At 63.5% G+C, this 82,436-nt stretch carries 65 protein-coding genes and 1 tRNA gene (1 of these 66 only partly in view); 29 read left to right on the top strand and 37 right to left on the bottom strand.

The features are described 5' to 3' along the window. Nucleotides 1-92: 92 nt before the first annotated feature. Nucleotides 93-971: a hypothetical protein gene (locus J1C49_RS04770; RefSeq protein WP_227444664.1), complete on the bottom strand. Its 879-nt coding sequence runs from the start codon at nt 969-971 to the stop codon at nt 93-95. Nucleotides 972-1,168: 197 nt separating this feature from the next. Here J1C49_RS04770 and J1C49_RS04765 point away from each other — a divergent pair, with 197 nt between their 5' ends. Beyond that, on the top strand, nt 1,169-2,935 hold the full coding sequence (locus J1C49_RS04765; RefSeq protein WP_227444663.1) for a PQQ-dependent methanol/ethanol family dehydrogenase: 1,767 nt from the start codon (nt 1,169-1,171) through the stop codon (nt 2,933-2,935). A gap of 399 nt (nt 2,936-3,334) precedes the next feature. On the opposite strand, the gene J1C49_RS04760 is transcribed toward J1C49_RS04765, so the two are convergent. Continuing rightward, the gene (locus J1C49_RS04760; RefSeq protein WP_227444662.1) at nt 3,335-4,543 is read right to left on the bottom strand and encodes an N-acetylmuramoyl-L-alanine amidase; all 1,209 of its coding nucleotides are present in this window, start codon (nt 4,541-4,543) and stop codon (nt 3,335-3,337) included. Between the two features lie 149 nt (nt 4,544-4,692). Further along, complete coding sequence (locus tag J1C49_RS04755) at nt 4,693-5,856, bottom strand: pyridoxal phosphate-dependent aminotransferase (RefSeq protein ID WP_227444661.1); 1,164 nt, start codon at nt 5,854-5,856, stop codon at nt 4,693-4,695. A gap of 106 nt (nt 5,857-5,962) precedes the next feature. On the opposite strand from J1C49_RS04755, the gene J1C49_RS04750 reads away from it, so the two are divergent. Next, a complete protein-coding gene (locus J1C49_RS04750) occupies nt 5,963-7,288 on the top strand; it encodes a M48 family metalloprotease (protein WP_227444660.1) in 1,326 nt (441 codons plus the stop codon). Nucleotides 7,289-7,314: 26 nt separating this feature from the next. After that, nucleotides 7,315-8,391 carry a DsbA family protein gene (locus tag J1C49_RS04745; protein WP_227444659.1) on the top strand — a complete coding sequence of 359 codons (1,077 nt, stop codon included), beginning with the start codon at nt 7,315-7,317 and terminating at the stop codon, nt 8,389-8,391. A 520-nt stretch (nt 8,392-8,911) separates the two neighbouring features. Here the strand turns inward: J1C49_RS04745 and ispG are convergent. The 3 genes from ispG to hemA all read right to left on the bottom strand — a co-directional run bounded on the left by ispG (nt 8,912) and on the right by hemA (nt 13,632). Then, nucleotides 8,912-10,048, bottom strand: coding sequence for a flavodoxin-dependent (E)-4-hydroxy-3-methylbut-2-enyl-diphosphate synthase (gene ispG, locus J1C49_RS04740; RefSeq protein WP_227444658.1), 1,137 nt, complete (start codon nt 10,046-10,048; stop codon nt 8,912-8,914). Nucleotides 10,049-10,193: 145 nt separating this feature from the next. Further along, nucleotides 10,194-12,278 carry a helix-turn-helix domain-containing protein gene (locus J1C49_RS04735; RefSeq protein ID WP_227444657.1) on the bottom strand — a complete coding sequence of 695 codons (2,085 nt, stop codon included), beginning with the start codon at nt 12,276-12,278 and terminating at the stop codon, nt 10,194-10,196. A gap of 130 nt (nt 12,279-12,408) precedes the next feature. Continuing rightward, complete coding sequence (hemA, locus tag J1C49_RS04730; protein WP_227444656.1) at nt 12,409-13,632, bottom strand: 5-aminolevulinate synthase; 1,224 nt, start codon at nt 13,630-13,632, stop codon at nt 12,409-12,411. Nucleotides 13,633-14,282: 650 nt separating this feature from the next. On the opposite strand from hemA, the gene J1C49_RS04725 reads away from it, so the two are divergent. The 4 genes from J1C49_RS04725 to J1C49_RS04710 all read left to right on the top strand — a co-directional run bounded on the left by J1C49_RS04725 (nt 14,283) and on the right by J1C49_RS04710 (nt 17,621). Continuing rightward, nucleotides 14,283-14,546: a hypothetical protein gene (locus J1C49_RS04725; protein ID WP_227444655.1), complete on the top strand. Its 264-nt coding sequence runs from the start codon at nt 14,283-14,285 to the stop codon at nt 14,544-14,546. Between the two features lie 187 nt (nt 14,547-14,733). Continuing rightward, complete coding sequence (locus J1C49_RS04720) at nt 14,734-16,110, top strand: M20/M25/M40 family metallo-hydrolase (RefSeq protein WP_227444654.1); 1,377 nt, start codon at nt 14,734-14,736, stop codon at nt 16,108-16,110. 144 nt (nt 16,111-16,254) lie between these two features. Continuing rightward, entirely contained in the window at nt 16,255-16,764 is a 510-nt protein-coding gene (locus J1C49_RS04715; protein WP_227444653.1) for a hypothetical protein, read from the top strand. Continuing rightward, on the top strand, nt 16,761-17,621 hold the full coding sequence (locus J1C49_RS04710; protein WP_227444652.1) for an alpha/beta fold hydrolase: 861 nt from the start codon (nt 16,761-16,763) through the stop codon (nt 17,619-17,621). The genes J1C49_RS04715 and J1C49_RS04710 overlap by 4 nt, the downstream gene beginning before the upstream one ends. A 14-nt stretch (nt 17,622-17,635) precedes the next feature. On the opposite strand, the gene J1C49_RS04705 is transcribed toward J1C49_RS04710, so the two are convergent. Further along, a complete protein-coding gene (locus J1C49_RS04705) occupies nt 17,636-18,511 on the bottom strand; it encodes a glycosyltransferase family 2 protein (RefSeq protein ID WP_227444651.1) in 876 nt (291 codons plus the stop codon). 110 nt (nt 18,512-18,621) lie between these two features. On the opposite strand from J1C49_RS04705, the gene J1C49_RS04700 reads away from it, so the two are divergent. Further along, nucleotides 18,622-19,386 (top strand): hypothetical protein, encoded by a 765-nt coding sequence (locus J1C49_RS04700; protein WP_227444666.1) that lies wholly within the window; start codon nt 18,622-18,624, stop codon nt 19,384-19,386. Here the strand turns inward: J1C49_RS04700 and J1C49_RS04695 are convergent. From J1C49_RS04695 to J1C49_RS04675, 5 genes are all read right to left on the bottom strand, one after another. Beyond that, nucleotides 19,368-20,777 carry a carnitine 3-dehydrogenase gene (locus tag J1C49_RS04695; protein ID WP_227444650.1) on the bottom strand — a complete coding sequence of 470 codons (1,410 nt, stop codon included), beginning with the start codon at nt 20,775-20,777 and terminating at the stop codon, nt 19,368-19,370. The genes J1C49_RS04700 and J1C49_RS04695 overlap by 19 nt on opposite strands. A 5-nt stretch (nt 20,778-20,782) precedes the next feature. Further along, on the bottom strand, nt 20,783-21,256 hold the full coding sequence (locus J1C49_RS04690) for a lipocalin family protein (RefSeq protein WP_227444649.1): 474 nt from the start codon (nt 21,254-21,256) through the stop codon (nt 20,783-20,785). Nucleotides 21,257-21,611: 355 nt separating this feature from the next. After that, nucleotides 21,612-22,337, bottom strand: coding sequence for an RlmE family RNA methyltransferase (locus tag J1C49_RS04685; protein WP_227444648.1), 726 nt, complete (start codon nt 22,335-22,337; stop codon nt 21,612-21,614). A gap of 81 nt (nt 22,338-22,418) precedes the next feature. Continuing rightward, on the bottom strand, nt 22,419-23,531 hold the full coding sequence (locus J1C49_RS04680; protein WP_227444647.1) for a Ppx/GppA phosphatase family protein: 1,113 nt from the start codon (nt 23,529-23,531) through the stop codon (nt 22,419-22,421). Between the two features lie 33 nt (nt 23,532-23,564). Next, complete coding sequence (locus J1C49_RS04675; RefSeq protein WP_227444646.1) at nt 23,565-24,278, bottom strand: sulfotransferase family 2 domain-containing protein; 714 nt, start codon at nt 24,276-24,278, stop codon at nt 23,565-23,567. 592 nt (nt 24,279-24,870) lie between these two features. Here J1C49_RS04675 and J1C49_RS04670 point away from each other — a divergent pair. From J1C49_RS04670 to J1C49_RS04650, 5 genes are all read left to right on the top strand, one after another. Further along, nucleotides 24,871-25,194 carry a virulence factor gene (locus tag J1C49_RS04670; protein ID WP_227444645.1) on the top strand — a complete coding sequence of 108 codons (324 nt, stop codon included), beginning with the start codon at nt 24,871-24,873 and terminating at the stop codon, nt 25,192-25,194. Between the two features lie 42 nt (nt 25,195-25,236). Next, the gene (locus J1C49_RS04665) at nt 25,237-26,163 is read left to right on the top strand and encodes a methylenetetrahydrofolate reductase (RefSeq protein ID WP_227444644.1); all 927 of its coding nucleotides are present in this window, start codon (nt 25,237-25,239) and stop codon (nt 26,161-26,163) included. 124 nt (nt 26,164-26,287) lie between these two features. Continuing rightward, on the top strand, nt 26,288-26,689 hold the full coding sequence (locus tag J1C49_RS04660) for a RidA family protein (RefSeq protein WP_227444643.1): 402 nt from the start codon (nt 26,288-26,290) through the stop codon (nt 26,687-26,689). A 273-nt stretch (nt 26,690-26,962) separates the two neighbouring features. Beyond that, on the top strand, nt 26,963-28,045 hold the full coding sequence (locus tag J1C49_RS04655; RefSeq protein WP_227444642.1) for a methyltetrahydrofolate cobalamin methyltransferase: 1,083 nt from the start codon (nt 26,963-26,965) through the stop codon (nt 28,043-28,045). Nucleotides 28,046-28,085: 40 nt separating this feature from the next. After that, entirely contained in the window at nt 28,086-28,607 is a 522-nt protein-coding gene (locus J1C49_RS04650; protein WP_227444641.1) for a GNAT family N-acetyltransferase, read from the top strand. A gap of 467 nt (nt 28,608-29,074) precedes the next feature. Here J1C49_RS04650 and mfd read toward each other — a convergent pair whose 3' ends face one another. Both mfd and J1C49_RS04640 read right to left on the bottom strand, forming a co-directional pair. Further along, on the bottom strand, nt 29,075-32,557 hold the full coding sequence (mfd, locus tag J1C49_RS04645) for a transcription-repair coupling factor (RefSeq protein ID WP_227444640.1): 3,483 nt from the start codon (nt 32,555-32,557) through the stop codon (nt 29,075-29,077). Between the two features lie 65 nt (nt 32,558-32,622). Continuing rightward, nucleotides 32,623-33,144: a component of SufBCD complex gene (locus tag J1C49_RS04640; protein ID WP_227444639.1), complete on the bottom strand. Its 522-nt coding sequence runs from the start codon at nt 33,142-33,144 to the stop codon at nt 32,623-32,625. 206 nt (nt 33,145-33,350) lie between these two features. Here J1C49_RS04640 and hemB point away from each other — a divergent pair, with 206 nt between their 5' ends. Both hemB and J1C49_RS04630 read left to right on the top strand, forming a co-directional pair. Beyond that, the gene (gene hemB / locus J1C49_RS04635) at nt 33,351-34,349 is read left to right on the top strand and encodes a porphobilinogen synthase (RefSeq protein WP_227444638.1); all 999 of its coding nucleotides are present in this window, start codon (nt 33,351-33,353) and stop codon (nt 34,347-34,349) included. 357 nt (nt 34,350-34,706) lie between these two features. After that, nucleotides 34,707-35,261, top strand: coding sequence for a YSC84-related protein (locus J1C49_RS04630; protein WP_227444637.1), 555 nt, complete (start codon nt 34,707-34,709; stop codon nt 35,259-35,261). A 142-nt stretch (nt 35,262-35,403) separates the two neighbouring features. Here J1C49_RS04630 and J1C49_RS04625 read toward each other — a convergent pair whose 3' ends face one another. Continuing rightward, the gene (locus J1C49_RS04625; RefSeq protein ID WP_227444636.1) at nt 35,404-35,691 is read right to left on the bottom strand and encodes an usg protein; all 288 of its coding nucleotides are present in this window, start codon (nt 35,689-35,691) and stop codon (nt 35,404-35,406) included. A 195-nt stretch (nt 35,692-35,886) separates the two neighbouring features. Here J1C49_RS04625 and gyrA point away from each other — a divergent pair, with 195 nt between their 5' ends. Next, nucleotides 35,887-38,673, top strand: a complete 2,787-nt coding sequence (gene gyrA / locus J1C49_RS04620; protein ID WP_227444635.1) for a DNA gyrase subunit A — start codon at nt 35,887-35,889, stop codon at nt 38,671-38,673. A gap of 299 nt (nt 38,674-38,972) precedes the next feature. Next, nucleotides 38,973-39,383: a DoxX family protein gene (locus J1C49_RS04615; RefSeq protein WP_227444634.1), complete on the top strand. Its 411-nt coding sequence runs from the start codon at nt 38,973-38,975 to the stop codon at nt 39,381-39,383. Between the two features lie 105 nt (nt 39,384-39,488). Here J1C49_RS04615 and J1C49_RS04610 read toward each other — a convergent pair whose 3' ends face one another. Together J1C49_RS04610 and ctaA are read right to left on the bottom strand one after the other, a co-directional pair. After that, nucleotides 39,489-40,967 carry a carboxypeptidase M32 gene (locus J1C49_RS04610; RefSeq protein WP_227444633.1) on the bottom strand — a complete coding sequence of 493 codons (1,479 nt, stop codon included), beginning with the start codon at nt 40,965-40,967 and terminating at the stop codon, nt 39,489-39,491. Between the two features lie 3 nt (nt 40,968-40,970). Then, the gene (gene ctaA / locus J1C49_RS04605) at nt 40,971-42,110 is read right to left on the bottom strand and encodes a heme A synthase (RefSeq protein ID WP_227444632.1); all 1,140 of its coding nucleotides are present in this window, start codon (nt 42,108-42,110) and stop codon (nt 40,971-40,973) included. Nucleotides 42,111-42,535: 425 nt separating this feature from the next. On the opposite strand from ctaA, the gene J1C49_RS04600 reads away from it, so the two are divergent. Then, nucleotides 42,536-42,835 carry an SH3 domain-containing protein gene (locus J1C49_RS04600; protein ID WP_227444631.1) on the top strand — a complete coding sequence of 100 codons (300 nt, stop codon included), beginning with the start codon at nt 42,536-42,538 and terminating at the stop codon, nt 42,833-42,835. Between the two features lie 147 nt (nt 42,836-42,982). Here J1C49_RS04600 and J1C49_RS04595 read toward each other — a convergent pair whose 3' ends face one another. Then, nucleotides 42,983-43,741, bottom strand: a complete 759-nt coding sequence (locus tag J1C49_RS04595) for an RNA methyltransferase (RefSeq protein WP_227444630.1) — start codon at nt 43,739-43,741, stop codon at nt 42,983-42,985. Nucleotides 43,742-43,937: 196 nt separating this feature from the next. On the opposite strand from J1C49_RS04595, the gene J1C49_RS04590 reads away from it, so the two are divergent. Then, nucleotides 43,938-44,564 carry a thiamine phosphate synthase gene (locus J1C49_RS04590; RefSeq protein ID WP_227444629.1) on the top strand — a complete coding sequence of 209 codons (627 nt, stop codon included), beginning with the start codon at nt 43,938-43,940 and terminating at the stop codon, nt 44,562-44,564. A 21-nt stretch (nt 44,565-44,585) separates the two neighbouring features. Here J1C49_RS04590 and J1C49_RS04585 read toward each other — a convergent pair whose 3' ends face one another. The 3 genes from J1C49_RS04585 to J1C49_RS04575 all read right to left on the bottom strand — a co-directional run bounded on the left by J1C49_RS04585 (nt 44,586) and on the right by J1C49_RS04575 (nt 46,761). Continuing rightward, nucleotides 44,586-45,410, bottom strand: a complete 825-nt coding sequence (locus J1C49_RS04585) for a 1-acyl-sn-glycerol-3-phosphate acyltransferase (RefSeq protein ID WP_227444628.1) — start codon at nt 45,408-45,410, stop codon at nt 44,586-44,588. Next, on the bottom strand, nt 45,407-46,162 hold the full coding sequence (locus J1C49_RS04580; RefSeq protein WP_227444627.1) for a GNAT family N-acyltransferase: 756 nt from the start codon (nt 46,160-46,162) through the stop codon (nt 45,407-45,409). The genes J1C49_RS04585 and J1C49_RS04580 overlap by 4 nt, the downstream gene beginning before the upstream one ends. A gap of 416 nt (nt 46,163-46,578) precedes the next feature. Further along, a complete protein-coding gene (locus J1C49_RS04575; protein ID WP_227444626.1) occupies nt 46,579-46,761 on the bottom strand; it encodes a DUF3553 domain-containing protein in 183 nt (60 codons plus the stop codon). A gap of 23 nt (nt 46,762-46,784) precedes the next feature. Here J1C49_RS04575 and J1C49_RS04570 point away from each other — a divergent pair, with 23 nt between their 5' ends. Next, nucleotides 46,785-47,399: a histidine phosphotransferase family protein gene (locus J1C49_RS04570; RefSeq protein WP_227444625.1), complete on the top strand. Its 615-nt coding sequence runs from the start codon at nt 46,785-46,787 to the stop codon at nt 47,397-47,399. 88 nt (nt 47,400-47,487) lie between these two features. On the opposite strand, the gene J1C49_RS04565 is transcribed toward J1C49_RS04570, so the two are convergent. From J1C49_RS04565 to J1C49_RS04535, 7 genes are all read right to left on the bottom strand, one after another. Then, on the bottom strand, nt 47,488-48,753 hold the full coding sequence (locus tag J1C49_RS04565) for a glutamate-5-semialdehyde dehydrogenase (RefSeq protein ID WP_227444624.1): 1,266 nt from the start codon (nt 48,751-48,753) through the stop codon (nt 47,488-47,490). Between the two features lie 101 nt (nt 48,754-48,854). After that, nucleotides 48,855-49,961: a glutamate 5-kinase gene (proB, locus tag J1C49_RS04560; RefSeq protein ID WP_227444623.1), complete on the bottom strand. Its 1,107-nt coding sequence runs from the start codon at nt 49,959-49,961 to the stop codon at nt 48,855-48,857. Continuing rightward, nucleotides 49,949-51,004 (bottom strand): GTPase ObgE, encoded by a 1,056-nt coding sequence (gene obgE, locus J1C49_RS04555; protein ID WP_227444622.1) that lies wholly within the window; start codon nt 51,002-51,004, stop codon nt 49,949-49,951. The genes proB and obgE overlap by 13 nt, the downstream gene beginning before the upstream one ends. Nucleotides 51,005-51,163: 159 nt before the next feature. Beyond that, nucleotides 51,164-51,703, bottom strand: coding sequence for a GNAT family N-acetyltransferase (locus tag J1C49_RS04550; protein WP_227444621.1), 540 nt, complete (start codon nt 51,701-51,703; stop codon nt 51,164-51,166). A gap of 204 nt (nt 51,704-51,907) precedes the next feature. Next, nucleotides 51,908-52,177 (bottom strand): 50S ribosomal protein L27, encoded by a 270-nt coding sequence (rpmA, locus tag J1C49_RS04545; protein WP_227444620.1) that lies wholly within the window; start codon nt 52,175-52,177, stop codon nt 51,908-51,910. A 12-nt stretch (nt 52,178-52,189) separates the two neighbouring features. Further along, nucleotides 52,190-52,822, bottom strand: coding sequence for a 50S ribosomal protein L21 (locus J1C49_RS04540; protein WP_227444619.1), 633 nt, complete (start codon nt 52,820-52,822; stop codon nt 52,190-52,192). Nucleotides 52,823-53,093: 271 nt separating this feature from the next. Then, on the bottom strand, nt 53,094-53,948 hold the full coding sequence (locus tag J1C49_RS04535) for a hypothetical protein (RefSeq protein ID WP_227444618.1): 855 nt from the start codon (nt 53,946-53,948) through the stop codon (nt 53,094-53,096). Between the two features lie 212 nt (nt 53,949-54,160). Here J1C49_RS04535 and J1C49_RS04530 point away from each other — a divergent pair. Then, nucleotides 54,161-54,250 (top strand) — tRNA-Ser (locus tag J1C49_RS04530). 1,147 nt (nt 54,251-55,397) lie between these two features. On the opposite strand, the gene J1C49_RS04525 is transcribed toward J1C49_RS04530, so the two are convergent. Beyond that, entirely contained in the window at nt 55,398-57,653 is a 2,256-nt protein-coding gene (locus tag J1C49_RS04525) for a calcium-binding protein (RefSeq protein WP_227444617.1), read from the bottom strand. Between the two features lie 1,201 nt (nt 57,654-58,854). Here J1C49_RS04525 and J1C49_RS04520 point away from each other — a divergent pair. Together J1C49_RS04520 and J1C49_RS04515 are read left to right on the top strand one after the other, a co-directional pair. Continuing rightward, nucleotides 58,855-60,402, top strand: coding sequence for a M81 family metallopeptidase (locus tag J1C49_RS04520; RefSeq protein ID WP_227444616.1), 1,548 nt, complete (start codon nt 58,855-58,857; stop codon nt 60,400-60,402). Then, nucleotides 60,399-61,856 (top strand): M81 family metallopeptidase, encoded by a 1,458-nt coding sequence (locus J1C49_RS04515; RefSeq protein WP_227444615.1) that lies wholly within the window; start codon nt 60,399-60,401, stop codon nt 61,854-61,856. Before J1C49_RS04520 ends, J1C49_RS04515 begins: the two co-directional genes overlap by 4 nt. A 9-nt stretch (nt 61,857-61,865) precedes the next feature. Here J1C49_RS04515 and argE read toward each other — a convergent pair whose 3' ends face one another. Next, nucleotides 61,866-63,035, bottom strand: a complete 1,170-nt coding sequence (argE, locus tag J1C49_RS04510) for an acetylornithine deacetylase (RefSeq protein WP_227444614.1) — start codon at nt 63,033-63,035, stop codon at nt 61,866-61,868. Between the two features lie 255 nt (nt 63,036-63,290). Between argE and J1C49_RS04505 the strand changes: the two genes are divergently transcribed. The 5 genes from J1C49_RS04505 (at nt 63,291) to J1C49_RS04480 (ending at nt 69,216) form a co-directional block, all read left to right on the top strand. Further along, the gene (locus J1C49_RS04505; protein WP_227444613.1) at nt 63,291-64,862 is read left to right on the top strand and encodes an ABC transporter substrate-binding protein; all 1,572 of its coding nucleotides are present in this window, start codon (nt 63,291-63,293) and stop codon (nt 64,860-64,862) included. Nucleotides 64,863-64,971: 109 nt separating this feature from the next. Beyond that, on the top strand, nt 64,972-65,949 hold the full coding sequence (locus J1C49_RS04500) for an ABC transporter permease (protein WP_227444612.1): 978 nt from the start codon (nt 64,972-64,974) through the stop codon (nt 65,947-65,949). After that, complete coding sequence (locus tag J1C49_RS21905; protein WP_370639373.1) at nt 65,946-67,241, top strand: ABC transporter permease; 1,296 nt, start codon at nt 65,946-65,948, stop codon at nt 67,239-67,241. The genes J1C49_RS04500 and J1C49_RS21905 overlap by 4 nt, the downstream gene beginning before the upstream one ends. Then, on the top strand, nt 67,238-68,224 hold the full coding sequence (locus tag J1C49_RS04485) for an ABC transporter ATP-binding protein (protein WP_227444611.1): 987 nt from the start codon (nt 67,238-67,240) through the stop codon (nt 68,222-68,224). The genes J1C49_RS21905 and J1C49_RS04485 overlap by 4 nt, the downstream gene beginning before the upstream one ends. Beyond that, nucleotides 68,221-69,216 (top strand): ABC transporter ATP-binding protein, encoded by a 996-nt coding sequence (locus tag J1C49_RS04480; RefSeq protein WP_227444610.1) that lies wholly within the window; start codon nt 68,221-68,223, stop codon nt 69,214-69,216. Before J1C49_RS04485 ends, J1C49_RS04480 begins: the two co-directional genes overlap by 4 nt. A gap of 177 nt (nt 69,217-69,393) precedes the next feature. Here J1C49_RS04480 and J1C49_RS04475 read toward each other — a convergent pair whose 3' ends face one another. The 4 genes from J1C49_RS04475 to J1C49_RS04460 all read right to left on the bottom strand — a co-directional run bounded on the left by J1C49_RS04475 (nt 69,394) and on the right by J1C49_RS04460 (nt 74,009). Then, nucleotides 69,394-69,858: a VOC family protein gene (locus J1C49_RS04475; RefSeq protein ID WP_227444609.1), complete on the bottom strand. Its 465-nt coding sequence runs from the start codon at nt 69,856-69,858 to the stop codon at nt 69,394-69,396. 212 nt (nt 69,859-70,070) lie between these two features. Then, nucleotides 70,071-71,027 carry a succinylglutamate desuccinylase/aspartoacylase family protein gene (locus J1C49_RS04470; RefSeq protein WP_227444608.1) on the bottom strand — a complete coding sequence of 319 codons (957 nt, stop codon included), beginning with the start codon at nt 71,025-71,027 and terminating at the stop codon, nt 70,071-70,073. Continuing rightward, nucleotides 71,024-72,451 carry an amidohydrolase gene (locus tag J1C49_RS04465; protein WP_227444607.1) on the bottom strand — a complete coding sequence of 476 codons (1,428 nt, stop codon included), beginning with the start codon at nt 72,449-72,451 and terminating at the stop codon, nt 71,024-71,026. The genes J1C49_RS04470 and J1C49_RS04465 overlap by 4 nt, the downstream gene beginning before the upstream one ends. A gap of 175 nt (nt 72,452-72,626) precedes the next feature. Continuing rightward, entirely contained in the window at nt 72,627-74,009 is a 1,383-nt protein-coding gene (locus J1C49_RS04460) for a M20 family metallopeptidase (protein ID WP_227444606.1), read from the bottom strand. A gap of 980 nt (nt 74,010-74,989) precedes the next feature. Between J1C49_RS04460 and J1C49_RS04455 the strand changes: the two genes are divergently transcribed. Next, a complete protein-coding gene (locus tag J1C49_RS04455; RefSeq protein WP_227444605.1) occupies nt 74,990-79,033 on the top strand; it encodes a hypothetical protein in 4,044 nt (1,347 codons plus the stop codon). Nucleotides 79,034-79,138: 105 nt separating this feature from the next. Here J1C49_RS04455 and J1C49_RS04450 read toward each other — a convergent pair whose 3' ends face one another. The 3 genes in view from J1C49_RS04450 to J1C49_RS04440 are tightly spaced (each overlapping or abutting the next) and all read right to left on the bottom strand, a layout consistent with a single transcriptional unit that may run on beyond the window. Next, nucleotides 79,139-80,080 (bottom strand): ABC transporter permease, encoded by a 942-nt coding sequence (locus J1C49_RS04450; RefSeq protein WP_227444604.1) that lies wholly within the window; start codon nt 80,078-80,080, stop codon nt 79,139-79,141. Further along, complete coding sequence (locus J1C49_RS04445) at nt 80,077-81,129, bottom strand: ABC transporter permease (RefSeq protein WP_227444603.1); 1,053 nt, start codon at nt 81,127-81,129, stop codon at nt 80,077-80,079. The genes J1C49_RS04450 and J1C49_RS04445 overlap by 4 nt, the downstream gene beginning before the upstream one ends. Next, nucleotides 81,119-82,436: the 3' portion of an ABC transporter ATP-binding protein gene (locus tag J1C49_RS04440; protein WP_227444602.1), read on the bottom strand. It continues 236 nt past the right edge of the window; 1,318 of the gene's 1,554 nt are visible here — the last part of the coding sequence; the start codon falls outside the window, past its right edge; its stop codon occupies nt 81,119-81,121. Before J1C49_RS04440 ends, J1C49_RS04445 begins: the two co-directional genes overlap by 11 nt.

Here is an 82,436-nt window from a genome sequence, read left to right as displayed (position 1 = left end):
GCGGGTGATCCGACCCGCGGCGCACCACCACCCGGTCAAGGCAGCGGCATCTGCCCCATGATCGCGCGCACGATGGCTGTCGGCACCGCGCCTCAGTCCGACGCATCCCCGCCCGCAAGGGCCTGTCGCGTCACGCGCATCCGGGGCAGCCAATGCCCGTCTGTTTCAATCTCGTCGAGATCGACCGCGCGGATGGGTCGCAGGTTTCCGGCCTCCGGCGGCACCGCAAGGCGCCCCATATCGATGGCCTTCATCTCACCCACCAGACCGGATCCTTCCGGCTCAAGATCGTAATAGACGCCATTCCACAGATCGATCCCGTATTCCCCGGACGGCTTCCACACAAAAAGAAAGTCATATTCGAGGTCCGTCACCTCTCCGGCAAGGCGGCGCGCAATTTCATAGGGGTAAGGCACGTGACACCACAGCGTGTCGGGGCCTTCCAGACATTTGAACGGCCGCATGGAGAGGAAGTAGTCGCCAAAACCGTCGCTGCCCATGGCGACCTGATACTGCGCACCGGACACCTCGATCGTGGCCACGGGCCACGCCGTATCGCTGCTGTCATGCAATGTCACCGCATAGGTCCCGTCCGCAAGTGCAGCCGCGCCGGAAGATGGTGGGGCGGCGGTTTCGGCATGCAGGCTCGTCCAGGGCGCCAGCCCTCCGATCAGGGCCACGGTGACCGAGACAATCCCTGCCGTCCGTCCGATGATCACGGTGTCGCGCCTCGCCTGCCCTGCACCCGGCGTGACCCTCTTGGCACGAAGACGCATGCCGCAGCGCGCGTTGGGCGCCATGACCGGGCGGGCGATCGCGGCTGCGGCCTGCACCGGCGCAGGGTTCCTGACATCGACCGGGACGGCCACCGTTGCGGGCGCGCCCGCGTCCGGGTCCAGCGCCGTCCCGCGCCGGAATATGGCATGGACCGCGCGGTGCAACGCGGCCCGCATGCTGTCGGATCGGCGCATAACAAGTCCTCCTCTGGTTGATTCCTTCACCAGAGAAGGCGGGTTGCGGGGCTGTCAATACACTTGTGGTCGTAAGACCTATTGCGCGTATCGCGCTGTCACACGCAGGTTTTACACTGAGCAGGAGAGGCGTTTTCCGTCATCGCACTCGCTTTGCCGAGCGCCCGGAATCGGAGCTTTTTCATGGGAGGACAGACATGAACAGATTTGTTGCAGCCGCCGTAATCGGCCTTCTCGGGGCCACGGGCGCCGTGGCCGAGGTCACGGAGGACATGCTCGCAAATGATGCAGAGATGACCAATCAGGTCGTCACCAACGGGATGGGCCGCCACTTGCAGCGCTACAGCCCGCTTGACACGCTCAACAAGGAGAATGTCGACAAGCTGGTGCCCGCATGGGCCTTCTCGCTTGGTGGGGAAAAGCAGCGCGGGCAGGAAACCCAGCCGCTGGTCTATGACGGCATCATGTATATCACCGGCTCCTATTCCCGGCTCTACGCCATCGACGTGAAGACCGGCAAGGAACTCTGGCAGTATGACGCGCGCCTTCCCGAAGGCATCCTGCCCTGCTGTGACGTGATCAACCGCGGTGCGGCGCTTTACGGCGACAAGGTGATCTTTGGCACGCTGGACGCGCGCATCGTGGCGCTCGACGCAAAGACCGGCGACGTGGTCTGGCGCGACAAGATCGACGATTACAAGGCGGGCTATTCCTACACGGCGGCGCCGCTGATCGTGAACGGGCTCGTCATCACCGGCAACTCGGGCGGTGAATTCGGCATCGTCGGCGCGGTTCAGGCGCGTGACGTGAACACCGGCGACCTGGTCTGGCACCGTCCGGTGATCGAGGGCCATATGGGCATGCTCAATGGCGAAGAGAGCACCATGACCGGCACGCTCAATGCCACGTGGCCGGGCGATATGTGGAAGACGGGCGGCGGCGCCACCTGGCTCGGCGGCTCTTATGACGCGCGCACGGACACGATCATCATGGGCACCGGCAACCCGGCCCCGTGGAACAGCCACCTGCGCGGTGCCGGCACGCCCTCCGAAGACGGCATGGGCGACAACCTCTATGCAGCCTCGCGCATCGGCCTCGATCCGGCGACCGGCGAGATCAAATGGCACTTCCAGACCACGCCGCGCGAAGGCTGGGACTATGACGGTGTCAACGAGGTTGTGGCGTTCGAGGACAGCGACGGCAACCAGCGTCTGGCAACCGCAGACCGCAACGGCTTTTTCTACGTGCTCGACGCGGCGGATGGCGGCTTTGTCGGCGGCTGGCCCTTCGTGAAGGACATCTCCTGGGCCAGCGGTCTCGATGAAAACGGGCGCCCGATCTATATCGAGGAAAACCGTCCGGGTGACCCGGCGGCGGCCAGCGATGGCAAGAAAGGCGATGTCGTCTTCTCGTCACCGGGCTTCCTTGGCGGCAAGAACTGGATGCCGATGGCGCACAGCCCCAAGACCGGCCTGTTCTACGTGCCCTCGAACGAATGGGGCATGGATATCTGGAACGAGCCGATCACCTACAAGAAGGGGGCGGCCTATCTCGGGTCCGGCTTCACGATCAAGCCGAATTACGAGGACCATATCGGCTCGCTCAAGGCGGTCGATCCTGCAACCGGCGAGTGGAAGTGGGAATACAAGAACGACGCGCCGCTCTGGGGTGGCGTGATGACAACCGCCGGCGGTCTGGTCTTCACCGGCACGCCCGAGGGTGAGTTCCTTGCGCTCGACGATGAGACCGGCGAGGTTCTGTGGTCCTTCCAGACCGGGTCCGGCATCGTCGGTCAGCCGATCACCTGGGAGCAGGATGGCGAACAGTTCGTCTCGATCATCTCCGGCTGGGGTGGCGCGGTGCCGCTCTGGGGCGGTGAGGTTGCCAAGAAGGTGAACTACCTCAACCAGGGTGGTCTTCTGTGGACCTTCCGTCTGCCCAAGGAACTGGCAGCGGCCGACTGAGGCGCGGCGCACGCCCCCCCTGGAGCGTCGATCCGGGGGGTGCGTGCAGGCGCACTTGGCCCCAGGCAGGCGCGGAGATCCCACGCTCCTCCCCTTGCCAGACCAGAGGGCCAGCCCGCTTGACCCCCGACCCGGCGCAGTATGACTGCGCCGGGTTTTTTGTATGCGTTGAGGGGATCTTCGGGCAGTGGACGGGACAGAGGCGCCCGTCTTGCGGCGCGCGCAGGGGCAAGCCGCATCGCACGGGGGGCTGTCTGCCCCCCGGACCCCCCGAGGATATTTCGAGCCCAAAGAAACCGGGTGGGGCGCGTTGAGGATCACACCGCGCGCGGCGCTGTCGGATCGGCGCGCGGGAGCGGGCGTTCCGTTCTGTGTATTGCCTGTTGGGTGGGTGCCGCCTTACTGGCGACGCAAGCGCGCGAGCGCCGCGTCCTCCAGGGCCCAGGCGGTGATGCCATCGCGGATCCCGGCGGCCATGCCCGCGCGCCACGCCGGATCGCGCAGGTTGCGCAGATCGTCGGCGCTGGACAGGAAGCCGAGTTCGATCAGCACCGAGGGAACATCGGCGGATTTCAGCACCGAGAACGCCGCCTTCCGCAACGGGCGCTTGTGCACATGGCCAAGTGCGTTGCGGATCCCATCGACGAGGTGCGCCGCAAGCGCGTCGGAACGCGGCGCGGTGTCCAGCCGCGCGATGTCCATAAGCACCTGCGCCACGCGATCGTCGGCGCCCGAGAGGTCTAGACCGGACAGCAGGGCGTCGCGTTCATGCCGTTCGGCCAGCGCCTGACTGGCGGCATCCGAGGCCTCTTCGGACAGCGTGTAAACCGTGGCCCCGTGGGCGCGGCCTTCGGCAATGGCATCCGCATGCAGGGACATGAACAGGTCCGCGCCGACCGATTGTGCGATCGCCACGCGCGCCTCGAGCGAGACGAAACGGTCATCGTTGCGCGTGAGGATCACCTCGTAGTCGCCTGACCGGCGCAGAACATCGCGCAGTTCGCGGGCAAATTGCAGCATCAGGTCGGCTTCGGTTGTCCCGTCGCGCTCGGCCCCGGGATCGATGCCACCATGGCCGGGATCAAGCACCACGATGGTCGGCCCGTCGGGATCGCGGCTTGGCGCCATGACAGGCGCGCGGCGCTGCAGCGGCCAGCTCTGCGTGTCGGGCAAACCGGACGCGGCGGCAAAAGCCTCCGGATCCGTCGCCTCGAGGCGGATGCTCAGCGCCGCGCTGCCCAGAGACGGGTCGACCGACAGCCCGGCGCGCGCAACCGCGAGCGGCTCTGTCAGCCCCATCACGAGACGCGACCAGCCCGGCTGATACGGCCCCATGCGCAGCCCCTCGACCCGGCGCGAGCGGTCGAATGTTCCCGCGTCGATCCCCGTCCAGTCCACTTCGCGGAAGTCGAGGACAAGCCGCATCGGATCATCCAGCGTGAACACGCGCCACGGCACCCCCTGCGACAGTGCCAGCTCGAGCACCACCGCGCCGTCGCGGTCGGACACCGCGCCTCCCGTGGCCCGGGCCAGCGCCGTTATGTCCTGTGCCGCCGCCGGGCCAAGCCCCAGCAAGACACTCGCAATGATTGTCAGAAGCCTGCGCATTTCCTCACCCCCGCCGCATACCGGCGTGTCTTTGCACCAGAATAGCAAAGCGCGCTCCCGGCACACAGCCCCATTTGCGCGATCTGTCGAAGAAACCTCACGCGGGCCGACCGCGCCGCGCTTTCGGGCAGAGCCACGCGTCCCGACGATCAGCCGGTCGTGGCGATATGCCCTTCTTCGGCCATGAACCGGGTCAGTCGCGCCAGCCCTTCCTCGATATCCGCCGTGGCCCGGGCATAGGAAAACCGCAGCGTGCCTGCGCCACGGACCGGGTCGAAATCGAGCCCCGGCGTGACCGCAACCCCGGCACGGTCCAGAATGCGCGCCGCAAAGGCCCGGCTGTCCGTGGTCAGGTGGCTGACATCCGCATAGACATAAAAGGCCCCGTCCGGTGGCGCGATCCGGTCGAAGCCGGCCCGCGGCAACCCTTCGATCATCAAGGCCCGATTGCGGGCGTAGACCGCCATGTTGGCCTTCAGCTCCTCTTCGGCATCCATCGCCGCAAGGGCCGTGACCTGCGCGGCATGGGGGGCACAGATGAACATGTTCTGCGCCAGCCGCTCGACCTGGCGGATATTGGCCTCGGGCAGCACGAGCCAACCGGCCCGCCAGCCCGTCATCGAGAAATATTTCGAAAACGAGTTGATCACGCAGACATCGTCGGAGATCTCCAGCGCGCTCACCGCCCGGCGGTCGTATTCGATGCCGTGATAGATCTCGTCAGACAGGAAGGCCGCCCCTGCCCCATGCGCTGCGTCGATCAGCGCGCCCAAGGCCGCGCGATCCAGCATCGTTCCGGTGGGATTCGCGGGGCTCGCGATCATCACCCCGTCATAGGCGCGCCCGGAAAGATCCTCTGGCACCAGCTGGTAGCGGTTTTCTGCCGAGGTCTCGATCTCCAGCACGTCGAGATCCAGCGCGCGCAGGATCTGGCGATAGGACGGGTAGCCCGGCGCACCGAGCGCCACGGTTTGCCCGGCATCAAACAGCGCCGTGAAGGCCAGGATGAACCCGCCCGAAGACCCCGGCGTGATCACGACGCGCGCCGGGTCCAGATCCACATTATACCAATCGCCATAGAGCCTTGCGATGCGTTTGCGCAGCGCCGGAAGGCCAAGCGCCACGGTATAGCCAAGCGCATCATCGGCCATCGCGCGGGCCAACGCATCGCGCGCCGCAGCAGGCGCCGGTGTGCCTGGCTGGCCCACCTCCATGTGAATGATGTGCCGCCCGGCATCCTCCGCCGCGCGGGCGGCCTCCATCACGTCCATCACGATAAAGGGATCAACCGCGCCACGCCTTGAATTCCGCATCCTCGCCTCTCTACTCTGGCATGGGCGAGGCAGCCCGAAGGCCGGGCCCGGCCCGCTGCCTGCCGATGGTATGTCCGGGATTAGAGGTCCCGCAAGGGAGACGTCAATGACCCGCCTGTCGCTTTTGTTGCTCAGCGCTTTGCTGGCCTTCGCCCCCGCCGTATCGGCCCGGACCCAGACCACCCTGCTGCGCGACGCCGATATCGAATACAGCCTGCGCCAACTGGCCAAGCCGATCCTGACCGCCGCGGGGCTCAACGCGTCGCGCATCCGGATCCTTCTGGTCGATGACAGCTCGCTCAATGCCTTTATCGTCGACAACAGCCATATCTTCATCCATTCCGGCCTGATGATGAAACTCGACACGCCCGCGCAGCTGCAGGCGGTGATCGCGCATGAGGCCGCCCATATCGCCAATGGGCATATCTCGCGCCGTCTCGGCAATCTCAGCGCGGCGCGCAACGCCGCGGCGCTTGGCACGTTGCTCGGGGTGATGGCTGGCGCTGCCGCGCGCGACGGGCGCGCCGGTCTGGCCATTGCGGCGGGTTCGTCCAACAGCGCCATGCGGTTGTTCCTGTCGCATACCCGCGCAGAGGAAGCCTCCGCCGACATCAGCTCCGCGCGCTACCTGCGCCGGGCCGGGGTGGACCTCAACGGCGCGGTGGAGGTCATGCGCATCTTCCGCGGCCAAGAGCTTCTGCGCGAGAATCGGCAGGACCCCTATGTGCGCACCCATCCGCTGAGCCGCGACCGGCTGCGCGCCCTCGAAGGGCTGGCCGCGAGCCAGCCGGCCGCCAAGCCGGATCCGGCGGCGCAATATTGGTTCGCCCGCGCGCGCGGCAAGCTGACCGGGTTCCAGCGTGCTCCGAACTGGACCTTGCGGCGCGCCGGCAACGCCTATTCGCAGGATATCGGCTTTATGCGGCAAGCCGCCGCCTATCACCGCCAGTCCAACCGGCAAAAGGCAGTGGCCAGCATCGACCGCGCCATCGCACTGCGTCCGCGCGATCCGTTCTACCTCGAACTCAAGGGGCAGATCCTGCTGGAGTCGCGCCAATTCGATGCCGCCGTGCAGGTCTATCGTCAGGCCGCAAGCCTCGCCCCGCGCGAGCCGCTGATCCTCGGGGGGCTGGGGCGCGCCTATCTCGCCGCCGGCAATCCGCGTGAGGCGCTCAAGGCGCTCGAAGCCGCCCGAGGAAGGGATTTTTCCGATGCGCGGGTGCTGCGTGATCTCAGCGTCGCCTATGCCCGCACCGGCCAGAACGCCATGGCGTCGGTCGTGACCGCGGAGCGCTATGCGCTGCAAGGGCGCCTCAAGGATGCCGAGGTGCATGCGCGGCGGGCATTGGGTCAATTGCCGCGTGGCTCCGGCCCGTGGCAACGCGCGCAGGATGTGCTAGGAGCAGCAGAGCGCGCAGCACGGCGCCGCTGAAGATTTCAAGGAGCATGGAACACGACATGGACGACAAGACATTGCCTTTGGTGGTTGGCGGCGGCACCGCCGTGCTGGCCGTGGTCGCAGCCATCAGCGCATTGAGCGACCGCCCGGAGCCCGCTGCCCCGGTCGTCGCTGTGGCCGAGATGGCCGAAACAGTGGCTGACACCACCGATGCGGTGGCCGAAGATGGCACCGAAGCGGTGGCCGACGCGGTTGAAGCCGCCGTCGACACGGTCGCCGAAACGGCCGAAGAGGCCGTCGAGGCGGTGGTTGAGGCGGTCACGCCGGAGGCCGATACAGATCCGGAGACCGATGCGGACGCGGGCGACGCTGTGGCCAGCGTCGATGTGGACGTGGTCGAGGAAGACGAGACGGCGGAGGCGGACACCACCGCCGAGACCACCGGTTTCGACTTCGCCGCGATGACCCCGGAGCAGGCTGATGCGTTCGGCGAGCAGGTGCGCAGCTATCTGCTCGCCAATCCCGGCGTGCTTCAGGAAATGGTCACCCGGCTCGAAGAGCAGCAAGCCGCTGCCCAGAGCCAGAATGACCGTGCGCTTGTCGCCATGCATGCGGGCGCGCTCTACGATGACGGGTTCTCCGCGGTCAGCGGCAATCCCGATGGTGACGTGACGATCGTGGAATTTGTCGATTACCGCTGCGGGTTTTGCCGCCGGGCTGCCCCCGAAGTGGCGCAACTGGTGGAAGGCGATGGCGATATCCGGCTGATCACAAAGGAATTCCCGATCCTCGGGGAAGCCTCGCTGGTCTCGTCGCAATTTGCCATTGCCACGCTGATCACCCAGGGAACCGAGGCCTATAAGGCCATGCATGACGGGTTGATCGCGCTGGAGGGCGACCCGACCGAAGCGGCCCTGAGCCGTCTCGCGTCGACGCTCGGTCTCGACGTGGATGCGATTTTCGAGGAAATGGACAGCGACGAGGTGATGCGCCGCATCGCCGAAACCCGCGCGCTTGCCCAGGCGCTCCAGATCACCGGCACCCCGACCTTCGTCTTTGGCGAACAGATGGTGCGGGGCTACGCGCCGCTGGATGCCATGCAGGAGATCGTGGCCGAGGTGCGCGCGGCGCAGTAAGCCGCGCATCCGCTTGCGCATTTGCCAAAGGGCGCGCTTTCCGCGCGCCCTTTCTCGGCCTGTCATTGTTCATGCGAAGCGGCGAAGCCGCCGCCCCCAGAAAAGCGCAATCCCGAAACCCTTTTGCAAGTCAGGCACAGGCGGCGCGCACTGCCTGAGTGGCCACCGAAACGCGCGACATCGCCCTTGAGGCAACGGGGTCACCTGAGGAGCCACCGGCACGCGCAGTATCGCCCTTGAGGCAACGGGTCCGACAGATACGGCACAACGCCCCCGTTTCGACAAAGACGCGCGCGTCACGGCACGACGTAAGCGTTACGGCGCCGCGCCCGCGCGACGGGACTTGACCTTGACGCTCGCACAAATGCCGCCGGGTATGCGGCCCACGCAGATGCCGCAGGGCACGAGTCCTGCGTTGCGGCGGCGTTCCAGTATCCCGCTGGCCACGGCTGGGCAAGGGTCCGGCCTTGCTGCCGCCAGCCAAGCGCCCTGCCTGCCGCCGCCGGGCACGCGTTCCGCGTTACTGCGCCGCCATCCCGTCTTCTTCGGCGTTTTCCGCTTCCAGCGCGGCGGCCTTCTTCTCGACCTCTTCGATGATGTGCTCGATCATCTGGTCATTGGACATCTTGTGGCTGGCCTTTCCCGCGAGATACACCATGCCGGACCCCGCGCCGCCGCCGGTGAAACCCACATCGGTCATCAACGCCTCACCGGGGCCGTTGACCACGCAGCCAATGATCGACAGGCTCATCGGCGTCTTGATGTGCTCCAACCGTTCCTCAAGAATTTCGACTGTCTTGATCACGTCGAACCCCTGGCGCGCGCAGGACGGGCAGGAAATGATGTTCACCCCGCGATGCCGCAGTCCGAGGCTCTTGAGGATCTCGTAGCCAACGCGCACTTCCTCGACCGGGTCTGCGGAGAGTGACACACGGATCGTGTCGCCGATGCCCATCCAGAGCAGGTTGCCAAGACCAATGGCCGATTTCACCGTGCCCGCATTGAGCGATCCCGCCTCGGTGATCCCCAGATGGATCGGCGCATCCGTCGCGTCGGCCAGCGCCATATAGGCTGCCTGCGCCAGGAACACGTCCGACGCCTTGCAGGAGATCTTGAACTCGTGAAAATCGTTGTCCTGAAGGATCTTGATATGGTCCAGCCCGCTTTCGACCATCGCGTCGGGACAGGGTTCGCCGTATTTTTCAAGAAGGTCCTTTTCCAGCGACCCGGCATTCACCCCGATGCGGATCGAACAATTGTGGTCGCGCGCGGCCTTGATCACCTCACGCACGCGCTCTTCGGAGCCGATATTGCCCGGATTGATCCGAAGGCAGGCCGCCCCCGCCTCTGCCGCTTCGATCCCGCGCTTGTAGTGGAAATGGATATCCGCAACGATGGGAACCGGGCTTTCCTTGACAATCTCCTTGAGCGCGCGGCTGCTGTCCTCGTCAGGCACCGAGACACGCACGATATCGGCCCCTGCCTCTGCGCTGCGCTGGATCTGATCGATGGTGCCCGCGATGTCCGTCGTCACCGTGTTGGTCATGGTCTGCACCGAGATCGGCGCATCGCCGCCCACCGGCACCGAACCAACCATGATCTGGCGGGACACGCGCCTGTCGATATTGCGCCAGGGGCGGATGGGATTGTGACTCATGGGGGAACGTCCGTTCTTGCTCGTCATCGGGTGGCTGTCGCGCATGGCGCCGGCCCGCTTGCACGCGCCGCACGCCAAGCGTGGCATGATCCATGCTTAGCGCGTGCCGTGCGGCTCATCAATGATGGAAGCCAACGCGCGGGCGCTACTGATTGCCGCCGCCGGTCAGGACCTGCTGGCTCAATTCCGCGACCATGCGGGCCAGGTCCGGCTCGCTGGTCAGGTCCGCGACGGCCAGGCGCGCGCGCACATTCTCGGCCGAGGCCTTCAGGTCGCGGCCAAACTGGCCACGCTCGCCGTAGGGGCCATAGGTCTGCCCGCCAACCAGGAAATACACCGCGCCGGCATCGCCGGTGAAGATATCCGGCGGCACCTCGGTTTGCGGCAGGGTGATCGTATCGCCCGGCAACATGGTTTCGGCATAAAGCTTCGTGCCGGAGGCGGCGGTCACTTCGATCCACGCCTCGTGCTTGGCCACGATGGTCACACCCGGCAGAGCCTCTGCCAGCACGCGCGGCTGCGGGATCGGCTGACGCAGCGGTTGCACCGGCTGCACGGGCTGGAGCGGCAGGATATCGCCCTCGGCGCGCTGCGCAAAAGGCGCCACCGGCTCGACCCGCTGCTGCACGGGCTGGACGGGCTGCACTTGTGGAAGCGGCGCGATCACCGGGCGGGTCGCCTCTTCGGCGGCCGCAATTTGAAGCGCCTCGGCCTCGCGCGTGGCACGGAGCGCCTCGCCAATGGCGGCAACCGCGGGGCTGCGCGGCTCCGGGCGCAACGCCGAGTCGATGCCCGAAGCGGTCTCGGTCAAGGCAAGCTCGGCGAAGCTCAGCGGTCGCGGCTCTGGCTCGACCGGCGCGCGTTCCGCGATCACAGGCGTTTCAAAGGCCCGCAACTGCGGTTGCGGAACCGCCCGGTCCCGTCCCGCTTGTGCGAGGAACGGCGTCTCCGGGACCGCTTCGGCAACCTGCACCACAGGGGCCGGGGCTGCCGGGCGAATGTCTAGCTCCGCCAGGACGCGTCCGAGATCCCGATCTGCGTCGAGATCCGCAAGCGCATATCGCTCCGAGATGGCCTCCGCGCTCAACGCGATGCCGTTGGTCACCTGCCCGCGTGCCCCCGAAGGGCCAAAAGTCTGGCCATTGACCGCAAAATAGACCGAGCCGCTTTCGCCCACCCGGATGACGGGCCCATTGGCATCCTGCGGCACGGCGAAGGTATCGCCCGCATTCATCACGCCGGTATAGAGCACCCGGCCAGCCTCATCGCTGACCCGCACCCAGGCCGGGCGCGCAGCCACGACGGTGACCCCGGCATGGACCGGTGTTGCCGCGGTGAGCCGGTCCGACGGTCGGTCCGTCAACTCGGCCACAAGCGCCGCGGCGGCGTTGGCGCTGTCCTGAAACTCCGGAGGGCGCGTGTCGCCCACACGCGCGAAAAGCCCGACGCTGTCCGGGTCAAGCGTGGAAATCGGCCCGTCCCGCGAGGTCAGCACCGGCACGTCAAGCGCCTCGGGGCGGTATAGCCGGTCGAAGCCCCCATTGGCCGGGGGCGAAAACAAGCCCGCCACGCGGCTTTGGTCTGCATCGGGTTCGGTCTGCTCCGGCGCGCCCGCGGCATCCAGCGGATCAAGCTCGCTCAGGACGAGCGGGGTCTGTTCAACCGGCGCCACCTGCACGCGCTGCACCTCCTGCAACACCGCATAGCCGCCGTAGCCAATGCCCCCGATCAACGCCAAGAGCACCAGCGTCGAGCCGATGGCCCCCGGTTCGATGCGCGAGAACACGCTGTCGGATGTGGGTGAGAATGGCAGTGCCGGCTCGGCAAAGGGATCGCGCGCCCGTAAAGCCGGCCCGCCCTGATCGCCCCGACCGGACTTGCGGATGGTCGAGGCCTTCTCGGACATGCCATGTGCCACCGTGAAGCCGCTTTCGGCGCAAAACGCCGCAAAGGTCTCCTCGGGGTCCATGTTGAGATAGCGCGCATAAGATCGCACATATCCGGCGATGAAACCGGGCGTGTCAAAGGCAGAGGGGTCACAGTTCTCGATGGCGGCGATGTAACTCGCCTTGATCCGAAGCTCGCGTTGCACGTCCAGCAGGCTCTTGCCCAGCGTGGCGCGCTCGCCGCGCATGACGTCGCCCAACTTCATCACGAAGTCGTCAAAACCCTGCGGAGCGATAACCTCGCCCGCATCCTTCGTGTGATCTTGGGATTTGCGCCCAATCATGTCGCCTGCCCCGCCATGTCGCTCTACGTCCTGCGCCTGCCCATCAGAAACCCTTTCGAATCAAGATTCGTGGGCGTCTTGTTAAGGCTATCGTAGCATAAACCAAGCCATTTGACAGGCGTAGACTGGATCAGGCGGAAAGTTCGGCACGATTCAGCGCACAATGGCTCCAAAGTTCATCCATTGCATGAACAAGCGCGTCCATTTCCTTCGGCCCGTGAACCGGCGACGGCGTGAAGCGCAGCCGCTCCGTTCCGCGCGGCACAGTGGGGAAATTGATCGGCTGCACATAGATGCCATAGCCATCGAGCAGCATGTCGCTGAGCTGCTTCGTATGCACCGGATCCCCGACGATCACCGGGACGATGTGGCTGCCGTGATCGATGATCGGCAGGCCGAGCCCCTTGAGACGGGTCTTGAGGATCCGCGCCTGCACCTGGTGCTGCTCACGCAGTTCGGGCGCCCGCTTGAGATAGGCGACCGAGGCCGCGGCCCCGGCGGCCACTGCCGGCGGAAGCGATGTCGTAAAGATGAAGCCCGGAGCGTAAGACCTTATCGCGTCACACATTTTCGCCGATGCTGCGATATATCCGCCCATCACGCCGTAAGCCTTGGCCAGCGTGCCGTTGATGATGTCGATGCGATGCATGAGCCGGTCGCGTTCCGCAACCCCGGCCCCGCGCGGACCATACATGCCCACCGCGTGCACTTCGTCGATATAGGTCAGCGCGCCGAATTCATCGGCAAGGTCACAGATCGCCTCGATCGGGCCAAAATCGCCATCCATCGAGTAGATCGACTCGAACGCGATCAGTTTGGGCGCATCCGGGTCATCCGCAGCGAGCTTGGCGCGCAGATCGTCCAGATCGTTGTGCTTGAAAATGCGCTTCTCGCCACCGTTGCGGCGAATCCCCTCGATCATCGACGCGTGGTTCAGCGCATCGGAATAGATGATCAGCCCGGGAAACAGCTTCGGCAGCGTCGAGAGCGTGGCGTCATTCGCGATATAGGCCGATGTGAAAAGCAGGGCCGATTCCTTGCCGTGCAAATCGGCCAGCTCCGCTTCGAGCCGTTTGTGGAAGACCGTCGTGCCGGAAATGTTGCGCGTGCCGCCCGACCCTGCGCCGGTTGCATCAAGCGCTTCGTGCATCGCCTCAAGCACCACCGGGTTCTGGCCCATGCCCAGATAGTCATTGCCGCACCACACGGTGATTGGCTGTTCCGAGCCGTCATCCTTGCGCCACATGGCGTGCGGGAATTGCCCGTTGCGGCGCTCGATATCGATGAACGTGCGGTAACGCCCTTCCTCGTGCAGGCGGTTCAGGGCGGTGTCGAGCTGCGCAGTATAGTCCAAGGTCGTCTCCCATGCGGCCAGGCCGCTCCTACAGCCCTGTGCATTCAAGTTCGTGAATGGATATAGGGCGTATGCATCTTTGACAATCGTTTTGCCCCGGACGAACGGTCGCATCCTTGATCTGCATCAACATGGAGGCGTCCGCCCCGATGCACAGACCCGGGCGCGCGCCGTGTGCCACATGCGGCGGACATGGGCAATCACCCTGCCGCCCGGCCCGTCTGGACTGCCCGGGGCGCGGCCTGCCGGGATGTCGGACAAAGCCTGTCTCACCTCGCATCCCGCTCCCCCCATCCCCATGTCCGCCGGCACGGGCGTGGGCCCGCCCCGCGCATTGGCCCTCTCTCAGGCTCCCGGCATTCCGGAGCATGATGGGCGCCGCCGCCCCGCCCGCGATTGGCCTGTGGAAGCGGTGCTGATTGAACCCGCGCAAGTCGGGGCGGGGCCGGTCGCGCCAAGAACGCCAGACGCTGGCCCTCGGACGAACCGCTGCCGATGCCGGTGGCGCATGGGTCCACCGCACCACGTGTCGCTTCGTGCTCGCTGGTCGCTGCATCCTTGTCCTTTGTCGGCCAGTCTTGCCTTCACATGCAAAATACCGCATACGTTTGAAACATAACAAACCGATAAAAACCATGAGGATATCAGGCATGAAATCGATCTGCGCGATCGCACCACTGTTTTGCGCGCTGTGGGCTGGCGCCAACGCACTCAGCGCCGGACACGCCAACCCCTGGGCCGGCCCGGACGATGTGGTCAACGCCCGGTTTCACGACGCGAATCAAGCCCGCAGCATCGACACGCCCGGCGAAGACGAAATGCACGGCCATCAGGCCGGCAACGCGTCTGACATTCGCAGCATCCAAGGCCAAGGCACCGCGACCCGGCTTGGCGCGGCGGGCATGGGCCAATGAGCGCGCGACACGCGGGGGATGCGCCCGCCTTCCACTGCGGATCTCTCGACGAACCACGCCCGGTGTCCTGCGCGCTGCCGTCTGTGCCAGCCCGTGCGTCCCATTGCTCTGCCGCGCGGCGCTCTGGACAGTCGGCCCGGCCCTGCTAGGCTCCCGCAAGAACCTTGTCCATCAAGCCGGAGCTGTCATGTCTCTCGACCCCGTTCTCGACCGAATCGACGCCGATCTCGACGCCGCCCTCGACCGCCTTTTGGCGCTGTTGCGAATCCCGTCGATCTCCACAGATCCCGCCTACAAGGACGCGTGCCAGACCGCTGCGGAATGGCTGGCGGACGACCTCAAGAGCCTCGGGATTGACGCCGCCGTGCGCCCCACCACCGGGCACCCCATGGTGGTCGGCCATATCGACGGCCCCGGACCGCATGTGCTCTTTTACGGCCATTACGACGTGCAGCCTGTCGATCCGCTCGATCTCTGGGACCGCGATCCGTTTGACCCCGCCATCGAGGACACGCCGGACGGCAAGGTGATCCGTGCGCGCGGCAGTTCGGATGACAAGGGCCAGCTCATGACCTTTGTCGAAGCCTGCCGCGCGTGGAAAGCAGTGCATGGCAGCCTGCCCTGCAAGATCACCTTTTTCTTCGAAGGCGAGGAGGAATCCGGCTCCCCGTCGCTGATTCCCTTCCTCGAGGAGAATGCCGAAGAGCTCAAGGCCGACCTCGTTCTGATCTGCGACACCGGCCTGTTCGAAAGCCGGGTGCCCGCCATCGTCACGCGGCTGCGTGGTCTTCTCGGCGAAGAGATCACCCTCACCGGCCCGAACAAGGACCTGCATTCGGGCATGTTCGGCGGTGCGGCGATGAACCCGATCCGGGTGCTGTCGTCGATTCTCGCCAACCTGCACGGGCCGGATGGCACGATCCAGGTGCCGCATTTCTACGATGGCGTGCCCGAACTCGAGCCGCCGATCAAGGCGCAATGGGATGCGCTCGGCTTCGACCATGCGCGCTTCCTCGGCGATGTCGGTCTGTCGGACCCGGCGGGCGAATCCCAACACACCGCGCTCGAGATGATCTGGTCGCGTCCGACGGCCGAGATCAACGGCATCATCGGCGGCTATACCGGCGACGGGTTCAAGACGGTGCTGCCGTCCCAGGCCTCCGCCAAGATCAGCTTCCGCCTTGTCGGCCAGCAGGATCCGCATGAGATCCGCAAACATTTCCGCGCCTGGGTCGAGGCACAATTGCCGCCGGATGTCAGCGTGCGATTCGATGAACACGGCGCCTCGCCCGCGGGACAGATGGAGACCGACCACCCGGCCTTCGAAGCGGCGCGCGCGGTGCTCTCCGCGGAATGGGGCGAAGAGGCGGCCTTTACCGGATGCGGCGGATCGATTCCGATCGCGGGCTATTTCAAGACAATCCTCGGCATGGAGTCGATGCTGGTCGGCTGGGGCAAGGATGACGATCAGATCCACTCCCCGAATGAGAAATACGACCTCGAAAGCTTCCACAAGGGAACGCGGAGCTGGGCCCGCATACTCGACGCCATCGCGACCCGCTAGAGCCCCGCGCCAAAGAGCCATTGTTCCCGAACAGGCATCAATCGCCCTGTTTGGGACCATTGTTGCACAAAACATGAGCAAAATGCCCAAGAACCGTCATTTTCGCGGCGAAGCCCGGCCTGATTTGACCGCCACTTAGGGGGTATGAAACGCACGATCCGCAACCAGACCCGCCAGGATTTTGACCGCCGCGTTGGGCGTATCGACCCCGCATATATGCGGGGCACGCTCGTCAAACCCACCCCGCATCGCCCTCTGCCATCGCTTTGTCTGGGCTTTTTCTGGGCGTATCTGGTGGTCGTCGTGGCTCAGAACCGCACGGCGCTGGAAACCGCGCTCAGCCCGGCGCTGCGCGATGCGGTCCTGATGGCCGTGGCCGCGGCGCTTCTGGCATCCTTGACACTTTTTGCAACGCATCTCATCCGGATGTTTCTGCGCACGGGGTCTGCTCGCTCCAATTCGCGTGCGTTGCTCCTTGGTGTCGGTGTAGCGCTCGCCCTGACCCACATCCCCGAGGAAGTGCGCAGCGCTGCCTTCGCGATGCTGGGTCAGGACGCGCAGGCGATTTTGTTGTCGGCCGGATCCAACGTGGAGCGACACCTGCCCGGGGTTGACTTCTCTGCCGCGGTATCGGTCTCCTCCTGGGGGCTATGACCCATTTTTTCACGCCTGATGCGCTGCGCATTGCCTATGACGTTACGGGGTCCGGCCCGCCGGTCTTGTTGCTCCACGGCTTCCCGCAAAACCGGCATATGTGGACCCGCATTGCGCCTCAGATGGCCGCGAGCCACACCGCGGTGACCGCGGATCTGCGCGGATACGGCGACAGTGACAAACCCGATACGGTCGACGCCATGTCGTTCCGTTCCATGGGGCGTGACATGCTGGCGCTCATGGAACAGTTGGGCTTTGGGCGCTTTCATCTCGTGGGTCACGATCGCGGCGCCCGAACCGCGCATCGGATGGCGCTGGATGCTCCAGAGCGCGTGGCCAGCCTCACGCTCATGGATATCATTCCGACGCACCGTCTGCTTGCAGATCTCACAGCGTCCGTCGCCCGAAGCTACTATCACTGGTTCTTTCTTGCCCAACCGGCCCCCTTTCCCGAAACGCTCATCGCCCATGATCCCGACGCGTATTTCGAACGCTGCCTTCTGGGCTTCGGGAAGGCGACTCTGGCTGATTTCGACCCGGCCATGCTTGCGCGATATCGTACCCATTGGCGCAACCCGGCATGCATCCATGCCATGTGCAACGATTATCGCGCCGCGATCGACATAGACTTCGCCATGGACGCCGCCGATCTGGAACGCCGGATCTCCTGCCCCGCCCTTGTCGCCTACGGCGCAGAGGGTGCGATGGCGCAAGCGATGGATGTCGCGGCCACATGGCGTGACAGGCTCGACAACATGACGGCGCGGTCGATCTCCGGCGGGCACTTTTTCCCCGACCAATCCCCACAGGAAACGGTGGCCCAGCTCCGCGCCTTCTTGGCACCCTTGTCTCTTTGAGCCGCCGGTCACCCTCAGGCGATCCCCGAAAACCGGTCTGGCAAGCGGTATTGCACCTGGTAGTCCGGCCGTGCGAACTCCCAGAAGCCGGTATCGCCGCGTGGCGCCCAGCTGTCGTGCATGTCCCGGCGCACCCACTCAAGATCAAAGCCCTGCTTCTCCTCAAGATCAGCAAAGCCGTCAAAGACCGCTTGATCATCCCCCCGCCTTTCGCGAAACCAGTGCCGCCCGACCGCGACATCGCGCGGCTTGCCTCCGATTTCCTCGGCAATCCGGTTTCGCCGGTCCATCGCATCGCAATAGGCGTCGAAGTCGCAGAACTTCAGATGCAGAAGGTAAAGCCCTTGCGGCGTGTTGAGCTGCGCGCTCCGGCTGAAATGCCCGCCCCGCGCGATTTTCACGCCCGAAGACAGGATGCAGGGCTTGGCATAATGTGGCGCGACGCGCACATGCCGACGTGGTCCGAGGACCTTGCCCGCAATCGGGTCTTTCTCACGGTCCCGGCGATGGATGACCTCAAGCCCAACAGGAGTGAGGACCTGCCGCTGTGGACTGCGGCGCAAGAGATCGAGCAAGGTGCCGCCATGTTGCGGATCGACGACGACAAGCTCATCCACATCGCCGACGATCACATGATCGTAGTAGCAGCGCAGCCCCTGCAAGACATGGTTCAATAGACGCCACCGCTTGACATCAAAATCGCTCCGCGGGGCCGCCGGCAAACCGATGATATTGCACCCCTCCGCCAAGGCCGCGACCTCCGGAGATCGTCCGTGATTCACCACGGTGCAATTCTCCCGCCCGAGCAGCCCGCCATAATACGCGACCCAGAGCGCCAGAAAAAACAAATCATCGCGCACCATGGTCAGGGCCGCCGCCACAGATTGCATGTTCCCTCCCGCATATGTCACCGGACCGATGCGCCGTTAGAGAATTCTGCACCAAACCTCCTTACAAAAGGTTGAAAACGGCAAAAAGGACGAAAGCCTCCGTGCAGCCCATGATCGACCCGATGACAAACCGCATGCGCCGCCGCGGGTGGTTCATGCAGTCTACCGATCATCGGATACGCCGCTTTCACGTTGTGGGAGAACGTGCGTCCGGAACCAATTACATCAATCGCTTGCTGGTTAAAAATACGCCTCTGATCCCGGCGGATGGCCTTGCATGGAAACATGGATTTCCGAGTATGATCGCCATCCCTTCGGACGTCTGTGTGTTTTGCATTTTTCGGGATGTGCGCGATTGGGTCCTGTCGATGCACGCACGTCCCTGGCACTGTAGCATCGCCATGCAGGCGCTTGATTTTTCGTCTTTTATCCGAGCGGAATGGGAGACGATCATTGACCGCAAGCGCTATTTTCCGCAAGCATGCCAAGACACGCTGATCGGCGCGCCCCTTCAGGCGGACCGAAACCCCGCGACCGGTGACCGCTTCGCCAATATCTTCGCCCTGCGCCGTGCCAAGATGAGCGCTTCACTCACTTATCTTTCAAGAGGTTGCAGCGTGTACTTCGTGCGCTATGAAGCCTTGGCCAAAGACCCCGAAGCCTTCTTGAGAGACGTCAAAAACAGTCTCGACCTTACGAACCACGAACCGTTCCGGCCCATCACGAGGCGCTTGGGCAACAGATTCAAACCAGCAATCCAAAGCCGGCCCGAAACGCCGCGCCATCTGTCGCAAGGTGACTTGAGATTTGCGCTGCAACAAATTGATCTTTCACTGGAAAAGAGAGTTGGATACCTTTACGAAACCGGTTTGTGACGCAGCGCCAGCGCCTCCACGGCATGCGCAACATGCGGAATGGGTGGGCAGGACTTCCGGGTCTCCAAAGAAACATGCAGCAAGAACTGATCGCATGTGGCAAGCGTTTCATCATCAGCACTCCGCTTCATCTCATGCCAAAGCCCGAGCTTTTTCCCAGCGCCCAACACCACGCGTGTTTCTACGTAAAAATCTTCAGCCACAAGTGTTTCCGCGACATACTTGATCTTGGTTTCCACGGTAAAGTAGCTGTACCCTCCAGCGATATAGGCGCGATCCGCGCCCACATGCGCCATCAACGCCTCCGACGCATCGGAAAACACTTGGCCATAGCGCCCTTCGTTCATGTGACCGTTGACATCCGACCAATCGACAGGGACCGAACGCCGCACGGTCACAAGCGGCACCGTATCCGCCAAGGGGGCACGCATCCGCGCGTCGTGCTCCGCAATGATCCGCCCGGCCGCAGCATCCTGCCCTTTCAGCGCGCGCAAGATCGCAACCAGATTGTCATCCCGCAGCCGTTCCAGACCGCGGATGGAGTACCCACCAGACTGGCTATCTGATTGATCGGAAATCAGATCGACAAGCGCGTCGTCAAACTCCGGCACATCCATCAGGCGCGTCCAGGGCCATTTCAGCGCAGGACCGAACTGCGCCATGAAGTGCCGCATCCCCGCTTCGCCCCCCGCAACACGGTAGGTTTCGAACAGCCCCATCTGCGCCCAACGCAGTCCAAATCCATACCGGATTGCGTTGTCGATCTCCTCTGTGGTTGCCACGCCGTCTTTGACCAACCACAGCGCCTCGCGCCACACGGCTTCGAGGAAACGATCGGCGATATGCGCGTCTATCTCGGCGCGTACGACAAGCGGAAACATCCCGATCTCGCGCAGGGTTTTCGTTGCAATGTCAAGTTTTTGCGGGTCTTTGTTCATGCCGGGAACCAGCTCGACCAGCGGCAGCAGATATACCGGGTTGAACGGGTGTGCGACCATGATCTGGTCCGGACGCCGGGCGCCGTCCTGCAATTGCGACGGCTTGAACCCGGACGTGGACGACCCGATCACCGCGTCCGAACGACAGGAGTCCTGGATCTCTGCAAGAATTTTGTGTTTGAGATCAAGCCGCTCCGGGACGCTTTCCTGAATCCACTCGGCATCGCGCACGGCCTCCGCAAGGCTCGCGCAGACCGTGATCTCGCCGCGTCGGGGCATCGGCGCGTCGTAGAGCATGGGCAGCGCACGCGCCGCCCCGTCCATGACTTCGGCCATCTTGCGCGGCGCGTCCGGGTCAGGATCGTATAATGCCACGGACCATCCCATCAGCGAAAACCGCGCGGCCCATCCGCCTCCAATCACGCCGCCGCCAATGATCGCCACCTGACGCATGTCACCTAACCCTCTGTCATTCTTGAAAGATCATAGCCGTACCACGCGAGGATCTTGCGTGCAGCCGCACGCCGCTCGCCGGGTTGGCCGGTCCGGTCCATGATCCAGACCCGCCCGCCCGATGGCGCGCCGATCGCCGCGGTGCGGTTGTTGATGTCCAGCCAATGGACCCACAAATCCTCGTCACCAAAGCGCAATCGCCCGCCGGTTGTCATGGCGACCGGCAGACGAACGCCCTCTACAACCACGTGATCTCTGGAAAACTGGACGGTCCCCAAGGGGATGCCCGCACCCTCGGTCACGATCCAAGCGCCCTGAAGCCGTGCAAGGGTCACATCGCTCTGCGACGCGATGGGCGCCGTGGGGTTGCGCAAAGGAAGCGAAAACGCGGCGGGCAGCGGCTCGAGCTCAGGTGCGGCACAGGCGGTCAGTCCCACAAGTCCGAGAACACCAAGTCCAAGAGCCCCAAGGCTGCGCATGCCCACCTCCACCGTTGCGCCCACGGGGCCTCACTTCACGCGGTTCGTCAATCACGAATTCCACAAATGCCCCGACAGCACCCTTCCGGCGCGCCATTCTCGCCGCAATCCGCTGTTACCCAACGACCATGTCACTGCTCAGCCCATTCCCGCCAGATGGCGCGCGCCTGCCTTCCGATCCTTCGGAAGCCCGTGCGCGGCTGTTCTGGCTGCACCAGGTCCTCGCACGCGAGCGACCCTCCGGTCTCGACGGCCTGCCACCGGATCAGGCCCTGACCTGGATCGACCGCGCCCAGGGATCGTTCGTCACCCTGTCACCGCCGCGGCACCGCTGGCGATGGACCAGACAACGCGACTATCTGTCGGAGATCTGGCCCCGGAACCCGGTTGCAACCACGAATTTCTCCGAGGAGTCCTGACGGCTCGCGGGTGGTTTGACGTTGGCAACCTTGGTGAAACGCCTCTTCAGTGTCTGTTGAAGCGTCCCCTCCGCCCCCCCGGCCAGCACCTTCGCCACAAAGGTGCCCCCCTCTTCGAGCACGTCGAAAGCCAGCTCCGCCGCCGCTTCGCAAAGCGCGATGATGCGCAGGTGATCGGTTTGCTTGTGGCCGGACGCAGACGCAGCCATGTCCGACATCACCACATCCGCCGGCCCTCCCAGCCAAGCCTTGACCTTATCGTCAGCGCCATCTTCCATGAAGTCGAGCTGATGGATCTGCGCGCCGGGGATCGGATCGACCTCCTGAAGATCCACCCCGAGGACAAACCCCTGCGCCTTGCTCTTGCGCTCGCCAAGCGCATTCACCCGCCGGACCGCCACCTGGCACCAGCCGCCCGGCGCGCAGCCAAGATCCACAACCCGCGCGCCGGGCACGAGGAAGCGGTATTTATCGTCCAGTTCCAGGATCTTGTAGGCCGCCCGCCCCCGGTAGCCATCAGCGTGGGCGCGCTTCACATACGGATCATTCAGCTGCCGTTGCAACCATAGCGTCGAGCTCAGCTTGCGCCCGCGCGCGGTCTTGACCTTGACCTTGAGATCGCGCTGCCCGCGCCCGGATGCGTTTTTCGGCTGCTTCGCCATGACGCGCCGCCCCCTTGTTTCTTCTGTCCAAAAATACCTCCGGGGGTCCGGGGGCTGGCCCCCGGCTCTACCGCAGACATGCTATAACGGTCCGTCTTCGAGAACACCATCGGCCGACATTTGCGCATAAAGCAGCCCTTCACGCAGGCCACGATCCGCCACCGAAAGCCGGTCGGTCGGCCAAAGCCGCAGGAGCGCCTGCAAAATCGCGCTGCCCGACATGATGAGCGCCTGCCGGTCCGGCCCGATCCTCGGATCGCGCCGGCGCCCCCCCGGCCCCAATGACAGGTAGCGCTGGATGACCTTTTCGATCTGGTCCGAACTCATGCGCAGGCCATCCACCTTGGTCCTGTCATAGCGTTTGAGCCCGAGATGCGAGGCCGCGACCGTGGTGACGGTGCCGGAGGTGCCGACGATCTGGAACCCCTCACGGGCCTGTTCATCCTGGTACGGGGTGAAATCCGCCAGATGCTCCTCGAAAAAGCAACTCATCAAAGCGTAGCGCGCGGAATCCGCCTCAACATCGGAAAACTGGTCGCGCAAGGTCGCCACGCCCAGCGGGACGGAGATCCAGTCCACCACCTTGGCTGTGGGGAACGGGCTGTCGGCGGTGTGGAACCCTGCATGCAGACGCATGATCGCACGGGGCCGGTCGCGCGGGGCCACGGAGCTGAGATCGATCCAGACCAGCTCTGTCGAGCCGCCGCCAATATCCACCACCAGCAGCTGTTCGGTCTTGGTCGACACCAGGGGTGCACAGGAAATCACCGCCAGCCGCGCCTCTTCTTCCGGCTGGATAATTTCGAGCTTGAGCCCGGTCTCGCGCCGCACGGTGCGGATAAACTCGCGCGCATTGGCCGCGCGCCGGCAGGCTTCGGTCGCGATAAGCCGCATCCGCGCGACATTGTGACGGTCAATCTTCTGACGACACACGCGCAGGGCCGCGATGGTGCGCGCCATCGAGGATCGGCTCAGACGGCCGGATCGCTCCAAACCCTGGCCCAGCTGGACCGATTTGGAAAAGCTGTCCACAACATGAAACTGACTGCCCTTTGGCTGGGCAATCAGCATGCGGCAACTGTTTGTTCCCAGATCCAACGCGGCATAGAGCGCGTTGGGATCGGGCCTGTCGGGCGCGGTGCTCTCAACCGGTATCGGGAAAGCGCCCGCAGCCTCGGGACGCTTTGGCGCCATGTCTCTGCGCCTTTATGGAAGATCAAGTTGGCTTCAAGATACGCATGCGGACCCAATCGCGCAAGACGCGTGCATCTTTGATCCAAGCGGATTGTCATAGAACGCCCCGAGATGCGCGTATTCGCGGTCGAGAAATGGCCGGATCGCATCGATTGCGGAACCGGACAACGCCTCAAGTTGCAGCCGCGCCCGAGACCGGTTGGCGCGCGGAATCTCCACGCTGCGGCGCGACAGCAACCCGAGGTCCCACGCCAGCGCATCGAGCTCTTCGATCCGGTAAACGCGGTTGTAGCGCGCCGGCCCGAGCTCCGGCCCGACAAAGGCCCACGCCCCGAGCGCATGGTGCTTGATGGACGATGCCAGAGCCTTGTAGCGGTCGAGATTGCGGAAAAACGTGTCCGGGTCCGGATCGGTTGGCAACTCGGGCGCATGGCGGCGCAGGCGGCGGCTCATCTTCAGCTCCCCGATCTCGCAGACCCGATTGGTGTAGACCGCAAGCAGACGCTCGACCGGGTCGCGGATCACGCAAAACCTGAAATGATCTTCATAGGCGGCCCAGCGATGCGGCCGAAAGCGCCGTGTCTGGTAGAGCCCGTGCACGTTGTGAACGTCATGCCCGCCGCGACCGTCCGCAAAGCCGCGGGGCGCTGCGGGGTCAATGCCCGCAAGCGCAAGCTTGACCGACGAACAGGCCGCCTTCGGCAGCGCCATATACGCAATCCGATATGCTTCGATCACGATCGCCATGTCCCGCGTGGCTCGCTCCTTTCCCAATTGTGCACCGCCCCGCGCAGGGCCTGCACGCCAGCCCCGGACAGGCCGCGTTGCCGCCCGCGCACGGCCTCCACACCAGCCCCGGACACAGGTCGCGTTCCTGCCCGTGCAGCGCGGCGCGTCCCGATCCCCCGCGCGCAAGCTTGGATGCCGAGACCCGCACCGCGAGGCAGCCCGCGCCCATGGCCGCGACGCAGCGCGCGCCGACACAGCCTGCTCCCTGCGCCGATGCGCTCGCCCCGACCTCCGGAGGCCTATCGAAGCCCTCACGCGCCCCGCGCTGGATCAACGCGTGCCATCCGGACCCGGCACCGCATGTGCGCGCTTCGAACGCAACTCTACCCGCCGTTCCTTTATGCTTTGCTAATCCGCCTCCCTCACGATGTGAATCACCCTCATGCAATCCATGAAAACTCCCACGGTCCCGCCCCCTTGGCCCGGCTCCGCAGATCCCTATGTTGCGGCCAGCTGTCGCGAAGAGCACCGCTTGCGTCGAAATCCGACCCTGCATGGCGCGCGGCAGTCGCTATTGAGGACTAGACACCGCTTCCGAGGATCCATCGTCATGCCCGATGTCACCATTGTCTACTGGCGCGATATCCCCGCGCAGGTCATCGTCGGCAAAGGCCGGCGCGGCGCAAAAGCCATTCTGCCCGAACGGTTCGAGCAGGCCATCGACCGCGCCGCCATGAAGGTCGGCGCCTCCGAAACGGACGCCTATCTCGCCGAGTGGCGCAAGGCGCCGTCCGGCAGCATCGAGGGCGACCCCCAGGCCATCGCCACACGGGAAGCGGCGCGGCTCGACGCCGAGTACGACACCGATCGCATCAAGACCCTGATCGCCAATGACGGCTGGGCCGCGCCCACCGAAAACGGACAGCAGGCCTGATGCGCCCCGATTCTTGACCTCATGACCCTCAGGGAGGCGCTTATGGCCTTGCTCAATTTCCGTCGCCGCGAAGAGACGCCCTCCGGCGTCAACCCCCAGGTCGAGGCGTTCCTCGACGGCTATTCCATCGAGGTGATGCCCCGCACCGCCGCCAAGGTGGAGGATTTCCGCGCCCTGCTGCCCGAGGGCACGCGGGTCTACATCGCCCATATCGAGGGCACGCCGATCGAAGAGATGGTCGCCACCGCCGCGCGCCTTGCACAGGATGGCTACCGGGTCATGCCGCATTTCCCCGCCCGGATCATCAAGGACGCGGCAACGCTGGCCGACTGGATCGCGCGCTACCAGGGCGAGGCCGGGGTGGATCAGGCGCTGCTGCTCGCGGGCGGTGTCGCAACGCCGCAAGGCGATTTCCACTGCTCGATGCAGCTGCTCGAAACCGGCCTGTTCGACAAGGCGGGGTTCAAGCGCCTGCATGTGGCGGGCCACCCCGAAGGCAATCGCGACATCGACCCCGACGGCGGCAGCGCCAATGTCGACGACGCCCTGCGCTGGAAGCAATCCTTCTCCGAACGCACCGACGCGCAGATGGCGCTCGCCACGCAGTTCGCTTTTGAGGCCAAGCCGATCATCGCATGGGCCGACGGTCTGCGCGCCGCGGGCATCGACCTGCCGATCCATATCGGCATCGCGGGCCCCGCCAAGCTACAAACCCTGATCAAATTCGCCATCGCCTGCGGCGTCGGCCCCTCGCTCAAGGTGCTGCAAAAGCGCGCCATGGACGTCTCCAAGCTGCTCCTGCCCTACGAGCCCACCGACGTGATCGCTGAGCTGGCCGCCCACAAGGCCGCCAACCCCGATTTCAACATCGAACGGGTGCACTTCTTCCCGCTCGGCGGCATCAAGACCAACGCAAACTGGGCCATCGAGCACGGCGGCGCCTCCGCGACACCGGCGGGGCGCGCGTAACCCCGCCTCCGGCAGCCAGGCAGGCAACGCTCGGGACATGTCGCGTCTGGCCCAACCGACGGCCAGACGCGACAGAAGGCCGATTTTGGTCTATGCTCCAAAGGTGCATTCCGGAGTATGGTCCATGGCGTCCCAAAGAACATTGATCTCCAACGGCAATCCCATGGAGGCGATTGTCGGCTTCAGCCGTGCCGTTCGGGTCGGACCGTTCATCGCCGTCGGCGGCACCGCACCCGTTGATCAGAATGGAAACACCGTCGGCGTCGGTGACGTTTTCCTCCAGACCGGGCGCTGCTTTGAAATCATCCGGTCTGCGCTGGAAGAGGCCGGATCAGGCCTTCATGATATCGTCCGCACCCGTGTCATCCTGACAGATATCGACAACTGGAAACAGGCCATCGAGGCCAGGAAACTCTTCTGTCAGGACGCGCGCCCGGTCGACACGATCATGGCGGTCAGCCGCTTCGTGAACCCCGAATGGCTGGTGGAGATCGAAGTCGACGCGGTGGTCGCCGACGCCATATAGGTTATCGCGTTTGTACCGACCTGCGCCCTTGCCCCGCCCGTGTCGCGCGACCGGGCTGCGAGGCAGTCCAACGCGCTCGGACATATGCGCACCGAGGCGTGCGTCATCCCGAACGCCGCCTGCGTTGTAACCGCGTTCACCATCATCATGAACGGAATGATCCTGTAGGTCGCGCGTGTTTGCGGTTATGTCGTTTGCGCACAGGCTCTTTGCATCGGACCTTCTAGGGTCGCGCAAAGACGACGTCCCTGGCACAGAAAAGAGAGCGCCTCCATGACCCGCACCGTCATCGAATCCAAGACCAAGACCGCCGTGATCGGCTTTGACGAGCCCTTCTGCGTGATCGGAGAACGCATCAACCCGACGGGCCGCAAGATCCTCAACGAAGAGCTCGAGCGCGGCGATTTCTCCCGCGTGGAGGCCGACGCGCTGGCGCAGGTCGCCGCCGGGGCCAACGTGCTCGACATCAACTCGGGCGCGGTGTTCTCCAACAAGATGGCCGAAGACCCGCGCTACGCCGACAACAACTTCGTCGAGCCAGACCTCATGCGCGCGCTGATCGAACGGGTGCAGGCGGTGACCGATTGCCCGCTCTGCATCGACAGCTCCGTGCCCGGCGCGCTCGAAAACGGCCTCAAGGCTGCCGAAGGCCGCCCGCTGCTCAACTCGGTGACCGGCGAGGAAGAGCGGCTGGAGCTGGTCCTGCCGCTGGTCAAGAAATACAACGTGCCGGTTGTGGCCATCTCCAATGACGACACCGGCATCTCCGAGGATCCGGAGGTCCGCTTTGCGGTGGCCAAAAAGATCGTCGAACGCGCGGCGGATTTCGGCATTCCGGCGCATGACATCGTGGTCGACCCGCTGGTCATGCCGATCGGCGCCATGGGCACCGCGGGGCTGCAGGTCTTCACGCTCGTGCGCCGTCTGCGCGAAGAGCTGGGCGTCAACACCACCTGCGGCGCGTCCAACATCTCCTTTGGCCTGCCCAATCGCCACGGCATCAACAACGCCTTCCTGCCGATGGCCATGGGCGCCGGCATGACATCGGCCATCATGAACCCGGTCGCATTGCCGGTGAACGCCGCCAAGCTCGCCGAAAAACGGGCAGAGGTCGAAGCCGCGGGGATCATCCTGCCCGAGGGCATGGACGACGAAACCTTCGTGCAGATGTTCGGCATGGGCTCGACGAAACCGCGCCCGGGCAAGGAAATGGAAGCGATCCGCGCGGCAAACTTCCTGACGAACAACGACGATGGGGGCGCAGCCTGGATCGAATTCAACCGCCAACCGCCCAAGGCCGGTCACGAGGGGCGCGGACGCGCGGGCCGCACCGGAGGGCGTCGCAGGCGCGCCTGACCAACCGCCCGGGCCCGGGCCTGCGCGGGACAACACATCCGTGAGCACAGCACCCTGCCCCGATTTCGATACCGAAAGACTGACGGTCCGCAACTGGGCCGCCAGTCTTCGCGACGAAAAATGCCGCGCGTCCCTCGGCCGCGCCCTGGCCGGACTGCTCTCAGAGCCCGTGCTGCGCCACCTGCCCGACAGCTTGCAGCCGGACCTCGCGCGTTGCGACCCCATGCGCGCCTGGATCGATGCGCGCGCGGCCAACGGCACCGTTTACACCCTGCGCCCGCGGGAAGGCGGTCCGCTGCTCGGCCTTCTGACCCTCGCGCAGCCCGCCCCTGAGGACCTGCGCATCGGCTATCTGCTTGGAGAGGCATATTGGGGGCGCGGCCTCGCCAGTGAGCTGGTTGCGGGCCTTCTGCGCGCCCTGCCCCCAGGACCGGGGCGCGTGATCCATGGCAGCGTCGTTCCGGAAAACACCGGCTCTGCAAAGGTGCTGCTCAAGGCAGGCTTCCTGCCGGATGCGGCGCGCTCAACCCCGTCGCTCACGCTCTACACGAAACGCGCCTGATCCCGCCGCGCGCGCGCCGGGGGACAACCGCACCCCACCTGCGAGATCGAGCACCCCGCTTTGTTGCGCCCCGCCTGTTCAGGACACCCAAAGCGCCCCGCCTTGCGACACCGTCGCCGCCGACACCGCTCGGCGCGCTGTGCCGCGCTCCATCCCAGCCGCGCCATCCCGGCCGCGCGCCATCTCGCATGGAACTCGCCCCGCATCCCCGCCCGGAAAACCCGCTCCGCCCCGCCGCTGGCGCTTTGCACGGCCCGGCCATGCTGCAGCTGCGATACACATGGAATGTGCATGGATTGTGCATGCGATATGCATCCGCCTCACGGCGCGGTTTTGCTGCGCCTGCACGAACGCGTCCCGCGCCCGCCCGCCGCGCGCCCCGGTTTCTTTGGGCCTGAAATATCCCGGGGGAGTCTTCGCCTGCGAAGACGGGGGCAGCGCCCCCGACAAATTCCCACCTGCGCGGCTCAGGCGCTCTCTTTCCGGATCCGGATCGTGCCCGCCGCCTCGGCCAGATCGCGCGCAATGGCAAAGGCGCCCTTGATCTTGTCGGCATCCGACGACCAGTCCCGGCGCACCACGATCTTGTTGTCCTTGACCTTGGCCAACCCCTTCTGGGCCTTGATGAAACTCACAAGCCCCTCGGGCTTTGCGAACTTGTCATTGTGGAACTGGATCGTGGCCCCTTTCGGACCCGCATCCAGCTTGGCGATCCCGGCACGCTTGCACATGGCCTTGATCCGCACCACCAAAAGCAAGGTATTGACCTCCTTGGGTAATTTTCCGAACCGGTCAATCAGCTCCGCGGCAAACCCCTCCAGCTCGACCTTCTTGGTCAGGCCGGAAAGCCGCCGGTAGAGCCCAAGGCGCACATCCAGATCGGGCACGTAGTCTTCCGGGATCAACACCGGCACGCCAAGATTGATCTGCGGCGCCCATTGGTCATCGCCGGCGTCAAGCCCCTGCAATTCGCCGGACTTGATCTTGGCGATCGCCTCTTCCAGCATCGACTGATACAGTTCGTAACCCACGTCGCGCATCTGGCCGGATTGTTCCTCGCCCAGAAGATTGCCCGCCCCGCGAATATCGAGGTCTTGGGAGGCAAGGGAAAACCCTGCGCCCAGCGTGTCGATGCTTCCCAGCACCCGCAGCCGTTTTTCCGCCGTCGCGGTCAGTTTCGCGCGCGGCTTGGTGGTCAGGTAGCAATAGGCGCGTGTCTTGGACCGCCCGACCCGACCCCGGATCTGGTAAAGCTGCGACAGGCCGAACATGTCGGCGCGATGCACGACCATGGTGTTGGCCGTCGGGATATCGAGCCCGGATTCCACGATGGTCGTCGCCAGAAGAACGTCGTATTTCCCATCGTAAAAGGCGTTCATACGCTCATCGAGCTCGCCCGCGGCCATCTGGCCATGAGCCACCACATAGGTGATCTCGGGCATCTGTTCGCGCAGGAACTCCTCGATCTCCGGAAGATCCGCAATCCGCGGCACCACGTAAAACGACTGCCCGCCGCGATAATGCTCGCGCAGCAGCGCTTCGCGGATCGTCACCGGATCGAACTCCGACACATAGGTGCGGATCGACAGACGGTCCACCGGCGGCGTGCCGATGATCGACAAGTCGCGCACCCCTGTCAGACTGAGTTGCAGCGTGCGCGGGATCGGCGTCGCTGTCAGCGTGAGCACATGAATGTCAGAGCGCAGTTGCTTCAGCCGCTCCTTGTGTTGCACGCCGAAATGCTGCTCCTCGTCGATGATCAGCAGGCCCAGATTGTTGAAGCGGATGCCCTTGGCCAGAAGCGCGTGGGTGCCAACGGCAATGTCCACGGTGCCCTTCGAGATACCCTCGCGGGTAAGCGCCGCCTGCTTGGCCGAAACAAACCGCGACAGCGGCGAGACCTGAAGCGGAAAGCCCCGGAACCGTTCGGCAAAACTGTTGTAATGCTGGCGCGCCAGAAGCGTCGTTGGCGCAATCACCGCCACCTGCACGCCGGACATGGCCGCCACGAACGCCGCGCGCATGGCCACCTCGGTCTTGCCGAAGCCGACATCGCCACAGATCAGACGGTCCATCGGCTGCCCGGAATGCATGTCGTCCATCACGTCTTCGATGGCATTCATCTGGTCATCCGTTTCCTGATAGGGGAAGCGCGCGGCAAAACTCTCCATCGCACCCGCCGGCGGATCCATGACCGGAGCCTTGCGCAGAGCACGCTCGGCAGCGATCCGGATGAGCCGGTCCGCCATCTCACGGATGCGCTCCTTGAGCCGCGCCTTCTTGGCCTGCCACGCGCCACCGCCGAGCCGATCCAGCAGCCCCTCTTCGTGACCGTATTTCGAGAGCAACTCGATATTCTCGACCGGCAGGTAGAGCTTGGCGTTCTCGGCATATTCGAGCGTGATGCATTCATGCGCCGCGCCGGCCGCCGTGATCACCTCCATACCGATAAAGCGCCCGATCCCGTGATCGACATGAACAATCAGATCACCGGGGCTGAGGCTCTGGGTCTCGGTGAGGAAGTTCTCGGCCCGGCGCCGCTTGCGCGGTTGGCGTATGAGCCTGTCGCCCAGCACATCCTGCTCCGAGATCACGGTCAGGCGGGTCTTCTCGTCGCCCTCTGGCATGGGCGCCTCGAAGCCTTGCTCCAGCGCCCAGACTGCCAGATGCAGACCCCGTTTGCCGATCCGCGTGCCATTGGTGATCGGCACGGCTTCGGCCAGCCCTTCATCCTCGATAAGGCCGGTCAGGCGCTCCCGTGCCCCTTCGGAATACGAAGCGATCACCACCGGCCCGAGGTCCAGCCGGGACTTGATATGGTCCGCCAGCGCAGCAAAAAGGCTGACGGATTCCTGCTGACGCTCCATCGAGAAGTTGCGCCCGATCCGCCCCCCGGCGTCAACCACCCCGGGTCCGGAGGCTTGCGGCAAGGGATGGAACTGCACGCGCCTCCGCGCCCCGAGCGCCTCTTCCCAGGCCGCGTCGTCCAGATAGAGCAACCCCGGCGGCACCGGCTTGTAGGGGCTGGAGCCCAGGGTCTTCTTCTGGTTCAGCGCATGCTGGCGGGTGCCATATTGATCCTCGATGCTCTCCCACCGCGCAAGCCGTGCGGGGGTCAGTTGATCATCCATCAGAACCGGCGCGTCAGGCAGGTAATCGAACAGCGTTTCGAGACGTTCGTGAAAGAACGGAAGCCAATGTTCGATGCCCTGATGCTTCCGGCCGGCACTCACCGACTCATAGAGCGGGTCGTCGGTTCCGGCGGCACCGAATTCGATCCGGTAGTTTTGCCGGAACCGCGTAATCGCGGCCTCGTCGAGAATCACCTCCGACACCGGCGCAAGCTCGACCACATCGAGCTTTTCGGTCGTGCGCTGGGTCGCGGCGTCGAAGCGACGCGCGCCATCCAGCGTGTCGCCAAAGAAATCGAGCCGCACCGGCCCGCCATCCCCGGGCGGAAAGATGTCGACGATCCCGCCGCGCACCGCGTAATCCCCCGGCTCCGTCACCGTCGGTGCCTTGGAAAAGCCCATGCGCGCAAGGAACTGCCGCAAGGCGTCCTCATCGACGCGATCGCCAACCCGCGCGGTGAACGCCGCATCGCGCAGCACGCGCCGCGCCGGCACCCGCTGCGTTGCCGCCGACAGGGTCGTGAGCAACACGAACCGCCCTGGCATGCCGTGCACCAGACCGGCAAGCGTCGCCATGCGCGCCGCAGAAATATCCGCATTGGGAGAGACCCGGTCATACGGCGTGCAATCCCATGCCGGAAAATGCACAACCGGCAGATCCGGAGCAAAAAAGGCCAGCGCGTCGCGCATGGATGCCAGCCGCTTGTCATCGCGGGCAACATGCACGACCGGGCCTTGCACCTTCTCGATTTCGGAGACGATCAGGCGCGCGTCAAACCCTTCCGGGGCGCCGCCGATGATTGTGGTTCTGTGTGCCATGCGGCTCACATGGCGCGCGCAGCGCGTGTCGTCAACTGCATCGGCGCGCGAAGTGCGACGGGCCGTTACAAAACCCCGATCGAGAGGTTCTGATACATGCCCCAGACAGCGGTCACAAAGATCGAGATCATCCCGATGATCTGGGTCATCACCCGGTGGATGCGCAACCGGCGGAACAGCGCCGCGCCTGCGTTCTCACCGGCATGTATGCGGCGCGACGAATAGACCCCGAGAAGCCCGACCAGCGTCATCGGAAACGCCAGCAGAAACACCGCCTGCGCCAGTTCGATCCCGTAGACGAACCCGGTCAGCGCAAGGCCGGTCAACAAGGCAGATCCCATCGCGGCGAGCCAGAGTCCGGTTTCCTCCACGATGAACAGCAACCGGTTGGTATTGATGCGCACCAGATCCTGAAGATCCAACTCTGCCTGCCCGCCCAGCTTGCGGGCCCGGGTTACCATGTCGAACGGCACCCCCATGACCCAGTGGCTGGCGGTTGACCAGACCACCGCCAGCACGATCCAGAACCAGAGGTTGGAAAAGGAGCGCATGTCGATGACTTCGAAAACGGTGCTGTAGATATCCAAGAAACGCCTCTCAAAGCCGGTCAAGCGCCGGAGTGGCGCGGGGTTTCACGGCGTTCTAGCGCGCCGGATTCGCTTTGCCCAGAGGGGGACGGCTCCGAGGCGCGCGGTTTCGGGGGCTGGACAAGACGGGACAGCCTGTCCGATACCTTTGCGCAACACATGCCCGCGCGGTTTCGCGCCCCGGTCCGCTTCAGAAAGGTTCCGCCATGCGCCCCAGTCAGGCCCCCTTCCCCGCCACCCGTTTGCGCCGTCTCCGGCGGACACCTGCCCTGCGGGCGCTTGTCCAGGAAAACACGGTCACGCCGGCGGATTTCATCTGGCCGGTCTTTGTGCGCGACGGTGACGGCGTTGTCGAGCCAATCCCCTCCATGCCGGGCGTCAACCGGCTATCCGTGGACAAGGTCGTCGAGGCCGCCCGCGAGGCCCATGCGCTGGGCATCCCCGCGATCTGCCTCTTCCCCTATACCGACCCGGCATTGAAAACCAAGGATTGCGCCGAGGCCTGGAACCCCGACAATCTCAGCAACCGGGCCACGCGCGCCATCAAGGATGCGGTGCCGGAGATCGCCATCATGACCGATGTGGCGCTGGACCCTTACAACATCGACGGGCATGACGGCTTTGTCGAGGACGGCGCCATTGTGAATGATCGCACGGTCGAGGCGCTGGTCAGGCAAACCCTGAGCCAGGCCGATGCCGGGGCCGACATCATCGGCCCGTCGGACATGATGGACGGGCGGATCGGCGCGATGCGCGACGCGCTAGAAGCAGCAGGCCACCAGGGCGTGTCGATCCTGTCTTATGCCGCGAAATACGCCTCCGCGTTCTACGGCCCCTTCCGCGACGCGGTGGGCGCATCCGGCGCGCTCAAGGGCGACAAGAAGACCTACCAGATGAACCCCGCAAATGCCGATGAAGCCATGCGGCTCATCGAGCGCGACCTGCGGGAAGGCGCGGATATGGTCATGGTCAAACCCGGCATGCCCTATCTCGACATCTGCCGCCGCGCCAAGGACAGCTTCGGCGCACCGACCTTCGCCTATCAGGTGTCCGGCGAATACGCGATGATCGCCGGCGCCGCGGAGCGTGGATGGGTCGACGGTGACAAGGTGATGCTCGAAAGCCTGATGGCCTTCAAACGCGCAGGCTGCGACGGCGTTCTGACCTATTTTGCGCCGGCGGCGGCGCGCCTTCTGAACGGCTGAGCAAATCGCCCGCGCGGCTTGGGCCGGATCTCTCCGCCGGGTCTGCTGCAGGCAAGTCACCATCGCCCTGCCGTCTCGCCGCCTCCGCCCGGTCGGCATCCAGACGCGTGCGTTTCTTCTGTCCGGAAATACTCAAACCGCCGGGGCTCTGCCCCGGTAATCAAAAATGAAAATTCAGAGCTTGCCGGCAAGCACCCCGTCAGTTTTCCAAAGCGGTTTTCCGCTTTGTGATCGGTGCAGTTGGTGACAAAGCCCTCCTTTTCCGCTATCCCTGTGGATAACCGGCCGCCAAAAGGCCGGATCAGAGGCATTCCGCGCACCCGGCGTCCCGGGCGCGGCAACATAACGAGCGGTGACATGACCCTTTCGCGACGCACATTCTCCATGGGCCTTGTGGCTCTTCCCCTTTTGTCGGCCTGCGGCAACGGCATCGGGAGCCGCGGGCCGGCGACCATCGATGCCCGTGTCGACCAGACCCTTTCCCAGCTTTATGCCAACTACCCGGCCACGCAGGATCTCGCCGCAAAATCCACCGGCATTCTGGTGATGCCCCTGGTCACCGAGGCCGGCCTCGGCGTCGGCGGGGCCTACGGGCGTGGCGCCTTGCGGGTCGGCGGCGTGACGGTGGATTACTATTCCATGACCAAGGCCTCCGGCGGGTTGCAGATTGGCGGCCTGCAATACTCGCATGTGCTTTTTTTCATGACGGACGATGCGCTGCTGAACTTCCGGCGCTCGCCGGGCTACGCGGCTGGCGCCAACGTGGAATATGCCACCCCGGAACGCGGCGAGCGGCTGTCAGCGGAAACGACCACCTCCATGGCCCCGGTCATCGCGGTTGTGTTCGGTCAATCGGGACTGCGGGTTGGCGCGACGCTTGAGGGCGTCAAATACACGCGCATCATTCCCTGATCACGCGACGCGGGGCGCAGCCCTGCTGCGCTGTCCGGGATCCCGGCGCGGATCCGACAAGACGATCCAACAGGCGGCGCCAGTCATGACAGGCGCCGCTTTTTCGTGCGGGTGACGGGGCCGCGACGGGGCCCGGACGGGCTCAATGATAGCGAAACTCGCCAACCACATTGCGCCATTCTCCGGAGGAAAGCATCGTGCGATGGGTGAATTCCACCGAATGCAGCGCCCCATCGATTTCCGCCTTCCAGAAATCGATAAAGGACAGCAAACGGTCGTGATCCGGCGCGCGGTCATAGTCCTGCCAGACAAACGTGTTGAGAACATTGGGATAGTCCGGCATCCGGTAATACATCTGCGCCGTGGTCAGACCGTAGCCCTTGAGCAGCAGTTCGGTTTCGCAGGGTGTGTTTTGAAGGGGTTTTGCCATACTCGGGCCCTCATCGTTTTTTCTTGTGAGAAAATTCTGGCAAGCAACTGTGGAGATTTCAATAATAACAGCATGTTAGCAGCAAGCTGCCGTGGCTGCTAAGACCTGTCTGGCTGCCCGGCATTGCACTCTAGGGCTTGGTGCTGATACAGTCCGCACAACTAGATATGGCAGCGTAACAGACAGGCCCCCAAAGTGAGCGATACGCCAGAACCCCCTGAAAACGAAGACGAAATCAAGCCGGTGCCCACCGGGCCATCGATTTCCATCTCGCAGGAGATGAAAAACAGCTATCTCGACTATGCCATGAGCGTGATCGTGAGCCGGGCCATTCCGGATCTGCGCGACGGGTTAAAACCTGTGCACCGGCGCATCCTCTATACGCTTTGGGAAAACGGCCAGACCCGGGCAAAGCCCTATCGCAAATGCGCCACTGCCGTTGGCGACGTGATGGGGCGCTATCACCCGCACGGAGATTCGGCGGTCTATGACGCGCTGGTCCGCATGGCGCAGGACTTCTCGATGAGCCTGCCGCTGATCGACGGACAGGGCAATTTCGGCTCGATGGATGGCGACCCGCCCGCGGCCTACCGCTACACCGAGAGCCGCTTGCAGAAAGCCGCCGAGGCGCTGCTTGAGGATATCGAGAAAGACACGGTCGATTTCGTTCCGAACTACGCCAACGAACGCAACGAACCGACGGTTCTGCCGGCGCGCTATCCCAACGTGCTGGTCAACGGCGCCGAAGGCATCGCCGTGGGCATGGCCACCCGCATTCCGCCCCACAACCTTGGCGAGGTGGCCGACGCGACACTGGCCCTGATCGAAGACCCTGATCTCACGTCAGAGCAGCTGATCGACTATATCCCCGCCCCGGATTTTCCGACCGGCGGCGTGATCCTCGGCCGCTCGGGCGCGCGCAAGGCCTATATCGAGGGGCGCGGCTCGGTGATCATCCGCGCCAAGACCCGGGTGGAAGAGATCCGGCGCGACCGCTACGCCATCGTGATCGACGAGATCCCCTATCAGGTGAACAAGGCCACGATGATCGAGCGCATCGCCGAGGCCGCGCGCGACAAGAAGATCGAAGGCATCGCCCATGTGCAGGACGAAAGCGACCGTGACGGCGTGCGGGTTGTGGTCGAGCTCAAGCGCGATGCCACGGCGGAGGTGGTGCTGAACCAGCTCTTCCGCTTCACGCCCATGCAGACCTCCTTTGCCTGCAACATGCTGGCCCTGAACGGGGGGCGGCCCGAGCAGCTCACTCTGCGCGCCTTCCTGACGAACTTCCTCGATTTCCGCGAGGAGGTGATCGCGCGCCGCACCGCCCACCTCCTGCGCAAGGCGCGCGAGCGCAGCCACATCCTGTGTGGCCTTGCGGTTGCGGTGAGCAATGTGGACGAGGTCGTGGCCACGATCCGGGCGTCGCGGGACGCAGCGGAGGCCCGCGAGAAGCTGATGACCCGGCGGTGGCCTGCCAAGGAAATCCTGCCTTACATCGCGCTGATCGACGATCCCACCCACAAGGCGAACGAGGATGGGACCTACAACCTGTCCGATGCGCAGGCGCGCGCCATCCTCGAGCTGCGGTTGCAACGCCTGACCCAGCTTGGCGTCAAGGAGGTCACCGACGAGCTCGAAGAGCTGGCCGCCAAGATCAAGGAATATCTCGATATCCTGTCCAGCCGCGAACGCATTCTCGGGATCGTCGCAGACGAGCTCAAGGCGGTGCGCGACGCCCACGCCGTGCCCCGGCGCACAGAGATCGTCGACTGGTCCGGTGACATGGATGACGAGGATCTGATCGAGCGCGAGGACATGGTCGTGACCGTGACCGCGGGGGGCTATATCAAACGCACCGCGCTCACCGAGTTCCGCTCCCAGCGGCGCGGCGGCAAGGGGCTGTCGGGCGGGTCTCTGAAAGACGATGACGTGGTGACGAACCTCTTTGTCGCCAACACGCATACCCAGCTTCTGTTCTTCACAACCGACGGGATGGCCTACAAGCTCAAGACATGGCGCTTGCCGCTTGGCGGGCGCACATCGAAGGGCAAGGCCATCGTCAACATCCTGCCGATCCCGACCGGCGTGAGCGTCGCGGCGATCATGCCGGTGGATCGCCCCGAGGAAGAATGGAACGACCTCCAGATCGTTTTTGCCACCAACAAGGGGTCTGTGCGGCGCAACAGGCTGTCGGATTTCACCAATGTGAAGTCGAACGGCAAGATCGCGATGAAATTCGAAACCGATCCCGACGATACCGAAACCGATGTCAGCGGCATGCGCCTGATCAACGCGCGGATCTGCTCCGAAGACGATGACATCATGCTCGTGACCAATGCCGGGCGGGCGATCCGCTTCCGCGTGCCGGATGTGCGTGTGTTCAACTCGCGCAATTCGACCGGGGTGCGCGGCATCCGTCTGCCGGAAGGCACCGAGGTGGTCTCCATGTCGGTTGTGCGCCATTCGAAATACGAACCGGAGCAGCGCACCGCCTATCTCAAGATGCGCCGCGCGATGGCGGGCCTGACCGAGGACGCCGAGGGCGAGGACGACGAGGCCATCGCGGATCCCAACTTCTCGACCGAGCTCTACGCGGAGATGTCGGCAGCAGAGAACCTGATCCTGACCATCACCGCAGGGGGGTTGGGCAAGCTGAGTTCGAGCCATGATTACCCGGTGCGCGGCCGCGGCGGTCAGGGCGTCACGGCCTGGGAGAAATCCATGCGCGGCGGCGCCATTGTCGCCAGCTTCCCGGTGGAACTGGACGACCAGATCATGTTGGCCACGTCGAAAGGCCAGTCCATCCGGGTGCCGGTCGACGGGATCTCCTTCCGCTCGCGCAGCGCCGGGGGCGTCAAGGTCTTCAACACCGGCGAGGGAGAAGAAGTCGTGTCCGTTGCCTGGATCGCGGATCAGGGCGACGAGGAAGAGGGCGACGTGCCACCCGCCGCGGATACAGGCGCCCCCGAGAACGGCTGACCCTTCTGGTGGGCAACGCCGTGCCCTGCCCCGCGCTGCCCCGACAGACAGGATTAAAAAGCGCCGGCCGAGAGGTCGGCGTTTGCCGTTCTTGGGCCGCTTGTTCAGAACAGACCGAACATGGCGGTGTCGAGCATCCACATGCTGTGCTGGCCGGCGCGACAAGCCATCCTTGCGTTCCGGATCAAGCCGCCTGTCTTTGCGCATTTGCGCACCAAATCTGCGCGTTGGTCGGCAATTCCCTTCCGCTGCCCCCGCAACAGATAAAGCGCCATCACTCAAACACGGGGATTGCTATAATGACTGCCTCTTCCACCAACGCCGCGCTGCTTGTCGCTCGGGTCTTGCTCGGTTTGCTTTTTGTCATGGCCGGGATCGGCAAGCTGGCCGATGTGCAAGGCTTCGGCGTCTTCATGGCGACGGGCGGCATCCCGGCGGCTCTCGCCTGGCCGGTTGTTCTGTTCGAAATCATCGCTGGCCTGATGCTGATCGCGGGTCTGTTCACGCGTGCGACCGCTTGGGCGCTTGCCGCATTTTGTGTTGCATCAGGCGCGCTGTATCATTTTGATCCCGCCGACCAGATGCAGATGACACAGCTTCTCAAAAACCTTGCCCTTGCCGGGGGCTATGTCGCGCTCTCCATTTCCGGGGCCGGAGCCTATTCGCTCGACGCGCGCCGCGGAAGCGGGTTTGCGGCCGCAAACGCCTGATCGTTTTTCCAGCCACTCACGGAACAACAAAGAAAGAGCGCGGCCGGCGGCCGCGCTCTTGTTGTTTGGAGCGATAACGAAGTCCTCAAAAGGCGCCAGCCTGTCTCAGGACAACCCGTAAAGTCCGCGAAACTTGTCTTCGAGATAGGTGAGCAGCGGTTCTTCGGACACCGGCTGCCCGGATGCCCGCTCGATCACCTCGCGCGGCGGGTAAAGCCCGCCATGGTGCTGCACAGCCTCACGCAGCCACGCCGTCGCGGCGGCCGTGTTTCCCCGGGAAAGCTGTGTGTCGAGATCGCTCACATCGCGGCGCAGCGCTTCATGCAGACAGCCTGCATAGACATTGCCCAGCGTGTAGGTCGGGAAATACCCGAACATTCCCGCCGACCAATGCACATCCTGCAACACGCCGTTCGAGGGCCTGTCCACCGCATAGCCGAAATCGGCCTCGAACCGGGCGTTCCACGCCTCTTCGAGATCATCCACCGCCAGCTCACCGGAAATGATCTTGCGCTCGAGATCGAAGCGCAGAAGCACGTGCAGATTGTATTGCACCTCGTCCGCTTCGGTGCGGATATAGCCTTTGTGCAGGCGATTGACCTGACGGTAGAACGCCTCTTCGTCCGCGATACCGAAATCGCCGAACGTGTCGCGCATCCGCTTGTAGAGCCAGCCGGTGAAGGCACGGCTCCGCCCGAGCTGGTTCTCATAGATCCGGCTCTGGCTTTCATGCACGCCCATCGACGCCCCGCGGCCAAGTGGCGTCAATCGAAACGCCGGGTCGACGTTCTGTTCGTAGGTCGCATGACCGACCTCATGGATCGTCGAGTAGAAGCAGTTGAACGGATCGGTATCAACCGTGCGCGTGGTGATCCGCACATCGTCGCCGGAGCCGGAGCTGAACGGATGCACCGCCTTGTCGAGCCGCCCGCGGCTGAAATCATAGCCAAAGGCCGCCGCAAGCTCCCGCGACAGCGCCATCTGAAGCTCCGGTTCGAAAGAATGCGTCATCCGGTCCGGGGGAGACTGTTCCAGAACCGCTTCGCGCAACGCCACGAGCCGCGGCCGCAGGGCGGTGAACATCGCTTCGAGATCGGCCGCCTTTCCACCCGTCTCGTAGTCATCGAGCAACGCATCATAGAGCGACCCGTTGCCTGCAAGGGCGGCGCCCTCCTCACGACGCAGCGCAACGATCTCCTTGAGAACCGGCGCAAAAGCCGCAAAGTCATCATTGGCGCGCGCCTCGATCCAGGTGACCTGGGCTCGGCTCGTGGTGCGCGCAATCTCGGCCGCCAGCCGTGCGGGAACCTTCGTCGCGCGCCCAAAGCTGCGCCGGATGTGGCGCAGCTGCGCGGCGTCCGTCTCGCTCAGCGTCGCATCGTCAATCTGTCCGAGCCAGTCGCCGACACGCGCATCCGTTCGCCGCTCATGCAGCACATGCTCCAGCGCTGCCATTTCCTCCCCGCGCTGCTCCGCAGAGCCGCGCGGCATCATGGTCTCCTGATCCCAGCCCTGTCGACCGGCGACTTGTCCAAGCGCTTCGGTGTCGCGCTGAAAACTCATTAACTGCTCAAATGCCTGCACGCCTTATCCTCTTATCGACTGTTGCACCGGGTAGCGGGCTGCAAACCGCCCCCGAAGGATCAGCACCCAAAGCAGAATGGCTCCGATCTGATGAACGATCGCAATATGCCAAGGCGCCATATAAACAACCGTGACGATACCGATCACAACCTGAAGTAGCAATACCACCATCACGGAATTGAACCGGTAGCGTGTATCGCGATTGGCGGAGCGACGCGCGATGAGCCACACCGCGATCCCAAAGAGGAAAAGGCCATATCCAGCCATGCGATGAAGGAATTGGACCAACCCGGCATTCTCAAAGAAATTCCGCCAGACGGGATCGATATCGAAGGGATAGGGCGGCAGGAACCCACCTGCCATCAGCGGCCAGTCGTTATAGGTCCGGCCAGCATCGATCCCGGCCACCAAGGCCCCGATCAGGATCTGAGCGAAGGCGAAGTACAGCAGGACCGACGACCACGCAAACAGCCCGGTGTCGGCGTTGCGCCGCGCCTGTATCAAATCACGCTCTTCCCGGCCCAGCGTAAAGACATACCACGCAATCAGACCGAGAATGACAAAAGCCAGGCCAAGATGCGTTGCCAGACGATAGGACGCGACATCGAGCATCTCGCCTTCGAGGCCGGAGGCCACCATCCACCAGCCAATCGCCCCCTGGAGCCCGCCGAGCACACCGAGACCCAGCAGCCGCCCCGTCCACCCCGTCGGGATCTTGCGCGCCACGAGGAAACCGAAAAAGCCAAGCGCCCAGACCACACCGATGAAACGGCCAAGCTGTCGGTGCCCCCATTCCCACCAGTAGATGAACTTGAACTCCGCAAGGCTCATACCGCGGTTCTGCAACTGGTATTCCGGGATGGCGCGATATAAGTCGAATTCCCTTTGCCAGTCTTCCGCGTTCATCGGAGGAAGCGCGCCGGTCAGCGGTTTCCATTCGGTGATCGACAAGCCACTGTCGGTAAGACGGGTCAACCCGCCCACGACGATCATCACCATCACCAACATGAACAGCATCATCAGCCACAGGCGGATCGCGCCACGCGCGCCGCGCTTGCCCGCATCAATCATACCACCCGCCGGAACCGGTTTGGCCTTGCTGTCGCTGCCGACCTCTTCAAAGAGTTTTCTTTGTCCTGCCATGAGTAAGAACTGCCTTGCACTTTGGGCCAAGCGGCCCCCTGTCGTCTTTGGGCGGAACCTAGACCTGCCGTGCACGCCCTTCAAGCGCGGCCTTCTGCCACTGTGAGCGGGGCGATCGCGTCGGCGGAACCGACAGGGGCAAAAAAACGGCGCGGGTCGCAACGCCCCGCATGAGATCCGGCACAAGCGGCGTCGCGCCAAAGTCCGATTGGACGTCTCCAACCTCCACCGTGCAAAGCGCGCAGCCCGGCAATCCGGACAGATGCCGCACCGGATGCGCGCCCTTTGGGGGTCTGGAATACCTTGGTCAGGCTTTCCCGACTACGCGACGGGACACAAAGGCGGTATTCTGACTACACGATTTCAAGACAGTCCGACGGGCCTGGGAGCCCTTTCACAAAGCCATATTCAAAAGGACCAAACCTATGAAAACGCTTCTCATTTCCGCCGCTATCGCAGCCAGCACCCTCTTCGGGGCCTCGACGGCCTCCGCCACGCAGGCTTGGGTCGAGCATGGCATTTCGCTCAACGCACGGTCCGGCCCGGGCACCGGTTATCACGTGCTCGGCACGTTTAGTCCCTGCACCAAGGTGCATGTGGTCGGTCACAAACACGGCTGGGCAAAGGTGTCCTTCAATCATCATCATTACTGGGTTTCAGCGAAATATCTCAGCAACCATGCCTGCCGCTACGCAAAGCCCAAGCACAAGAGCTACGGCTACTGACGAACAAGCACGCGTCTCCCTGAGTGACCTCCCGATCATCCCCACCTGGCCGAAACCCTGGCTATCCGGGCGCCCCTCCCAAGCGGCGCCCGGTTTTTTGTCAGGCGACCATCCAAACGGCGCCCGGGTGCGCCGCGCCCGGCCCGCTCATCCGTCGTCGTTGCCGCGTGTTTTCCAGCGAACCATCTGACGCATCATGCCATGCAGCATCTGCACATCGGCGCGCGTCAATGGCAGGCGCGACCACATGTTGCGCAGATTGACCTTCATGCTCGCGGCCTTGTGTTCGGGAAAGAAGAACCCGGCTTCCGCCATACGCTCTTCGTAGTGACGGGCAAGGTGATCCACCTCATGCGCCGCGGCAAACTCCGTGCCCGCCATGGCATGGGTCACCGCCGGCGCGGCCTCGGTGGCACGGCGCCATTCGTAAGCACACAGCAACACGCATTGCGCGAGGTTCAGAGACGGGAACGCCGGGTTCACATCGACCGTCACGATTGCATTGGCATGGGCAATGTCCTCGTTTTCCAGCCCCGCGCGCTCCGGGCCGAACAGAACGCCGACCCGTTGACCGGCGGCGATGCGGTCACGCGCTTCGACCATCGCCTGTTCCGGCGTGTAGACCGTCTTGGTCAGATCGCGCGGGCGCGCGGTGGTCGCCAGCACAAAGTGACAATCCTCGATGGCCTCGGGCACATCCGCGCTCAGCCGCGCCTCATCCAGAAGACGCCCCGCGCCCGACGCCATGGCAACCGCCTTTTCATTCGGCCAGCCGTCCCGTGGCCCGGCCACGCGCATGTGATCCAGGCCGAAATTCCACATCGCCCGGGCGGCGGCACCGATATTCTCGCCCATTTGCGGGCGGACAAGCACAAATGCTGGCTGGGTGGGCGGTGACGGTGTCATGCGGTCAGAAGCTCCGGTCTGGCAGGGTATGCCGCCCGCTTCTGCCCAAGCCGTGACAAAAGCGCAACCGCTGTTGCGCTCCCTGCAAGAAGGCGGCGGGCTTCCGGACCGGGTTCGCAGCCAGCACGTGTGAAAAGCCATTGGCATTGCTGCAAAACCCGCGCTAAACACGCGCGAAATCACCCGGAGACGCACCATGGCCGACGCTGACGCCCCGCAGATCTATCTCGTCACCCCTCCGGAGTTCGACCTCGGTCGTTTTCCCGGCACGCTCGACGCGGTTTTGAAAGCCCATGACGTGGCGTGTTTGCGTCTCTCCCTTGCCACGCGCGACGAAGACAGGCTGACGCGTGCGGCAGATGCGGTGCGCGAGGTGGCCCACGCCCACGATGTCGCGCTGGTGATCGACACGCATGTGGTGCTTGCGGAGCGGCTTGGGCTGGACGGTGTGCATCTGACCGATGGTGCGCGGTCGGTCCGTGCGGCGCGCAAGGCGCTCGGAGACGACGCGATTGTGGGCGCCTTTTGTGGCCAAAGCCGCCATGACGGCATGAATGCGGGCGAGGCAGGCGCCGATTACGTGGCTTTCGGGCCTGTCAGCGGCAATCTTGGCGATGGCACGGTCGCCGGGCAAGAGCTCTTTGCTTGGTGGTCCGAGATGATCGAGATACCGATCGTGGCCGAGGGCGGGTTGGACGCGGAAACCGTGACGCGGCTTACCCCGGTGACCGACTTCTTTGCCATCGGAGAGGAAATCTGGGCACAAGACGACCCGGTCGCAGCGCTCGCGCAGATCCGGGCAGCCATGCAGTCCGCGGGCTGAGCCCAATACGCGCAAGCGCGCTCAATTGTGGCGTGCAGCGTCGAAGCCGGAACGCACCTGCTCTTCGAGTTTTGCCGCAAGGGTTTTGCGGTTGGGGAAATCGTCGACCCGCTGCGGGTCATGGTAGATGAGTTCCACCCGGCCCTGCCGGCGCTGCGCCAGCACGTCGACAAGGGATGGCGCAAAACTCATGTCACCCCACCATCCATAGAAGTCGGCAGGCTGCCCCTGCGGCGCGAAATAGACGACCGACACGGCCTGCAAACTGATTTCGTGCTGCAACCGGTCGGAAAAGAAAGCCGCGAAAAGCGTTGTCTTGAAAGGCAAGACCCGCAATCCATCCGTCGAGGTGCCTTCGGGAAAAAACAGCAGCCTGTGACCGTATATCAGGCGGTCTTCGAACAGTTTCGCCTGTTCCCGCGCTTGCCGGCGATCGCGCCGAATGAAGACCGTCCCCGTGGCCCGCGCCAGCCAACCGATCCCCGGCCAGGACGCAACCTCTGATTTCGAAACGAAATACAGGGTCTTACGGCTGTTGAGAACGAAGATATCCAGCCATGACGCATGGTTTGCCACAAGCGCACCGCGCCCTGTCATCAGCCGCCCGCGTTGAACGACCACAAGCCCCATGATGCGCAGGGACAAGCGACACACCGCAACGGTGATATGGGGCGTCACCGGCCGCGTCATCCCGGCCAGAGGGCGCTCAAACAGGCGCAACAGCAACAACAGGGCCAATCCGCCAAACACCACAAAGGCCATCGCGGGAGCGCGCAACGCCACGCGCATCCAGTCAGCGGCGCTCAACGCGCGCCTCTCTGGCTCCGGAGGTGGCACCCAACTCATACGCGCTCCCGCGCCAAATGCGTCTTTTGTTGCTCTGACAGGCGCGCGGTGTCGACGATCAGACAGACATCGATCGTGTTGAACGCATGATCGACATACACGCCCTGCCCCACAAAGCCGCCAAGCCGCAGGTAAGCCTTGATCAGGGGCGGCACGCCGAGCATGGCGCGGCGGCGGTCGATCCGATCCTCTGGCAGAATGTCGAGCGCCGGTTGATCGCGTGAGACGACCCGCAAGGGTTCCGGCGCGAGGTGACGATGATGCAGCAGCGACAGCGGTTCGCGGATCGCCGCAAGCGCTGTGCCGTGAAAACTCGCCACGCCGAAAAGGAGCTCGATCTCGCGCGCCTGCACGTAACGCGCGACCCCCTGCCAGAGCGCCAGCAACGCCATGCCGCCGCGGTAGTCTTTGTGCAAGCAGGATCGCCCCAGTTCCAGCAACCGACGTCCGCTGGCGCGCAAGGGAGAAAGGTCGAACTCGCTTTCGGAGTAAAATCGACCGGCATCCCGCGCGCCCTGATCCGTCAGGAGACGATAGACACCGACCACGGCATCGGTGTTGCGGTCAATGGCAAGAAGATGGTCCACATGGGGGTCAAAAGCGTCGCGTTCCAACCCGGCGGCGTGATCCACAAGCGGGCCGTCGCCACCGAGTTCCCGAACAAAAACATCATAGCGCAGGCGTTGCGCCGCGACGATCTCGTCGGCGCTCTGCGCCAGTCGAACCGTTATGCCCGTGTCTGTCGGTCTCACACGCAGGGTCCTGCTTTTGGGTCGGGCAGACTTGCGCCGACCTGCATGACGCGTGGCCGCGTCTGTCGCGCAGGACATACGGATCGCGCCTTCCAAATTCAACGGTTCTCTGGCGCAGGGCGCCTTCACAGGGCAAAGCCGCCAATCGGCCTCTCTGCCCTCAGGGTTTAAGCATTCATTAAGCAATTCGGCGTAATTTGTTAACAGTCCTGCAGACCGTTTTGGAGATATGACAGGTGTCACCGCTCGGCGCACGCCACGCCTCAATCGCACCCGCGTTGTACCGGTGCATCACGGGGTCGCCGCGCGAACGCGGCTTTCATGCCCGGCAAGGCCGCGATACACTCCCGAAGCAGGTCCCGGCGGTGTCACGCTCCCTCGCGTCGGCATCGGACGTGCCCTTCGGGTTCACACTTCTAAGGATCAAAAATCGGAATTAGACTGACCCGTGACCCATCAACGACCACTTTGCCTTCTTCGCGGAAATTCACCGTGATCCGCCCGCCAATATTGGATTGCACTTGGCCGGTGCCCCAATCGGGTCTGTCGGGATGCTGGACCAGCATGCCCGGCTCCAACAACGCGTTGAGTTCATCCATTTCTCATTCCTTTCGGAGGTTACATGACTGACCCAAATGCGTCGCTGGCGTCACTTGTCGGATCACGGCTGTGTCACGACCTTATCAGCCCGATCGGCGCAATCCAGAACGGATTGGAGCTGCTGTCGCTTGCGGGCGGCGATGCGAATGCGCCAGAGATGACGCTGATCCGCGAAAGCTGCGAAAGCGCGACGGCCCGCATTCGGTTTTTCCGTGTCGCCTTCGGGTCCGCTTCGGAGAACCAGATAATGAGCGCCCGCGACATTGCCAGCACCCTGGCCGGCGTTTCCAAGGGCGCCAGGATGCGCGGAATATGGCAGGTCGACGGTGATTTGCCACGCGGTCAGGTGCAACTGGCCTTCCTCGCCCACCTCTGCTGCGAAACCGCACTGCCCCAGGGCGGGGAAATCACCGTCACACGGTCTGGCGATGACTGGACGATCCGCGCACAGGGGCCCCGCATCGCCATTGACGAAAGCACCTGGGCGCGGCTGGCTGGCCATGGCAAGGACACCCCGATCACGCCGGACCGTGTGCAATTCGTCCTTCTGGCCGATCTCGCTCTGCAACGGGGTGTCACGCTTGCGACCCGCACGGACGAGGCCACGATCCAAATCCGGATGAATAGCGGCGCGTGACCGCTTGGCGTGCCGGTCCGCCGGACATCCGGCGCCCCGGGCCAGACAAGCCGGTGCCACACGCGGACGGGCCCGGGCCCTCGCGGTCTCAGGGGCGGATCGTGCCGTCGCCACGGACCAGGTATTTGAAGCTGGTCAATTGCTCCGCGCCAACCGGGCCACGGGCATGCATCTTGCCCGTCGCAATACCGATTTCCGCGCCCATGCCAAACTCTCCGCCATCGGCAAACTGCGTCGAGGCGTTGTGCATCAGGATTGCGCTGTCGAGTTGTTCGAAAAACCGCTGAACGGCGTCCGCGTCCTCTGCAATGATACAATCGGTATGGTTCGAGCCGTGGACGCGGATGTGCTCAATGGCCTCATCGATGCTGTCCACCGTCCGCGCGGCGATGATCATGTCGAGAAATTCATGTCCCCAGTCGTCTGCGCTCGCCGGCACGACGCCCGCGATCGATTGCAGCGCGTCATCGCCGCGAACCTGCACGCCGGCGTCGATCAGAGCGCGGATCACGCCCTGCCCGACAGTCTCGACCGCATCCCGATGGATCAGCAGGCATTCCGCCGCGCCGCAAATCCCGGTCCTGCGGGTCTTGGCGTTCACCACAACCTTGAGCGCCTTGAGCGGATCCGCGGACGCGTCGAGATAGACATGCACGATGCCTTCGAGATGGGCAAACACCGGCACGCGGGCTTCGCGCTGCACCAGGCCGACAAGCCCCTTGCCCCCGCGCGGCACGATCACGTCGATGGACTCGGTCATCGTCAGCATCTCAGACACCGCGGCCCGATCGCGCGTCGGCACGCGCTGGATTGCGTCTTCGGGAAGCCCCGCTGCGCGCAGACCGTCAAGCAAGCACGCATGAATCGCACCGGAAGAATGGAAGCTTTCGGAGCCGCCCCGCAAGATGACGGCGTTGCCCGCCTTGAGACACAGCGCCCCCGCATCCGCCGTCACGTTGGGACGGGATTCGTAGATCACCCCGACGACACCGAGCGGCGTGCGCACGCGCTGGATTCGCAGGCCGGAGGGCTGTTGCCATTCCGCCATCACAGCACCTACGGGATCGTCCTGCGCGGCGACTGCGCGCAACCCGGCGGCAATCGCGGCGATCCGCTCCTCGTTGAGCATCAGCCGGTCCATCATCGCGTCCGACAACCCCTTGTCGCGGCCGAACGCCAGATCCTTGGCATTCGCTTCGAGAATGGCTGGCACTTCCGCGTCGATGGCATCCGCCGCTGCCTCAAGCGCATGCCGCCGCGCGTCCGGGGTGGCAAAGGCGAGTGTCGCAGCTGCGGCACGCGCGCGCTGTCCCATATCGGACATCACGGCGTGAATGTCGGTCAGGTCTTTCATTGTGGCTCTCCCATCGCAGGCGGCGAACCCGCTTAGATTTAGTCAGTCTCGCAGTCCGGGTCCATCCCAAAGACCCCTGCTGCCGCACAACCCGCCCGCGGTTACAGGGCCATGTCATCGCGGTGAATCAGCACCGCGCGGCCCGGATATCCAAGCAGCCCCTCGATTTCGTCACTGCGGTGGCCCGCGATGCGGCGGGCTTCCTCTGCGGTATAGCGGCTCAGCCCCTGCCCGAGGGCGCGCCCCTGCGCGCTGCAGATGGTCACGGGATCGCCGCGACCGAAGGCGCCGCTTACCCGTGCAAGACCCGCCGGAAGCAAGGACTTGCCGCTGTCCAGAGCGCGCGCAGCACCGTCGTCCACAAACACCGTCCCCTGCGGTTTCATCGCCGCGATCCAGCGTTTGCGCGCCGCGTGCGGATCCAGCTGCGGGGTGAACACCGTGCTGTTGGCGCCATCGCGCAGGGCGCGCAGCGGATGCAACCCCGCCCCTTCGCCAATCAGCATGGCACAGCCCGCCCCGGTTGCCGTCTTGGCCGCAAGGACCTTGGTTTTCATCCCGCCTTTCGAAAGCCCGGACCCGGCGTCTCCGGCCATGGCCTCGATCTCGGGCGTGATCGCGTCGATCACGGGCAATCGCCGGGCCGTCGGATCAGAGACCGGATTCGCGGTGTATAGACCATCGACATCCGACAAAAGGACCAGAAGATCGGCGCCCACCGTCACCGCAACCTGCGCGGCGAGCCGGTCATTGTCTCCATAGCGGATCTCATCCGTCGCAACCGTGTCGTTCTCGTTCACGATCGGCACAACACCAAGCGACAGCAAGGTCGAAAGGGTTGCACGCGAGTTGAGATAACGGCGCCGGTCCGCGCTGTCTTCCAGCGTCACAAGAACCTGACCCGTGGTGATCTGATGCGGGGCAAGCGCTTCCTCGTAGGCCCGCGCGAGGCGGATCTGACCAACAGAGGCCGCTGCCTGCGACTGCTCAAGCGGCAGCGCGGCTTCCCCGAGCTTCAGCACGCCGCGCCCCAAGGCGATAGACCCGGAGGAGACGAGGATGACATCCGCGCCGCGCGCCTTGAGTTCGGCCACGTCCGCCGCCAGCGATTGCAACCATGCGGCCCGCAGCGCCCCGGTCTTGCGATCCACAAGCAGAGCAGAGCCGATCTTGACGACAACCCGCCGGGCATCGGTCAGGGTTGCCAAGACCCGTCCTCCTCATCTTCCTCGACGCCGTCCCGCGCGCGCCGATCCGCCTCGCGTCGCGCCTCGACAGCCGGGCGCAAAGCCCGCAACACATCCGTCACATGCTCGCCCGTGGCGCCGGACATGAGCATGACGCCCTGCGCCCCGGCGGCTTCCAGTTCGTCCTTCAGGAAAGCGCGCTCTTCCTCGTCCAGCGCATCGATCTTGTTGAGAACGGTGACGCGAGGCTTGTCGGCCAGCCCGGCGCCATAGGCTTCAAGCTCGGCAATGATGGTGTTCCAGTCCTCGATCAGCGTCCCGGAGGTGCCGTCGACAAGGTGGAGAAGGATTGCCGACCGCTCGATATGGCCGAGAAAGATATCGCCAAGCCCCCGGCCCTCGCTCGCGCCCTCAATCAGCCCCGGAATGTCGGCAACCACGAATTCCGTGCCATCGACCGCCACCACACCCAGATTGGGATGCAGGGTCGTGAACGGGTAATCCGCGATCTTCGGGCGCGCATTGGAAGTTGCAGCAAGGAAGGTCGACTTTCCCGCATTGGGCAGCCCCACGAGACCCACATCCGCGATCAGCTTCAGCCGCAGCCAAAGCGTGCGCTCAACCCCCGGCTGGCCCGGATTGGCCCGGCGCGGCGCCTGGTTGGTGGCGCTCTTGAAATGCAGGTTGCCCCACCCGCCATTGCCACCCTTGGCGATGCAAATCCGGTCGCCAAGCGTGTCGAGATCCGCAAGCACGGTTTCCTGATCCTCGTCGAGGATTTCCGTTCCGACAGGCACCCGAAGAAGGATGTCGTCACCGTCTTTGCCGGTGCGGTTGCGGCCCATGCCGCCTTGTCCGCTCTTGGCAAACCAATGCTGTTGATAGCGAAAGTCGATCAGCGTGTTCAGCCCGTCCACCGCCTCGATCCAGACATCCCCGCCGCGGCCACCGTCCCCGCCATCCGGGCCGCCATATTCGATGAATTTCTCGCGCCGGAAAGAGATCGCCCCGTTCCCGCCCGCGCCGGATCGCACATAAACCTTGCAGAGGTCGAGAAATTTCATCGCTATCGCCTTTGTTGATGCGGGCGGTGTAGTCGCAACGCGCGCCCCGCTCAAGCGTCATTGCATCGCGCACAGACTGCGCGGCTTTCGCGTTTGACCGGTCAAGGCGCGCATCCCGATCGCCTTCAGGGACGACACGCTTCACGTGGCGCTGCGCGATCAGGCAAGCGTCTTGAGATAGGTCCAGGTCGCAACCTTGGCATTGCGCGCCACCGAAAACGCCTCGGCGTCACCGATATAGTCGAAACCGCAATTCACCAGAACCCGGGCCGAGGCCGGGTTGTCCTGAAAGACGGATGCAAAGATCGTCGCATTGCCGAGCGGATTGGCATCGACCAACGCGCGCACGGCCTCTGACGCGAGCCCTGTGTTCCATGCCGGCGGTGCAACCCAGTAACCCAGTTCGGACTGGTTGCGGTCCATGCGCTTGAGCGAGATGACCCCCATCAGCTCGGCCCCGGAGGATTTGGTTGCATCCATCACCCAGACGTCTTCGGCGCGCTCATCAGACAGCGCCTGCGTGACATAGGCTTCGGTGGCACCCGGCGGCAAAGGATGCGGAATGGAGGTGGTCATCGATGCCACACGTTCGTCCGCCGCGTAGAACGCCATCAATCCGGCATCGGATTGACGCAGCGGACGCAGGATGAAGCGCTCTGTTTCTACCACAAGCGGTTCAATTACGGTCTCAAGCTCCATCTGCACTCTCCTCTTCGTGCATTGGACGGGAAAACGGGACGATTCTGCCCCGTCTTACAGCGCGTTTCTGGCAATCCGGTGACGTGGTCTGGCCCGGATAGGATGAATATCCGGTTAAGCCGACCCAGAAAGGGATTGCCGAAAAACAAAAGGGACCGGCGCGAGCGCCGATCCCGTGTGTCTGATCCAGACTGTGAGGTCGGCTTACTCCGCTGCCTCGGCTGTTGGCATCACGGAAATGAACGTGCGCCCCTTCAGGCCCTTGTGGAACGTGACAGCGCCTTCGATGGTCGCAAAGATCGTGTGATCCTTGCCCATGCCGACGCCTTCACCCGGCCAGAACTTCGTGCCGCGCTGGCGCACGATGATGTTGCCCGGAATAGCGGCCTGACCGCCATAGAGCTTCACGCCGAGGCGACGACCGGCTGAGTCGCGACCGTTGCGGGAGGAACCGCCTGCTTTTTTATGTGCCATGGGTTAGTCTCCTTACTTGCCGGCCAGCTTTTGGGCCTGTTCGATCCAGCCTTCGCGCTCGATCCGTCCCTTGAACGAAAGAACTTCGCCGAATTTCTCGACGTCTTCCTCGGTCCATGCGGCGATCTGGGCAAAAGTCGTGATCCCGGCCTCATGCAGTTTCTTTTCCAGCGCCGGGCCCACGCCCGACAGTTGCTTGAGATCGTCAGCACCGGATGCCGCTCCGGCATCCTCGGCCACGGCCTTCGCCGGCGCCGGCTTTGCTGCCGCGACGGTGCCACCGCTCACGGAGCCCGCGCCGATTGCTGCCTTCACGCCGGTCTTGTCGCCACCCTCGGCGAGGATCTCGGTGATCTTCAGCAGCGTGAGCTGCTGGCGGTGCCCCTTGGTGCGCTGCGAGCTGTGCTTGCGGCGACGCTTGACGAAGTGGATGAGCTTGTCACCCTTGATCTGATCGACAACCTCGGCCTGCACAGCGGCGCCAGCCACGAACGGCGCGCCCACGACGGTCGTGTCGCCGCCCAGCATCAGCACGTCGTTGAACTGCACGGTTTCGCCCGCGTCCGCTGCCAGCTTCTCCACGCGGAGCGTGTCGCCGGATTGAACCTTGTATTGCTTGCCGCCGGTTTTCATCACCGCAAACATGCGTGTCTTCCTTTTTTCAACCGCGTCTTTCGGCCCCCGTCACAATGCGGGCGTTTCCGGCATCCTTGCCACCTCAGACAGCGCGCCCGCCAATCGGGCGTTGTCATCGTTTTTATTTCCCGATCACCGGTTGCCGAGAAGGCGTCCAGTTGCTGGGCCAATCGTGTTCACAAAACAAAAACACGGGGCGCGCGAGCCCCGCATCATCCTGTGTGCGCGGCTTATCGTGAACCCGAACCTGTTTGTCAAGCGTTCCGGGCCGGTTTGACGCTCAGAGGTCCTGTCCTTGCATTTGCTGTGCCGCAGCAAGACCGAGACCATAGGAAATCTTGTCATACATCGCGTTGAACCCGGCAAAGAGTGCACGGTTCAATGCCTGACCGCGGGCGCTTTCTGACATTTCGACATAGCCTTCGAGCTCCGCATCGTCGAGCGGCCCATAAGCCAGAAGAAGAAATCCATAGAGCCATTCGCGGGTGTCGATCCGGGTTTCCTCTTCCTGCCCCCAGACATCGGCAAGAATGTCTTCTTCCGTCATGCGGAACGCACCGCCCTCCACGAGACCGCGATAGAACTGGTAAGATGCGTTGAGCGCACCTTCGACATTGGCCTCGACCAGATCGTTTGCCGCCACGAAGCGGTCGATCAGCACAAGGCGCGGATCATCGTCTGCCAGCGCGGACTGGTAAGCGTTGCGGGCAATGTCTTCGACCGTCTCGTCAACCATGGCCCGGCGCGCGGCCAGTTCGAGTGTGACCACATAAGCCCCGTCGCCATGGGCGAAGTAGTCGAGAAGCGGCGCAATATTGGGCTCGGCGAGCGTCTCGGAGAAGGTCTCGGAGACCACCTGCCGCATGGCGTCCGTGTTGTAGAGATCGGAGACCAGCGCTGACCAGCGCGGGTTCTGTCCCGACGCAAAGAGATCCAGCGCCAGTTCATCGCCGTAACCAACGCCCTCTTCGCGCATGATGGCCAGCATTTCGTCGGTCTTGAGCGCGTCGAGCAGGTCGTCATGGCTCTGTGCGAGGGCCGGAGCGGCTAGCAGAACACTCGCCAAAAGCCCGAAGAGTGCAGCGATTGAGCCTTGTGCCTCACCGGGGAGCCGGGTTGAGAGAGATCGAGTCATGACAGTCCTTGCATCCGAAATCGCCGCATCGCTCGCGCGGTTGGAAGGCATATAAGCTCTGCCGAGGTCAAGGTCACCCACCCTGACAAGGGTTTGATGGAAAGTGGCACGATTTCGCAAAATCCCAAGCGTCGGGTGCCTGAAAAAATCGCTGATTTCGCGGTTGCACGACTGCGGCGAACCGGCTAAACGCTCGCTACCCAGACCCCCGCGGAGAGGTGCCGGAGTGGTCGAACGGGGCGGTCTCGAAAACCGTTGTGGGCGCAAGTCCACCCAGGGTTCGAATCCCTGTCTCTCCGCCACACCAACCGACGGATGGTTTCTATCTTAGTATTCTGTCGATCGGCATTGCTAGTGCGATGCATCAAGGCATTTAGTGGCTTGGCCGCAGAGCCTTCGTGAATCCTGCCATGTGGTTTCTTGAGAACCAAGGGACCCAGCGGCAGAACACCCTCGCAACATGGCGGCTTTCTCGCCTCTTTCACCGGCGCGGGGATCGGGCGTCGCGACTGACTGGGAATTTTGGGTTTTCAGGTGCTAAGGGTATAATCGCTGCGCTTCAAGACCGTAGCAGTCTGGTGCCTTGCACGCGCATCTCTGCCCGCTCTTGGTAAATCCGCGCAAGACTTGGCCGTGTGGACCTTTTCGATGGTGCGTGTTCGTTGACGGTTGCAGCTCGAAAATCAACTCTGCTTCTCTCAATCGGGCGCGTGCGGGACACTGGTGATATTCCACTATCTCAACGTCATAGCTGTCCAACTCAGAGGTGAATGCGAGCCAGTCAACGCCGCGCTGTGCTGAAAATGCGCGGGCTATCTTGCCGGAGCCGATGTGAAAAACCTCACCGGATAAGGTTGTTTTGTGGAAGTAAACGACTTCCGATTTTCTGAGATCTACCTTTGTGGTCACGTTACTACCTTCAGACCGATGGATGATGGCCGTCAATGGTTTCGGATTGCGGGTGTCTGTCTTTTTCGATTGCCGGGTTGGCGCGAATTTTCACCAGAAACGGTGCAAAACCGTCTCGCTCCGGCGAAGATCGTGAGTGTTTCAGATTCCCGAAAGACATCTCACTTTGGCCTGTCTCGAAACGATCCATAGATCGTCTCGGCGCTTCCCCCAAGGACGTATGCTTAGTGGCGCTGTCCGGAGAGCAATCAGCCCCCAGAGCAAAGACCCCTGACGGGATGTGACCGCCTCGCAAAGACGACCAGCACCTCGGTCACCGGTCCCGGCGTATTGCCTCCAACATCAGACGCACGGAGAAACGGTTCAAGCCGCCGAAGGAGTCATGCGTTGAACACGTGATGAGAGCTATAACGCTTGCTCGACGTCGCGGCTCTCTGACAAGGGCGCGCTGCTTGGAAACGCCTCGCAACACGCCAGGATCGGGTCAGCTCTTGACCGTGCTCGCATCCGTTCCAACCGAGCCAAACGCCCCTGCCCGTGTCAGATCACGAAATCCGCGTCGGTCAGGACCACGCTGTCGCTCGCATCCAGTAGACGGATGGTCTGGCCTGCCGGGGTCGCGATCAGAATGTCGCCGTCCTCCTCGGTGATCGTGAGGTCGGAATACTCCAAACCGCCGCGGAGCCCGAAACTGAATTCGATACGGTCTACGCCATCTTCAAAGTCGGTGATCGTGTCATGTCCAAAGCCGAAGTGGAAGGAAAACGTATCACGGCCGGCACCGCCCGTCAGGATATCATCCCCCGTACCGCCACCGAGATCGTCGTTCTGGAGGCCGCCAGACAAGCTGTCATTCCCTGAGCCGCCTCGCAGCAAGTCACCGCCTTGGCCTCCGATCAGCGTGTCATTCCCGGCATCCCCATTCAGTTGGTCGAAATCGGCACCGCCTTCAAGCACGTCGGCTCCGCCCCCGCCGTTCAGGGTGTCGTTGCCGGTGTTGCCCATCAGGCTGTCGATCCCCCGATTGCCAAAGAGCGTGTCATCTCCTTCACCGCCCATGAGGGTGTCGTTGCCATGGCCACCGGAGATCAAGTCATTGTCGAGGCCGCCATCGATGCTGTCTGCCCCGCCTTGGCCATACAGACGATCATTCGCGCCGCCGCCCAGGATGATGTCTGCTCCCCGGTCTCCATAGACGCTGTCGCGTCCCGTGCCGCCGCTGAGCAGATCATTGCCCAGGCCACCGTAGAGCTCGTCCTGCCCGTCTCCACCCTCGATCGTGTCAAACCCCGAGGACCCGGACAGGGCGTCGTTGCCTTCGCCCCCACTCAGGCTGTCGCGCCCAAGGCCCCCGTCAAGCGTGTCCTCGCCGACATCGCCCTCAAGCGTGTCGTTCCCGGCATTGCCATAGAGCAGGTCATCGCCAGCCCCCCCCAGCAGGCTGTCAAAGCCTCTGCTGCCATACAGGACGTCATTCCCGTCCTGTCCATACAGCGTGTCGAACCCGACGCCGCCCTCGAGCCGATCCGAATTCGCTCCGCCATCCAGAACATCGTTGCCGAAATTGCCGTAAAGACTGTCCGCGCCGTCCGATCCGAAAACGGTGTCGTTCCCGGCCAGCGCACGGATGAAGTCCGTCGCCGCGCTGCCATCCATCTGCTCGCTGTCAAAGGTGCCTGTCGCGCGTTCGATCTCGACGGAGTCGAAAATGGCCGTGTATTCAAGCCTCCGTTCTTCGAGGAAAATGTCGTTGTAGCTCACCGTTGCGAGCAGCGATCCACTCTGAGCACCGGCAAGGGCATATACAAAATCAATGCTGTTTTCGCCTGCAATGACCTCGCGCGGTTCCAAATCGGTGCCGTCAACCATGACGTCGAGCAGCCCCGACCGATAGCTCTGAGCAAGAATAAGATCAGGATCCGTGAACCGCATGGTCAGCGTGTAAAGCGCGACTTCGTCGACACTGAGACCAATGGCATCGGTATCGCTCTGGCCCACCAGATCGCTCTCAAGCCTATCCCCTGCCGACAGGGTGACATCCGGCTCGGTCTCCCTCAGATCTTCGGCAAGCGTGACCCGATACGAACTGTTGTATTCGAAGGATCCCCCACGGGTCTGGAGATAATAGAGCCCGTCTTCCGCCGGCTCATAGAAAATGAGAAGGTCTTCACCACTGCTCAAGCTCGAAATAGAGGTCAGCTGATTTCCCGCATCGTCAAAAAGATCTGAAAACGGCGCAAAATCGGAAAATGGATTGGAATAGGTGTTCTGAACCCGTATCGACACATTCTGATCGGCCTCAAGCGCAAGGGCGATCCAGTCGACGTCGCCCTCCAATTCATGCGCGGAGTCAATCGAGGCCGGTGCCCCATCCACGATCTGCAACAACGCGGTTTCACTGGGGTCGCCCGGTTGCTCATCCGGAAGGTCCTCGGAGACATCGATTGCCCGCGCCGTGAACTGATATTCATCAAACGAAGGGAAAAAATCATCTTCGATTGCGATGAAAACAGGGCCTGTGGAGGCGGCGTTGAACTCCAGATGCACGGTGTATTGAAACGAGGAAAGCTCTTCGGATTCAGCAAGGAACGTGCCGTCTTCTGCGTAAAGGTCGAAAGCAAGAGAAGAAATGGAATCGAGTAGGAACTCGTAAGTCTGTCCTTCGACGACATCGAGGCGCAACCAGTCCGGTCCTGCATCACCATCAGTCCTGCCATCCAAAGAAAACGTCTCGAAACCATCGAGGGTGATCTCTGTTTCGACCGTGATGTCGTCCGGGTTGATGTCAGGTTCCATGAAAAATCCCTTCTATCATATTAAGCTTCATAGATATTTATGCTCTGAAAACTTGCTTAACCACGGTATCGTCTTTCGGTGCGCCAATCAAATGATCCGGGTGCCATTTCAACGGCACTATCGGCTGATGCGCGTGTGGCCGGTCGATAGCATCGACACCCATACCGATTTTCATTCCCGGTCTTGCGCAAGCACGGCTCCCATAGCGGGAGTTGCAGCAACGGCCGTTGTTGGACGGGGCGTTTGAGTCGACCCGGGTCAGTCGATCTGAAACGAACAGCGCAAAACGCTCAGTCGCAACAGCATTACGATGGTTCCGAAACGCGGCACCGGTCCAAGCGCGGGCGCACCGATGATGAAAAGACGGACGGCGCATAGGTCGGCGGCAAACCGTGATACGCCCCCGATCGGGCTCTTGCGCAGCGTCTTTTCCGTCGACTTTTCGGGCTTCCAAGGTGGCCCTCGCCCGTGGCTCCCCCCATCGAATGACGTCCCGCTTTGTCCTTTAGCGCATGACTGCAGATCCAGACCGGGCCGGAGACCAACCCGATCCGAGTTCTGCCGAACGGCATGTCCAGAAGGCCACCGCCTGCGGGCGCACCACGAGCCGGCGTCGTTCTCCGCAGGGGCGCAAAGACGGGTTCATCCCGCAGGCCGGAGGGGCCTGTCAGCCTCGTGCCAGCCCTCCCGGGCAACGATGGCCCGCCAGCGAAAAGGCCGAAAGACGGATTGTTTCAGAGGCCAACACCGTGGCACCGGGCGATGCTGCAAGGTCGCTGCAGGTGACGCCTTGTCGCCGGGATAGCGGTCCTGCCCCTCCATTTCCGGCATCTCTCGGTTGCGCCAGAGCGCGCGCCGCCGGTTTGCAAAGCCCCCTGCGGAAGACCTCAGGGGCCAATAGGTCGGTCCAGATGCGCGCCTGTCATTCGGTGCTTTTATCACCCGCACCGCAAAGCGCGGTGCATGCTCTGCGTGCCAGACAGTCTTGCGGCGTCGCAAAAATGCGGTCTTGATGGGAAAGAATGTCGCCCCCCCGGCAGGCAGCCGTGGAAAGCTCCATCGGTGGTCAGCCGGGGATGGCCAGCGCATGCGACTGTCCGGACCAGACACCCGGCACCCTCCAACCCGACCCAGATGGGGTCAACGGCGAAAGGTCTCCTGCCTTGATACCACGATCAGCGCTTTCAGACTGTGCCGAGACATGACAAGGGTCGCGGTTCTCGGGTTCCATCTTGAGAGCAATCGCTTTGCTCCGCCGACCCGCCGTGCGGATTTCGACCTGCGGACCTGGTTGGAGGGCGATGCCATCTTGGCCGACGCGCAATGCGACGCGCCGCGCCAAGGGGCGGAAATCCCTGCCTTTCTGGAGGAAATCGCTCGGCATATCGACGCCGAGATCCTTCCCGTGCTTGTGGCCGCGGCAGAACCCGGCGGTCCGCTGGAAGAGGATGTGCTGGCGCACGTCCTGAACACGATCAGGCACAGGCTCACCGATCAACACCCCGTTGACGCGGTCTACATCGCCAGTCACGGGGCCATGGTCGGTGTCGAAACGCTGGATCCCGATGGTGCGCTGCTGGAAGTTGTCAGGGAGGCCGTCGGACCGGATGTTCCAATTGTCGCCACCCTCGATCTGCATGCAAACCTGTCCGATCGGATGGCTGCGGCCGCTGATTGCCTGATCGGCTACAGGACCAATCCCCATGTCGATCAGGCCGATGTCGCCCGCGAAGCCGCCGTCATCCTTGCCCGCATGGTCACAGGGTGCAGGGTTCACATGGCCTCGGTGCGTCTGCCGCTCACACCTACGAGCGTGACCTTGCTGACCGATGGACCGGGTGCCTATGCCGAACGGATCCGCGATGCCGCGCAGTTGACTGACCCGGAAGGCGTGATCGTCAATGCAACGGTGCTTGGCGGTTTCGTCTACAGCGACACGCCGGATAACGGCATTGCCACGGTGGTGACCGCGACCCATCGCGCCACCGCAGAGCGGGAGGCGGCGCGGCTTGCCGGGCTGCTCTGGGCGGACCGGGAACGCTTTGACCGCACGCTGACCAGTATTCCGGAGGCGGTTCGTGCCGTCACCGCCGATGATGGCGCGCGGTGGATCCTGTCTGATGCGGGTGACAATCCCGGGGGCGGCGGTCGCGGGACATCGACCGATCTCCTGCGCGCTCTGATCGGGGCCGGGGCCGGGAATGTGCTTTATGGTCTGTTCATCGATCCAGACCTTGCAAGAGAGGCGACCGCAGCGGGCCTCGGATCGCGGATCACGGCCCGGTTCCTGCGGCGCGGATCCGACGGCTTTGGAGATCCTTTCTCCGCAGACGCGCGGGTTCTGGCCATCAGCGATGGGCGGGTGGTCGGACGGCGCGGGCTGGTTGCCGGACGGCAGGTGGATCTGGGCCCCACGGCGGCCCTTGCGATCGGCGGGCTGACAGTGGTCGTCTCCAGCAATCGCAAACAATGCGCGGACCCGGTCTATTTCGAGCATCTCGGTTTTGACCCCGGCGCATATCGGGCGGTGGTGGTGAAAAGCCGCGGGCATTTCCGGGCCGGTTTTGACGAGTTCTTCAATCCGGATCAGGTGCTTGAGGTCGACACCAAAGGGCTGACCAGCCCGATCCTGAGCAACTTCACCTTCCGCGGGCTGCCCCGTCCGGTCTACCCGCTGGATGCAGACGTCGTCTGGACACCGCCGGACTGGGCCATACCGCATCTCCAATCGCTGGACCTGTTGCCATGACCCATCGGATTGCGCTTGCCGGGTTGCATATGGAATGCGCCAGTTTCCTGCCGCATGTCACGCATAGAGATGTGTTTGAGGCATGCACGGTGCGCGGGCATGCCGTGCTCGACCGGTTTCGGGGCTCCAATACGGTCATGGGCGGTTTCCTGAGCGTCATCGACGCGGCCGGTGCGGAGGCGATCCCGATCCTGCACGCCGATGGCGGGGCGGCCGGGCTGGCCGATCAGGCCGCAGTCGCGGAGTATCGCGCGGAGATCGTCGAGGGTCTGCTGGCGCTGGACGGTGGGATTGATGGGGTTCTCCTGCATCTGCATGGCGCGATGGTGACGCAGGATGAATTCGATCCCGACGCGATGACGCTGGATGTGATACGGTCCGCTGTCGGGCCGGACCTGCCGATCATGGTTGCCTTCGACTACCACGCCAACCTCGACGCCGCGTCGATCGACGCGGCGACGGCGGCCTTCGGGTATCGCTACTCGCCCCATATTGACATGGGCGCGACCGGTGAACGGGCGGCGCGCTGCCTGCTCAGAACACTGGCCGGGGAAATCCGGCCCGCCATGGCGCTCGCCAGACCCGGCCTTATCCTGCCATCGATCTTTTCGGCCACCGATCTTGCCCCGCTGAAAGATCTCGTTGCGGAGGCCGCGCGGCAATCTGGGGACAGCGTGGACTATCGGGACATGTCTCTGTTTGCCGGCTTCGCCTATGCCGACGTGCCCAATTGCGGGGCCTCTGTCGTGGCCGTGGTCGACGGGACAAAGGCGACGGCAGAGGCTCTGGCGGCAGAGCTGTCCGGCAAGATGGCGCAGGCGCGCGCGGCGCTGTCATCCGCCGCGCCCGTTTATGGTCTTGCCGAAGGCATTGAACGGGCACTCGCTCTTGCAGACAGGTCAAGCCGGCCGGTGGTCGTGCTGGAACATGCGGACCGGGCCAATGACAGCACCCACGGCCTCAGGATGCTTTTGGGCGCGGCGGAGCGCGCGCGCATCGCCGTGCCGTTTCTCTGGGACCCCGGGGCGGTCAGGACTGCCATGCAGGCGGGCGTGGGTGGCGAGGTCACACTGGCACTCGGCGGGCATTCCGCGCCGCTTGCCGGCGGCCCGGTGACCGTGAGGGCGAAAGTCGCCGCGGTGCGGTCGGATTTCACCTATCGCGGGACCGGCGCGATGCGGGCCGGCAGCGAGGTGCGGCTGGGCGACAGCGTGCTTCTCGATGTGAAGGGCCTGATGATCAGCGTCACAAGCCTGTCTCAGAGCGCGATCGACTTTGATCCCTTCCACCAGTTCGATCTCGATCCGGCGGATTTTGACATCATCCTGCTGCGATCAAAAACGCATTTTCGGGCGGCTTGGGAAGGGTATGCCGCCGGGATCGTCATCGTCGATACGCCGGATTATGGGCCGGCGGACATATCCGCCCTGCCCTACAGGCACGCCCGGCCTTGAGCCACGCGCCTATCTGCTGGCATGTGAGATCAAGCGGTCGATAAACGCCTCACAGGCGGACAGCTCGTTGCGCGTGATGAACTCGTCGGCCTTATGCGCCCTGTCGATATCACCGGGCCCGCATACCACGGTCGGGATCCCGCCGGTCTTGCTGAAACGCCCTCCCTCGGTGCCATAGGCCACCTTGCGGTGATCGTTGCGGCCTGCCAGCCGTTTGGCGAGGATGACAATCTCGTGCTCGGGCGCGCTGTCCAACCCGGGATAAGCGATCGTGCTTTCAAGCCGGAAAGACGCGTTCGCACTGACCGCTTGCATGCGCGGCAGCAACGCGGTGTCCACGAAGCGCTGCATATGGTCCGCCATGGCGTCGACATCTTCATTCGGAAGGGCGCGAAACTCGAATTCAAACCGGCAATGCTCCGGCACGATGTTCAGTGCTTCGCCGCCATGGATCACGCCCACATGCGTCGTGGTGAAAGGCACGTCGAACAGCGGGTCGCGGGCGCCGGTTTCCTCGATCTCGCGTCCAAGGCGCCGCAACTCGACGAGGAACTCCGCCGCGTAATCCACCGCATTCACGAAATACGGCGCGCGCGAAGAATGCCCCGGACTTCCGGTCACCGACGCCTCGAAGGCGCGCTTTGCCTTGTGGCTGGTCACGATATCCATGCCGGTCGGCTCGCCAACGAAGCAACCGAGAGGCGGCACGGCCCATTCACCGATCCAATCGATGACATCGCGCACGCCGAGGCACCCCACCTCCTCGTCATAGGAAAAGACAAGATGCAGCGGCGCGTTCAGCCGGGCCGCCGCCATCTGTGGCGCACGCGCAAGGCAACAGGCCAGAAAGCCTTTCATGTCGGTCGCACCCCGACCAAACAACTTGCCGTCGCGCTCTGTGAGCGTGAACGGGTCGGTTGACCACGCCTGCCCGTCCACCGGCACCACGTCCGTATGACCGGACAGGATATAACCCGGGACATCTTCCGGCCCGAAACTGGCGATGAGGTTGGCCTTGTCTCCGGTTTCGTTCGGAATGCGCTCGATCCGGGCGCCGAGCCCCGACAACGTCATTTCCAGATAATCGACCAACGCGAGATTCGAGCGATGGCTGACCGTATCGAACCCGACCAATGCCCGGAGATGGTCGATGCTGCTTGGCTGATCTGATGGTGTCACGACGCGAACCCCGGGTCTTGTGGTCGGCGCTTGGGCAAACAGGGGCGTGCGGGCGTGCCGTTTGCGCAGCGCAGTGTCGCGCCTCCCGCAAGACGCGCCGCCCTTGTTGTGACGCAGGCGGTTGGCAAAGCAAACCAAAAAAACGCTTCCCAGAACGTCGACAGTGCGACTAACCTTCGAGGTAGCTGACCGGTGAGGGCCGAAAAAGAGCGCCTCCCGGCCAGCAAGGAAGGCTGCTATCAGGGAGTACAGTCAATGTGGAAATCGCTTTCTGCCGCGACATTCGCGGTGGGGTTTGTCATGGGCAGTGTGGCTCAAGCGGAGGACATCACCATTGCGGTGGCGTCCGAAGTCACGGCTATGGATCCGCACTATCACAACACCGGCAACAACAATCAGATCGTTGGCCTCATCTATGATCGCATGCTTCATCAGGACAGCAATCAGCAGCTTGAGCCCGGTCTGGCCGTCGAATGGGGTCCGATTGCGGACGATGTCTGGGAGTTCAAGCTGCGCGAGGGCGTGAAATTCCATGACGGCTCCGACCTGACAGCGGAGGATATCGTGTTCAGCTACGAACGCGTGCCGAACGTGCCGAACAGCCCGTCATCCTTCGCGACATACACCGCCGGTATCGCCGAGATCACCGTGGTGGATGACTACACCCTTCAGTTCCGCACCAACGGCCCCTACCCGCTTCTGCCGATCGACCTGTCGACCATCCAGATCGTCAGTTCGGAAAACCCGGACGCGACCACAGAGGATTACAACTCCGGTGTCGCAAGCATCGGCAGCGGCCCCTACAAGTTCGTGAGCTATACCCCCGGCGAAAGCATCGTCCTCGAAGCCAACCCGGATTACTGGGGTGGCGCTCCGGAGTTCGACACGGTCACCTACAGGCCGATCAGCTCCGATGCCGCCCGTGTTGCCGCGCTTCTGGCCGGTGATGTCGACGTGATTTCGGGCGTGCCGACCTCCGACATCGCGACGCTGGAAGACAACCCGGATATCGTGCTCAGCCAAGGCGTGTCGAACCGCGTGATCTACCTGCATGTGGACAGCCGCCGGGTCTATTCGCCCTTCGTCACCGACAATGACGGCAACCAGATCTTCAATCCGCTTCAGGACGTGAATGTCCGCAAGGCAATCTCGATGGCCATCGACCGCGACACCATCGTGGAAGAGGTGATGGAAGGCATCGCGATCCCTGCCGGGCAAGTCCTTCCTGAAGGCTTCTTCGGTGTGTCCGAACAGATCGAGGTGCCGGAATACGACCCGGAGGGCGCCAAGCAGTTGCTGGCCGAGGCGGGCTATCCGGACGGCTTCAAACTGACGATCCACGGACCCAACGACCGCTACATCAACGACGAGCAGATCGCGCAGGCCATTGCGCAGATGCTGACCCGCGTGGGCATCGAAACCGCCGTCGAGACCATGCCACGCTCGGTCTATTTCGGTCGCGCCACGGGTGACGAGAACGGCTCGGAATTCTCGCTGATGCTTGTGGGCTGGGGCTCCGGAACCGGCGAAGCCTCTTCTCCGCTTCGTGCGCTCCTGCATACCCGCAACGATGAAACCGGGCTCGGCCGGACGAACCGCGGTCGGTATTCCAGCGCGCCGTTCGATGCCACGCTTCAACTGGCGCTGAACACCGTGGATGACGACATGCGCGCAGCACTGCTGGCCCGTGCCACGGAAATCGCCATGCGCGAAGTGGGCCTGATCCCGACGCATTTCCAGGTGAACACCTGGGGCACCCGTCAGGGTCTGCGCTACATCCCCCGCACGGATGAATACACGCGCCCGACCAACGTCGTGATCGAGTAAGCACAGCAAGAGCGGGCCGGTGCCTATGCGCCGGTCCGCATTTTTTCACGCGACCGACGTCCGAACGCCACGCTGCCGGACGATCATCACCTAGAACGGGCCTCCGGTCATGACGGTCTTCATCATTCGCCGACTGCTTCAAAGCGTGCTCGTGGTTGCGGTCATGACCGTTCTGGTGTTTGCCGGGGTCTACGCCATCGGCAACCCCGTCGAAATCCTGATCAGTCAAGACGCCACCGAAGCCGAGCGCGCCGCGGCGATCGCGCGGCTTGGCCTCGACAAGAGCCTTCCGGAGCAATATCTGGCCTTTCTCGGCAACCTTCTGAAAGGCGATCTGGGCACCAGCTTCGTATTCGGGGAACCTGCGCTTCAGCTTGTGCTCGATCGCTTCCCCGCAACCATGGAGCTGGCGATCTGTGCCATGATCATCTCGATCTTCATCGGGGTGCCGCTCGGCCTTTACGCAGGCCTGCGCCCCGACAGCGTCGGTGGCCGCACGATCATGACCGGGTCCATTTTCGGTTTCTCGCTGCCGAATTTCTGGCAAGGGCTGATGCTGATCATGCTGTTTGCGGTGATCCTGCAATGGCTGCCTGCCGGTGGACGGGGTGAGCGCGGCGAGTTCCTCGGGATCGAGAGCAGTTTCTTTTCATGGGATGGTCTGAGCCATCTGATCCTGCCCGCCATCAACCTTGCGCTGTTCAAGACAAGCCTCGTGATCCGCCTGACCCGCGCCTCTGTGCGCGAAACGATCAACCTCGACTACGTCAAATTCGCACGCGCGAAAGGGCTGAAGCCAAGCCGGGTCATCGGCCTGCATGTCCTCAAGAACATCATGATCCCACTGGTCACGATCATCGGGCTCGAATTCGGCTCTGTCATCGCCTTCGCTGTCGTGACCGAGACGGTCTTTGCCTGGCCCGGCATGGGCAAGCTGATCATCGACAGCATCTTCCAGCTCGACCGCCCCGTGATCGTCGCCTACCTGATCGTGATCGTGTTCCTGTTCATCACGATCAACCTTGTGGTCGACATCCTCTACGCCATTCTGGACCCGCGCGTCCGGCTCTCGGATCAGAAGGCATGAGCAGTATCGACCCCGCATCCGAAATCATCGACGCGCCCGAACCGAAGGCCGCGAAGCCGGTTCCGCCTGCGGTGCGGATCGCGAGAGACTTTCTCGAAAGCCCGCTGGCCGTCATTGGTCTGGCCATCCTCTCCGTGATCATTCTGCTTGCCGTCTTCGCGCCGCTCCTGGCACCGCAGAACCCCTATGATCTTTCCGAAATCAGACTGGAAGACAGCCGCCAGCCCCCCGGCTCGCAGCGCATGACAGAACCGTGGGAAGCGGATCTGGCGCTGGCGGTGGATCCTACCGTGGCCGGCAGCACGGCGCTGAGCTTTGACGATCTGGCGCCGGTGGATGGTGCAACGCTTTCCTGGGCCCCGGTCAAGGGTCAGAACGCCGTGACGATCCGGCTTTCGTTCGAGCCGTCCCTGAGCAGTTTCCCGATGGAGCCGCTGCGCCTCGACGACCTGCCCAGACGGGCGGAACTGGACGTCGGCGAAAAGCACAATTTCCGGTCCTTCTGGACCGTGACGCCTGATGATCTGGAGGAATTCACCCTGTCATCGAGCCGGCCGCTGGACGATCCCTTCGAACTGGAACTGGCCATCCGCGGCACCGAGGGCGAGCCGATCATGACCTATTGGCTTGGCACGGACGGACAGGGGCGCGACATGCTCTCGGCCATTATGTATGGCCTGCGCACGTCACTGGCGGTTGGCGTGGTCAGTTGTTTCTTCGCCATGGTGATCGGCCTCAGCCTTGGCATGACGGCGGCCTTTTTCGGGGGCCGGATCGAGACGGTGATCATGCGGATCGTCGACCTCCAGCTGAGTTTTCCCACCATCCTCGTGGCGCTGATGCTGCTGGCGATCCTCGGCTCCGGTGTGGAAAAGGTGATGCTTGCGCTGATCATCGTGCAATGGGCGTATTTCGCACGAACCGCCCGGTCCGTGGCCCTTGTGGAACGGAGCAAGGAATATGTCGAGGCCGCCCAATGCCTTGCCCTCTCCAGAAGCCGCGTCATTTTCCGTCACCTGCTCCCGAACTGCCTGCCGCCAATCATCGTTGTGGCAACGGTGCAAGTGGCCAATGCCATCGCGCTTGAAGCGACGCTGTCCTTTCTCGGCATTGGCCTGCCGGTGACCGAGCCGAGCCTTGGCCTGCTGATCTCGAACGGGTTCGAATTCATGCTTTCGGGCCGCTATTGGATCAGTGTCTATCCCGGTGTCGCGCTGCTGGTCACGATCATCGCGATCAACCTCGTGGGCGACCGGCTCCGCGATGTCCTGAACCCGAGGCTGAACCGATGACCCTGCTGAGCATCGAAAACCTGCACACGCATTTCTTCACCAAGGCAGGCGTGGTCAAATCCGTCGATGGAGTGTCATTCGCGCTGGACCGTGGCGAGATCCTTGGCATCGTCGGTGAGAGCGGTTCGGGCAAGTCGGTGACGGGCTTTTCCATCATGGGGCTGGTTGACCAGCCCGGGCGCATCGTCAAGGGCGCGATCCGCTTTGACGGCAAGGATCTTGTCGGGCTGTCCGAGCCGCAGATGCGCGCCCTGCGCGGGCGCCGGATCGCAATGATCTTCCAGGACCCGATGATGACGCTGAACCCCGTTCTGCGCGTTGACACCCAGATGATCGAGGCGCTCAGGGCGCATGGAAAATGGACCGATGAGGACGCCCGGCAGAGATGTCGCGACGTGCTGGGCCAGGTCGGGATTCCCAGCCCGGATGAACGTCTGAAGAGCTATCCCCACCAGTTCTCCGGAGGGATGCGGCAACGCGTTGCCATTGCCATCGCCCTTTTGCATCAACCGGATCTCATCATCGCAGACGAGCCCACCACCGCGCTCGACGTGACGATTCAGGCGCAGATCCTGTTCGAGGTTCAGAAACTCGTCGCCGAGCACAATACGGCCATGATCTGGGTGACTCATGACCTTGCCGTGGTCGCCGGCCTCGCGGACCGTGTTGCGGTGATGTATGCGGGCCGGATCGTCGAAATGGGAACAACGGATCAAGTGGTGAACAGGCCGCTGCATCCCTACACTGCCGGGCTGATCGGCTCTGCGCCGTCGCGCAACGCGCGGGGCACCCGCCTGACACAGATCAGGGGGATGGCGCCACTGCCCATGGATTTGCCAACGGGCTGCGCCTTTCGCCCCAGATGCGACCATGCAAGCCCGACCTGCGCCACAGCACCGGACCCCACGACGCCGGAGCCCGGTCATCTCGTCAGGTGCCATCACCCGCTCGCCGTTGCACAGGACGAAGGGACGCCGGCATGACGACACCGATCATCGAATTGGATGCGGTTTCCAAGCGTTTCGTGAAGAAACTCGATATCGCCGAGAAATTCGCCCGGCGTCTTGGTGCCAAAGTCGAAGAGCATACGGTCTATGCGGTCGACAGTGTCGATATGGCCATCGCGCCCGGCGAGGTTGTCGGCCTTGTGGGTGAGAGTGGCTGCGGCAAGAGCACGCTTGGGCGCTGCGTTGCAGGGGTCCACCTGCCCTCCGAAGGCAGCATCCGGTATCGCGGCAAGGATGTGACCACGCTCAGGGGCAAGGACGCGCTGGAAAGCCGGCTCAAGGTCCAGATGATCTTTCAGGATCCGATGAGCAGTCTCAATCCCCGCCTGAAAGTGTCCCAAATCATCAGCGAAGCCCCGCTGTTTCACAAGCTCATCAGCCGCGACGAGGTGGATGACTACGTTGCCATGACCATGCAGCGGGTCGGCCTCGACCCGTCCTATCATCAGCGCTATCCGCACCAGTTCTCGGGCGGGCAGCGGCAGCGCATCGGGATTGCCCGCGCCCTTGCCGTGCAGCCGGATTTCATCGTCTGCGACGAGGCGGTGGCCGCGCTCGATGTGTCGATCCAGGCGCAGGTGCTGAACCTGTTCATGGATCTGCGCAAAGACCTTGGCCTCACCTACCTGTTCATCAGCCACGACCTCGGTGTGGTGGAACATCTGAGCGACCGGGTGGTGATCATGTATCTCGGCCGCATCGTCGAGACGGCGCCGACGGACGATCTTTTCAGGGAGCCGAACCACCCCTACACGCAGGCATTGCTGGCCGAAGCGCCACGGCTGGAGACGGATCGCCGGATATACGCGCCGATCAAGGGGGAGATCCCGTCCCCGCTCCATCCGCCGACGGGCTGCCATTTCCATCCGCGCTGCCCGCATGCAACCGAGCGGTGCCGCAGCGAGGTGCCCAAGCTGAAGGAAATCGCCCCGGGCCGGGTGAGCGCGTGTCACCTGAATGATGGGTAGGGGTCGGCCTGCCTGCCGGCAGTATTGGATATGAGGGCAGCGCAGCCAATGGCCGGTTCGGGCCCAAATTGACGGATGCTGCAGGCAAGATGAAAGCCTGCTTTGAGGCTATGCGCTTGTATTTCCTGGTCTTTCATTTGGCTTAGTTGGATGCACCGACCAGATCACCGCGCCAAACTAGCGCTCACGCACTGGCCGCGTTCCGATATGCTGCATGAACCGCAAGAGATAGCCATCTAAGTCCTGTACGAGGAACTCGTCCTGCCCGTTCTCATGGTCGCCCTCGCGATACCAAGCGGTGCGGATCGGACGGTACGGCTCGACCCCTTCGTTGAGCACGCGCTCATAGATCGGATGGACGGCGGCAACTTCGATCTGTAGGTTTAAGCCCCTTCCAAAGGGTGGCTCCAGCCTGCCGGTGATCCATGCGTCTTCAGGATCATCCGGAACAGCTTCGAGCATGATTTGCGCGTGCCCCATCTCGATGTAACAGAAACCATCCTCTGGGCGACCGAACTTCTCGCTAAAGCCGAGGACCTCGCAGTAAAACCTGCGCGACCCCTCAAGGTCACGTACAAGCAGCTCGGGGACGAGGACAGACCAGTGGTCTGGGTCAGTGCGGAACTGGTCTTCGTGTGGCATCAAAAGATCTTCGCAACTTGCATCATAATTGGCGGCAGCCTCGCAATGTTTCGGTTCGATAAACTTTCTTGCGAAGCGGCATGACAGCAGACGTTCATGGCCTTAGTGCGGATGGCGGCTCCGTCCATAAAGCCGACACCTTCCCGCCGCAACGAGCCAAGCGATCCCGCTCTCCCCGCTCATGGCGCATCAAGATGGCTCTCCGACCCGGCTCACACGAGCCAACGACCCAGCCGCACCGCCGTTGCGCCGGGCGTCAGGCGGCGGCTTGGCATGATCAACACGCAGCCGTCATGGGGCGCACGGATTTCCCTGTCGCCATCCGTGCCGATCAATTCTCCCTTTGCCAAGGTCTCAAGCCCCGTAAAAGGCTGGGCGAAGTCGAAGTGCTCGGTCTCGACCGTAACAGGTGTTTCAACCTTCACGACCCTTTGCGCTTCGGGCCGCGCAAGCAGGTTTGGCGCGGCCATGTCGGTGTCGATCATGTCATGCAGCACAAGCCAGCGATAAACGCTGTCGATGGCGACCGCGGCGGCCCCGGCTTCCCAGTGCTGGCCGCATTCGATCAGCACGGCGGTCTTCTCGCTCGCGGGATCGCCAAACCCGCCATAGTCGCGCAAGCGTCGTCCGGCCGCATGACCGGTGTCGGCCACGATGATTTCTGGCGTGCCGAGCCGACGCGACAACGCCACGCTTTTGTCAAGCGGGCCTGCCACGATCACGGGGGCTGTCTTGTGCTGCATGGAATGCACATCCAGCATAAGATCAACCGTATCGATCAACGGGCGGATCTGTCGTGCGCGGTCAACCTCGCAGGAGCTGCGCTCCCCCTCCAAGGTTTCGATATCCCAGACCCGGTTCATGTCTTCATCGACAAACCGGCTCGCCATCGGATCGGCCGGATCGAAGGATTGATAGGCCGCGACATTCGAAAACCCGAGTGTCAGCTTGCCCCGTTTGGGCCGGATCTCCGCCTCGAACAATTGCGCAAGCGCGAGGACGCCGCAGACCTCATTGCCATGAACGAGCGCATTGATCAGCACATGCGGCCCGGCAGTGCCGCTGTCGAAGCTGGTGTAGAACTCTACGCCGGTATTGCCCTTTCGGTATCCCGAGATATCCGGAAAGGACAGCTCGATGGGATACTTGTTGGGGTCGGTCGCGCTCATGATGCGGCCTGCGGAACGATCGGCGGAGCGACACCGTCCGGCAACGGGCAGACATAGGGCGTCTTTGCCAGATGGGCCGCATGCACCTCTTTCGCCCTGGCCCGCAACGCCGGATCCTCGATCAGGCGCTTCGCGGTCGCGGCCATGACCTTCGCGGCATAGACCATGCCCTTATGCGCCGCCGGAGCCTTGCCTTGCGTGACGGTCTGCCAGGTATGAAACGGCGTGCCCACCGCGCAGGTTGCGACCCGGGCCTGGACCGTGGGAACGGCCCAGCTGACGTCCCCCACATCGGTTGATCCCTCTCCGCCGTCGCCCTTGAGATCAAGCGGGGCAACGAAGTTGCACAGAGGCAGATCCTCGTCCGGCGGGGGCATACCACAGCGCCGGAATGACACCGCGATATCGTCCTTGGTGAGGGTCTTCTGGATTTCCCGGGCGAAGTCCCGATCGGCGTCGTCGAAATCCACCGGTCCCAACCGGTCAAGCTCCGCTTGCATGGCCTCTTCGAGGGGCCGGTTGCCGATCAGGTTGGACACGCCGGTAAAGACCTTGGCCTCGACCTGTGTCTCGGTCATCAACGCGGCCCCTTGGGCAATCTTCTTGACCCGTTCGATGAGCGATTGCAGGGTCTGAAGGTCGCTGGCCCGCACCAATTGCCGAATGGTTGCCTTGTGCTGCACCACGTTGGGCGCAACACCGCCCGCGTCCAGATAGGCATAATGGATGCGCGCACCGTCCGGCATGTGTTCGCGCATGTAATTGACCCCGACATTCATCAACTCGACCGCGTCAAGCGCGCTGCGGCCGAGTTCGGGCGCCCCCGCCGCGTGTGCCGCCTTGCCGTGGAACGTGAAATCGATCCGCGTATTGGCGAGCGAATTCGCCTTGTTCACCGCCGTGAAGGTCGCCGGATGCCAAGAAATGGCGGCGTCCACGTCGTCGAACAGCCCTTCCCGGACCATGAACGCCTTTGCGGCGCCACCTTCCTCGGCAGGGCAGCCATAATAGCGCACGCGCGCCTCGATACCGGTCTCGTCAAGCCAATCCTTGACGGCGGTTGCGGCAAGCAGCGCCGCCGCACCGAGAAGGTTGTGCCCGCATCCATGGCCGTTTCCGCCCGCGTCGAGGGGACGTGGCTCGGCAACGCCCGGTTCCTGGCTGAGATAGGGCAAGGCATCGAACTCACCGAGGATCGCGATCACGGGGCCCGCGTGGCCTGCCTCACCGAGAATGGCGGTGGGAATGCCTGCGGCGTTTTCGGTGATCCTGAAGCCCTTCTCGACAAGCATCGCTTTGTGCTCGGCCACCGACCGGTATTCGTTGTAAAGCGTTTCCGGAACGTCGAACACGCGATCTGACAGGCCGATCAAATCCGGTTTGTGGCGGTCAACATTTGACCAGATGACATCCGCATTCTGCATATTCGCCCCTTTGCTGGCTCATGCCAAAAAGGTTCCCACGGTCTTTCATCCTTGGCAAGCAATCACCGATATCCAAACACGCAAAACCGCGTACGCCGTCCATGATCCGCGACGGTTTTTAGGTCCCCGGTATCTGGACATGGCCTGACAGTGCTCCGCCGCAATAAGACAGTCGCTATGGACAATCCTCCGCGCCAATATCCCAGAAGAGACCCGTCATAAGCCTGAGCGCATCCCGGCAAACAGGCTTCAGCACGTGTTCATTTGGCGCATGTTGGGAACACCCCCGATAGGAATGCGGCACCCAGACCGTGGGCAGACCGAGGATGTCCGCGAATACATCATTCGGAAGCGAGCCCGCGAGGTTGGGAAGAACATGCGGCTGTTTTCCGCATGTCGCTTCAAGGGACCGCGACACGAACTTGACCCAGGGATGCGACGGGCTGAGACGCGTTGCATCAAAAAAGCCACGCTGATGGGGCACGATCTCGACGTTTCCAAACCCATGGGCGTCCAGATGCCGACGAAGGGCAGGCAGAATATCGGCCTGATCCGTTCCCACGACATACCGAAGCTGACAGGCCGCCCGCGCATGGGACGATATGGCGTTGACCGGGGCCTCTGGCACGCCGCTTTTCATGGCGAGGATCGCAAAGCTGTTCCATCCATAAACGCGCTCGGCGGGGGAAAGGCTCTCTTCGCCCCAATCCGCGTCGATGGAAGGGCCATCGCCGGAGTCCATGGGCAGGTCCTTGAGCGCGTTGCGGATATCCTCTGTCAGACTGTCCGGCCGCCACTCGGGAATGGCGATTTGCCCGCGGGCATCCGTGATTGTCGACAATGCCTGCGCGAGGATCATCGCGGGATCGGCCAGCAATCCGCCCCAGTTTCCCGAGTGATGGGCGCCGTCACGCAGCGCCACCACAAGATCAAAGGACACGCCGCCGCGCGATCCCATGAACAATGTCGGTGTGTCGGGTTGCAAGCGGGGTCCGTCAGACGCAATCAAGACGTCTGCCGCGAGCGCCTCCTTTCGGGTGCGACAGAATTCGGCCAAACCGGGAGAGCCCATCTCTTCCCCCATCTCGATAATGACTTTGCAGTTGAAGCCAAGCGCACCGCGCACCGTCAGGATCGCTTCAAGCGCGGTCAAATTGATCAGGTGCTGCCCCTTGTTGTCCGCTGTGCCGCGCCCATAGTAGCGGTCGTCCTCTTCAACCAGTCGAAACGGATGCAGCCCCGCGCGCCACTGGTCGGTCTGCGCACGAATGACGTCGCCATGACCATATGTCAGAATGGTGGGAAGCCCGGTGCCCTCCTGCCGCTCCGCCAAGAGGATCGGGCCGGCGCCGGCGTTCGGGTTCGCACAGATCTCACAGGAAAACCCCAGAGCGGTCAGCCGCGTCACCATGGCCTCATCGAGATAGCGCGCAAGCTCCGGAGTGCCGGAGGGCTCCTGGCTTTCCGTCTCGTAGGCAACGAGCCCGCTCAGATCGTTGAAAAAGGAGCCGTCATCGAAATAGGCGGCAATCCGTTGGATGGCTAAATCACGCGTCACGACAGACCTTCGTTGAAGTGAGAGGATAGACACCGGCAGGATGGCACGATCCGGTTTGGATCGCCACCCGAGAGAGCAGCACAGTCTTGGGGAGGCCGCCCGTGTGGATCACACCGCCCACCGAGACCGCAGCCGGAACGCCCAGCGTAATCAACCAGCGCGATGGCGGCATCGGCATGGGCAAACCGGCACCTTGTCGGACGGGTGCGTGGAACACGCAGGGCGGTGCACGCATGCCGTCTGGCGCGCATGAAACACCCTGTCCGTGGCACAAGAACGGCTGCGCATTGTCCCGATCTCAGGCGTTGATGGCACTTCTGCGAACCCTCGGCGATTTGCGTCTCTTGGCACCGTCGTCCTGCGGATTGCTCCGGACGCAACCGAAGCGCGTGCAGGCCCCCATCCGCCCGCCCCTGAATGCCCGTTAAGACCTGCATCGTGGCATCGTTGCTATCGGCTTCGACCGACATGTCGGCGGAAGCTCCGGACGCTTCGAACCGCAAGACAAGAGCGCACGGGCGGTTGGCGCCCCCCTCCCGTTCTCTGGTCACGGACCTGACGACGGACGAGCCAGCCCCTAGAGCCGATCGATCCTGTCAGGACTGCGTGGCGCAGCGTTCCGGTGCCCGTCTCGATCGCAACGCCGTTCATCGGCCTGCAACAGAAAGAAGGGGGAAGCCTGCGACGGACAAGCATGGTTTGGCCCTCCGGCCTGACGCAAAGATGCCGCGATCTCCGGAGAGCCAAGCCCTGGCTGTCGGGTTTCCTCCGATCATCGCGATCACAACGCCGCCTTGCAGCAGACACATCCTGACGTCTCGTGGCTTGAAACGAGGACGACCGCGCGTCTTGGCCAGACGGGAGCGGCGCCGCTACGCGAGATCGCTTCAACGAGACTATTGCGGCAGAACCGCTTGAAATGACGATATTTCTGTTGGAATACTCGGAAAAAGAGCAGTTTTGAAAGACGTTTGATACCCATGCCAGAAATCCAGATCACGCCGGCCCCCGAAGTCGAAACCTACAATCCCTGGGTCGGAGGACCAGCCAGATCCGGATCTTCCGGAGACGTGGTCGCCCTGCCCTCCGGCGGTTTCTTTTCCGCCTGGGCCGCGGGCTCGTTGGGGGTGCGCGGCCGGTTTCACGACAACGACGGACAGGCCATCAACCTGAGCGGTGTGAGTATCAACACCCCCGGCAACTCGATCAGCGCCGTTGATCTCATCTACGAAGCCTCGGGCACGATTCTTGCGGTCTTTGGCGGCAATGCCCTGTCCGCTGTGCGCATCTCCTCCGATGGCAGCGCGGTGACGGATCTCGGCATGATCGCCAGCCCGTCGAACCGCACTGGAGATTTCGTATTGCGCGACCTCACGCAGGTCGCGCCTCTGAATGACGGCGGGTTTGCCCTGCGCTGGGGCACCCTAAACGACGGGGAAAGGATCGAAATCTTCAACGCCGATGGCAGTTCACGCACCGTTGTGCCGGACCCGGACTACAGCGCGGCGCTGACCGTCTTTGAATCCGGCGCTTCGGTGGAGCAACGCGCGCTCGTGACCTTTGCCGATGGCACGCTCGGCGTCGTGTCGGCCTATGCCCATCGTGATCAGACGCCGAATGCCGAGGGTTTCCCCACCAATCTCTTTTTGCAGCGCGTCAATGACGACGGCACGTTGAACGGTGCAGTGACTCGGTTGAGCGACACGCTGGACGTCGAGTCCTTCCGACAGGTCGTCGTGCTCAGCGACGACCGGCTCGCTGTTGCCGGCGGCACCGACCGGTCGCTCGAAATTCGCGTCTTCGATCCCGCTGGTGGCCAGATCGGTGAGACCCAGACCCTGACCGCGACCGATCTCTTTGACAATGTCAGCCGCGTCGGGCCGTCCGTGACATTCACCGATATGGTTGCGCTCGACGATGGCGGCTTCGTGGTGCAGTTCGACGCGGTCATCAAATCCACCTCCTCGGTCCCGGTACCCTATGTCATGCTGATGGACGCCACGGGCCGACCGGCCAATGACCCGGTGCCCTTCGGCGCCGGCGCAACGGACAACAAAGAAGCCATGGCCGTCCTGTCAAATGGATCTGTCGTTGCCTACGAGGCCATCGACGAGGGCGGCTTTCAGATCTTCCAATTCAATTCGCTGGCAGAAGGCCAGATCGCGGTGCCCGCGGCGCTGGAACCGGTCGAGGACGAAGCCTTGACCTGGTTGGCCTCGGATTTCAGCCCGGCGGGCCTTGTTGACGCCGACGGCGTCGGAGATCTGAGCGAGGCGCGCATCACCCTGTGGCGCCTGAACGCGGAGGGTGAGCGCGCGGGGATCGTCGCGTCCCAGAACCAGAACAGCTTCACACCGACCGACTTCGATGGTCGCGTGGGCACGGAATTTCAGTTTCAGTTCGATTTTCTCGACGACGCGGGCAACCCCGAAACGGTGTTTTCAAGCGCCACCGCGCCCACCCGCAACACCAATGATGCACCGACAGAGGGGCCGATCCTCGCTGAGATCCTGGAGACCGGCACCATCCGCACGTTGGGCTCCGCCGCACCGCTTGAGGGCCGTTCACTGACCATTCGGGACGGCTTGGGCGCGTTGGACCCCGACAATGAATCCTGGATTGGCGCCGATGCTCCCGGCGTGACGCTGCAATGGTTCCGCGACGGGGAGGCCCTTCCCGGAGAGACCGGACTGACGCTTGCTCTCGCACAGGAAGACGTCGGCGCCACCTATTTCGTGCAGATGACCTATGTTGACGATTTCGGAACGCGGGAGACGGTGGAGTCGGCCGTTACGGCGCCTTTGCGCAATTTCGACGATCCGCTGACCGGCCTGCCACGCCTCGCCGATCCGGATCAACCCATCCGTCAATTCGATACGGTTACGGTGGACGGCACAGACTTGTCTGACGCAGATGGGATCGACAGCATCCAGTATCAGTTCATCATCAATGGCGTCGGTTTCAGCGTGTTTGGCGAGTCCGACAGCCTGCTTCTCGACAGCCAAAGCTATGTCGGACAAGAGCTTGAAGTGATCGCCCATGTCACCGACGCATTCGGAAACCGCGCCAGCACCGACCGTGTCTCGCTCGGCACGATCGAGAACGTCAACGACGCGCCCGAAGGCGCGCCGCTCATTCTGGGAGACATGATCGAGGATGCGACCCTGCGCCTCGATGTGCGCGCCGTGCGCGACCCGGACGGGCTGAATGCAAGCACGCGCAGCTACCAGTGGCTGCGCGACGGTGTTGCCATCGAGGACGCGACGGGCACCTCCTATCAGCTTGAACAGAGCGATGTCGGGCGGGTGATCACGGTTCGCTATTCCTTCACCGATCTCTTTGGCACAGCAGAAAGCGTGACCAGCCTGCCGGGCGATCCGGTGGAGAACATCCCCGATGCCCCGACGGGGACGCTCCGGGTGGTCGGCGATTTCGTTGAGGACGCCACGCTGCGTGTCGATGCCTCAACCATCGAGGATGCCGACGGTCTGGGCGCGTTTTCATACCAGTGGTTCCGCGGCGCGGACGCCATCCCCGGCGCGACGCAGGACAGCTATGTCGCGGCGCAGGACGACGTCGGTGCGCAGATTTTTGTCGAGATCAGCTATACGGACGGCGCGGGCGACCCCGAGACCATCCGGTCCGAAAACCGGTTCGAAAGCGTGCAGAACGTCGATGATCCGGTCACCGGCACGCCGGTGATCCTGGGCGACGCCCTCGAAGAAACGCTTCTGACCTCCGATCTGTCGTCGATTGAAGATCCGGACGGGATCACGTCGGTCCGCTATCAATGGTTTCAGGACGGTGTCAGCATCGGCGGCGCCACGTTGTCGGAGTTCCGCCCCCGCGAAGAACAGATCGGGCGGCAGATCACGCTTGAAGTGACGATCGTAGACGCGTTCTTCAATACAACCGTGCTGGAATCCGAGATCACCGCCCCGATCGAAGCCATTCCACGGGTGATCGAAGGCACCGCGGAATCCGAAAACCTGCGCGGCAACAACGCCGATGATACGCTCGGTGGCGGAGCCGGTTTCGATACCCTGACCGGCGGACGCGGCAATGATCTGCTTGACGGTGGCAACGATGACGACGTGCTCGACGCGGGCGACGGAAGCGACACGCTCAACGGCGGGAACGGAAACGACGCGCTTGCGGGCGGTCTCGGCGATGACGCCCTGAGTGGCGACGGGGCGGGCACCGCGCCGGGCAACGACACGCTCGAAGGCGGGCCCGGCAACGATACGCTCAATGGCAATGATGGCGATGACGAGATTTTCGGCGGTCAGGGCTTCGATGTGGCCGATGGCGGCGCCGGCGATGACACGCTGACCGGGTTGAACGGGTTCGACAGTTTCGCCGGGGGCGCGGGCAACGACCTGTTGATCGGCAATTTCGGCAATGACACGCTGGACGGCGGTGCGGGCAATGACACGCTTGAAGGCGGGCTCGGGTTCGATGTGCTGCGCGGCGACGCCGATGACGATTTCATCCGAGCGCGTGACGGCTTTGATACGCTGGACGGCGGGACGGGTGCCGACTCGCTTCAGGGCAATAATGGCAATGACAGCTTGTCCGGAGGCGATGGCAACGATCTGCTGCAGGGCGGGCTTGGCGCCGATACGCTTGCGGGCGATGCCGGAGATGACACGCTCGAAGGGGCCAACGGGTTCGACGTTCTCAACGGCGGCAGCGGGCGTGACCAGATCGTTGGCGGCGCGGGGAACGACACGCTTGACGGCGGCGCGGATAACGACACGCTGCGCGGCGGGATCGGGGCCGACACGTTCGTCTTTTCCGTCGGGTCGGGGTCTGACCAGATCAATGATTTCCAGAACAACATCGATGCGGTTCGGATCGACGCGGACCTTCTGAGCGCCGAAGCGCCAACCACGGAGGACCTGCGCGCTTTGGCAACGGTTGTTGATGGCAACCTGACCCTCGCTTTCGAGGGCGGGACAACGCTGACATTCCTTGGTTTTGCAAACGTCAACGCATTGCTGGATGACGTGACGCTTGTCTGATCCGTTCCGCAAAGGCGCAGGGTGGCGATCCATCCGCCCTGCCCTTTTCCTCGCGGCACGGGAGGCAGGTGTTTGTGGTCTCTCGCGATGACACCAGCCGGCGTTCTAGCGTTCTCCGCGCCTGTAGGCCTGCATCAGCGCCTGCGGCACCCGCGCGCGCCGCGCCATGATGATCAGCGCCACGATGGACAGAAGGTATGGCAGCATCAGGAACAGCTGGTAGGGAACGCCCTCGACCACCGTTTGCAGCCGTAGCTGAAACGCATCGAAGAAGGCAAAAAGCAACGCTCCGAGAAGGGCTCGGCCCGGCCGCCACAGCGCAAACACGACCAATGCGATGCAGATCCAGCCGCGCCCCTGCACCATGGTCGGGAAGAACGAGTTGAACGCGGCCAGCGTCAGGAACGCGCCCGCCAGTCCCATCAGTGCCGAGCCGGCCATGATCGTTCCGATCCGCAGCAGGATCGGATCAATGCCCTGTGCATCCGCCGCATGCGGGTTCTCGCCGGTCATGCGGATGGCGAGCCCGAGCGGCGTGCGATAAAGCAGGTAGGCGAGCACGGCAACCAACACCAGCGCAAGATAGGTGGGCGCGGTCTGATTGAACAAAACCGGCCCGATAAACGGCAGATCCGACAGCAGCGGCACGGCCAGCGGGCGGAAGGGCTCCACGGTGGGCGGTGAACTCGCCGTCGGCACCGCGAGCCGATAGATGTAATAGGAGAAGCTCGACGCAAACAGCGTGATCCCCAGACCGGTCACGTGCTGCGACAGGCCAAGCGGCACCGTCATCAACGCGTGCAAGAAGCCGAAGGCCGCACCGCCAAGGGCAGCGGCGGCAAGACCCGTCCAGAGGTCACCACCGGAATAGACGGTCAGCCAGCCGACCATCGCACCGAAGGTCATGATGCCCTCGATGCCAAGATTCAGAACGCCGACCCTTTCGCAAAGCAGGACCCCCAACGTCCCGAGGATTAGCGGCGTGGCGATGCGCAGCACGGCCTCCCACATGCCGACCGACGACAGAATATCCAGAACCACGCTCATCGCCGCACCCGGTATTGCGTCAGAAACAGCGCCACAAGCATCGTCAGCAGAGAGAGCGCGACCGTCACATCGGCGATATAGGACGGCACGCCGAGCGCGCGCGACATGCTGTCCGCCCCGACAAACATGACGGCTGAAAACAGTGCCGCGCCGATCACGCCGATCGGATTGAGATTTGCCAGCATGGCAATAACGATCCCGGAATAGCCGTAATTGGGAGACAGATCAGTTGTCACGTAGCCTTTGACGCCCATGACCTCGATCGCGCCCGCGAGACCGGCCAGACCGCCGGAGAGACAGGCCACCACGACGAGGGTCCGCCCCAATGGCACGCCGGCAAATTCCGCCGCGCGGGCGTTCAGGCCGGCGGCCCGCGATTGCATGCCAAACACGGTGCGCGACTGGATCCACCAGACCACCACCGCGAGGACGAGCGCCACAATCAGCCCGGCATGCAGCCGCGACCGCTCCACAAGCTGCGGCAGGACGGCGGCGTCAGGCACCGGCACGGATTGCGGCCAGCCGAATGCCAGCGGGTCCTTGAGCGGCCCTTCGATCATCATCGACACAAAAAGAACCGCGACGAAGTTCAGCAGGAGGGTCGTGACCACCTCATCGGTGCCAAAGCGCAGCTTCAACCCCACCGGCACCAACAACAGCGCCATGCCCGCGAGTGCCCCGACACAGAGACACAGCAGGATGACGAGAACCGGCGGCGCCGAGGCCAGCCCGGGCACCAGCCCGAATGCCGCAACCGCCAGCGCCCCGAGATAGAACTGGCCCTCCCCGCCGATATTCCAGAGCTTGGCCCGAAACGCGACGGCCGCGGCCAATCCCGTGAGGATCAACGGCGTTGCGCGCGTCAGCGTCTCGGTGATGCCGAGACGCGAGCCGAACGCCCCACGCAGGATGAGACCAAACGCCTCGAACACATTGGCCCCCGCAATCGCGATCAGGATGCCGGACATCGCCAACGCCGCCGCGATGGCGCCGAGCGGAGCCAGAAGGGTCAGCGCCGTGGAGGGCTGTTCGCGCCGTTCAAACCGCATGGGTCGCTCCCGCGTCGAGCGCTTCTGCCTCGATGCCTTCCGCCGCACGCCAATCCCCGGCCATCATGAGACCGAGCAGGCGCGCGTCGGCGCGTTCAGCGGGGATCACAGGGGACAGCGCCCCGCCGACAATGGCACAGATCCGGTCGGCCAGAGCGATCACCTCGTCGAGATCTTCCGAGATCAGCAAGACTCCGCATCCCCGGTCGCGCGCTTCGATCAACCGCCGATGCACGCCCGCGATGGCCCCCTCGTCCAGACCGCGACTGGGCTGCGCCGCCACAAGGATGTCGGGCGCGGCCTCTAGGACCCGGCCAAGGATCAGCTTTTGCATATTGCCGCCCGACAAGAGGCGCACACGCGCATCCACCTGCGCGCCGCGCACGTCATAGTCGCGCAGGATCCGCGCCGCCGTTTCGCGCGCCGCGCCGCGTCGCACCACGCCGCCGCGCGAATACTCCGGTGACCAGATCCGCTCCAGCACCGCGTTTTCCCAGGTCGTCATATCGCCAAGCACCCCCTCGGCATGGCGATCTTCCGGGATGCGCCCGATCCCTGCCGCGATGGCCTGGGGCACGCCGGGGCGCAGCGGGCGGCCCTTCACGTCGAGATGCCCGGTTCTCGGCGCCACAAGACCAGAGACCAGCCCGGCCAAGGTGGTCTGGCCATTGCCGGAGACCCCGATGATGCCCAGCGTCTCGCCCGCGCGCAGGGTAAAGCTGATCCCCTTGAGAGAGGCCCCACCCTTGCCCGGCACGGTCACGTCGCGCGCCTCCAGCACCACCGGGCCCGGCCGGGCGGGCGGGCGGACCGGGCGTTCCACCGCGCTGCCGACCATAAGCTCGGCCAGCTCCTCCTTGGAGGTGGCCCCGGTCGCGCGTTCGGCCACCACGCGACCGGCGCGCAAGACAACAACGCGGTCAGAGGCGGACATCACCTCGTGCAGCTTGTGCGAGATGAAGATCAGCGAAAGCCCGTTCGCCGCCATGGCGCGCAGCTTTGCGAACAGCGTATCGGCCTCTTGCGCGGTCAGAACCGCCGTCGGCTCATCAAGGATCAGGATACGCGCGTCATTGTAGAGCGCCTTGAGGATCTCAACCCGCTGACGCTCCCCGACCGACAGGTCAGACACACGCGCATCGGGATCGACCGCAAGCCCGAAGCGCTCGGACAGCCTGCGCAGTTTCTCGCGCGCATGGGCGATGTCGGAGCGCAATCGCCACAGCGGTTCGGTGCCGGTCATCACGTTTTCGAGCACCGTGAGATTGGCCGCGAGCGCAAAATGCTGATGCACCATGCCGACGCCA

This window comes from Cognatishimia sp. F0-27 (assembly GCF_020667845.1).
Lineage (GTDB): Bacteria > Pseudomonadota > Alphaproteobacteria > Rhodobacterales > Rhodobacteraceae > JAFMPQ01.
This window is presented reverse-complemented; position numbering and strand designations above follow the sequence as displayed.

Excerpts from the sequence above, each read along its gene's own strand:
- J1C49_RS04770 (WP_227444664.1), bottom strand. The coding sequence starts at position 971 with ATGCGCCGATCCGACAGCATGCGGGCCGCGTTGCACCGCGCGGTCCAT.
- J1C49_RS04765 (WP_227444663.1), top strand. The coding sequence starts at position 1,169 with ATGAACAGATTTGTTGCAGCCGCCGTAATCGGCCTTCTCGGGGCCACG.
- J1C49_RS04760 (WP_227444662.1), bottom strand. The coding sequence starts at position 4,543 with ATGCGCAGGCTTCTGACAATCATTGCGAGTGTCTTGCTGGGGCTTGGC.
- J1C49_RS04755 (WP_227444661.1), bottom strand. The coding sequence starts at position 5,856 with ATGCGGAATTCAAGGCGTGGCGCGGTTGATCCCTTTATCGTGATGGAC.
- J1C49_RS04750 (WP_227444660.1), top strand. The coding sequence starts at position 5,963 with ATGACCCGCCTGTCGCTTTTGTTGCTCAGCGCTTTGCTGGCCTTCGCC.
- J1C49_RS04745 (WP_227444659.1), top strand. The coding sequence starts at position 7,315 with ATGGACGACAAGACATTGCCTTTGGTGGTTGGCGGCGGCACCGCCGTG.
- ispG (WP_227444658.1), bottom strand. The coding sequence starts at position 10,048 with ATGAGTCACAATCCCATCCGCCCCTGGCGCAATATCGACAGGCGCGTG.
- J1C49_RS04735 (WP_227444657.1), bottom strand. The coding sequence starts at position 12,278 with ATGATTGGGCGCAAATCCCAAGATCACACGAAGGATGCGGGCGAGGTT.
- J1C49_RS04725 (WP_227444655.1), top strand. The coding sequence starts at position 14,283 with ATGAAATCGATCTGCGCGATCGCACCACTGTTTTGCGCGCTGTGGGCT.
- J1C49_RS04720 (WP_227444654.1), top strand. The coding sequence starts at position 14,734 with ATGTCTCTCGACCCCGTTCTCGACCGAATCGACGCCGATCTCGACGCC.
- J1C49_RS04715 (WP_227444653.1), top strand. The coding sequence starts at position 16,255 with ATGAAACGCACGATCCGCAACCAGACCCGCCAGGATTTTGACCGCCGC.
- J1C49_RS04710 (WP_227444652.1), top strand. The coding sequence starts at position 16,761 with ATGACCCATTTTTTCACGCCTGATGCGCTGCGCATTGCCTATGACGTT.
- J1C49_RS04705 (WP_227444651.1), bottom strand. The coding sequence starts at position 18,511 with ATGCAATCTGTGGCGGCGGCCCTGACCATGGTGCGCGATGATTTGTTT.
- J1C49_RS04700 (WP_227444666.1), top strand. The coding sequence starts at position 18,622 with ATGATCGACCCGATGACAAACCGCATGCGCCGCCGCGGGTGGTTCATG.
- J1C49_RS04695 (WP_227444650.1), bottom strand. The coding sequence starts at position 20,777 with ATGCGTCAGGTGGCGATCATTGGCGGCGGCGTGATTGGAGGCGGATGG.
- J1C49_RS04690 (WP_227444649.1), bottom strand. The coding sequence starts at position 21,256 with ATGCGCAGCCTTGGGGCTCTTGGACTTGGTGTTCTCGGACTTGTGGGA.
- J1C49_RS04685 (WP_227444648.1), bottom strand. The coding sequence starts at position 22,337 with ATGGCGAAGCAGCCGAAAAACGCATCCGGGCGCGGGCAGCGCGATCTC.
- J1C49_RS04680 (WP_227444647.1), bottom strand. The coding sequence starts at position 23,531 with ATGGCGCCAAAGCGTCCCGAGGCTGCGGGCGCTTTCCCGATACCGGTT.
- J1C49_RS04675 (WP_227444646.1), bottom strand. The coding sequence starts at position 24,278 with ATGGCGATCGTGATCGAAGCATATCGGATTGCGTATATGGCGCTGCCG.
- J1C49_RS04670 (WP_227444645.1), top strand. The coding sequence starts at position 24,871 with ATGCCCGATGTCACCATTGTCTACTGGCGCGATATCCCCGCGCAGGTC.
- J1C49_RS04665 (WP_227444644.1), top strand. The coding sequence starts at position 25,237 with ATGGCCTTGCTCAATTTCCGTCGCCGCGAAGAGACGCCCTCCGGCGTC.
- J1C49_RS04660 (WP_227444643.1), top strand. The coding sequence starts at position 26,288 with ATGGCGTCCCAAAGAACATTGATCTCCAACGGCAATCCCATGGAGGCG.
- J1C49_RS04655 (WP_227444642.1), top strand. The coding sequence starts at position 26,963 with ATGACCCGCACCGTCATCGAATCCAAGACCAAGACCGCCGTGATCGGC.
- mfd (WP_227444640.1), bottom strand. The coding sequence starts at position 32,557 with ATGGCACACAGAACCACAATCATCGGCGGCGCCCCGGAAGGGTTTGAC.
- hemB (WP_227444638.1), top strand. The coding sequence starts at position 33,351 with ATGCGCCCCAGTCAGGCCCCCTTCCCCGCCACCCGTTTGCGCCGTCTC.
- J1C49_RS04630 (WP_227444637.1), top strand. The coding sequence starts at position 34,707 with ATGACCCTTTCGCGACGCACATTCTCCATGGGCCTTGTGGCTCTTCCC.
- J1C49_RS04625 (WP_227444636.1), bottom strand. The coding sequence starts at position 35,691 with ATGGCAAAACCCCTTCAAAACACACCCTGCGAAACCGAACTGCTGCTC.
- J1C49_RS04615 (WP_227444634.1), top strand. The coding sequence starts at position 38,973 with ATGACTGCCTCTTCCACCAACGCCGCGCTGCTTGTCGCTCGGGTCTTG.
- ctaA (WP_227444632.1), bottom strand. The coding sequence starts at position 42,110 with ATGGCAGGACAAAGAAAACTCTTTGAAGAGGTCGGCAGCGACAGCAAG.
- J1C49_RS04600 (WP_227444631.1), top strand. The coding sequence starts at position 42,536 with ATGAAAACGCTTCTCATTTCCGCCGCTATCGCAGCCAGCACCCTCTTC.
- J1C49_RS04595 (WP_227444630.1), bottom strand. The coding sequence starts at position 43,741 with ATGACACCGTCACCGCCCACCCAGCCAGCATTTGTGCTTGTCCGCCCG.
- J1C49_RS04590 (WP_227444629.1), top strand. The coding sequence starts at position 43,938 with ATGGCCGACGCTGACGCCCCGCAGATCTATCTCGTCACCCCTCCGGAG.
- J1C49_RS04585 (WP_227444628.1), bottom strand. The coding sequence starts at position 45,410 with ATGAGTTGGGTGCCACCTCCGGAGCCAGAGAGGCGCGCGTTGAGCGCC.
- J1C49_RS04575 (WP_227444626.1), bottom strand. The coding sequence starts at position 46,761 with ATGGATGAACTCAACGCGTTGTTGGAGCCGGGCATGCTGGTCCAGCAT.
- J1C49_RS04570 (WP_227444625.1), top strand. The coding sequence starts at position 46,785 with ATGACTGACCCAAATGCGTCGCTGGCGTCACTTGTCGGATCACGGCTG.
- J1C49_RS04565 (WP_227444624.1), bottom strand. The coding sequence starts at position 48,753 with ATGAAAGACCTGACCGACATTCACGCCGTGATGTCCGATATGGGACAG.
- obgE (WP_227444622.1), bottom strand. The coding sequence starts at position 51,004 with ATGAAATTTCTCGACCTCTGCAAGGTTTATGTGCGATCCGGCGCGGGC.
- J1C49_RS04550 (WP_227444621.1), bottom strand. The coding sequence starts at position 51,703 with ATGGAGCTTGAGACCGTAATTGAACCGCTTGTGGTAGAAACAGAGCGC.
- rpmA (WP_227444620.1), bottom strand. The coding sequence starts at position 52,177 with ATGGCACATAAAAAAGCAGGCGGTTCCTCCCGCAACGGTCGCGACTCA.
- J1C49_RS04540 (WP_227444619.1), bottom strand. The coding sequence starts at position 52,822 with ATGTTTGCGGTGATGAAAACCGGCGGCAAGCAATACAAGGTTCAATCC.
- J1C49_RS04535 (WP_227444618.1), bottom strand. The coding sequence starts at position 53,948 with ATGACTCGATCTCTCTCAACCCGGCTCCCCGGTGAGGCACAAGGCTCA.
- J1C49_RS04525 (WP_227444617.1), bottom strand. The coding sequence starts at position 57,653 with ATGGAACCTGACATCAACCCGGACGACATCACGGTCGAAACAGAGATC.
- J1C49_RS04520 (WP_227444616.1), top strand. The coding sequence starts at position 58,855 with ATGACAAGGGTCGCGGTTCTCGGGTTCCATCTTGAGAGCAATCGCTTT.
- J1C49_RS04515 (WP_227444615.1), top strand. The coding sequence starts at position 60,399 with ATGACCCATCGGATTGCGCTTGCCGGGTTGCATATGGAATGCGCCAGT.
- J1C49_RS04505 (WP_227444613.1), top strand. The coding sequence starts at position 63,291 with ATGTGGAAATCGCTTTCTGCCGCGACATTCGCGGTGGGGTTTGTCATG.
- J1C49_RS04500 (WP_227444612.1), top strand. The coding sequence starts at position 64,972 with ATGACGGTCTTCATCATTCGCCGACTGCTTCAAAGCGTGCTCGTGGTT.
- J1C49_RS21905 (WP_370639373.1), top strand. The coding sequence starts at position 65,946 with ATGAGCAGTATCGACCCCGCATCCGAAATCATCGACGCGCCCGAACCG.
- J1C49_RS04485 (WP_227444611.1), top strand. The coding sequence starts at position 67,238 with ATGACCCTGCTGAGCATCGAAAACCTGCACACGCATTTCTTCACCAAG.
- J1C49_RS04480 (WP_227444610.1), top strand. The coding sequence starts at position 68,221 with ATGACGACACCGATCATCGAATTGGATGCGGTTTCCAAGCGTTTCGTG.
- J1C49_RS04475 (WP_227444609.1), bottom strand. The coding sequence starts at position 69,858 with ATGCCACACGAAGACCAGTTCCGCACTGACCCAGACCACTGGTCTGTC.
- J1C49_RS04470 (WP_227444608.1), bottom strand. The coding sequence starts at position 71,027 with ATGAGCGCGACCGACCCCAACAAGTATCCCATCGAGCTGTCCTTTCCG.
- J1C49_RS04465 (WP_227444607.1), bottom strand. The coding sequence starts at position 72,451 with ATGCAGAATGCGGATGTCATCTGGTCAAATGTTGACCGCCACAAACCG.
- J1C49_RS04455 (WP_227444605.1), top strand. The coding sequence starts at position 74,990 with ATGCCAGAAATCCAGATCACGCCGGCCCCCGAAGTCGAAACCTACAAT.
- J1C49_RS04450 (WP_227444604.1), bottom strand. The coding sequence starts at position 80,080 with ATGAGCGTGGTTCTGGATATTCTGTCGTCGGTCGGCATGTGGGAGGCC.
- J1C49_RS04445 (WP_227444603.1), bottom strand. The coding sequence starts at position 81,129 with ATGCGGTTTGAACGGCGCGAACAGCCCTCCACGGCGCTGACCCTTCTG.